Below are 115,343 nucleotides of genomic sequence, written 5' to 3'. Positions count from 1 at the left end.
ATTGGCTACGACCTTGGCTTGTTCCGCCGTACTTTCTACTTTGTACATATTCTGACGAAATTCATTACTTGAGTGGAGACCTTTGGTGTACCACGCGATATGTTTACGTGCAATGCGACAGCCTGAATACTCACCGTAAAATTCATATAGCTCATTCAGATGACCCAATAGAACTTCTTTTACTTCAGCAATCGATGGCGCTGCAAGTGGCTGTCCCGTTTTTAAATAATGAGCAATTTCTCTAAAAATCCATGGACGACCTTGTGCTGCTCGGCCAATCATCACGGCATCAGCACCAGTATGATCTAATACATACTTAGCTTTCTCTGGGCTATCAATATCTCCATTTGCAATGACTGGAATAGAGATATTTTGCTTCACTTTTTTAATTAGATCATAACGTGCAGTATTTAAATACATATCTTCCCGTGTACGACCATGCAATGCTAAAGCTGCAATACCCGCTTGTTCTGCGCGCTTCGACACACGCATAATATTTTCATGTCCGTTTAAAAATCCTAAGCGCGTTTTAAGTGTTACAGGGACATCTACTGCTTCGACCACCGCATCTAAAATTCTGGCTACCAAGTCTTCATCTTGTAAGAGTGCAGAACCTGCTAATTTATTGCACACCTTTTTTGCTGGACAGCCCATATTGATGTCAACGATTTGAGCACCATTTGACACTTGATATCGTGCAGCTTCAGCTAAATCCCGTGGGTCTGATCCTGCTATTTGTGCTGAAATTGGAGCAATTTCACCATCAAAGTTGGCTCGATAGAGACTTTTCTTGCTCATACGCAGCGTTTTGTCAGAAGTCATCATTTCACTAACTGCATGTCCTGCACCAAAATATTTACACAAGGTTCTAAATGGTCGATCCGTTACACCTGCCATGGGTGCTACAAAAACAGGAGTTGTTTTTTCGCGATCAAATAAATCACGGATCACAGGATGTTGAGACATGAATAATACCAATGATGATGAAACAGTTTCAGAATGCTTAACTTTTTAAATCTGCACTCATTGAGAGATTGAAATTGGATACAAGCATTAAATTATATAACGTTTGAAACTAAAAATATGTTTTATCTCATTTTGCTTGAATGTTAATGGATAAACTTAAGCTCAACACTTAGATTTTGATTTGAAGCATACTGCCATCATCTTGTATACATATAAGTTCTCACAAATCGTGAATGAAATAGTATACTTCGCTAGAATCTTTATCCCTGATACTTTGCATTTATGAAAAATAGCTTTCGCTCTAATGTAATTTTTAAAGCCTGTAGTGTTGCTACATTAAGTTTATTCATGAGTGCTTGTGGTGACTCATCATGGTGGAACACACAAGATAAAACGATTGATGCAGATCAAATCTCAAAACTCATTCCTGGCCGCGTTAATAATCGTGGTTCATGGGCCGAGGATATTTATAAAATAACAGAGCAACTCGGTATACCCCAAACGAAAGAAAATGTGTGTACCATTATTGCTGTAGTCGATCAAGAATCTAATTTTGTTGCAGATCCCCATGTACCCGGACTAGGTGCCAAAGCAGTTAAAGAAATTGAAGATCGTTTAGATGAAAAATTCAAAGATAAATTAGGAGATAGTATTGGAGGCACCGTTGCTGGGTATTTCCAAGAGGTCTTAAAAAATCAACCAACACCTGAAGACAATTATCTTAAACAAATGCGGAAAGTCTCTACCGAACGAGAATTAGATGAATTGTATCGTGAGATTTTTGCTCACATGGCAAAACACTACCATGTCAGTGCACTCACTGGTGCAGCTAAACTCGTTGGTCAAGATATTGGTGAAAAACTAAATCCCATTACCACTTTAGGCTCTATGCAAGTTCATATTAGCTATGCAAAAGATCATAAGCGCCAAGGTGGAAGTATCGCAGATCTAAGATCAGACCTTTATAGTCAATATGGCGGACTCTATTATGGTATTCACCGCCTGATGATGTATCCAGCAGATTATGATCAACCCATCTATCGCTTTGCAGACTACAATTCAGGCATGTATTCAAGTCGTAACGCCGCTTTCCAAAGCATGCTCAATGAATTAACAGCAGCGGAGTTAACGCTTGATGGCGACTTATTACTGTACAATAAAAATGGCAATCCAAAAGCTGAAAAGAGTCAATCTGAACAAGAACTTATCAATGTATTTGCCGCAAATAATGTATTTATTACACCTCGTCAAATTCGAGCTGATTTAAAGAAAGAAAAAGAGAAAAAGTTTGAAGATACGCAAACTTATAAAGCTGTGACTGAGCTTTACGAAAAGAAAATTGGAAAAGAAAAATTTTATGCCATTATGCCTGAAGTGGTTATTTCAGGTCCTAAGCTTAGTCGCGACTACAATACCAACTGGTTTGCTACGCGAGTTAACGGTCGATATCAAACATGTATGCAGAAAGCAAAAAGAATCAAAACCTAGCATTATTTGATTTTGATGGAACATTATGTGATAAAGATAGTTTTACTAGCTTTATCTTTTACGCCTTATCAAAACGACATATTGTTAAGCAAGGACTAAAAACCCTGCCTTGGATTCAAGCCTATTTTTTAAATATTTACCCCGCGCACGCAATGCGCCCTAAGCTATTCAAGGCAATGTTTGCTGGATTTTCTAAATCTGATGCTGATTCGATAGCACTTGAATACGCCTATTCATTACAACAACATCTAAACTCACCCATTTATGAACAACTGATAAAGCATCAACTCCGTGGTGACCGCATTACGATTGTCTCTGCATCCATTGATATTTATTTAAAACCCATTTCTCAGATTTTAAATGTAGATTTGATTTGTACTGAAACTGAAGTGCTCAATCAGTTTTATACGGGTCATTATTCTTCTCCTGATTGTAGTGGTGAAGAAAAAAGACAACGCATACTCAAGCAATATGATGTAAACCAATTTCAATCAATTTATGCTTATGGAAATTCTTATGAGGATCAAGCGATGTTGGATATGGCTGATTATCCTTATATGGTCGGATCATCTCATCAATTACCCGATCTTGATCCACAAAAAAAGCTCGCCTAAGCGAGCTTTTATTAAATAAGAAATTAATAGATCGCCATATGATTGCGATGGATCATTTCTAATGAACGTGCTTCACCTAGAACTTGGTGTACCTTATCTGAGGGTAAGCCTTTGACAATTTCAGCGCTACGTGAACTAAAATTGACACGACCAACTGCGACGCGATGCCGTTGCTGATCCACACACTCCACCACATCACCACGTTCGAAATGCCCCTCTACTGCTTTCACACCTACAGGCAATAAACTCCGATGATTTTCTTTGATCGCTTTCACAGCACCATCATCAATCACCAATCGCCCTGCAGTTTGCAAATGCGCAGCTAACCATTGTTGGTGAGCAGTGATTCGATCATTATCAGTGATAAACAACGTACCTAGCATCTCACCCGACATTAATCGAGTTAACACATGATTACTGTCTCCACTGGCAATCAGTGTAGGACATCCTGATTTCGCAGCTAAACGAGCAGCGCGTACTTTGGTCAGCATTCCACCTCGACCAAACTTACCACCACCACCTGCCATATCAAACAAACTTTCATCTAATGCGCGAACTGTATGAAACAACTTCGCATTAGGATTTGAGCGAGGGTCTGAATCAAACATCCCCTCTTGGTCTGTCAAAATAATCAATAAATCAGCATGAACTTGGCCTGCAACCATTGCAGCTAAAGTATCATTGTCTCCGAATCGAATCTCATCAGTGGATACAGTGTCATTTTCATTAATCACTGGAATCACTTTCCAATCGATTAAATGCTGTAAAGCATCACAAGAATTCAAATAACGTCGACGGTCGGCCAAGTCATCATGAGTCAATAAAACTTGGGCAGATTGAATATTGTGATTCAACAATACACTAGACCAAGTTTGTATCAGCCCCATTTGACCAATGGCAGCACAAGCTTGAAGACTGGGTAGATCCGTGGGTCGATTCTCAAGTTTCATTCGAACCATACCTTCAGCCACAGCACCGGAAGACACGAGAATAATCTCATGCCCTGCATTGTGTAGATCTGCAATTTGCCCCGCCCAATGCGAGATTGCATCTATATCTAAACCTTTTCCGTTTGCTGTGAGTAAAGATGATCCGATTTTAACAACGATTCTTTTGCAACCCTTGAGCTGACGTTGCCCATCTACCACTTCTATCATCTTGTCCTCTGTCTCTTATATAAAGAGATTAACGTACGTAGTACACTTCCATTTCGCCATCATCTTCATCATCGTCAAAACCGTCATCCTCTTGACTTGCAAGACGTTGTTTACGACGCATTTCACGATAAGCCTCTTTAGCGGCAATGGTTTGTTCACGTGTTTCAGCTTCAAGCTGATCACGGAATGCTTGCATTTCTGCTGCATACTCTGGATCTTCAACTTCACGTTCACGCTGTTGTTCAATTTGATCCATTAAATAATAAACGACTTCTTTGGTTCCCTCAGACATCAAGCCTGAGGTCTTAAATACTGGACCATCCCATTTCAACTCTTCAAGGATGTGATTACACCACTCATCTCTTGAGTCTTCAGGCAACTGATCTACTTTATTTAAAACCAACACCACTGGGAGTTTTGACAATGTTGGAGAGAACTTAAAAAGCTCATTTAAAATTGCCTTAGCATTATAAGCTGGATCTGATCCATCAATTGGCTGTACATCCACGATATGTAGAAGAATACGAGTACGCGCCAAATGTTTTAAGAAGCGAATACCAAGACCTGCACCTTCTGCAGCACCTTCGATCAAACCTGGAATATCAGCCATTACAAATGAACGGTGACGATCTGCATCTACAACACCAAGATTAGGTACCATAGTTGTAAATGGGTAATCTGCTACTTTTGGTTTTGCTGCAGAGACAGCACGAATAAATGTTGATTTGCCCGCATTTGGCATACCTAATAAGCCAACATCTGCCAAAACTTTCAGCTCTAGACGAATTTCGCGGAACTCACCTTTGTTACCATGTGTACATTTACGTGGAGAACGGTTCGTTGATGACTTAAAGTGAGTGTTACCTAAACCACCGTCACCACCTTGAGCGACAAGGACACGTTGACCATTTTCAATTAAATCACCAATGATGTCGCCAGACTCAGTATCTACAATTGTTGTTCCTACTGGAACATATAGTGTTACGGATTCACCACCGCGACCTGCACAGTTTGCGCCAGCACCATTTTTACCACGTTCAGCACGAAATCTACGGGTATAACGATAATCTACAAGCGTACTGGTGTTGTCATCAGCTTGAATATATACGCTGCCACCACGACCACCATCACCACCATCTGGACCACCAAATGGTACGAATTTTTCACGGCGAAAACTGGCTACGCCATTGCCACCGTCGCCAGCCTCTACGGTAATGACTGCTTCATCAACAAAGCGCATAATGCCAATCCTCTAAAAACTTTAAAACCGCCTATTCTGCCATATTTTAAAGTATTTCTCGACTATATTTATGCAGGTTGAGAATAAGTTAGCGACTTTTTTCATGAATTGAGTCTTTAATGTTTTGGTGTATCACTGCATTAAATTTGATTTATTCATTACTCATTGTTTTATCAAATGACATCATTGGTTTTATTTATTTCTGAAACCACAAAATAATGCCTATAGTGCATTAAATTGCACTCTAAGATTTTGACATGGATCGCTCTGCTACCCCTTTATCCTCACAATTCGTGCTTATTATGGCTTTGGCCTGTGGTGTCTGTGCAGGTTCAGCTTATTTCAATCAACCACTGATTTATTCAATCGAAAGAAGTTTAGAAATTTCGACCAGCCAAGCCGGATTTACCGTAGTTATCGCTCAAGTGGGTTATATGCTCGGACTCATGCTTTTGGTTCCCCTTGGAGATTTTTTTAATAAACGAAAACTCATTGTGAGTTTAATGATATTTGCGGCAATTTCGCAGATCCTTTTGTCTTTCAGCTCAGATATCAGCACTTTATATATCTTTACACTCTGTGCAACATTTGGAGCCATATCAGCACAAGTATTAATTCCTTTTGCTTCTTCCATTAGCCCACCTGAATTAAGCTCAGCAGTTGTAGGTAAACTCATGAGCGGACTGGTCATGGGGATTATTTTATCTAGGACATTTGCCGGCTTTGTTTCAACTTATTGGTCTTGGGAAGGCGTTTATTTTAGTAGTGGTATTTTAACATTATGTTTTGCATGTTTAATGTGGAAAAAGCTACCCAACACTCAACCGGCTTCTCATTTACAAGTCACTGATATTTACAAATCACTTTGGAGCATCGCGAAGAATAATCCGCATCTCATACGCCGTGCCTGCGCGGGTGCCCTAGGATTTGGCATTCTCTCAATGGTGTTTACATCGATGACTTTTGTTCTAGGGAGTGCCCCATATCAATTTACTGATTTTCAAATTGGACTATTTGGTCTGTTAGGTATTATCGGAATTTATTCCTCAAGTTGGTCTGGTAAAACAGTTGGCAAAGGGAAAGAAGAATTTGTCGCTCAATTATGTATCAGCTTGATGCTGTTCTCTTGTATTCCATTATATTTCGCACAACAGAACATCTTCATTTATGCGCTTGGCGTATTGATGAGCTATTTTGGTCTCACTGCATTTCATGTTTTAAATCAGAATCTAGTCTATCGTATTGATGGTCAAGCACGCTCACGAATTAATGCTGTGTATATGACCATTTACTTTTCAGGCGCTGCACTAGGTTCTTTAGGTGCTATCTATGCTTGGGAACATTATGCATGGATTGGTTGCGTTGCTTTGGGACTGTTTTTCTCAATTTTAATTTTATGTATTGATCGTTATGATTTTAAGATCATGAAAACCATATAAACATCTCGCTCAGTACACACTTTAAACTGAGCGATAACAAAATGATGAAGTATAACTATCGCGTAATAAGTGCCTTACTTTCCAAAATTTCGGGTAAATTTCGCTCAATCCAATGGATCAACTCATTTAATTTCATCGCTGCATTTGAACCCAATACAGTGAGTTGATACTCCACCTTTGGAGGAACTACTGGATAAACAGTGCGTAAAATAAAACCATCTTTTTCTAAGGTTTTTAGTGTCTGAGCCAACATTTTTTCGCTCACCCCCTCAATTCTTTGTTTTAGCTCACTAAAACGATGCACACCATCACTCAAGCAACTTAGGACGAGAACTGACCATTTACTGGTGAGATGCTCCAAAATTTCACGAGAAGGACATTCACTGGATAAAACTTGACCTAATAAATCACTATGCGCATATGTATTCATCATTTTTCTCTTAACAGTTAATAACTTACTTTTAGGTATGTACTTTCATTAAGTAAGTTAACAGATTAATATGCCTGCATCAAGTTTATTTTTTAGCCACAATGAGAGGAAATTAAAATGAAAATTGCGATTACAGGTGCAACTGGTGAATTAGGTCGTTTAGTTGTTCAAGAACTTAAAAAACTTCATAGCGAGCATGAAATTATTGCTTTGGTTCGCAACCCAGAAAAAGCTAAAATTTTGTTTGCTGAAGATACTCAAGTACGCAAATTTGATTATGATCAGCCAGATGATCTCGCAAATTCCCTTCAGGATGTTGATAAACTCCTGCTCATTTCTGCCAATGAAATTGGTCGTCGCACTCCACAACACAAGGCTGTTATCGATGCTGCGATTCAAGCTAGAGTTCCTCACTTAATCTATACCAGCTTACTGAATGCAGATCACTCTCCGCTTGGCTTAGCCAATGAACATCGAGAAACAGAAAAACTAATACGAGAAAGTTCTATTACCTACACCTTTTTAAGAAATAATTGGTATAGCGAAAACTATTTATCTGCGCTCACCCATCAAATCGAAACAGGCATGGTATACGGAGCTGCTCAAGATGGTTTAATTAGTTCAGCTTCTCGTTTGGATTATGCCACTGCTGCAGCTCAAATATTAAATGATGAGTCAGCTCAACATTTAAACAAAGTTTACGAGCTTGCTGGTAGCGAAAGCTTTAGCTTAAATGATTTTGCGACCTTACTTTCTGAATTTTCACAACAGCCTGTGAAATATCAAAACTTATCTCCAGAAGATTATCGTCAAGGATTAATTCAAGCTGGTTTACCACTAAGTCTCATTGACATCATTATAGATGCAGATCTTCACACCGCCCATGGTGCGCTGTACAGTGTAAGCAAAGATCTTGAACATTTAATTGGTCGAAAAACCACACCGATTCGTGAAAGCATTCAGCAAGCCCTGAATGCTTAGAGAATAGACTCCCCTTAAAGGGGAGTTTTTACTTTTTAATATTGCGAAGGGGTAAATCCAAGTTCATATCTAAATTCGCCTTTGTTTCTCGCTCCAAGTTATACATTGTTGCTCTAAAACTAGATACATCCTTCATCAAAATTGGATCATTTAAATGCAATACCGGTTTGAAAACATGATCAATATCCACATCAAGCTGCTCATGCAAATCTAAATAGACAGGACCATCAAAATCAATCGTAATCGGAACCTGATAAGTACGCTTTAAATGAAATGGAACTTCAAGCTGAATAGGCAAATCTAAATTTAACGGAAATTTAGGTAAAAATCGTGTTTTATACACCAAATCTGTTGTTGCACTAATTGGAATCGTTTGATCGATTTTTACTTTGGTTTGATAATCCACACTCACAGAAACAGGGACTTCGACTTTAAACTTAAGATTGGTTTTATATTTACCCTGCAAATCTAAATCAATATTTTCCTGTACTTTAATTTCTGTATTTAATGCGCCAATTGCTTGTACCTCAAGATAATTCCCAACATCAATTTTGGTCGGCAATGATTCTGACAACTGTACACTTGCATTCTTCGCACTGACTTGAACAGATGCTTGAATATTGAGATATAGCCAAAAACCTACCGCGACAATGCCTGCCACAACAATAAATACGAGCGAACTATATCCCACGATCTTTTTAGCACTCATGCTTCTCGAGCTCACTGGGCTTTCACCGATTCAGCAGATTGATCATCCTTCTGAGCTTTAATAGGTCGTGTTGCTTCCACTTTTTGATTTTTTTGTAATGTTAAGGTATTGAGTGGGATAACCAACTCACCTTTTTGTATTTTTATTGGCAAAGTATTTTGTACTTCGACTGAAGCCTCTAGTGCAGTTTTAATTGGTACATTCAAGTGACCTTGTACTGGTATATCCACATCTAAATCCGTTTTTAATGGGATGCGTAGATTCTCTTTTAAATCAGCTTGAACAGGTGCTTGAAATTTCAAGTGAACCATTTGATCTAAGGGAACATCCATTTCAACAGGTACATCAAGTTTAATTGGAATCATCCCTTTCAATGGCAATGTAATATCTTTGCCTAAAATGCGAACCTTAACTTTAGTATCCACTGCTAAATTTTGGTCCACAATCAAATTTTCACGTACTGGAATGACCGTTTTAATTGGTACTTGATTGTCGAAATGAACCATAGGATTCAGTGTTTGTTGTACAGGAATAGAAAGATTTTCACGCATTGGAATGGTCGTTTTCACGCGACCTGTCACATTTACATCCAAAGCATCATGGATTTGAACTTTCGCTTGCAATGGCTCCTGAAGATCAATATTCACGGCTTGATCTTTAAGTGGAATGTAAATTTTAAAATGTTGAAAAACCCATAAGGCAATTGCTATACCACTCGCGGCAGCCAAAGCAATCAGCACGAAGCCAATGACAAGATATTTGATGCGCAAAAATATAATCCTTTAACACTTATTTTTTTAATCACTTGCTCACAATCCATATTTTATGTGAACAAATACGCAATTTTTCAATATTAAACCACTTATTTTGAAGAAACCATATTGCTCTAAAGTCTTAATTACGTAAATTTAGGCAAATAAAAAAGAGCCTCGAAAGAGGCTCTTTTTATGCTTTACAAATTATGCATTTGTTTCAGCAGGTACTTTTGGATAGCTTACGCCGCCCATTTGTTCAGCGATACGCAGAACTTGGCAGCTATAACCTACTTCGTTGTCGTACCATACATATGCTGTTAAACGGTTACCAGACGTAATTGTTGCTTGCGCATCAAAAACACCTGCAGTGCGTGAACCAATAAAGTCAGACGATACAACTTCAGTAGAGTTTGTATAACCAATTTGACCTTGGAGATTAGAGTTGATAGAAATTTGACGAATATATTCGTTCACTTCATCACGATCAACTTCTTTATCTAAAGTCAGATTAAGGATTGCTAAAGACACGTTAGGTGTTGGTACACGTACAGAGTTACCAGTTAATTTGCCTTTAAGCGCTGGAAGTGCTTTAGCAACTGCTTTAGCAGCACCCGTTTCAGTGATCACCATGTTCAACGTTGCAGCACGGCCACGACGGTCAGCTTTATGGTAGTTGTCGATCAAGTTTTGGTCGTTCGTGAACGAGTGAACTGTTTCAACGTGACCATTAATCACTGTATATTTGTCATGAAGTACTTTCAACGTCGGTGTGATCGCGTTTGTAGTACAGCTTGCAGCAGAGATGATTGTATCTTCATCAAGAATATCAGCTTGGTTAACACCAAACACAACGTTCTTCATATCACCTTTACCAGGTGCAGTTAAGATTACACGTGCAGCGCCTGGGCATTGAAGGTGCTGAGCAAGACCTTCAGCATCACGCCATTTACCAGTGTTATCAATCACCAATGCATTTTCAATACCATATGCAGTGTAATCCACTTCTGATGGGTTAGATGCATAGATCACTTTGATGAATTGACCATTCGCAATAATTGCTTCGTTCTCTTCATCTACAGAAATCGTACCTGCAAATGGACCATGAATAGAGTCACGACGAAGTAAAGAAGCACGTTTCTCTAAATCACCATCAGATGATTTACGAACAACAATCGCTTTAAGGTTTAGACCACGACCAAGACCAGACTGACCAATCATAAGACGTGCAAGGATACGACCAATACGCCCAAAACCATAAAGCACAACATCTTTATGCTCAACAGATGCAGCATTTCCTTGTAGTGATTTAACAGCGTCAGCAACGAATGCATCTACATCGCCACCTTTTGCTTTAAATTCTACAGCAAGTTTGCCTAAATCGATTTCAGCTGTGCCGATATTTTGTACTTTAACCAATGCTTCAAGGATTGGGAAAGTATCTACAGCAGAAAGTTCAACGTCTAAAACACGTGTACGACGGTGAGCTTTAAGAATTTGGATAACCGAGCGGTTAATTAAAGAGCGACCGTATACTGTAGCTACGATGTTTTTTTCACGGTATAACTGACCAACAAGGGCAATCATACGTTCCGCGAGTTCTTCACGGTTTTTCCAGCGACCTTGGTGCTCTGCATGTAGGGCAACGATAGTGTCTTTGCTCACAGATACGTCCTCTAATTAATTGTAAATCTAAGCATAAATTTCAAAACCCCATAATTGTAAAGGAATTAGCTCAGAGTTGAAATGAAAACTCGGTTTATTTTTTACTAAAGCAATATTCTCTTTGTAAAAAATATATTTTAGCCATTGAATTACAATATAATTTTTTGGGTAAATGATTTCATTTAGATATCAAATACTGATCATTAAGCCTACAAATCCAATTTCGTCACTGAGTTGCAGCCTGTTCAACTAAATACTGGTGAAGCCGAAATATCCTGACTCAACATCATATTTAAATCTTCTAAATTAAAATCTTCTAAGTTTTCTGGGAGTTTGACCAATACTGGAAGCTTAGTTAAACCATTTTGCCCCGAAGGGAATGCATAATGTCGTTCAAACTCACTTGTAGCTGAAAAACTTTCAAATTCAATAAATACACTATATTTACGGTAGTTTTTAGGCACACTTAAAATATCTAGATAAGCCTGCTTCTTGATTTTCACCATGGCCAATGAAGTTTGTTGAAGTTCTTTTTCTAACTTTTCTCCAGCCACCATTCTTTTTAAAAATGAGCCTTGAACTTCAGCATAATCTCGTTTCAAACGCATCGTATGAGACAGCATTTCTCGGTAATCTTGAATATGTTGGCTTAAATCTTCTTGTAATGCATTTAACGGTTTCTTGGAGCGCTCATGCATGACTCCACGTTCATACATATTCAATGGTAAAAATATTTCATCTTTACGCTTTTCAAGTAGTTTTAAATAGGCTAACAACTTGTATTCAAACAACTGGACTGAGGAATTAAAAAATAATGAAGGCTGTTGTTTAAAATCTTTATAATTCGCCAGAATATCTGAAAATATGCGATGCACACTTTTAAACAGATGCTCATATTCTTCAATATGTGATAAATGCTGTTCTAAAGCCACCACAAGAGGTTGCAGCAATTCGACAGTCAATGCTTGCTCTATCTTACGTAAATGCTGTTTGGCTACAAAATCACTATTACTTCCAGCCATCCCTAAATTTTGTGTCAAAAGCGGTAATATCTTCTGTTCAGCAACATCTTCAAATTCTTGCACAATTTGAATGACATCTTTATGCACTTGATGCTGAATAGTAACCATCATCTGCACGTGTTCCATAAACTGTTTGATATACCCCTCTTCATTGTAACGGCGCATATCCAAAACCAACCCATTGAGATAAATTTGCTGGTTGTATTCCATTCGATCTTCAAATAAAAAACGACGGATCGAAAATGGATTTTGTTCAAACTGACTGGTTGGTGCGATGACGAATAGAAATTCAGAGGTTTTAACAATATCAAAGTGTCGAATGGACTGTTCTTTCAGCAACCATTGTGCAAAAAAAGGATGCTCCATGATCGATGAGCTTCTAGGTAGAAGCGGTTTAAACCAATACCCCAGTAATTGTTGCTTAATAAATACTTCTATCATAAAGCTCTTAATCTGAGCTGAAGTTAACTGGCGAGTTCCAACTGGTGTTTCAAGATTTAATTCACGAATTAACTTAGCAACATCTTGCAAAAAAACCCGACGCATTAGCATTTTTTCGCGTTGTAATTTTAAATTATCCTCAACAGCAATCTGGTCAATTTGATACAGCGCATTTTCTAAATAGTCTGCCACTTGTACGCAATCCGTCATCTCCTTCAACCATTGGATAGATTGACATAACTTTGCTGCAATGGAGCGCATTCTTTCACTAGAAAAGCTATGCTTTAAAATTCCCAGCGACGTCGTGACTTTATATTCGAATGTGTTATTCACACGATTCCAAAATATATCTTTAGGTTTGAGAATTTGACGATCAATTTCTTCGCGAACGTCACTATCAGAATGTTGAAATATACGCTCTAAGAGTCTTTGCCAGTTTAAATCCAGACTAGGCTCCATCTGTAATAATGCTGCTCTTGTTTGGTACTGAATCATGATTGTTAAATTAGAATTATTATTGATTTAACAAATTTATCACATTTTTACGTTTTAGTTAATTTTGTCACAAATATTTTTAAAGAATAAGTAATTATTCTTATCATTCAGTCAAAAACTCTTATGTACAACTCATCCTTATGTAATTACATGAAACTTAGTGCTCATCTTTTTGGGCTAGACGCGATTGTAGTTTCTTATGTTGATATTGAAGTAACTTTTCAGTTCTTCTTTGACGATAGAGATAAATTGCACCTTCCAAAATAAGGAGCAATACAGCAAACCAAATTGGAATATAAGTCAACCATTCTCCTGCTTCCACGCGTTCACCCATTGCCATTGATGCTCCTGCCAACAAAATCGGCTCTAAATAACTCAATAACCCAAAAATCACAAATGGAAGATATCTGCTCGCCAAGATGTAACTTCCAAGCCCTAAGGCACTTAACCAACCTAGACCTAGTACGGCTAAAATGAGATATTTAAACTCAATGATCAGGGGCAATGTGTTTGAATAAAAAAATGCTAGAAAAACAGCAACTGGAATCACCAGCAATAAATCCCACCAGAATCCACCTAAATGATCTGTTCCAAATTTTCTTCTTAAAAAAAAGTAGATCGGATAAGCCACAGCAACATACATGGTTTCCCATGCCACAGTACCGATGCGCCAGATTTCATGGCTAACACCAAGAATGGCAAAAAACACTGCTGCAATTTGCCACTTTGAGAGCTTTTCTTTGTAAAGAACGCAACCAAAGAGAACCATCACCAGAGGCAACAAAAAATATCCTAAAGAAACCTCAAGCCCCCGACCATTGATTGGCCCCCACAAAAATAACCAGAGTTGAGTTGTACACAAAAATGAACTGATCAAGAGCCAAATTAAAATAGATGGTTGTTTGCAAATTTTATTATAAATTTCTCGAACATATTTTAGATCACCCGACCACCACATAAACAGCGTTAAGAAAGGTAACGTGGCTAACATTCGCCAAGCAAAGGTTTGCTCGCTGTCTAGTGGTCTAAGAAAATACGTATAAAAATATAGCACCCCAAATGTCACTGATGCCATAACTGACAATGCTATACCTTTTAACATATCTGAACCTAAATTTTACCAAACGATATTATAGCTAGAATTCGTAGCAATAGATGTTGATGCGTAAAAAAACCACGCCTTAGCGTGGTTCTCATCATTTTCAACATTATTTTGTTGAACCAGGTGCTTGACCCGTTTGCTTTGTACGTATCACATCGCTTAAGTCATAACCAACGGATTTAGCATAATCAAGATACTCATTCACAACTGCTTGATCAGGATTATGCGTGCGAGAAAGTACCCACATGTACTTACGCTTAGGCTCACCCACGAGTACAGTTTGATAATCCTCATCCAGTTTCAGCACCCAATAGTCGCCACGACCAACTGGTAACCAGCGTATAGCACTCGGTAAGAAGCTAACTTTCAATTTTGTATTAAATGGCTGATTTTGTACAAATGCCTCACCCACTGACTGAGTAACTTTACCGTCAGCAGTAAAACAACGGTTATCAACATTGACATTACCATTTTCATTTAATGTATATGTCGCAGTCACATCACGATCACACTTGTTTTGGAAATAAAGTGGCTTACGTGCTACTTCATACCAAACACCTAAGTATTTATCGAGTTCAACTTTTTCAACAGTATTGAGTGGCTTGTCCTGAGCATAAACCATCGTTGCTGCCCCTAAACCAACCAATAAGGCACCACCCAATACAATCTTGCTAACATTGAAACCAGCAGATGGGAGACTCTTGATCATCTAAATAACCCCTATTTATTGAATTTTTTTGTGAGTATTCATTTACTCTTCAACAATAACGGTTATTTTTCGGCTTAATGTTACGTTATGTGATGATTTTACAGTGTTTTCTGTAAATTAAATCACTGAATTAACTGTGCTTTTAAACGCACGATCTCATCACGGAAACGCGCTGCTTGCTCAAACTGAAGCTCTTTCGAAGCTTTGAGCATTTCCTTCTCTAATTTAGCCAAATGTTTTGCCAATAGTTTTGGATCGGAAACAATATGGCGCTCATCCGCACTTAATGCACGTGCTTGTCCCGATACACTCTCATCAATTGACTCATCATCATACACTTCACCAGTATCAATTTCTTTGATGACTTGGCGGACTGCTGAACGCGGAGTGATGCCATGTTCTAAGTTAAAATTAATTTGTTTGGTACGGCGCCGCTCCGTTTCATCAATTGCTTTTTGCATTGAATCCGTAATCCGATCTGCATATAAAATAGCCTTTCCTTCAACATTTCGAGCAGCACGACCAATGGTTTGGATAAGTGAACGTTCTGAGCGTAAAAAGCCTTCTTTATCGGCATCTAATATTGCAACTAAAGATACCTCAGGCATGTCTAAACCTTCACGGAGTAAGTTAATTCCAATCAATGCATCGTAGACACCTGTTCGTAATTCATGAATGATCTTCACACGTTCAACAGTATCGATATCAGAGTGCAGATAAGCCACTTTGATCCCGTACTCTTTTAAATATGACGTCAAATCTTCAGCCATTCGTTTGGTTAACGTTGTGACCAAGACGCGTTCATTTTTATCTTTACGTTGATTAATCTCCGAAAGGACATCATCCACCTGAGTCAATACTGGTCGAATTTCAATGACGGGGTCAATCAATCCTGTTGGACGCACCACCTGCTCAGCAATTTGTTCTGATTTTTCTAATTCATAATTTGCAGGCGTCGCACTGACATAAATTGTAGTAGGAATAATACGTTCCCACTCTTCAAACTTCATTGGTCGATTATCCAATGCACTTGGCAAGCGGAAACCATAATTCACTAGATTTTCTTTACGTGAACGATCGCCTTTATACATCGCACCAATTTGAGGAACCGTAACATGCGATTCATCAATAATAAGTAATGCATCCTCAGGTAAGTAATCGAAAAGCGTTGGCGGAGCCTCTCCAGCTGGTCGACCTGATAAATGTCTCGAGTAATTCTCAATACCATTGGTATAACCAAGCTGTTGCATCATCTCAAGGTCATATCGAGTACGCTGTTCAATACGTTGAGCTTCAAGCAATTTATCTTCAGCTCTGAAATATGCCAAGCGCTCTTTGAGTTCTTCACGAATCGTTTCGATGGCACGCTGTAAGTTATCTTTAGGCGTCACATAGTGACTTTTTGGATAAATCGTGATTCGTGGAACTTTACGAATCATTTTTCCAGTCAAAGGATCAAACCAGCGGATCGAATCCACTTCATCATCAAATAGCTCAATCCGCACTGCATTTTGTTCTGACTCTGCGGGGAAAATATCAAGAATTTCTCCGCGAATTCGATAAGTACCTCGTAAAAATTCGAGTTCATTACGCGTATATTGCATTTCTACCAATCGACGAATCAACTCATCACGGCTGACTCGATCACCTGTCACAATATGTAGGAGCATATTCATATATGCATTAGGATCACCTAAACCATAAATGGCGGATACCGAAGCAACGATAATGGCATCCTTACGCTCAAGCAAAGCACGCGTTGCGGACAACCGCATCTGATCGATGTGATCATTAATAGCAGAATCCTTTTCAATAAAAGTATCAGATGACGGTACGTATGCTTCTGGCTGATAGTAATCGTAATAACTTACAAAATACTCAACAGCATTATGTGGAAAAAAAGCTTTAAATTCTCCATAGAGTTGAGCCGCAAGGGTTTTGTTGTGTGCCATTACAATGGTAGGACGTTGTAATTGCATAATCACATTCGCCATCGTATAGGTCTTACCAGAGCCTGTTACCCCTAATAGCAATTGATCCTTAAAACCTTGTTGTACCCCTTTAACAAGTTTCTCAATCGCTTGAGGTTGATCTCCTGCAGGCTCGTAATTAGTTACTAATTCAAATGGACGACTGTCACTCACTCGATAATTCTCGCTATACAGATGATGAAAATATGCAATAACACTGCTAATGCATGGCTTGCTTGCTCAAATCTTTATGATTTACTCATCTGATGATGAGGGTAAAAACCATAAATTCAATCAATTTTACTTGACCCTTACAGCAATCAATTGCACCATGAACTTAAATTGCATGTTGATGTAAAAAACTATGACTTACCAATATCACGATGAAACGATTATCAACAGTTTAAATGAAGATACAGTATTTGTATTTGGTAGTAATTTAGCAGGCACGCATGCAGGTGGTGCTGCAAAAATTGCACTTCAACATTTCGGTGCGATTAAAGGTGCTGGCCGCGGCTGGGCTGGACAGAGCTATGCAATACCGACCATGAATGAGCATTTGCAACAAATGCCTCTATCCCAGATTGAACACTACATCAATGATTTTAAGATCTATACAAAAAACCACCCCAAGATTAAGTATTTTATTACAGCCGTTGGTTGTGGTGTAGCAGGTTACAAAGTTGCTGAAATAGCCCCCATGTTCAAAGGTATATCAAAAAATGTGATTTTCCCGATTTCGTTTAAACCTTTCGTTGAACGAACCTTTCCTAAATTAAACCAACCTTTATTACATGCCATTTTTTCTTCTGAACTGCTGTTCGCGGATTCTTTAGAAACGGCATTTGAGCAACTTAATTTAAATGAATCTGAAAAGAAACTAGCCAATATTTTGATCGAAACGCCGATGTTCCCCGTGGACAGTAATGGACGTGAACGCATATTTGAAATCGAAGATATCCTCTATCATCTAAAAGATCAAACCTTCCAATATGAACCGAAGTCCGATCGTGCATTCATGATGGGTGGTGTGGTATTGGCTTTACTTGAACTCTACCAAATTAATGAACAAGATTTTGTTGATGTTTGGCAAGGGCTTAAGTCAATTTCTGCGCCAAAACCTGAGCATCGAGCAAAAAAATCAGTTTAATAAGATGTTGATTTTATAAGATTCATTCACTTATATTGTATTAATGAATGAATTTTAAACACCAAGGCTCGCATCTATGGATCATTTAGATCTGACCATCTTTGATTTATCTCCAATTGCGATGTGGCTACAAGACTTCAGCGGTGTTAAACAAATTTTTGAACAATGGACTGCTGAAGGTATTGAAGATATTGAAGCATATTTGATGGAGGATCACAGTCGTCTCCACCTTTGCTTGAGTACGATTCATACCTTACGTGTTAACCAAAGTACGCTTAAACTGTATGAAGCAAAAAACTTAGAAGAAATTTTAGAAAGTTTTCAGAAGTTCCTTCATCCTGAAGTCAGCACTTTCCAAATCCAATTTTTTGTATCACTTTGGAAGAATACTGAACATCATATTCCAGTGATCAATTATACGACCAATGGAAAGCGTTTAGATGTTCAATTACGCGGTATGAAATTAAAAGGTTATGAGGATAATTGGAAATGCCTACTCATGACCACCGAAGATATTTCCCAATATCAAAAAGCACGTCATTTTGCCGAATCTTTATTTACTTATAATCCAACAGCACTATGGATCATGGATTTTAGCCAAATTAAAAAAAGATTTGAACTGCTCCGTTTGCAAAACATTGAGAATTTAGACCAACACATTCATCAACATCCAGAATTTGTTGTGGAATGCTTTGAGCAAATAAATTTCATTGATGTCAATGAAGCGGCGCTCAAACTTTTTGCTGTGAAAGATAAATCTCAATTTTTACATCATTCTCATGATTTATTTAATATTAAACGTTTGGAAAATTTTAAAAGCCAGTTACTACAATTGTGGAATCATGAAGAATATCAACAGCGAGAAAGTAGTTTCTACAACGCGAATGGAGAACAAATCTTCGTTTTAGAACAGTTAAATATTTTTCCACATAATTTAGATGATTGGGCGGTGATACAAGTCGCCCTTACAGATATCACTGAACGAAAAAAATTAGAAAATCACTTACATTATTTGGGTCAACATGACATTTTAACTGATTTACATAACAGAACTTATTTTAATGAAGAAATTGAACGGATTGAGCAACTTGATCTCTATCCAGTGTCTTGTATTTACATTGACATGAACGGTTTAAAAATCATCAATGATCAGTTCGGACATGATGTCGGTGATCAGTATCTAAAAAACTTTGCCGAAATTCTTCAATTTGTCACTCACAAAAAAGATTTTTCAATTTCTAGAATAGGTGGCGATGAATTTGTATTATTGATGCCTCATGCCGATGTTGAGCAAGTTAAAATCCTTGTTCATGATCTTGAAACTCAAATACATCAACATAATCTAGATCACCCTCATCTTTCTATCAGCGTTTCACTCGGACATGCCACAAGACTTAAAGGCGAAACCTTAGAAGATATGTTACGCCGTGCAGATAAATGCATGTATATTAACAAGCATCATTTTTATCAAAATAAAAATCTAACGAATTGAGCATAGGATTTAGCTCAACGTTAGCTTAGCTCAAAAAAGTGTCTTAAATCACAAAAATAATAAAAAATTTGAATTTTATATCAAAATAATTTAGTGCTATATTATCCACAATTTATTGTTTTAAAAGAAAAGTTCAAGGATAGTTATGGAGATACTTGATTCATCAATTTTTGATTTATCTCCTATCCCAATGTGGTTGGAAGATTTTAGTGCCATTCAAACCATCTTTAACCAATGGCGTAGTGATGGGGTCACTGATTTAGCTTTACATCTTCAGCAAAATCCAGATCTTGTCACTTTATGCGCACATCAAATTAAGATTGTTAAAGTAAATCAAAAAACACTCGATCTTTTTGAAGCACAAAGCCTTAAACATCTCACCCAAAATTTAAGCACCATTTTCCAACATCAAATGTTTGATGCGCACATCGCAGAACTAGTTGCACTTTGGAAGGGTGAATTAGAGTTTACAAGTACAACCACTAATTTCACGCTGAGTGGTCAACCCTTAGACATAAAACTGCGAGCTGTCGTTTTACCTGGTTCAGAACAAAGTTTAGACCGTATTTTGCTTACTACAGAAGATATTAGTGGTTATATGCAAGCTCGGCGTTTAGAAGAGAAAAATCGTCGATTAGCTGAAGCAAGATTTAGTTATTCACCCACATCATTATGGGTTGAAGACTTTAGTCGCATTAAATTAAGACTCGATCATCTCAAATCAATTGGTATTGATGATTTCAGAACTTTTTTAGATGTGCATCAAGATTTCGTACAACAATGCATTGAAGACATTGTATTACTAGACGTCAACCAAGCAACATTGGATTTGTTCAAGGCATCGACGAAATCAGATTTATTTCAAAATCTAAAAAAAGTTTTCTCGAAAGAAATGCATCAAACTTTTAAGGAACAATTGATCGAACTATGGAATGGGAAAATTCATCATAGTCGTGAAGCGATCAACTATGCTTTGGATGGTTCAATTCGCTATGTTTTACTTCAATTCACTGTGTTTCCAGGTTATGAAGAAGATTGGGGGCTTGTACAACTTGCCCTAACGGACATTACAGCGCGAAAAAAAGCTGAGAGCTATTTAGAATATTTAGGTAAACACGACGTTTTAACAAAACTCAAAAACCGCTCGTTCTACACTGAAGAAATCCATCGATTGGAACGCGCAATTATTCGCCCAGTTTCTGCAATTTTTCTAGATATGAATGGCCTTAAACCGATTAATGATCAATTTGGTCATGATGCAGGTGATGAGATTTTACGCAGAATGGGTAATATCTTAAGTAGGACGATTCACAATACCGGTTATACAGCCTCTCGAATTGGAGGTGATGAATTTGTTATCCTGATGCAAGGTGCAAATGAAACTACCGTTCAGTCAACGATTTTGACCATTCAAGAATTATTGAATATCGATAATCAATATTATTCTAACCATATCATCAGTGCCTCAATGGGATTTGCTACAACCCTTGAGAATGAAACAATTGAGGATATGTTAAAGCGTGCAGATCAATCCATGTATGATCATAAGAGACAGTACTACAAATATTTATCCAATAAAAATCAATAGCTTATAATATTTATATCTTTAGATCATACATTTTATTTGCTCTTGAAACACTAGTCATTGCACTGGTGTTTTTTTTGAAAAAAATCAATCTTATTCTCTTCTTATATAAGCTTTACTATATTTTTCATTAAATTATGACAAAAAATTCATGATCTTGTCTAACAAAAGCAATTGATTTTAAATTAATAAAATGTGATTCTCGTCACACTTTAATCACGAACAACGATTAAAAACACTTTATTTTTATAAGAGACTATAACAATGGCTTTGTTCAATTATAAATCATTCGATTACTTACCTAACTTTAAATTAAGTTCAGTTCTCTCAATTCCAGCTCAACTCGTTGGTAATGGTCTAATCGCTGCCACCAATGCTGTGAATACTGTTCTTGATGTAGTTTCTCCTATTGGTTTAGCAGGTAATACTTTACTTGGCAAACCTTTCGAAGCAGTGCACGAACTTGGTGATAAAATTATTGATGCAGCTTCAGATGCAGTGAATTCAGTAGGTAAAGCACTTGGTGCAACCATCGAACTGAATGACACTCATCATAAAAATGAGTGGGAAGACAAAGAACTCAGCTTAGATAACATTTTAAGCCTTCCTGGGGATTTAATTGGAAACACCATTATCGGTGCAACCAATATTGCCAATGATATTCTTGATGCTGCTGCACCGATTGCTATTGCAGGAAATGCACTTATCCCTGGTTTTGATGTTGTTCATAAAGCAGGTGATACGATTATTGATGCTGTCTCTGATGTGGCTCATGACATTGGCTCAGCGATTGGCGGGACAATTGAACCTAAAGATACGCATTATGATAATGAATGGTCTCAAGAGCTTCCATCAGCTACTGACAACCTAAAGTCAATTGTGAATACAGTTGCAAATCAAGTTGAAAATGCACTTGAACCTATTTTCGATTATGTTCCTGATTTCAAATTTAGCTCAGTACTTTCTATTCCAGCTCAGTTACTAGGTAATGGTTTAGTCACGACAGCAAATTTAGTCAATACAGTTTTAGATGTGGCTTCGCCTATTGGCTTAGCAGGTAATGCTCTACTTGGTAAACCATTTGAAGTTGTTCATGAGTTAGGTGACCGCATTATCGATGCAGCATCGAATTTACTCAGTGGTGCTGGTGAAGCCCTCGGCTCAAATGTGGAAGCAAAAGATACACACCACAAAAATGAATGGAAAGATGGCGAACTTAACCTTGATTCAATTTTAAAAATTCCAAGTGAGCTGGTTGGTAATTTGATCATCGGCAAAGATGGCATCGTGAATGATTTATTAGATAGCGTTGCGCCATTGGTTAAAGTTGGTGATAAATTCATTCCTGGTTTTGAAGAAATTCATAAAGCCGGTGATGCGATTATCGATCAGATTTCAGACATTATCGTAAATATTGGTAAGGATATTGGTGCCACTTTTCTACCTTCAGACTCACATTTTGATCGAGAATGGGGTCAACCAAAACAACCAGATCAATCTAATCCATCAGATGACGGTCGTCCTAAATTCTACAAAATTGACAATCAATTTAGTTACCGCGTAAGTGAATCTGCATTTAAACAAGTTCAAGAACTATATAACAAGTTTATGTCAACTGGTTCTTTACAAGGTAAAAACTTCTGGCGCCCTATTTATACCGTGATCAAAGAAGATTTAGCATCAAACGATGCAGTGGATCAAGGTACTAAAAACTGGTTAAAAGTTGCTGAAGCTGTTGCAATAGCTGATCCTCAGAACTTCCTTTATCAATATGTTCGTTTAGGAACAGGTAAATCACTTGCAGATAAAGGCATCTATATTACGGATGAACAATTCTGGCAAGCATCAAATGTATTGATCAAAACTTTAGCTGACAATTTCTTGAATGGCGTGAAAAATGCTGATGGCGAGACTGTTGTTCCAGCAGGATATTTACCAAGCTCTGATGGTAAGTTTGGATTGGTACTTATGGATGCAACTCAAGCTCTTGAAAACTTGGGTGGCGAGCTAGGTGATTGGACAGGTATCACACCATTAAGTATTCTTGATCACTATTTAGGTGTGGATACTTCACAATTGAACGGTGGTGATAGCCGTCCGTTTACTTGGTATTTAGAGCTATTAGGTGATGTGGTTAAAGCGAACTTAAAAGCTGGTGCGAGTATCTTTGATGTTGTGAATCAAATCGTGACTGAGGGCTTAAACTTCGTTGGACAATTCATCAAAGGTGAAGTACTTGACGATGGCTTCTCTTCACGTGATCAACTTGTGAATACATTGACTCAACTTGCTTATGCATATGCAGGTGATTTGGCTGGCTCTGTAGCAGTAGCGACAAACTTATTTAACCCTAATACCAACATTATCAGCACTTACTCTGTTTTCGGACGTACCTTAAACGGTAAAGATGGTAATGACATCATTAAAGGCGGTGTCGGCAACGATACGCTTGTAGGTGGTAAAGGTGATGACTTGCTCTTTGGTGGTTGGGGCAATGACATTCTAAAAGGTGGTGAAGGCATCAATGTCCTCGTAGGTGGTCGTGGTGACGATACCTATTATGTACAATCAAAATATGACTTCGTACTTGAACACAACTATGAAGGTACAGACACTGTCATTAGTTCTGCAGATCAGTATCAATTAACCGAAAATGTTGAAAACCTTACGCTGATCAATCCAATCAAAGAACTTTTGATTGCTGGATCAGAAATTCAACAAAGTGGTACGGGTAACCAATCTGACAACATTATCACAGGTAGCAAATTCGTAAATAACGAATTAAAAGGCCTCGCTGGAGATGACACCTTAATCGCAAATAGTGGTCTGATTAACATCTTAAATGGTGGTATTGGTAACGACAAATTGTATGGCGATCTTGGTAACGAGACATACTATTTTGATCAAGGCTTTGGAGTAGATACAATCTATGAAAAAGGTGGTCAAGATACCATTCAATTTGGTGCTGGTATCTCAATTGATGATTTACTCGTTCAAGACTCTGGGAATGATCGTATCATCAAACTTAAAGATTCTGCTGATCAAATTACTATTAAAGATTGGGCAAAAGGTGAAGCACATCAAGTTGAATCAATCTTATTTAAAGACGGTTCTACATTCAACTTACTAACTTTAGATCAAAACTTAAGTTACGTGTAATTCTTCCCCGCAAAAAAATAGGTGCTTTAAGTACCTATTTTTTTATCTTTTACCCATTGAGCGACGTGTACCACGTGGCGGCATCCATGTGCGATCAGCATAGCGCTGAGGCTTTGGACGTAGATCTTCAATTTCTTCATCAGCTTGCTTTGCGTCATTGACTTGCTTGATAGGAAATGGAAGATTCACTACAGGCTTCTTTTTGGGAGAATTTTCCGAACTCATTTGAGACTACTCATTTCAATCTAACGCTATTGTACGGAAATTTGTTTTTTTATGCGACCCACGTTGTTTAATGTGGATATGTATCATTGCATTAAAATTCGATGAATTTCGTGATTTTTTGCTAATTTGCCTAGATATTGGACGACTAAAACATTCAATTTAAGCTAAGATAGTGTGCTTTTTATTTTTTAATCCCTATAAGAAGGAATACTGCCGTGGACGTACGTCTCTCTGATCGTGTCAATGCCATCAAACCGTCCCCAACGCTTGCTGTGACCAATAAAGCTGCAGAACTTAAAGCTGCTGGTAAAAACGTTATTGGTTTAGGTGCAGGTGAACCGGATTTCGATACACCACAACACATCAAAGATGCAGCAATTGCAGCGATTAACAACGGTTTCACTAAATACACCGCAGTTGACGGTACGCCAGGTCTTAAAAAAGCAATTATCGCTAAATTAAAACGTGATAATAACCTTGATTATGCTGCTAACCAGATTCTCGTTTCTTGTGGCGGTAAGCAATCATTCTTTAACCTTGCGCTTGCATTGTTAAATAAAGGTGATGAAGTAATCATCCCTGCTCCATTCTGGGTAAGCTATCCAGATATGGTGATCATCGCAGAAGGTGTGCCAGTTATTGTTAAATGTGGTGAAGAACAACGTTTCAAAATCACACCAGCTCAATTAGAAGCTGCAATTACTGATAAAACTCGCCTAGTTGTTTTAAACAGCCCTTCTAACCCAACAGGTATGATTTATACCAAAGAAGAATTAGAAGCATTAGCTGAAGTTCTTCGTAAATATCCTGAAGTATATGTTGCTTCTGATGATATGTACGAACCAATTCGTTGGGACGACGAGTTTTATAACATTGCTACAGTTGCACCAGATCTTTACGATCGCGTAATCGTTCTCAACGGTGTATCTAAAGCATATGCAATGACAGGTTGGCGTATCGGCTATGCAGCAGGTCCTGCTAAATTAATCGGCGCAATGAAGAAAATTCAATCACAATCTACTTCTAACCCAACTTCAATTTCGCAAGTTGCGGCAGAAGCTGCATTGAATGGTCCTCAAGATGTACTTAAACCAATGATTGAAGCTTTCAAACGCCGTCATGATTTAGTTGTTAATGGCTTGAATGATATCAAAGGCATTACATGCTTACCTGCTGACGGTGCATTCTATGCTTATGCAAACATTCGTCCATTGATCCGTGCAAAAGGTTTAAAATCTTGCACAGAATTCTCTGCATGGTTATTGGAAGAAACTGGTGTTGCGGTTGTTCCTGGTGATGCATTCGGTTTAGGCGGTTATATGCGTATTTCATATGCAACAGCAGATGAAGTATTGGTTGATGCGCTTGCACGTATCAAAAAAGCAGCTGACTCAATCGAAGGCGTAGATGCAGCAATTGCTTCTATCGCAGCTGAAAAATAATCTGAAAAATTAATCAGATCAAAAACCCGCGATTTTCGCGGGTTTTTTTTATTAAATCTAAACCCCTTCATACACCTACATAACCCAATACGCAACATAAAACCTTTTGGTTAATACGCTCGCTCACTGAAGCGAAAAAAGTGTGCTTTTAGGATTGGATAAAAGTCAGAGATTTTTTAAAAAGCAACTCAAACATGATCCAACAGTTGTCTAAGTAGCCCGCTGATAAATTAAGCCTTATACACTATTCATAGTATCGATAGCCCAATCTGAAAGATCATATTTATCACTGAAAAATCCCATTTATAGATATGCTTTGCACCATCATATAGAAGTTGGAACTAATCTAAGTAACCATAATATGGGATTTAATTAATGAAAAATAAGTTCTAGAAACACCAATTCACCCTAATAAAGAAGATAAAATGACACAGGCTAACTTGGACTATATTTAAGAAAAATCAATTCATTCAACAATTTCAGATTTAACTTGTGAAAATTTGCCTAAACTGCAAGCTGTTTATTAAACAAATGCTTTGAAGGACGATAACAACTTAGGCATTCAACATAATATTTAAGTGGTGACTTTAATAAAATCTCGCTCACCGCATTCGACTCATTTAACCAAGCAAGCGATTTATTCGTGCCAAGAATGGCATTCCCTTTTATGGAGTAGATATAGACTTTATTTAAGTTAGCTTTTAAGTCATTTGCTGCCAAATATTGTTCAAGCGTGAATGATTGATCGTGATCAATAGACCATTTTTCAGAAAACCACAACTGCAATAACTCTCCCAAAACCAGATGATGTTTTTTAAAAGGAAATACATCAACTATCGCGCCCTCGACTTCAGTGAAATAAGAACTAGGCGAATTTAAGATAGACAGGTAATTTTGTTTATAGAATTCAAGATTAGAAAAGATCTGAGAAATGGTAAGCGTATTCATTCGCTTTCTCCTATTTTAGCCATTTAGTGCTGGCAAGTTGGTATAAATCCACACTGCTTAAAACTCTGTTTCAAGCGCTCTGTTGTTAAATAAATCTAACAAGCTCATTCTAAATTGGCAAGTAAATTAAAAAAAAACATTTTATTTGAGCAAATAAACAACATGCGGCTCAAAAGTGACAATTGTATGGCAATTTACACTTGACCCAATCTTAAATCCCCTTATAATCGCATTCAGATTCTCCAATAGCTCAGTCGGTAGAGCGACGGACTGTTAATCCGCAGGTCCCTGGTTCGAGCCCAGGTTGGAGAGCCAAATACTAAAAAGCCCAAGCATTTAAGACTTGGGCTTTTTTTATGCCAAAAAAATCCCCCACTTGGGAGGATTTTCTCAACCATATTTTAAGCTGCTTTTGCTGGAACTCCACTGTGAAAACGGAAGGTTTCATCAGGTGTTAAGATGAGTTGCTTTTCAACTTCACGAATGTGCTCTATACGACTTTGAATATCCTCCTCAGGATCTTTCAATTTCGCAGTTTTAGCCACATCCAGAGCTAGAGCCAAATAATCCTCGTAATGGCGTGATTCAGATTTTAGTAAGTAGCGATAATAGCGCCCTAATTCCTCATCGACTCTAGGCGCTAATGCATAAAAACGTTCACATGAGCGTGCTTCCACAAACGCACCAATAATTAAAACATCAATCAACGCTTCTGGTTCATACGTCCGAATTTCTTTGCGTAAGCCACCCGCATAACGCCCAGCACTTAAACCGACCCATTGCTGCCCGCGCTTATTCATAAACTCTAAAACCTGCTCATAATGCAGCATTTCCTCACGCACTAATTGAGCGAGCTTAACTTGTAAATCTACAAAAAAGCTGTATCTAAACATGAGATTCATGGCTGTACTGGCTGCTTTCTTTTCACAGTTCGCATGATCTTGCATCAAAATATCAAGATTATTTACAGCCTCATCTAACCAAGCTTGTGGAGTTTCGCAACCAAGGAAGCCTATGACAGGCTTCATTAATTCATCATAATCAATATTTGACATAGTACTCATCAATCTTATCGTGCAGCTTTGATTGCTGCTTTCATATCTTGAACTGCTTGCGTAAGTCCTTTAAAAACAGCATCGGCAATCAGAGAATGTCCAATATTCAATTCGTGTATTTGAGGAATTGCTGCAATAGGAGCAACATTGTCAAGATTAAGTCCATGCCCAGCATTTACAACCAAACCTTTAGCAGCAGCGTATTCTGTTCCACGGATAATACGTTGTAACTCTACCTGCTGTGCTTCTTCTGTTTCAGCATCTGCATAAGCACCTGTATGAATCTCAATAGTTGGCGCACCACAGGCAATTGCAGCATCAATTTGTTCAATATCAGCATCGATAAATAACGATACATCACATCCAATCGCTGCTAATTCCTGTGTAGCAGACTTAACAGCCTCAAAATTACCAACAACATCTAAACCACCTTCAGTCGTGACTTCTTGACGCTTTTCAGGCACAAAACATACATGATGCGGCTTTATTTCTTTAGCAAATGCCACCATCTCATCTGTCACTGCCATTTCAAGGTTCATGCGTGTTTTAAGCACAGGGCGCATGCGACGGACATCATCATCATGAATATGGCGACGATCCTCACGTAAATGTAATGTAATGCCTTCAGCCCCAGCCTCTTCACAAATTAGTGCTGCCTGTACTGGATCCGGGTAGCGTGTGCCTCGAGCCTGTCTTAGAGTTGCAACATGATCAATGTTCACACCAAGCAATGCAGCCATAACATTTTCCTAATTTGATTTTGATTGAGCGTTTTGAATCCACAATTGACGACTTTTTAGTGGGCGATCACCCAATAATGAAGTAATCATTTGACGATATAATTTATTCAACAATTGTAACTGTTCAGCGTTGAAATCTGTACCATTTTCATAATTTATCATGCTGCGAATTTGCTCACCTGTCAGCGTAGCGGCACTTGAATACTGAACTGGTATAAAACCTTCGTTTAATTGAAATTGATATTTTTGTGAAGCTAAAATTTCATTTTGGTGTGCATCTATTGAGTAATCAATCGCATAACCAAGTTCTTCTAGAAGTACGTATTCAAATTGACGAAGAATTTGCTTTAAAAGTTCGTTAGGATTTGAATGTTGGGCTAATTTTTGCAGACTTTCTAATGTCTTGTGGTACTTTGCAAAAGTATCTGGCATTGCCTCTTCTAATGGGCATAATCTCAATAAGATTTCATTTAAATAAAATCCTGAAAAGAATGCATCACCATGAAAAAAAATGGGATGATTAACAATTTCTAATTTTGTGAAATTTTTTAATTCAGACTTTCCAGTCGCTTGAAGTGCGATAGGCTGATACTGCGGTGGTGGAGATTGTCTCAGTATGCCGTCAACTCGTCCATACTCTTCAGTGAATAAATGAACAATATGGCTTCGCTCTCGATACTTTCGATGATGGATTAAGTATCCATGCAAAAGTTCATTTCGCATCGATTAATCTTTTTATTTATCTTTGTTTTGTTCTTTTTCATCATCGTCATCACCGTCTGGGATAACTGCTCCAACAACTGCTGCAGTGCCTTTGACGACCCCCTTGGTGGTTTTATATGCAACTTTTACAGGAACTGTGACAACTTTATGAATGCAACCTTGTAAAATCAAAGCGCATACAATCATCGCAACCATCTTCATCATCACAAGCTCCTATAACCGTTCAAGCCTTAGATATCACTATATCCTAAGCTTTTTAATGCACGTTCATCATCAGACCAACCGCCTTTAACTTTAACCCAAAGCGTTAGCATGATCTTTTCTTCGAACATTTTTTCCATATCGGCACGTGCATCCATACCAATTTTTTTCAACTTCGATCCTTTTTCACCGATGACAATGGCTTTTTGCCCAGGGCGATCAACAAAAATCGTAGCATCAATATAGGTACAAGCTGGCTTCATACGACCAGTTTTTTCATTTAAAGTCGCTTCTTCTGTTTTAAACGATTCAATTTGAACAGTTAAATCATATGGAAGCTCTTCACCCAATTGACGCATGATTTTTTCACGTATAATTTCAGAAGCCAAGAAGCGTTCAGAACGATCTGTGAGTTGATCAAGTGCATACAATGGTGGCTGGAATGGTAAGTACTTTTCGATCGTATCACGAAGATGATCAAGGTTAGCGCCACGCAATGCCGATACAGGAACGATCTCAGCAAAGTTCATTAATTTTGTACGTTCTTGAATCAGCGGTAATGCCTGATTTTTATTCTCAAATGTATCCAATTTATTAATGACCAAGATGACAGGCATTTCGGCATTTTTGAGCTTCTCAAGGACTAATTCATCATTTTGAGTCCATTTGTCAGCGTCTACAACAAACAGTACAAGATTTACATCACGCAAGGCTGAATGAGCTGCACGATTCATCATTTTATTGATGGCACGTACTTCTTTCTTATGCATTCCAGGGGTGTCAACAAATACTGCCTGAGATTTCTCACGCGTATCAATACCCACAATCTTGTGTCGAGTTGTTTGAGGCTTACGAGACGTAATCGAAAGCTTCTGACCCAAAATATGGTTCATTAATGTAGATTTACCTACATTAGGACGACCTACAATTGCCACAAAGCCACTTTTGTAGTCTGAGGGAATTGTAGTGCCTTGCGAACTAAAAAATTGATTGATTAAATCATTGCCGCTGTCTTGCGACTCGTGATCAGCATCGATGTGATCGGAATGAGTAGTCATGAAGACTTTTGCTCCAAAAATTTTAAAATTTCCGCCGCTACTGCTTGCTCAGCAAAACGACGACTTGAACCCTCACCCATACATTTTGGCAAGCCTTCAACCATACATTCCACTTTAAAATGTTGGTTTGGTGCATCACCCTGAATATCAACAACCTCATACACTGGGAGAGGTTTTTTACGAGCTTGAAGATACTCTTGTAAACGGGACTTAGGATCTTTCAATTGATCTGTTGGCTCAATATGATCTAAATAAGGTTCATACCATTTCAACACAATTGATTCTAACAACTTTAAATCTTGGCTATCAGTATAGATTGCACCAATAATCGCTTCGACTGTGTCAGCGAGTATCGATTCTCTATGATGACCACCAGATTTTAACTCACCAGTACTGAGTATTAAACTCTGACTAAGTTTCAAATCTGTTGCAATTTTGCCTAACGCTTCTTGTCGAACCAAAGTAGCTCTCATACGCGTAAGACGACCTTCGTTTTCATGTGGATAAGCATGATAAAGGTAATTGGCAATAATCATGCCTAACAATGAATCGCCTAGAAACTCTAGGCGTTCATAATTATGTTTATGGCTAACCGATCGGTGTGTCAATGCAAGTTGAAGTAATTCAATTTTTTTAAACTGATAACCGATGCGACTCAGTAAGCGAGAATCACTTACTTTGAACTGACCTTTGATCAAAACTTTTCTCGAATGTGAGGACTAAATCAATATTAAATAAGAATGGCTTTCTTACTTCATATTTCTTTGTCACTTGTAAACCTTGTTTAGATTTGACAGTCGCAATATCTTTGAACTCAATGTCACGGATATTGTTCATGCTAAATTTCTGCCCCATTGTTGAAGCAAACTGTTGTGGTGTTGTCGCCTTTGAGCTGATTGCAACTTGTTCTTCAATCAATTGATTGATTAGTCGGTCATCCCAATAAGGCTGCCACAATGCTACGAGCACTTTAAGTCCAAATGCCGCAACAATTACCCCTAATAAAATCGCTGTATACGATGCACCACGTTGAGTGTTACGCATTTTTTATTATCCATATATTTGAAGATTACTGAATTTGACCATTACGACTGAATGATGGCAATTTCAAACCAGCTTCTTTATGCATCCATACATAAATTGCTTGTCCTGTTAAATTTGCCTCAGGTACGAATCCCCAGATTCGACTATCAGCACTCTGATCACGGTTGTCACCCATAGCAAAGTAATATCCTTTCGGAACGGTTACTTCCCAACTTTGACCATTTGTTCTCACAAAGCGATCATTCGCAGTGGCAACATAAGGAAGATCTTCTTTCGTTTGTGCATAATTGAAATGCGCAATAATCGGGTTTTGACCTTCTAAATTACGAACCAAATATTTATGATCACCTAAGGTTTCATAATGATAAATTGAATTTGGCGTGTCTGAAACATCTTTTTCACGATTAAATTCAGCCACTTCCGTTACAACTTTTTCACCATTGATAGTTAATTGATTATTCTCAAAAACGATATGATCACCAGGTAAACCAATAATACGCTTAATATAGCTAATTGATGGGTTTGGTGGATATCTAAATACCGCCACATCACCACGTTCAGGCTCATTGACATTCAACACTTTGGTGTTACTAATCGGTAAACGAACACCATATTGATATTTGTTTACCAAGATATAATCACCCGTTTCCAATGCCGGAACCATGGATTCAGATGGGATATTATAAGGTTCAAAGAAGAATGATCGCAGCACTAACACAACTGCAAGTACAGGCCAAAAATCATATGCCCATGTGATAATGAAATTTTCATTCCCTTTTCCTTTGGTTGCTCTTTGTTTGAGTACCAATTTATCCAGCAACCATAATCCAAAAAAGATCAGGGTTGCAGGTACGAGAATGAGATTAAAATCAAAATCCATGGGATATTCCTTGTTGTTATCGCTCTACTTTTAACACTGCTAAGAAAGCTTCTTGTGGGATTTCTACACTACCCACCTGCTTCATACGTTTCTTACCTTCTTTCTGTTTCGCAAGAAGTTTCTTCTTACGTGAAACGTCACCACCATAACATTTCGCCAATACGTTCTTACGCATTGCTTTTACTGTTGAACGCGCGATAATTTGAGCACCAATTGCAGCTTGAATCGCCACATCAAACATTTGACGTGGAATCAAATCTTTCATCTTTTCAACAAGTGCAATACCACGATGACGCGCATCTTGACGATGACAAATCATTGCCAATGCATCGACTTTTTCACCATTGATCAAGACATCTACTTTTACAAGAGAAGAAGACTCAAAACGGACGAAGTTATAATCTAACGATGCAAAACCACGTGAACATGATTTTAATTTATCGAAGAAATCCATCACGACTTCAGCCATTGGTATTTCAAATGTAATGGCTACTTGGTTTGCCATAAACTTCATGTCTCTTTGAACACCACGGCGTTCAACGCATAACGTCATTACATTACCAAGATATTCTTGTGGCACAAGGATATTACATTCTGCGATCGGCTCACGAAGGTCTTCTACCGTCGAACCATCTGGCATTTTTGATGGACTGTCGATATAAACTGTCTCGCCACTCTTCATGACAGCTTCGTAAATCACAGTCGGTGCTGACGAAATAAGGTCTAGATCATACTCACGCTCTAAGCGCTCTTGTACAATCTCCATGTGCAGCATACCCAAGAAACCGCAACGGAAACCAAATCCTAATGCATCAGAACTTTCAGGTTCAAAGAATAATGCTGAATCGTTAATTTGCAGTTTTTGTAGTGCTTCACGGAAAGGTTCAAATTCACTTGCATCAATCGGGAATAAACCTGCATATACCTGTGGTTTAACCTTTTTGAATCCAGGTAGAGTTTCTACTTCTGGCGTAGTTGCAAGTGTGATCGTATCACCGACTGGCGCACCAAAAATATCTTTGATACCAGCAATCACAAAGCCTACTTCACCTGCTTCTAAAATATCAGTTTCTGTATGTTTAGGATTAAAAATACCGACAGAGGTAATGATGTGCGTTTGACCCGTTGATTTCATCAACATTTTATCGCCTTTACGCACACGACCTTGCTTAATACGAACTAAGGATACAACACCTAAATAATTGTCAAACCATGAGTCAATAATTAAAGCTTGAAGCGGTGCTTCACGGTCACCCGTCGGAGCAGGAATGGTATTCACAAGTGTTTCTAAAACACCTTCGATTCCCAATCCAGTTTTAGCTGAACACGTAGGTGCTTCAGTTGCTTCAATTCCGATAATGTCTTCAATTTCTTGAATGACACGCTCAGGTTCTGCTTGAGGCAAATCAATTTTATTGAGTACAGGTAGAACCTCAAGCCCTTGTTCAATTGCTGTATAGCAGTTTGCAACTGATTGAGCTTCAACACCTTGAGCGGCATCTACAACTAAAAGCGCACCTTCACAAGCAGCAAGCGAACGTGATACTTCATATGAGAAATCCACGTGCCCTGGTGTATCAATAAAGTTCAGTTGATATTCTTCACCATTTGGATGCGTATAATAAAGCGTCACAGAAGTCGCTTTAATGGTAATCCCGCGCTCACGCTCAAGCTCCATTGAGTCTAGAACTTGCGCTTGCATTTCGCGATCTTGCAAACCACCACAGGTCTGAATAAAACGGTCAGCTAATGTCGACTTCCCGTGATCGATGTGAGCAATGATCGAAAAGTTACGTATATTTTTGATATTTACGGATTTTTTAGCTTGCGCCATGGGTTACCTTGAACAATAAATTGCGCTATGCATGAAATAAAAACTACATAGCAAAAGCTGTTTAACAAATTGCGGACGATTATAGCAGATGGATTTTTCAAAGTATTCATAATAATGAACACCATGTGGTGAAATATTTAATTCGTCCGACTCAAGCAATTCTTTAGACAGCGGATAAAGAATAATCTTGAGTGAAATCCAAAGGATTTAATACCCCAGAAATAGGCTGATAAGCTTGAGTAAATGTTGGAGATAATCGTTTGGGTCTGCCTGTCGCAATCTCTACACAGGCCCATTTGGTATTTCCCACAAATAATAATGATTGGTCTGAAGGTCTAAAAAAAGCGTACTGACGGAATGAATACATCGCATTCAAATCATTAAGCCAAGTTCTTAAAATAATTTCATCATTTTCAAAACACGCCTTTCTGTAATTCATGTGATGCTCAACTGCAACCATGGCATGTTTGAGTTCTAGATATTGCTCAACCCCTAAACCCAGTTGTTCAATATGTGCTGTTGCAACATCTTGCATCCATTTTACATACACCACATTATTCACATGACCTAAAATATCAATGTCTTGTGCTGTTGCTTTTATTTTAAGGTCAAAGATTGTACTCACTGTATTCCCTTGTATTGCGTATTCATCATCAACATTCGAAAAGAGTTTAATATAATTTTAGGGTTAAATAAAAAAGACCTTGCTATCGCAAGGCCTTTTATTCAATTCATGTTTACTTGATTCTCAATCCGATCATGGCATTTCGCCCTTCACGGATGATACCCACTCGTGCAACTGTATTCGTTTTAAGATTAGCCACCGCTTCCACAAAATCTTGTGTTGTACTTACATTCTTACCATTAATCGAGGTGATCACATCACCAGCCATAATACGAGATTGTGCCGCCAAACCTCCGCGTACAACCTCTTGAATGTAGACACCACCTTTAACACCAAGACGTGTTTTTTCAACAGGTGCAAGTTCGCGAATCGCAACACCTAGTGTAGGTCCGCGTTTTTTGGCTTCACTTACATTTTGCGCTTGTGCTGGTGTTTCATCTGGTGCTGATGCAAGTGTTGCTGTAATCGTACGTACACGTTCATCACGCAATATTTCTAACTGAATTTTTTGATTTGGCTGTGTTCTATTTAAGTAATTTAATAGCTCACTCGTTCTTGAAATTGCAGTTCCGTTGTACTTCAAAATAATATCATTTTGCTTTAAGCCAGCGCGCTCTGCTGGGGAATTTGGCGCAATTTCTGTGATTAAAGCACCTTCAGGTTTTGGTAGTTTATAAGCTTCTGCGAGGTTACGATCAATCTCTTGTAAATGAATACCAAGATATGAGCGAGTAACTTTACCATTTTTCTTTAATTGATCCGCCACATCCATGGCTACATCGATTGGAATGGAGAACGACAATCCCATATATCCGCCAGTACCACTGAAAATACGAGAGTTCACACCAATCACTTGACCTTGTTGATTAAACAATGGTCCCCCAGAGTTACCAGGGTTTAATGCGACATCGGTTTGAATAAACGGAACTGATGTTTCACCCAACATATTTCTTGATTTGGCACTGACAATCCCTGCAGATGCCGAGTACTCAAAACCAAACGGTGAGCCAATGGCGAGAACAGGTTCCCCAACTCTTAATTGGTCGATATTCCCCGTTGAAAGTGCTGGGTAGTTCGTACCTTCAACTTTCAGTAATGCCACATCAGTACGTTCATCACTACCAATAACTTTGGCATCAATCTCGCGACGATCATTTAACATGATGGTGATTTGTGAAGCATTTTCTACAACATGATGGTTGGTAATCAGGTAACCATCACGGCTAATAAAAAATGCACTTCCAAAACCCGTTTTCTCTTGAGGAGCTTGGCGCTGCGGAATAATAATTTGATTGCCGAAGAATCGTTTCAGTAGTTCAGGTACTTGTTGTTGAAGAATTTCTTCTTGTGTCATTTTCTTAACAACATTCACGCTGACGACACCCGGACTTACTCGCTCTACAAGATTTGAAAAGTCAACAGTAGCCGCCGCTTGAGTTTGCACTGCCGCAGTAAAGACTGCAGCAAAAAGTCCTGATGCTATAACGCGATTTTTCATGTTAAGTGAACTCTCATTTATGATTCTTGGATAAAATAATTTTTAGCACAATCAAAATTCTCTGTGCGTAAATAAATGTTTCTATATTAATAGAAAACAATACTTTACTTAAAATATGATTAAAAACTAATAGTTCAAGTGCATAAAAAAAAAAATTGATCAATCAAACTCTTGAATTTTGCTTTGAAAAAGAGCCATATTAACGCACTTTTTAAAATTCAGTTTGCGAATGGAAATGCCGAAAAATACAAGTGCGCATCAATTTGATGTGATTATTGTGGGCAGTGGTGGTGCGGGTTTAAGTCTAGCACTCTCATTACCTGATCATTTTAATATCGCAGTGTTAGCAAAATCTCATTTGAAAGATGCCAGCACGTATTATGCACAAGGCGGCGTTGCAGCTGTTCTTGATGAGGCTGATTCTATTCAACAACATATTGATGACACGCTCATTGCAGGTGCTTATCTATGTGAAAAACAAGCTGTTCAACACACGGTTGAAGGGGGAAAACCCTCTGTTGATTTTTTACTGAAACAAGGTGTTAAATTCACACTGGATGATGAAGATAACTTGCATCTCACACGTGAAGGTGGGCATTCTCAGCGCCGCATTATTCATTCTGCCGATGCTACTGGTAAAGCAATTTCAACCACTTTAGTTGAACGTGCACAAGAAAAAAACAATATTCACATCTTTGAAAATTACATTGCGATTGACCTTATTACAGCGCATAAGTTAGGGCATTTGAATCAGGAAAATCGTGCTTTGGGCTTATATGCTTTAGATGAGCAAACCGAGCAAGTGCATACTTTCTTAGCACCTTTTACTGCACTGGCATGTGGCGGTGCCATGAAAGCATATTTATATACCTCTAACCCTGATATCGCTACAGGCGATGGTATTGCAATGGCATATCGTGCTGGATGCCGCGTAGCCAATATGGAATTTAATCAATTCCACCCAACCTGCTTATATCATCCTCAAGCACGTTCCTTCTTAATTACTGAAGCAATGCGTGGTGAAGGCGCTTATCTTCGTTTACCTGATGGAGAACGCTTCATGCTCCGTTTCGATGATCGTGCTGAGTTAGCACCACGCGATATTGTAGCTCGAGCTATCGACTACGAAATTAAACGATTAGGTATACGACATGTCTGGCTAGATATTACCCACAAAACCCCTGAGTTCATTAAAGAGCACTTCCCCACGTTGTATGCTCGCCTACTCGAGCTGGGTATTGATATCACCAAAGATATGATCCCAGTTGTGCCAGCAGCGCACTACACCTGTGGTGGTGTCGTAGTCGATGAACATAGTCAAACGGACATTCAAGGTCTATATGCGATTGGTGAGACGTCTTATACGGGTTTACATGGCGCTAACCGTATGGCAAGTAACTCACTTTTAGAATGTTTTGTATATGGCATGAGTGCAGCGAAGCATATTCAAGATCAGCATCAAAATATTATAGATCACTATGAAGTCCCTGAATGGGATGCTTCTCAAGTCATGAATCCTGATGAAGACGTTGTCATTTTACAAAACTGGGATGAGTTACGTCAGACCATGTGGAACTATGTAGGTATTGTACGAACGACCAAACGTTTAGAACGTGCATTACATCGCGTTGAAATGCTGAAACATGAAATCACCGAATATTATCAAGATTATCATGTCAGTAAAAATCTAATTGAGCTTCGTAACCTTGTACTCGTTTCTGAGATGATTATTCGTTGTGCGATGCAAAGAAAAGAATCACGCGGATTACATTACACTCTGGACTATCCTGAGCCTTCGCAAGAATTACGAAAAACCGTACTCACCCCACCAAATTTTGAAGTGGAAACACCTTTAGTTGAGGTTTAAGTTCAAAATAAAAAAAGCGAGTTCATACTCGCTTTTTTATGCCCTTTTGGGAGGAATTGAGTAAGTCCCAGTAACGTGAGCTATCGGCTCATCATCCCCAACAGAGTACAAGTAAACCTCTCCGACAACTAGAGCTTTGCCAACTTTCATTAATTTACAAACACCCTTGATGTCACAACCACCTTTCGGTTTTTTAAGAAAGTTTATATTCATATTGGTCGTCACTGTAAGACCTACAATACCAATTTCTCCCAGTATTGCGATATACAATCCATAATCGGCAGCTGTCATCATAGTCGGACCTGAAACTGTCCCTCCAGGTCTTAAATCATTTTCATCAACATGATAAATGACTGTAGCACCACGTGGCTCTACTGACACTATTTCACATTTTTGGAGACTTTGTGGAAATTCGGTTTGTAGGAATTTGAATATTTCTTCTTTATTACTGATCATATTGAGTCTAATCGTTTTTCCATAAACAATGACTCAATATAAATCATATTTGCTTTTTTAATTAGCACTTATGCTCAGCTTTCCATGAACTAATTCGTTCAATTGCATCATTAAATACTTGCTCAGGACTTTGTGTTGCATCAATACGCTTAACACGATTGGGTTCTAACTGATGTAATTCAGCAAATCCTGCGCGTACTTTTTCAAAAAAAGCTGCTTTTTCTTGTTCAAACCGATCCAATGCTCCACGCGCACGCGCTCGTTGCATTCCGAGTTCAGTCGGAGCATCCAACCAAAATGTCAGGTCAGGCATTTTTAGAACAAAGTTTTGGTTTAATAGCGCTAATTTTTCACGGCTTAACCCACGACCTGCACACTGATACGCGAAACTGCTATCACAAAAACGGTCGCATAACACGATCGAACTATTTTCAAGTGCAGGCATTATGACTTGTTGCAAATGTTGCGCTCGAGCTGCGTACATCAATAATAGTTCAGTATCATTATTCATTCTTTCTTCATGATTCACTGTCAGAAGTACGGAACGAATTTGCTCAGCGAGCGGAGTACCACCTGGTTCACGAGTTAGAACAACTTGCTTTGATTGCTCAAGGAAGTAGTCACGAATTTTATGGATCAATGTCGTTTTACCAACGCCTTCTGTGCCTTCAAAGCTAATAAACACGTCTATTTTACCCCTTATTTTTTAGATCGAATCACAGCAAGATATTCTTGAACAGCGCGATTATGGTCATCTAGATTGGTACTGAATTTGTGACCTCCATTTCCAGTCGCCACAAAATAAATATAGTCAGAATGATCTGGATGCATTGCCGCTTCGATCGCTTTATCACTTGGTAATGCGATCGGTGTTGGTGGCAATCCGTAAATCGTATACGTGTTATATGGTGTTGGCGTTCTTAAATCTTTACGGGTAATGTTGCCCGTATATTGATCGCCCATACCATAAATTACGGTTGGATCAGTTTGTAAACGCATACCTATTTTTAATCGGCGAACGAATACGCCCGAGACTTTATCTAACTCATGATCAACATTGGTTTCTTTCTCAATAATTGATGCCATGATGAGCGCTTCATATTTATTTTTATAAGGCAAATCAGAAGCTCGATTTTCCCAGGCTTTATCTAGTGCCTTCATCTGATGTTGATACAAATCAGTTAAAATTTTACGATCTGTTTCACCCTTCGCAAAAAAATAAGTATTAGGCGCAAATAAACCTTCTGGATGTGAAAATGGAATATTCAATTCCTTTAATATTTCTGCATCACTCAAATGAACCAGCTCTTTCGTCACCAATTCATCATTTTTGAGTGCATTTTTTAACTGCTTAAATGTTGTACCCTCAATGACCAAAATTCGATTCAATTGTGCATTTTCAGAATTCGAAATCATGTCTAGAACTTGACGAACACTCATTCCCTCTTTGACCTCATAGACTCCAGCTTTCATGCTGTCATGAATCATGAAACGTTGATAAATCTTTAAAATGATGGGAAATGAAACTTGTTTATTTTGAGCTAAACGATCAATAAACTGTGAGTAAGTATCACCATGATTAATCGCAAGCATTTGCTTTTTACCCTCTACAGGATAATCCTTCCATAGACTCGCAGATAGAATCATGGTTGCAAGCAACATTAGACCTGCAATAATGAATAAAAGCGCTTTAGGTTTAAAGGATGTCTTGCTGTTCTTTTTCTTTGTTGATTTCTGAGGAGAGGACATAAGCTTTAAATCTGATTAAGTTGAAGGTGGTGAAAAAGATCAATACACGCTTGTGTATCTAATCGACGATCATCAAGGCAAGAGGCAATTTTCATTGGGTGGAGCGCATTACAATAAAATACACTTTGAATGTGAAGAAGTTCATTCAAATCAATTACTCTTTTTTGGAACGTTATACCATAATGATTCATACGCTCCAAAATTTCAGCACGCATCACCCCATGAACGCCATTATAACGAAGTTCAGGACAAATCCACGTATCATTCAATCGTATAAAGCAGTTACTGCTGATTCCTTCAACAATATAGCCTTGAACATCTGTAACTAAGGCTTCTTGAAAACCCTTCTCATCGGCTTCCTGCTTTAGTAACACTTGTTCTAACCGATTAAGTGATTTAATTCCCACCAATTGTGGCATGGTTAAACCCATCGCTCGCTCAAGTAAACCACTCACAATGACTTCATAGTGATGATCAGTCACGTTTTGCGGATAATAATACAACCAAAGATCTGCTGAATGATGAGGTAAACTGTATCCTCGTTGCCCCTCGCCTCGACTCAGTACAATTTTAATGGTCCCGTTTAATTGATCATACTTTTGCTGTAAATACTGGATAGACTCAGCAATATAGTCAAGATTAGCTTGAAGTGACAATCGCTCAATGGCGGTATTCAATCTTTTTAAATGACGTTCAAATAATTCAATTTTATTATTTCGAATTCTCGCAGTGGTAAAACAGCCATCTCCATAATGGAAGCCTCGATCAAAAATAGATATTGCATCCATTGGCTTGGCATTTTTTAAACAGATCATTTCAAGCAACCTCATTCCTTTCTCATAGTGTAAAAAGTCACTCACAAAATGAATAGCTGTTTTGATCATAACTTTTTCATTTCTTCTTATTTTTTTATTTTAAAAAATTTCCCTATGCTCAAATCATCAAAAAACGACAAACACATAGGAATAATGATGCGTTCTTTTAAAATTGGGGTCATTGCAGCTTTACTTTCAGTCACTTCTGTTTCTACACTCGCAAAAGATTTTTTAAATGTTTCATATGATCCAACTCGCGAACTTTATGACAACTTTAATAAAGAGTTTGGAGCATATTGGAAAAAGCAGACTGGTCAAGATTTGAATTTTAAACAATCTCATGGTGGATCTGGTAAACAAGCGCGTGCGGTCATTGATGGCCTAGATGCAGACGTCGTGACTCTCGCACTCGCAGCAGATATTGATGCGATTGCTGAAAAAACCAATTTATTACCAAAAGACTGGCAGAAAAAATTCCCACAGAACTCTACACCCTATACCTCAACCATCGTGTTTTTAGTCAAAAAAGGCAATCCCAAAGGGATCAAAGACTGGGGAGACTTGATTAAAAATGATGTTGGAATTATTACGCCAAACCCTAAGACATCAGGTGGTGCGCGTTGGAATTACTTAGCAGCATGGGCTTGGGCAAAACACCAACCCGGCGGTAACGATGCTAAAGCACAAGAATTTGTACGAAAAATTTATAAAAATACTAAAGTGCTAGACTCTGGTGCACGTGGTGCAACAACAACTTTTGCAGAGCGTGGCATTGGAGATGTACTCCTGGCTTGGGAGAATGAAGCGCATTTAGCACTTCGTGAACAACCTGGAAAATTTGAAATCATTACACCAACACTTTCCATTCTTGCTGAGCCCCCTGTAGCAATTGTTGAGAAAAAAGCGCAAAAAGATGGCAACCTCAATGTAGCAAAAGCCTACTTGAATTATCTGTATTCTCCAGCTGGTCAAACCATTGCTGCCAAAAACTTTTATCGACCACGAAATGCAACGGTACTTTCAAAATATCAATCCGTGTTTAAACCTTTAAAATTAGTCACGATTGATAAAGAGTTTGGAGGTTGGACAAAAGTCCAAAAACAACATTTTGATAATGGCGGGATATTCGATCAAATTGTCAAAGCAAACAGTAATAAATAAATTAAGATTTAAGCTTTAACTTATGGCTTGCCGATCATATTCATGATCGGCATTTTTTTAACAACACACCTAAATCTTTTTTTTTCATATAAAATTCATTTTTAATTATTTTTTATGCATAAAGATTGGATTTATTCTAGCGCCATGTAACAGAATATTTTCTTTTGAGGTTGCCATGCGCTTTTCAGCTAAATTAAAACTTGGGGTTATCGCAGCTTTTGTTTCAGCTGCTTCGCTTAGCGCTTCCGCTAAAGATTTATTAAACGTCTCTTACGATCCTACTCGTGAACTCTACGTAGAAGTAAATAAAGAATTTGGTGCATATTGGAAATCTCGGACTGGACAAAATGTCAATTTTCGTCAGTCACATGGCGGCTCAGGTAAACAAGCGCGTGCAGTCATTGATGGTTTAAATGCAGATGTTGTGACTCTAGCACTTGCAGCTGACATTGATGCGATTGCTGAAAAAACCAATTTATTACCAAAGGATTGGCAGAAGAAATTCCCACATAACTCGACACCCTACACTTCCACAATTGTTTTCCTCGTCAAAAAAGGAAATCCAAAAAATATTAAAGACTGGGGTGATTTAGTAAAACCGGGTGTGGAAATTATTACACCAAACCCTAAGACGTCAGGTGGTGCACGTTGGAATTATTTAGCGGCTTGGGCGTGGGCTAAACACCAACCAGGTGGAAATGACGCCAAAGCACAACAATTTGTTCAACAAATTTATAAACAAACCAAGGTCTTAGATTCGGGCGCTCGTGGCTCAACTACAACTTTTGCTGAACGTGGTATTGGCGATGTTTTGCTTGCTTGGGAAAATGAAGCTCATTTAGCACTGCGTGAACAACCAGGTAAATTTGAAATTGTGACGCCAACACTTTCTATACTTGCTGAACCACCTGTAGCGATCGTTGAAAAAAATGCAGAAAAATCAGGCAATAAATATTTGGCGCAAGGTTATTTGAATTTCCTTTACTCACCTAAAGGACAACATATTGCCGCGAAAAATTTCTATCGTCCGCGTAATCAAGCTGTATTAAAACAATATTCATCAACATTTAAGCCACTGAAATTGGTCACAATTGATCAAGAGTTTGGTGGCTGGGCGAAAGTACAAAAAGCTCATTTTGAGAATAATGGTATTTTTGACCAAATTACCAAAGCCAATAACACAAAAAAATAATCAGTGGAGCGTGACATGATACATACACTCATTGTACCCGGCGTCGGCGGAAGTGATGAAAATCATTGGCAATCATGGTTGCAACGTCAAGTCATGCCATGCTCACGTGTTCAACAAGATGATTGGAACTTTCCCTTACTTTCAGATTGGATCAATCGTTTTGTAGAAAAAATTTCGCAGATAGATGCACCCGTACAGATTGTTGCACATAGTTTTGGCTGTTTAACGTCAGTCGCTGCTCTGCATCAGCACCCAGAAATAGCACAGAAAGTTAAACAACTGGTTTTAGTTGCACCAGCCAATCCAAGTCGTTTTGGTGAGAATGGTTTTGCTCGTTTGAGTTTGACTGATTATAGTTTTTACTTTCATCAAATTAAGATTAGCGTTCCCACAAAAATGATCATCAGTGAAAATGATCCGTGGTTAGGTTTTGATGATGCAAAAAAACTAGCAAAATCATGGGGTGTAAAGCCGATTAACTTAGGTCAAGTCGGTCATATTAATCTCGATTCAGGATTTGGACCATTTCCAGAGATCTTCGATTTTTTGATTCATGAAAAGTTGTCGAACTATATCAATAGTATTGATAATGGCAAGTTGTATTACAAATTTGCAATTTAAAGTTCGCCACTTATTCTTGATAAATTTTCCAATTCAATTGCTTACTGATTTCGGTAAGCTTTTTCTCTCATTTGAGGAGTAGTCATGTCGCAGCGATCCCGAGTGCTGCCAGGATTTGGTCTATCTCTAGGCTTTACCCTAGCGTATTTATCTTTAATCGTGCTCATACCATTGTCGGCTGTTTTCATTAAATCTTTAGGTATTGGCTGGGAAGGTTTGTGGGAGATTTTAAGTTCTGAGCGTATCTTAAAATCATTACAACTAAGTTTCAGTGCTGCACTCATTGCTGCCTTCATTAATGTTGTATTTGGCTTATTACTCGCTTGGTGTCTCGTGCGCTATAGCTTCCCTGGTAAACGAATTGTTGATGCATTGGTTGATTTACCCTTTGCGTTACCAACAGCTGTTGCTGGTATTGCATTAACGTCTTTATATGCACCTACAGGCTGGATTGGTCAATATCTTGAACCCTTAGGAATTAAAGTCGCTTATAGCCCTATTGGGATTACATTAGCGCTGATATTTATTGGCTTACCTTTTGTGGTTCGTACAGTACAACCTGTACTGAGTGACTTAGAGACTGAACTTGAAGAAGCAGCTTCAGCATTGGGTGCAAATCGACTACAAATTGTAACCAAAGTGATTTTACCAATTCTTTTCCCTGCTTTAATCACAGGATTTGCTCTCGCTTTTGCCCGTGGCGTGGGTGAATATGGTTCAGTTATCTTTATTGCAGGTAACCAACCCTTCGAAACTGAAATTGCGCCATTAATGATTATTTCTCGATTGGAAGAATATGACTATGCAGGTGCAACGACGATCGCCGTTGTCATGCTCCTTATTTCATTCGCTATCTTGTTCTTGATTAACTTGTTACAAGCATGGGCGAGTCGTCGTACAGGGAGAACTGCACAATGAGTTTGAATACAAATAGCAATGCTTTAGCGGAAAAATTGCAATCTCGTGATGCGACGCGAGAACCGACTTGGGTTCGTTATACACTCATTGTCATTGCCATGATTTTCTTCCTCAGTTGCTTAATTCTGCCTTTGATTTTAGTTTTTGTTGAAGCATTCAAACAGGGTATCGGCGTTTATGCGCAAGCTTTAGTTCATCCAGATACATTGTCGGCTGTAAAGCTCACCTTACTAACAGCTGCAATTGCTGTACCGCTCAACGTAGTATTTGGTGTGGCGGCGGCTTGGTCTGTTGCGAAATTTAATTTCCGTGGTAAATCCTTATTAACCACGATTATTGATATGCCTTTCTCTGTGTCACCTGTAATCGCAGGTTTGATGTTGGTATTGATGTTTGGTACTCAAGGTTGGTTCGGTGGATGGTTGATGGACAACGACATAAAGATTCTATATGCCGTTCCAGCAATTGTTCTCGCAACCATCTTTATTACAGTTCCTTTTGTGGCGCGTGAGCTCATCCCACTGATGGAAGCTCAAGGCACAGAAGAAGAGGAAGCGGCAATCGTTTTAGGTGCTTCAGGCTGGCAAACTTTTTGGAAAATCACGATTCCAAATATCAAATGGGGCTTGATATACGGGGTTATTCTTTGTAACGCACGTGCAATGGGTGAATTCGGGGCGGTCTCTGTAGTGTCGGGCCATATTCGTGGGGAAACCAACACATTGCCACTGCATGTAGAGATTCTCTACAACGAATATACCTTTAGTGCAGCATTTGCTGTTTCATCCCTCTTGGCTTTATTGGCGATTCTGACATTGATTCTTAAAACATGGGTCGAAATTCGCCAAGAGAAATTAAGCAAACGTAATGAAGATTCTACAGTTTAAAGGAAGTATCCGATGAGTATTCAAGTTAAAAATATTGAAAAACACTTTGGTGCTTTCCATGCACTAAACAATATCTCCCTAGATTTTCCTGATGGTCAACTCGTTGCATTGTTAGGACCTTCAGGCTGCGGTAAAACGACTTTACTTCGCATTATTGCTGGTCTTGAATCTGCCGACAGCGGTCAAGTGATCCTTGAAGGTCAAGACTCAACGAATGTTCATGTTCGTGAACGTCAAGTCGGTTTCGTATTCCAACATTATGCTTTATTCCGTCATATGACAGTATTTGACAATATTGCTTTTGGTTTACGTGTTCGTCCACGTTCAACACGCCCTTCAGAATCTGAAATCAAAAAACGAGTTACACGACTACTTGATTTAGTTCAATTAGGATTCTTAGCAGATCGTTATCCAGCACAATTGTCAGGTGGACAGCGTCAACGTATTGCGCTTGCACGTGCGCTTGCAGTTGAACCTCGTGTACTACTTCTGGATGAGCCATTTGGCGCACTTGATGCAAAAGTTCGTAAAGAGTTACGTCGCTGGCTGAGAACTTTACACGATGAACTTCACATCACCTCGATTTTTGTAACCCACGATCAAGAAGAAGCGCTTGAAGTTGCAGATCAAATCATTGTTATGAATAAAGGCAATGTCGAACAAATTGGCTCACCTCGTGAAGTTTATGAAAAACCAGCGACGCCTTTTGTATTTGACTTCTTAGGTCAAGCCAATAAGTTCGAAGGCCATAATCAAGCGGGAATCGTACAGATCGGAAATGATCGTATTCAACTGCCTTTAGCTAAAGATGCACCTGAAGGCAAAGTGATTGCCTTCATTCGACCAGATGAGTTCCAAATCCATGCTCAACCTACAGACAATGCAATTCAAGCAACGTTCTTACGTGAAGTTTGGATTGCAGGAAAAGTGGTTGCCGAACTGCAAGGTCAAGATGGCAATCTCATCGAAATTTTACTTACTCCAGATGAAGCTAAACTTCATCAATTCCGTCCAAATCAATCGGTTTGGTTAACGACAAATACATTGCACTTATTTGCACAAGAAAACGCATAAAAATGTGTAGATGGGGCTTTTATAAAGCCCCATCATTTTAAAGGTAATAAAGACTATGAACTTTCAACAATTAAGAATTATTCGAGAAACCGTCAGACAAAATTTTAATTTAACGGAAGCTTCCGCTGCCCTTTACACGTCTCAATCTGGCGTAAGTAAGCATATTAAAGATTTAGAAGATGAATTAGGTGTTCAATTATTTATACGTAAAGGTAAACGTTTATTAGGGTTAACTGAGCCTGGTCAAGCTTTGCTCGGTATTGTAGAGCGCATGCTGGTCGATGCAGACAATATTAAAAGATTAGCCGACGATTTCAACCGTGTGGATGAAGGCACATTAACCATCGCAACAACACATACTCAAGCGCGATATGTATTACCACCGATCGTTAATTCATTTAAAAAATTGTTTCCGAAAGTTCATTTGATTTTGCAACAAGCAAGCCCAACTGAAATCACTGAAATGTTACTTTTAGGCGATGCTGATATTGGTATTGCGACTGAGAATCTGACTACTGAAGAAAACTTAGCGAGTGTTCCTTTTTATAACTGGAAACACAGTATTATTACGCCTCAAGGTCATCCACTTACTCAAATAGCAGCGAGAGAGATTAGCTTAGAACATTTGGCAGAGTATCCGATTATTACCTATCACGGTGGTTTTACGGGACGTTCAAAGATCGATAAAGCCTTTGAAGACTCAGGACTTGATGTTGATTTAGTGATGTCTGCGCTTGATGCTGATGTAATCAAAACTTATGTGGAATTAGGTATGGGTGTCGGGATTGTCAACGATGTTGCCTACGATACAGAACGAGATCATCGCTTAAAACAAATTGATACTGATTTATTCGGGGTGAATACCACTTGGATTGCTGTACGTAAAGGTCATTTGTTACGTGGATACGGTTACGAGTTTATTTCGCTATGTGCACCTAGTGCTGATATCAAAGCATTAAAACGTGTGGCTTACCCAGAAGATTAATAAGCTACAAATAACAAAGGCGCCATAAGCGCCTTTATTATTTGCATTTACTTGCATAAAAAAACGAGCCGAAGCTCGTTTTTTAATTTGATCTTACCAGTGGAAGCTCACACCCACTTTACCGACTGGAAGCCACTCATATTTGTCTTTAGATTCAATTTTCGCTTCTAAAGCTTCAGCTGCATCAGCACCAGTACCAGTACCACCGACTTCAGCTAAACCTACTGAAGTAATATTTGCAGAAGGGTTACCAGTGTAATAAGCACCTACTTCACCAAATACACCGAAGTTTTTATTGATTTTAGGAGCAAAACCAAAACCTACGTATGGAGCAAAGTCATTTTTGTATGACATTTTACCATCGATGAAACCTTGACCAGATGGAGCGTTGTAATTTTTGCCATCAATCTTAACAACATCATTCGTATTGTTTAAGCGCTTAGTAACATCGTATTCATTATCGATATATGCTACACCAGCAGCCATATATAGACCTTGAGCCCATGGATTTTGACTCGCGCCCCAAGGACGAATCTCAGCATTTAAGTATGCCAAACTATTATCCATATCTAAATCGTACTTAGTACCGTCAATAGATAAATCATCAGACCAAGAGATATCACCACCGTTGTAACCTAAAGCAAGACCAACGTATGGGTTAGCAGTCCAAAGTAATGCACCACCGTAACCAGTTGTACCAACTTCAGCACGAACACCAGTAGGGATTAATTGATTAGCTTCAAATACATTACCTGTACGTACAACTTGAGTGTCCGCCATAGCGAAGCCTGAAACAGATAATGCTGTTGTAACAGCGAGTAATTTTAACACTTTCATTTTTTTCTCCTCAAAGAAATGAGTTGTTCTTTAATCATTAATGTGTTCGACTCGGAAGCATATTAATTGAGATTTCAAAGCTGGTTAATATTCAAATTGATGCTTTTTTGTTATTTTTTGATACAATTTTGATTTAGTTGTTGTTTTATAAATAATTTGCACTTAAGTCTTTTATTAACTTTTATTAACATACTTATAAAGAATAGTCATTATTGTCGGACATTTTTTCAGGATTAATTGTAATTTTTATAATCAATTTAGTGTAAAATCTTGGAAATTTTTTTTGGAAGAGAAGATTATGTCTCAGCTTTCGTCAATCATCGAACAAGCGTTTGAAGATCGTGCAAACTTCACAGCTACAGATTGCCCTGCTGAAATTCGCCAAGCAGTCGAGGAAGCAATTGCTGGCTTAGATAATGGTTCATTACGTGTTGCTGAAAAGATTGATGGTGAATGGGTTGTTCATCAATGGTTAAAAAAAGCTGTTCTATTGTCATTCAAACTCAATGATAATAAACCAATCGAATCATGCGATCTCCAATTCTATGACAAAGTAGACACTAAATTTACGGGTTGGACTGAAGAGCAATTTAAAGCAGCTGGTGTACGTGTTGTACCGCCTGCAGTTGCACGCAAAGGTTCTTACCAAGCTAAGAATGTTGTGCTTATGCCATCTTATGTCAATATTGGCGCTTATGTTGATGAAGGTACGATGGTTGATACATGGGCGACTGTAGGTTCATGTGCGCAAATTGGTAAAAATGTTCACCTTTCTGGTGGTGTTGGGATTGGCGGTGTACTTGAGCCTCTTCAAGCGAACCCTACGATCATTGAAGACAATTGTTTTATCGGTGCACGTTCTGAAATCGTTGAAGGTGTAATCGTTGAAGAAGGCTCAGTGATTTCAATGGGTGTTTACATTGGTCAATCAACTAAGATTTATGACCGTGAAACAGGTGAAATTCACTACGGTCGTGTTCCAGCAGGTTCAGTGGTAGTTTCTGGTAGCCTTCCTTCTAAATGCGGTAAATACAGCTTGTATGCTGCAATTATCGTGAAAAAAGTCGATGCTCAGACTCGTGCTAAAACAAGTTTGAACGACTTATTACGCGCTGACTAATTTTTTATACTTTATAATATTTGGAGTTACACTCCACATCTCTACGGTTAGTAATAATCGTAGAGATTTTTCTTTTATATAATCTCTATTTTAGTTTGGTTTTGTCGATATGAGTAATTTGCGATCTTCCGCTATTCCTGTTTCTGATCCGTCTGCGGGGTTACGTATTACGGAGATCTTCTATTCATTACAAGGTGAAGCCAACACTTCAGGCTTACCTACAGTGTTTATACGCTTAACAGGTTGTCCACTGCGTTGTACTTATTGTGATACCACCTATTCTTTTGAAGGCGGTGAACGTCAGTCTTTAGAGGATATTATCCAGACCACGCTCGATTTTAAGACACCTTATATTTGTGTTACTGGTGGTGAACCATTAGCTCAACCCAATGCATTACCGCTCATGGAGCGTCTAGCAGATTTAGGCTGTGAAGTTTCCCTTGAAACGAGTGGAGCGCTAGATGTTTCAAAAGTGGATCGTAGAGTTTCTAAAGTCCTAGATTTAAAAACACCAACTTCAGGTGAAGACTCACGTAATTTAATGAGTAATTTAGACCATTTAACTCAACATGATCAGATTAAATTTGTCATATGCAATCGTGAAGATTATGAATGGTCTAAACAACAAGTGAATCAATATGAGTTGCACAAGCGTGTAAGTACAGTTTGGTTCTCACCTGCTTTTGCTGTTGAAAAAGGCGCTGCGAAGTTACCGCAACTTGCGCGTGATTTAGCACAATGGATCTTAGAGGATCACTTACCAGTTCGTTTCCAGCTTCAATTACATAAGTTGCTCTGGAATGACGAAACAGGTCGTTAAAACCTAAAAAAATAGCTCAAATTAAAACAGTACAGCACTTTTCTGTACTGTTGTTTGAGACAAAATGATCTTTTAGTGTGCTGACACTTTAATGGTCGTGCCATTCAAATTAATCCCTTTCATTGAAATATCCCCAATCTTATTATTTATGGTTGATGCATCCCCAACGCCTACCCCCCATAACATGGCATTAAAACCATTTTGATCTCCAAGACGATTTATTTTGAGTTCCAGTCCATCTGTACGTATCGAACCTGCAACATCAAAATCAAGATTATTGATGCCAAAACGCCCTGGTTGAGTATTTTTTAAATTAATAAATTCTATTCCAAATGCGCCACCACCATCATGATCGTGGACTTTAAAGCCTTCTAAACGTAAGCCATCTTTAAATATTCCATTCAGTTTTAAAAGACTGCCTTGAGGTGCTGAACCGAGCTGAATATTGGTAGAGAGATTGGATACATAAAATTTCATATTATCCATAATTTTAACGGGATCACTATAGCCTCTTCCGGTTGGACTAACTTGACCCGATTTACCCACCCAAATATCACCAGTATTAATAATAATATCTTCAGGAACAAATACACCTAAATTCAGAAAAGGCCCTGTAGTACTACTACCTCCTTGAGCATCGATTTTTAAGGTAATACTAATATCTGCCGAACCAGAAGAAAGTGATAATGGATTCTTACTACGTCCATTCGCTGTACCGAAAATTAAGGCACCTGCTTTAGTGTTTCCTTCGTTGTAATCTGGCCCGAATCCACTGTTATCGTGCCAAATTAAATCAGCTTGAATGGGTCCACCTGGTAAAAGGCTAATCGTAATACCATCTTGTGCTGCATATGTGGACAATTCTTGATCTGAAAGCTCCTCAAATGCAAGAGAATTTGTACTGATCAACACAGCAGTGGTTAAAATTAAGGTATTAATTTGATTCATTTTCATTCCGTAAAAATTTTTTTGTAAGTTTTAATCAAGTATTTGTTAAATTATATTTAATATTTAAACAAAAACAACAACTGTTTAAACTTTATTCGACTCAAAAGAGAGTTTTATCTCATCTTCTAAAACGAACATTTCACGTTCTTTATAATGATCTCAGTTAGTTTTGTGACTTCTGCAGATCTATATATTCAAAAAATTTATACCCCATTATTCTTTATATAATCAGTTATAATTCATTTTTTATTTACTTTAATTTTTTGGAGTTCTCCTATGCGCCCTCGTGCCATTGTATTGTTATCAGGTGGTTTAGACTCAACGACTTGCTTGGCTTGGGCGCAAGCACGCTATGAATGTATCGCTTTAAGTTTTATGTATGGTCAACGCTCAACAACTGAATTGGATGCTGCACGTAAACTGACACAACAAGCAGGCGTTGAACATCGCGTGATTAATATAGATTTGGGTAATTTAGGTGGTTCTGCATTAACCGATCATTCCATTGACATTCCTGATCAAGAACAAGAAGGCATCCCTGTCACTTATGTTCCAGCACGTAATACGATTTTCCTGTCTTATGCACTTGCAGCAGCAGAAGTATTTGACGCAGAAGCCATCGTAATTGGAATTAATGCGGTGGATTATTCAGGTTATCCAGATTGTCGACCAGAATTTATTGATGCATTTGCCAATATGGCAAGATTAGCGACAAAAGTAGGTGTAGAAGGAAAACCTCTTAAATTTGAAACACCTTTACTACAATTATCCAAAGCAAATATTATTCGCTTAGGCATCGAACATGGCGTAGACTACAGTCAAACGGTGTCATGCTATCAAGCAGATGACCAAGGACGAGCTTGTGGAAAATGCGACAGCTGTCGTTTGCGTAAACAAGGTTTTGCAGATGCTGGTGTTGAAGACCCAACTCGTTATATACCGTAATAACAGGGTGCCATTTATGAAAAATTTAAAATCAAACATTATTCTTTCGGCAATTGTTTCTGCTGCAGCACTCTTTGGTTCTGCTGCTCAAGCAAATGAGCCGAATAATAAAATGCAGCAAGCCTACAAAAGTACTAACGTAAAATCTGCACTGATTAATGTTTGTAAGGAAGAAACTGCTAAAGGGAATAAGCTTTCTGCTGCTGAAGTCAGCAAATATTGTACTTGTGCAATTGAAGCAGACGGCAAGCTAACTAATGCTCAAAAATGGGAAATCCAAAGTGCGATTAACCAAAAGAAAAGCCCTTCTACTTTAGCTATTGTTAAGAAACAGAATACTGATCTTCAAGCATGCTTCGGCCCACAGTTAACGTCTAAGCTACAGTCGTTAACAGAGGAAGCAATGAAAGCAGCACAAGCTAAAAAATAATTGCAGCTTGTATAAGGTATAAGATAGCCACCTCGTGTGGCTATTTTTTTGAATTCCCCTATAAATGTAGTGACAACTTTTGAGGAAATTATAATGTCTATGGAAACGATTAGTTTACCCAATCAAACATTCCCAACGACTACAGGTTCTGTGAATTTAACTGAGTTGAATACAGATTGGCTCATCATTTATTTTTATCCAAAAGATTCAACACCTGGGTGTACAACGCAAGCTGTTGGTTTTTCATGTTTGAAAGATCAGTTTGATGCGCTTCATACCACTATTTTCGGTGTTTCTAGAGACTCAGTAAAAGCCCATCAAAACTTCACCGAAAAGCAAGCTTTAACAATCGATTTGATTAGCGATAAAGAAGAAGTGCTTTGCCAACACTTTGATGTGATTAAAGAGAAAAATATGTATGGAAAAAAAGTAATGGGGATTGAGCGCTCAACTTTTATTTTTCATCAAGGCAAACTCGTTAAAGAATATCGTAAAGTCAAAGCTGCAGGGCATGCTGAACAAGTGCTTGAAGATTTAAAAGCTTTGCAAAACTAATAAAAAAAACCCACGATTGACGTGGGTTTCATCTACTTATAATTCTTTTTAACTACAATTAGAAATCAAAAGTTACACCAAGCTTATAAGTGCGTCCTGCACCCAATGTCGTAAAACCACTGTTAAATACACCCGCCCAGTATTTTTCATCCGTAACATTATCAACATTGGCGCGGAATGTGGTATTTACACCGCCAAGATTGGTCTTATATTTTGCACCTACATCAAGCAGCGTGTAACTAGGAATCTCTAAAGTATTGGTATTGTTAAGATATTGTTTATCAACATAATTAGCACGTGCATTTACGCTCAGCCCTTCAACAGGAAGTTTATAGTCAATTCCTAGGCCTGCTGTGAATTCAGGTTGTCCTTCAACGGTATTTCCTACCAGTTGTGCATTGGTGTTTTTGCTATATTCCACATCAATATAAGCTAAGTTCCCCCAAATAATCACATCATCTGTAACATTACCTGAGAAACCATACTCAACTCCCCTTGATGTTGTTTCAGCTCCGTCTGTTGTAATTTGTGTATAACCATTCGGATTATCTTTTAACTGTTCAGTCATGGTACTTGGCTTATCAATCTGATAAGCCGCTAAAGTATGCAACCAAGAACCATGTTGATATTTAGCACCTAGTTCATATTGTGCAGTCTGAAATGGTGCAAAAGTTTTACCAAAATTAACATCACCTTCGGTAGTGACGGTACTGCCTTGAGATAAGCCTTCGACATAACTTGCATAAAGTGATAGATCTTCACCCCAAGGTTTGACAACGATGCCTAAACTTGGCGATAATTTGTTTTCACTATAATTATTCTTCGGATTTGTTGGATTATTAATATCAATCTCTTGATAACGTGCACCTAGAATAAATTGCAGTTTATCATTTAGCATTGAGATCTGATCTGTTAATGAATAACTGATGTAATCATTATCAGCAGTTTGAGAAATTGTTGGCGCAGATGGCATCGATTCAGTATTGCTCGGGTTATACAAGTTCGTAAAGAAGGTAGTTTGACCTGCTTTATTGTGCATATCCGTATCTCGATGTAAATAATCCGCTCTAAGACCGACAGTATGGTGAATATCTCCTGTATAAAATGCGCCTTCCAAACCTAAGTTTGCAGTAGTATTTCGTTGGTTCATTTTCACATGATAGTACTGAGAATTTGCATTGCCAGTTTCATCTGTAACAACCAAACGCGTCCCAAATAAATGTCCTTGGTACTTCTGTTCAGCAGTGCCAATCCCTGCAATAACTTTTAGATTTTCAAGTAATTTATATTCACTTGATAAGCCCACGTAATTCGCAGATTGTTTACCCCAAAGATTGGGTAAATAGTTACTACGTCCATCAGGTGCATCCAATACTTTACCTAAGGTGGCAAATGAGACCATAGCGGGCGAGCCACCTTGACGATCATCTTTAGTAGAATAAGCATCTAAGTTAATTTTTGCTTTATCGGTTGTCCAATCTAGACCCAAGACCGCTGAAATTGTTTCATCTTCTAGGCCATCCACCACATGCTCACCTTGACCATAATTGGCACTTAGACGTGCGCCAAATTCTTGATCTTGGCCAAAGCGGCGTGCAACATCGAAACCAGACTTATAAAAGCCTTCCTCTTCAAAATTCGCGGTGACACGAGTTAATTCTTTTTCTGCACGCTTAGTGTTGGCGATAATCACACCACCGACACTACCGCCCGGTGCCATACCAGCAATTAATGCATTCGGCCCTTTTAGTACCGTAACTGAACTCAAAATATCAGTAGATACTCGACCTGAAGGCGCCATACCATAAGCCCCATTTAAATTCAGATCATCCCAATTGACATTGAAACCACGGATATTAAAGTTTTCATTGAGATGCCCACTATTGGTCGTAGTACGAACACTTGGATCAATTTTGAGTACATCCATCACCGTATGTGCATGTGAATCTTGAATGGCTTGATCGCTGTAGTTACGGATGGTAAACGGCGTGTCTAACACATCCTTTTCACCTAAAATATTGAGTGTAGCTTTTTTTTTCAGTTTACCTGTGACATCGGTTTCTTGTGAGTCTGCTTTTACTACAATGGTTGCCAATTGTGTTGGTTCTTGCGCAACTGCAAAACATGGTATAGAAACTAAAGACAAAAATAATAGATTTCTTTTCACGTGGATGCCCTCTTATATACGGTTTCGGGCACATCATACACAATTTAAATGATAATGATTTTTATTTATAATTAATTTATCATTAATATTTACTTTTGTTTTTAACTAATTCACAGTTATATTCGATCATATTACAACCTTAGAAAAGTATCTCGTCCAACTTATTCAGAGCGACTTAGTTTGAAAATTTAAGTAAGCATAAATATCAAGTTATCGATCGAAGCACAGTGAATCTAGACATGAATAATCTAAGACAATATTTATTAAAATTTTAAATATGATCAAAAATTATGAGGTAGTTCTTAGAGTTACAGATGCTGTGATCAAACATTTGGAAAATAAAAGTTGTCTTTTAAAAGCTTTTTTGCACAACTCCATGTTTTAATTTCTAGTTAACTAATTAAGTGATAGGCGATGTACCACATGATTAAAGCAATCAAAATATCCAAGACTTGCCATGCGCGGGGATTGTGAAAGTAAGCTGATAAATATTGCGCACCAAAACCCAAACTAAAGAAAAATAACCATGATGCCGTGATCGCACCAATAGCAAACGATAACAAGTGATCTTCAAATTGCGTCGATATCGCACCTACAAGCACGATAGTATCTAGATATACATGGGGATTCAGCCATGTGAATGCCAAGCAAATGAGAATAATTTTAAACCATGAAACATTAGTGTGATGATCAAGACACATCGATTTTTTGGTCGAAAATGCTTGATAAAAATGATGGGCACCATATACCACTAGAAATGCAGCACCACCCCATTGTGCATACGTCATTATTTGTGGATGGCCTGAGATAAACTTCCCAAATCCAAATACGCCAGCCAAAATTAGAAGTGAGTCTGAAAAGGCACAAATGAGGCAAATGGATAAAACATATTCTTTTTTTAAGCCCTGTTTAAGCACAAAAGCATTCTGAGCACCTATCGCCATAATCAAACTTAAACTCGTTACAAAGCCATTAAACAGTACGGATAAAGACATAAAACACCTAATATTTATCATCAGGCGGATTATGAACAATTCAATCTTAAATTGAGTATTATTAAATTAATATTAAGTTCATTAATTTTTATTAAATCATGATCTTCAATTATAAAGACTGTGTCGCGTTTATTACTGTGGCGGAAACTGGAAGTTTTGATCTGGCTGCTAAAAAGCTTTGTCTCTCTGCCGCCGCAATTACTCTTCGTGTCCAACAATTGGAACGGCAGATTGGTCAAACATTAATCCTGAGAGAACGACCTTGTCGTGTGACACATTCAGGTGAAATATTGCTTGAACATTTATTACGGCAAAAGCGTCAAGAAGAAAATGTTCTGCAGCTTATTCAGGGAAAAAATCAAAATTCTGAGTTTTATAAAATTATCATTGGAACGAATGCAGATTCATTAGAAACTTGGCTTTTGCCTGCGATTGCTGAACAATTAATAGAGCATAAAATCACAATACAACTTCGAATAGATGATCAGGATCATACGCATCAATTAATGGAATCTGGCTATGTAAATGCGTGTATAAGCGCTGAGTCCCAACCTATGACAGGTTGCCACTCAGAATTTTTGTTCACGATGCGTTATCAAATGGTGTGTACGCCAGAATTCAAATTAGCATGGTTTAAAAACGGACTAAATCGCGATTCCTTTCGCCGTGCGCCTGCGGTCATCTTTAATGATAAAGATCATTTACATGAAACGGTTCTACTGAATCAATTTGGATTACCGCAATCTAGTTATCCATATCATTATGTCCCCTCCTCAAAGTCATTTGTCGATGCAATCCATCTTGGCTTAGGCTATGGCATGGTGCCTGAACTGCAAATTCAAGATTTACTCGATCAAGGACAATTGATTTGTTTGTTGCCTGAGGCAACACAAGACGTTGATCTATATTGGCATCATTGGAAACAACAGTCGCCACAACTCAAACATATTACTGACATACTCATGACATTAAAAAAGCAGTGATTGAATCACTGCTTTCTTTTCATCGATTTAGTTGGCTTTCCACTGCCCTTCAAGCTTGATATTCACTTTTTCGCCAATTCCACCAATCGCTTTGCGCATACCGAAATCACTACGGTTGATGACTGTTGAAGATTGTACATTCAACTCATTTGGATTCAATGCATTTGGAGTTAAAGTTGTATCAAATGAAACTGGGCGTGTCACACCACGCATGGTGAGTTGACCATCAAATTTGTATTTATTATTTCCTAAAGCACGAATTTGATTACTTTGAAAGGTCACAGTTTTATATTTGCTTGCATGGAAGAAACTGTCACCAAAGACCATATCCTTTAAAGAGTTTTTGCTCAGTTTAAGGCTATTCACATCCATCACAAATTTAGCTGAACCTTGATTAGGCTGTGCCGGATCGAAATTCATCTGTGATTGATACTTTTGAAATTGCCCATTTACAATCGACATTCCTGCAGATCGGATATCAAAGCTGATCTTACTGCTAGGTGATAGTGTCCATGTTTGCGCTTGAGCAAAAACAGAAGCAGACAATAGCACTATGGCCAAACTCATTTGTGTAATAGTACGCACGATTTCCCTCGGTTTTCTTGTGTTAAACACAATCATTCAATTGATGCACTCAAACTTGTACTGTCTTGACGTTGGTATTTAGTTTTCAGTTGTTGGTAAATTTCTGAGTTTTGAAACGCTTGTAAAAATTGAATGGTTCCGTGGGGAAGTTCTTTTTCCATAATTTCCCCCCGATAGTATGCTTCGCGAAGTGGTGTTGCAGAAATTGCACCTTTTAAACTATCGAGTTCCAACATCTCCCATTCTGGGAAAAATTTGAGGTAATAGGATGAGTCATCTTTAAAGTGACCGATTAAGCCGACTTGATTACTTGGCTGTGCTACACCCGCCACTAAAGATTTGACCAATTTTTGCCATTTTTCATCATTATAAACATCAATAACGTGTACAAATTTGATTCTTGCCTGTTGATCAGGAGTAAAGTTAGACAAAATCATCTGTTCACGTTCAATGGCTAAAAATGGATTTTTTATATTCCGCTCTATTTGAGCAGAACCAAGCGCTAAAATAACGTTCTGGCTATGCGTCAGCGCAATTTTAATGGTTTCCATATGTGCCAAATGAAAAGGCTGAAAACGTCCGATATAAACCAAATAATCAAATTTATAATTCATCGCCAAGTCACGTTTATGAACTGATCAGTTATGTCACTCTTCGCCAGAATACGACATAATAGATTTCATAAAATCTATATTAATTGAAAGCAAGGATAGTACGATGTCATTAAGTTGTATTCAACAACCTCATGAGCATTTAAATGCAAAATTAGAAGATGGTGTGCTGACCTTGGCGATTAATCGTCCTAAAGCCAAAAATGCATTATACGGCGAATTATACCTCTGGATCGCCAAAGCCCTTGATGAAGCAGACAAAGATCAAGCTGTTCGTGTGGTCATTTTACGTGGCGAAGATGCGGATTTCAGTGCTGGTAATGATATGCAAGACTTCATGAAATCTGCGGCGATGAAAGATCAAATTCGTCCAGAAGATGGTCCTCCTTTCGTACTGTTAAAATCTGCTGCTAAATTTTCCAAACCCTTGATTGCTGCGGTACGTGGTGTAGCAATTGGTATTGGCGTAACGATCTTATTGCATTGTGACTTAGTTTATGCAGATAACACTGCTTTGTTCCAAATTCCATTTGTAAGCTTAGGTCTTTCACCTGAAGGCGCATCTAGTAAATTACTAGCACGTCAAGCAGGTCATGTGAAAGCAGCAGAACTTTTATTAACTGCTGATAAATTCGACAGTGAAAAAGCATTGGCTGCAAACTTGATCAACAGTATTGAATCTGACGTTTATGCAACTGCTACTCAAAAAGCCACTCAACTGGCTTCACTACCACTTGCTTCTCTCGTGCAATCTAAAGCCTTAATGAAACATGATGTTGATGAGATCGTGTCCTGGATTGATCATGAAGCAGTAATCTTTATGGGGCGCGTCGGCTCTCCAGAAATGATGGAAGCTGTACAAGCTTTTATGCAAAAACGTAAACCTGATTTCACACAATTTAATTAAGCTAAAAGATCCGAGTCTCACGACTCGGTGAATACTCTCTATCTAAGGAATGGATCATGACGACTGAAAAAAAACGCTACTACGAACCTGCACCACAAGACATTGATGTTGAAAATTTCAAAAAGGTCGTGACCAGTCGTCGATCTGTTCGGAAGTTTACAGAAAAACCTATACCGTCTGATATCCTCGATCAATGTTTAGATTTAGCACTCTTGGCCCCTAATTCATCTAACTTACAACCTTGGACTTTTTATGTTGTCCAAAATCCTGAAAAGAAACAAAAGATTGTAAAAGCATGTCTAAATCAATGGGCTGCGCGCACAGCGGCTGAATTGATTGTCTGTGTCGCACGTACAGATCGAATTAATGAAATGGCAAAACTGAATATTCAAGAATTTCCATTTCCTGAGATTCCTCCACTCGTCAAAAAATATTACACCTATATTCCACTGAATTATAAAACGGGTTACTTAAATACAATTGGTAACTTTAAGAAAGTAACTTTCAAAGTAGCACGTACTTTTGACAAACAAATGCCTGTTACCGCTTTTACACCTGCGGATGCCAAACTTTGGGCAGCGAAGACAACTGCTTTAGCCTGTGAAAATCTTGTACTTGCGCTCAGAGCTTATGGATTCGACAGTTGTATGATGGAAGGTTTTGACGAACCTTTAGTATGTAAAACATTGGGGCTCAATACTAAAGAGTTTCCAATTATGGTCATTGGTGCGGGAGAGCGTGCTGAAGATGGTGTGTTCTTCCCACAATACCGTTTCGATCGAGACTTATTTATTCAAAAGATTTGATTGATCAAATTGAATTTTGTTTTAAAAGACGGTCGATGAATTTTCATTGAGACTTAAATAAATGAATGAAGCTCAAAAAATAATGAGGATTTCAGAATTAGCTCTCAAATGCTTTTCAGAAAATTTTGAGAGCTATGGAAAAATAATGCATTTTCCCAAGAACTATTGTGAAGAAGCTTCATCGATTCTTCTGCTATTTTTGAGAAATGATGGAATTGATCACTTCGAATTAATTAAAGGTACCGACCTTCTAAATAACCATCATTTTTGGTTACAATCTCATGATTATATTATCGATTTAACTGCCCACCAATTTGAAGGCATTGAATTTCCCTATATTTTTTTAAAGCGAACCGATTATCCATTAACAAATAAATTTGTTGTACAAAAAAATGTATCGATTGATGATAACTGACAATACTTAAAAACCTTAACGAATAGAATTAAGAAAATATTTTATGAAAAATATTATGCCTAAGATCTATAAAGTTCTGAATCATGAATACTTTTTATGTATTCATTATCGATCAATCCATCATAGGTCTAACAGCTGAATAAACTCATAAGCTGGTTCTTCATAAGGATGACTGGCTTTTAATGCACATGCCACTTCTATGGCTTTATCTTCAGGCACAATAGTTTCTACACGCCACTCTTCAACTTGTTCAAGCTCTCCGACTTGACCTATAAATGGTTGAGCCCCATTGACAGGTTTAAATTGACCTAAGCCCTTGACCTGCCAAGCACATTGCTCATAATCACCAATTCCGCCTGCACCTGCTTCAAATACTGCCTGCTTCGTCAACTCTAGATGTGATTCTGGTACAAAATAGATCAGTTTAAGCATGAATAACCTCTTCCACTCTTTTCCCCTCTGTTGTCATTTGCATAAGTGCTTGAGTAATCATTTTCAATGCAATATTGTTTGAATGACGATGATAATTCGCATATAGACCAAGCTGTGGTAAATGCTCATCTGTTTTCACAATTTTAATATTATGATTTAAAAACTTTAGGAGGTATTCGGGAGCAAAACTAAAGCCCATTCCCAAATTAATCAGATTGATATGCTGTAATACATTAGTCACCCACAGCATTTGATCATCCATCTTTTCGAAGGGAACTAGAACATTTAATTTGTCATAGAATATTGGTGAAGCATTTTGTTCACACATAATCACTGATGAATTTTTTAATTCTTGTAGTTTCAATGTCCGTTCTGAAGGATGAAGATTGTCTGCAGCCACCAAATAAATTTGTTCTGTCAGAATATGGATATCTTCATAATCTGAATGATCCATTTTGTATCGAGTAAAACATATATCAAGTTCAGCATTTCTAAGTTTTTGTATTTGCTCAGTACAGGTCAAACTGTGTAAATGAATTTTAAGATTAGGAATATTCTTTCTTAACTGCGCCAGAATGCTAGGCATCAATTTCAGTTCAGCCACATTCAAAAATCCAATATGAATCTGATTATTCTTTTGCTGAGCAACCTGTCTAGCAGCAGCTACAGCTTGCTTGGCATTGTCCAGCGTCAAAGCTGCATATTTTAAAAATGCTTCCCCTTCATCAGTCAGTTTGACTTTACGAGTGGTCCGATCAAATAAAGTAACACCGACTTCGTGTTCAAGATCTTTAATTTGCTGACTGAGTGATGGTTGTGCGGTATAGAGCTTTTCGGCAGCTTTAGTAAAGCTTTGCTCTTGAGCAACAGTCATAAAATACCGTAAATGTCGTAATTCCATATCTCAATCAGCCCATCGTGCATAAGTGCACGTTCATTACTTTGAATTTTATATAGATCGATAGTTTATATGAATACGACTATAGATCACTGCACTTTTTTTCTAGACTGACTCAATTCAAAAACTCTCCCCATGTATTCAATTCATATAGGAAAAAGCATGTCTCAACATTTTGACACTGATGTTCTTGTCATTGGTACTGGTCCTGCTGGTTCAACTCTGGGGCTTGCCCTTGCCAATTATGGCGTCAAAGTTCAATTGTTTACCCAGTTTAATTGGTTAGCCAACAGTCCTCGTGCACATATTACTAATCAACGTGCCATGGAAGTCCTCCGTGATTTAGGTATCGAAGAACAGGTGAAGGAAATCGCAACACCTTGGGAACACATGGGTGAAAGCCTGATCACAACCAGTTTAGTCGGCGAAGAAATTGCCCGTATCAGTGCTTGGGGCACAGGTGATGAGCGTCATGGCGATTATATCAAAGGAAGTCCATGCCCTTTAGTGGATCTTATCCAACCTAAAATGGAAGCGCTGCTCGTTAAAAATGCGGCAGAGCGTGGCGCTATTTTTAACTTCAATACTGAATATTTATCTCACGTACAAGATGAACACGGCGTGACTGCAACATTCCTCAATCATATTACCAATACCGAATTTAGTTTACGTGCAAAATACTTGGTGGGAATGGACGGTGCACGTTCAAAAGTTGTTGAACAATTGGGATTACCACTTGAAGGCGTTATGGCACGGGCAGGTACAGTGTATGTGACCTTTAAGGCGGACTTATCTAAATACGTACAGCATCGCCCTGCGATTTTGCAATGGATTGTCAATCCTGAAGCAAGTTTTGGTGATTTAGGTATGGGGCTATTGCGTGCCATCACCCCATGGAATGAGTGGATAATGGGTTGGGGCTTCGATATTTCCAAAGGCGAGCCTCAAGTGACTGCAGAGCAAGTTCGTGCACATTTAGATGCTTTCGTGGGTGAGCATGTTGAAGATGTTGAAATTCAAAAATTGTCTTATTGGTATGTGAACCAAACATGGGCAACTGAATATTCGAAAGGTCGTGTATTCTGTGGTGGTGATGCGGTGCATCGTCACCCACCATCAAGTGGTTTAGGCTCAAACACCTGCATGCAAGATGCCTTTAATCTCGGTTGGAAACTTGCATATGCAGTTAAAGGTTGGTCTCAACCTACGCTTCTCGATTCTTATACCGTTGAACGTGCGCCTGTAGGTAAGCAAATTGTTGCACGTGCCAACCAATCACGATTTGATTATAAACACCTCAAAGAAGTTTTTGGTTTTGATCAAGGTGTAACAACCCAAAAGCAAATGCTGGAGCGTATTTTTGCTGAAAATGAACAAGGCGCTGAAATACGTACAAAACTCTACAATGCATTAGCAATTAAAAGTTTTGAATTTAATGCTCAAGGTGTTGAACTGAATCAGCGTTATAGCTCAAATGCTGTCATCTCTGAATCAGAACCTGAAGTCTTTAAACAAGATGATCAACTTTACCTACAAGCCACTACACGGCCTGGAGCAAAAGTACCGCATACTTGGCTCATCAATGCTAAAGGTCAAAAAGTTTCAACTTTAGATATTACGGGCAAAGGTCGTTTTACCTTACTCACAGGCCTCTCAGGCAAAGGCTGGAAACAAGCTGCTGAACAGCTTAATCTTGGGTATTTAGATGTTATTCAAATCGGTTCAAGAGATTACCGTGATGTCTATGGTACATGGAATGCGAAGTCTGAAATTCATGAATCTGGTGCTGTTTTAGTACGTCCAGATGGCTATGTCGCTTGGCGTTATCAAGACAGTACCAATGAATCTTTTGATTTTGAAAATACTCTGAGAGCAGTTCTAAAACAGATTCAACTTACTGTTTAAATAATAAAAGCCACCCTAAGGTGGCTTTTTTTACGCTGTTAAGAAATAACCTGCAATTAAAAATAGGATTTGAAGACTGGCCACAAAAGCGAATAGCTTCCAGCCTTTTTGCCTCAACTCGTGTTTGTTCAGTATCATCATTGTTTTGGTCATATCGTCACCTCATACCTGAGTTAAAAACGAACCGCATTAAATTCTTACTTATTATGGTTAGCTATATGTCCAAAAAACACACTTGTCCTAACCTCTATATAAAAGCAAAAACCAAACCAAGTCCAGTGGGAGAAAGATTTTGAAACCAAATCTATAAAAACAAAAAACCACCAAAATGGTGGCTGAATAAGCTCATGTTAGCGAATCTAAATTTATTTTTCCATAAGGTAAATTTAAGATACTATTTAACAATGTTTTTTATTAATAAATTTATTCATTATTTTTCTTTTAAGCTCCACGTGGAAAATAAAAAAACTGACATTGTTCCAGCTAAATTGACTGCCAATTCAGCATGACGCGATGCAGGCTTAAAATTCTTTTTGCCCTGACCATGTGCATCCCCTACTTTGTTTCTCAATGATCCTAAGCCTTCAATCACTGAACTACATCCTCCAAGAATCTGTTTAAAAGTTTGTTCTGTGTGTTGAGAAGGTGCTAAATTTAATTCTTTACTGACTAATCTATATAGTTGATTAATATCAGGCGCATTTCCGTAGTCAATTTGATGTTCATCAAGAATATATTTACAAGTCGACTCTAAAAGTGTCCTTGCTAATGTAATAGCACCATCAGGATCAGTTACTCTCCGCTCTAATGCTTTCTGCCATATTTGATGAATATAATCAGAACTTAATTCGTTAATTCTCAACTCCACTACTTGATCTAAGGGAGAAGTATTTCTTCTTTCTAAAACATTCAATAACTCTTTAAATTCTGAATAAATATAATTCTCACGCTCCACATAAGATTTAAAATCCCATTTAATTCTCGCTTCAAACTCATCTAAGGTATTTGTATCTTTAACAATAAATGGAATATACCCATAAAGGTTTTTTTTATCAGCAATTCTTTTCTAAGCTCTTTAAATGCCTCTGAGGCACCTTTTTCATAACTATCTGTAGCCCTAGCTATTAGCAATTCACGCAAGTGTAATATTTTTTCAATTAAACCAGACATTTGAGAACTCTTTATTTGTTTTCAACTCAATTTTACATCTTCAAAACAATAATTTACTTATGAAAAAGCCACCTTACTGGTGGCTTTTTCAATCTATTGATTTAATCAACCAATAAATTTACGAGCATTACGGAACATACGTAACCAAGCACCATCTTGATCCCAATCTTCAGGTTTCCAAGAATGCTGAATCGCACGGAAGTTACGCTCTGGATGAGGCATCATAATCGTTGCACGACCATCAGTTGAAGTCACACCTGTAATTGCTTCAGGTGAGCCGTTCGGGTTCAATGGGTAATGTTGAGTTGGATTACCTTGGCTATCAACATAACGTAAAGTCACTTGATTACCCGCATTCAATGTAGCAATAGAGCTGTCCGCTGCAACAACGCGACCTTCACCATGCGCCACAGCAATTGGTAAAATCGAACCTTCCATACCTTCTAACAGTACAGATTTAGATTTTTCAACACGAACGTTTACTGCTCGCGCTTCAAACATTTCTGATACGTTACGATGGAAACGTGGCCAGTTTTCAGCACCTGGAATGAGTGGAGCCAATTGTGACAACATTTGGCAACCGTTACAGATACCGAGTGAGAATGTTTCTTGACGGTTAAAGAATTTCTCAAATTGATCACGAAGTTTAGGATTGAACAATACTGACTTCGCCCAACCACCACCAGCGCCTAAAACGTCACCGTAAGAGAAACCACCACATGCAACTAAACCTTCAAATTCATCAAGGCTTACACGACCAGCGAGTAGGTCACTCATATGGACATCAATCGTATTGAAACCGACTTTGTCGAATGCAGCTGCCATCTCGACATGACCGTTTACACCCTGCTCACGCAAGATTGCCATATTCGGACGACGTGTATTGATATACGGTGCTTCAATTTCTTCATTCAAATCGAATGTCGCTTTTGCAATAAGACCTTTATGATCTTTATTCGCAATTAAACTATATTCTTGATCTGCAGTATCCACGTTGTCACGTAAACGTTGAATCTGATGTGACACTTCAGTCCACGCTTGTTGCAGTTTAACACGATCAAGCGTTAAACCATTGATCGTTAGCGTATCAGTAGTATTCACTGTACCAACGACACTGATCGCATCTTTTAAGCTAGATGCTGCAACTTCAGCCTGTAGTGCATCCCAATCTGTTTTAGCAATTTGTAATACCGCACCAATTTCTTCAGCAAATAAGCTTGCTACAGACTGATCTTCTAAAGCCACACCTAAGCGTGAAGCGAACATCATCTCTGCAACAGTTGCGATTAAACCACCATCACCGATGTCATGGTAAGCTTTAATTAGACCACGGTTATTCCAATCTTGTACCAATGCAAAGAATGCTTTGAAGTCATCGAAGCTATCTACATCTGGTGTAACCGAACCAATTGCTTTATACACTTGCGCCAAGATCGAACCACCTAGACGGAATTGACCTTTAGACAAATCAATACGCACAAGTACTGAATCTAAGTTTTTCAATTCTGGTGTTAATGTCTTACGCACATCAGTCACTGGTGCAAATGCTGTGATCACACCTGACATTGGAGAAGTTACAGACTTATCTTCACCTTCATCATTCCAAGTCGTACGCATCGATAAAGAATCTTTACCTACAGGAATTGCGATACCAAGCGCAGGACACATTTCCATACCGATGGCTTTAACACCTTCAAATAATGCTTGATCTTCGCCTACTTGACCTGCTGCAGCCATCCAGTTCGCAGACAATTTAATGTCGCTGATTTTCTCGATTTTTGCAGACATGATGTTCGTGATTGACTCAGCCACTGCTAAACGCGCAGATGCCGCAGGATTTAACAATGCTACAGGTGGACGTTCACCCATTGCCATTGCTTCACCTGTGTAACCCACAAGGCTTGTCGTTGTTACTGCAGCATCCGCCACAGGCACTTGCCATGGACCAACCATTTGGTCACGTGCAACCATACCTGTAATTGAACGGTCCCCAATGGTAATTAAGAATGACTTAGAAGCAACTGTTGGGTTCTTAATCACACGGTAAATCGCATCTTTAAGATCAGTCACTTTAGCCGCATCAAAGTCATCACCGTGACGTTCGATACAGTCATACGCACGGCTCATACGTGGCGTACCACCTAAGATCACTTGCATTGGTACATCAACTGGGTTGTTACCAAACAATGGATCTTCAACCGTTAAATGACGCGCTTCAGTCGCTTCACCTAATACGGCAAACGGACAGCGTTCACGCGCACAGATTGATTCAAATAATTCTAATGAAGATGGACGGATCGCCAATACATAACGCTCTTGTGCTTCATTTGACCAAATTTCCATTGGCGCCATACCTGGCTCCAATGATGGTACTTTACGAAGATCAAGTTTTGCACCTAATTCGTGGTCATTTACCAGTTCAGGCATCGCATTTGAAATACCACCCGCACCTACGTCATGTACAGACACGATTGGGTTGTGATCTTCCATGCGCCAGCAGGTATCAATGACTTCTTGGCAACGACGTTCCATTTCTGGGTTTTCACGTTGTACAGAAGCAAAATCTAAGCTCTCGCCCATTGTACCGCTATCTACAGAAGATGCCGCACCACCGCCAAGACCGATCAACATCGCAGGACCACCAAGCACGATGAGTAAATCGCCCGGTTGGATCGCATCTTTTTCAACGTGGTCAGGACGGATGTTACCGTAACCACCAGCAATCATAATTGGCTTATGGAAACCTTTTACATCACCATTTACATTTTGCTCGAATGTACGGAAGTAACCATTTAACGCAGGACGACCAAATTCGTTGTTAAACGCAGCACCACCCAATGGACCTTCAATCATAATTTGAAGCGGAGATGCCATACGAGATGGTTTACCGTAGTTTTCTTCCCATGGCTGTTCAAAGCCTGGAATATTCAAGTTAGATGTAGTGAAACCTGTTAAGCCTGCTTTTGGCTTACCACCACGACCTGTTGCACCTTCATCACGGATTTCACCGCCCGAACCTGTTGCCGCACCTGCAAATGGTGCAATCGCTGTAGGATGGTTGTGGGTTTCCACTTTCATTAAGATGTGGGCAGCTTGGCTCTTATATTTATAAACATAATGACCGTTTTCATCTTTTTTCGGATAAAAACGTTGCGTATCAAAACCAACAATCACTGATGCGTTGTCTTTATATGCTGACAATACATCTGTAGGTGATTCTTTATAGGTATTTTTAATCATTTGGAACAATGACAATGGTTGGACTTCACCATCAATTGTCCATTCTGAACCAAAGATTTTATGACGACAATGCTCAGAGTTCGCTTGTGCAAACATCATGAGTTCAATGTCATGCGGATTGCGACCCAACTTGATAAATGCATCAGTTAAGTAATCAATTTCTTCATCCGATAAAGCAAAACCAAATTCAGAGTTTGCTTTTACGAGCGCTTCTTTACCTTGACCTAGAATATCAATCGAGTTCAGTGGTTTTGGCTCAGTTTCAGTGAATAAAGCAGCAGCATCGTCAATTTGATTGAAAACACTTTCTGTCATTCGGTCATGCAGAATTTGCTTAATTTCATTTGAAACGTCTTTTACACCCTTCAAAGTAAACAAAACACCGCGTTCAAGACGATGAACCGGTGTGTTGCAGTTCGCGAAAATATCGGTCGCTTTTGAAGACCACGGCGAAATTGTGCCTACGCGTGGAGTGACTAAGATTTGAATCTCATCTGTGGCTGCTTGGCGTAATTCAAATGACGCACCATCATTTAGAAGCTGTAAAGCGGATTGCTGTTGTTGCTCGTTGAGCGCTTGGTCGAATAAATAAACCCATTGACTTTCTATTGATTGAACCGAACTAATTGACTGTAAACGAGTTAATAGTTGCGTTTGCTTAAAAGAAGAGTGTGCTGGTGCACCGGCCACGATAAACATGCTGATTTTGGCTCCACGGGATGGTCTTTTGAACCATGCCACAATGTGACTTGAAGAGAGCGCATATTCTACTGCGTATTGCAAAATTCAGCTAGATAGCAAAACTGCTTTAGAACATATTTTCGATCGAGTTTACGGATAAATCTTTTTTATTCAGCAAAAAAAATTGAATTGCACCCTTCGATGCAATTCAAATGAGATGTGTCTAAATAATTCTTAAGTCATCTCAACTATTGAGTATTGGTGACTTTTAACAGATGTTGAATCGCCTCTAGAGCCATAATCATAGATTTTGGATCGACTAAATCCTTGATATCACAGGCTTGGTGATAACATGGTGCAAAATCTAAAATTATCTCCCCCTCGTTTGCACCTGGACGTTCTTGTTCATTAAATAAAATGATCGATGTGACTGGCACTTTTCCTAAGAATGGTGCTGTGTCACTTGCTGTTAAAGTGGTAATGTCTTCTTTGATGGTTAAGTTCTTTGCTTTAAAGAATGATTTTAAATGCTCTTCAAGCGCAGTATCCCCTTGATGACTAGGTAAAGACTTTAAACCATCAATCATTGGTTTATAGTCAGATTCAGATAATCCAGCAGACTTAAACTGGGCTTCTAAATCTTTTAATGAAGATTTATCTACATCAGCAATCAAAATATTCGGATTTTTTGTACCGACCATATCAACATTGATATAAGCCTTTATTCCCTTCAGCTGTTCAGGTGTCATTTTAGCAACAAAATCTTGCGAACCTCCGATACCATCTTCTTCAGAATCCCAAAATGCAAGGTAAATTGTATTTTGAGGATGATTTTCAGATTTTGAATAATGTTGTAATAGCTCTAATAGAACGGCTACACCTGTACCATTATCATTGATCCCAGGCCCTGTGGTCACAGAATCATAATGTGCACCGATTATCGTAGCTAAATCAGGATTTTTACCTTTGATTTCGATAATAAGATTCTGACCTACAATCTTATTGCGATTTTCAAACGGCAACATCTGAGCGTGCAAACCAGCTTTTTTTGCCTCTTTAATAATATAGGTTGCAGTTGCCTTACCACCATCCGTTCCAACTGCGCGATTACCGCCATGAGCTGCTGCAATATCTTCTAAGGTACTAAGATGACTCATGAGACGTTGTTCGATCAAATTCGAAGTATTGATTTGCGTGGTTACTTGTTGATTTTGATTTGGTGTATGTGAGCAAGCACTCAACATAAAAATACTGGTCATTAATGCTGTTAAACAAAGTATTTTTTTCATTGTCATGTGGATATCAGTTTATTAAGGATTCCATTTTAGAGAATAACCTTATTACATCCACAGATTTTTGTAATAAAAAAAGAGCCCGAAGACTCTTTTTATTTATGTTTCTAAATTTTTAATTAACCAAATCGACCCGTAATATATGCCTCAGTCAATTGATGATCAGGTTGAGTAAAGACTTTTTCTGTCGAATTCACTTCAATCAAATCACCTAAATGGAAATAGGCAGTACGGTCTGATACACGTGCAGCTTGTTGCATTGAGTGCGTAACAATTGCAATAGTATATTGTGTTGAAAGCTCAGCGATTAACTCTTCAACTTTAGCCGTCGCAATCGGGTCAAGTGCTGAACAAGGTTCGTCCATTAAAATCACTTCTGGCGAAACTGCAATAGTACGAGCAATACATAGACGTTGCTGTTGACCGCCTGATAAACCAGTTCCAGGCTGATTCAAACGATCCTTAACTTCATCCCACAAGCCCGCTTTACGTAAACTATTTTCAACGATCTCTTCTAAATCATATTTGTCACGTGCTAAACCATGGAGTTTAGGTCCGTATGCAACGTTTTCAAAAATTGATTTTGGGAATGGGTTTGGCTTTTGGAACACCATACCCACTTGCGCACGCAGTAATACTACGTCGAGATTAGGATCATAGATATCTTGATTATCCAACATGACTTTACCCGTTACCCGACAACTATCTATCGTGTCGTTCATACGATTTAAAGTACGTAGGAATGTTGACTTACCACATCCAGATGGACCAATAAAAGCAATCACTTCATTTTGGTAAATATTAAGATCAATGCCTTTAATCGCTTCAGATTCACCGTAATAAACGTGAACATCAGTTGTGCTCAATTTTACAACATCCGATTTTGCTTCTTTTTTATTTTCGCTTTGCGTGTCAAATTGTGAAACAAACGAAGTTGACGTTTTTTGATTTGCATCTTGAGATGTAAATTGTGTTTGATCTGAATTCACTGATTGATCCTTATTTAAGGAATTTTGAGTTACTTGCGAAGTTACTGTATTCATATTTTGCTCCGACTACCAACGGACTTCAAATTTCTTACGTAACCAGATCGCTAAACTATTTAAGCTAATCATCATCGCAAGGAGAACAATAATGGCTGCAGCAGTACGACCTTCGAAGAAGTTACGAAGTTCATTACCCTGCCACAAGAAAATCTGTACAGGCAGCGCTGTAGATTGATCGAATGGGCTTGCTGGAACACTGGCTACAAAAGCACTCATACCAATCAGCAATAACGGCGCTGTCTCACCCAATGCTTGAGCCACACCAATAATTGCACCTGTTAAAATACCTGGTAATGCCAAAGGCAGGACGTGATGAAAAACAGTTTGCAGTCTTGATGCACCCAATCCTAATGCAGCTTGGCGAATCGAAGGTGGAACGGCTTTTAAAGAAGCTCGTGTCGTAATAATCACCGTTGGCAATGTCATTAAACTTAACACAAGACCACCCACCAAAGGGGCAGATAATGGTAAATGCATCCAACCAATAAAAATTGCAGCACCAAGCAAACCGAATACAATCGATGGAACAGCAGCCAAATTATTGATGTTGACTTCTACAATATCTGTAATCCAGTTCTTTGGTGCGAACTCTTCAAGATAGATCGCAGATGCAACGCCGATTGGAATCGAAATAAAGATTACAATCAACATCATGAACAATGAGCCCATGAATGCACCAGCTAAACCAGATGTCGCTGGTGAACTACGAGAGTCAGGACTCGTGAAAATATTCGTGTTAAATGAATTTTCGATGACACCTTTAGCCTTGAGTTCATCAGCAATTTGACGAATCTCGGGACTAAGTTGTTGCTGTTCATCTGGCAAAGAACGATCAATATTACCTGCAAGCCACACATCAACATTTGCATCAGCAAGGACTTTTACGTCCACTGTTTTACCAACCAAGCTTGGATCATTCATCACCATATCACGGATACGATATGCTTCAGAGCTCGTATAGATATAGCTTAAATCATCACGTTGGGCTTCCAGTTGAGGATCTTGTTTGATCATGGCATTGATGATCAATGCATCCCAATCCACCATGCCAACTTCAGTCTGCCACTCAATAAAGCGTTCTTCATACTGAGCTGGATTCTCATCTTCAGCCAGTACAGGCTTTGGACCAACTTCAACAATCTTTGGATCGAAATAGATTGGCAAATTCATGCTACTTTGCCAAAAAGCAGGCAAGCCTTTCGCTAAAATACTACCGAATAGCAATACTACGAAGAATAAGCCAGCAATCACTGCTGAAAAACCGAAGAAACGGAACGTCTTTTCTTTACGATGACGTTTAGCTAAAGAATTCTGAATAGTCTTCTTACGCTTTTCTCTAAGCTGCTCAGCTGTTGCTGAATCAACTGTCTCGAGAGTATTAGGATTAGAAGTACTCATTAGTCGTATTGCTCACGGTATTTACGCACGATGTAAAGTGCAACAATGTTCAAACCTAAAGTAATCACAAACAATGTAAGTCCTAGTGCGAAAGCGACTAATGCTTGCGGACTTGCAAAGTCAGTATCACCTGTTAATTGATTAACAATCGTAATCGTTACGGTCGAAACAGCTTCTAATGGATTTGCGTGTAAAAGAGGACTGTTACCAGCTGCTAGAACTACGATCATAGTTTCGCCAATTGCACGGGAAGCAGCCAATAAAAATGCACCAATAATGCCAGGCAACGCTGCTGGAATGACCACTTTACGAATCGTTTCAGATTTGGTCGCCCCTAATCCTAAAGATCCATCACGTAATGCTCGAGGCACTTGAGTAATAATGTCATCAGATAAAGAAGACACAAAAGGAATGATCATGATTCCCATGACAAAACCTGCAGTGAGCGCACTCGTTGCGTTGATATCAATACCAACCATTGCCCCTACAGTTTTAATAAATGGGCCAATAATCATAAGGGCAAATACACCATAAACGATCGTTGGAATACCCGCTAAAACTTCAATGGTCGGTTTTGCCCAAGAACGGAAGCGAGGAGAAGCATATTCAGCCAAATAAATCGCGATCATTAAACCTACTGGTACAGCAACCAATAGTGCGATCCCACTGACCATAAGCGTACCCCACAACAATGGAAGTAAACCATAGCTTCCTTCTGCACTTCCCGAAGTACTGAAACCCGGGTTCCACTCTGTTCCAAAGAAGAAATCAAAAGGATTAACAAAGCTGAAGAAGCGCATCGCTTCTCCAAACATCGACATTACAATCCCTAGTGTTGTAAGAATCGCGACACCAGAACATAAAGCTAAGCCAACATTGATGACTTTCTCGACTTGATTACGCGCTCTAAAATCTTGGCTAATTCTTTTTTTAGCCCATACCAAACCTGCCAATGCAGCGCAAATAACAACTGCTAATTTTGCAAAAGAACCAATAGTTGAAAATTTACTCAGTTGCTCTGCAGCAGCAACTTCATATGCCGTTGCCGTGTCACTGACACCAAATCCGGACGCAATCGCTTGAACACGATCAACAACTACGTTTAGGCTTGCTGGATCTAGACTCGCTTTAATATCCTGTGGCAAATGATTAAGCACCACCTGCTCCAAGATCGTTGGCTCAACCAAATTCCAAACAATCAAAATTAAAAATGCAGGGATACCACACCACAACGCAACTAATGCCCCATAGTAACCAGGACGTGAATGCAAAGCGGCAGAGTTATTTCCCTGACCTGCTAAGTTACGGCTTTTGCGTAATCCGATTTGATAGGCAATGGCGATGATCGCCAATAACACACCTATAAGTAGCAGATTCATGTATTCTCCACTGTCTTTTCAATTTTCATGGTTTGAAAAAACTTTTCAATGAAAAAACCAATGGCAGGATAATTCCTGCCATTAGTTTGTCGTTTGATTACTTAACAGCTTTACCTGCTTTAAAGTTTGCCAAAATTGATGCGCGTTCTTTGTCAGAGAGTGAAATTAAGCCCGCTTTTTCTAACTTAGAACCTTTACCTGAAACACGCTTATTTAAGAAATATTCAGTAAACTGTGGTAAACCTTTGATTGATTTCAAATGCTCACCTTTTACGTAGAAGAATAAAGGGCGTGATACAGGGTAAGAACCATTTAAAATCGTGTTTTCAGACGGTGCCACATTGTTCACAGTTGCAACGCGTAAACGGTCACGGTTTTGATCATAGAAACCTAAACCAAACACACCAACAGCACTTGGAGAAGTTTTTAAGCGTGCAAGTGTTTCTGTATAGTCACCCGCAATTTCGACAACACGACCATCTTTACGGAATGTTGTACAAGCTTTCTTTTTCGCATCTTTATCTAAAGCTTTAATAGCAGCATACGATTCACAACCAGCGTCCACCATTTTCTCCTGGAAGACTTCACGTGTACCATGATTCGAAGCAGGGATTACAAGCGTGATCGGCTCATTTGGTAATGATTTATCAATTTGATTCCAACGTGTATATGGGTTTTTTACCATTTTACCGTTTGAAGGTAATTCAGCTGCCAAAGCTGCAAATACATGTTGCGGACGTAATTTATAAGCTGCTTTGTTAGCATTTGAAGCAAATACGATACCGTCGTAACCGATTTTAATTTCTAATACTTGGTTAACGCCATTTTTCTTACATTCGGCTAATTCGCTTGATTTGATTGCACGAGATGAGTTAGCAATATCGATTGTGTTGTCACCAACACCATTACAAAATTGTTTTAGACCACCAGACGAACCGCCTGAACCAACTACTGGTGTTTTGAATTGAGGGAAATTATTACCGAATTCTTCAGCCACAATACTTGCATATGGCAATACTGTAGAAGAACCCGCAATTTGAATTGTGTCACGTGCTGCATTTGCGGTTGTTGCTACAGCTGCCCCAGAAAGTGCTAATGCAATTGCAATATTTGTAAAGCGCATCATGTTATCTCTCAATTTATGCAAATTTGGAGTACGCTACTTTTTATTGAAGTATTGTACTTATTTCGATACATGCATTTTGATTTGATAATATGACAATAAGGTTACAGCTTTATTACGATTTTATTATTTTTATTACACCAACCTGCTTATTTATTTTTTAATTATATTTCAACAACTTATAATAATTACGATTAAATACTGATATTTTTATTACATACTTATTCTTTAATAATTATCCCCCTTAATTCTGCATAAAGATTTTTTAATCATGATCTAAAAATATGTCTAAGTTATGAATTTTTGATATCAAAAAAGCGCTCAATTGAGCGCTTTTTTCACAAACAATCTATTAATCGATTGGTGGCGTATATGTACCATCAGCAATTGAAGCTTTGATACGATCAGACTCAGCAAGTACAAGCGCAAGCAAGTTCTTCACATTGTCTAAAGTTGCCACTGGACTTAAAGTTGTCATTTTCAATGATTGAACCTGACCGACTTTAGTCACTCCAATATTCGCTTCACCACGTGCAAACAATTCATCCGCAACGTTTTGATTCAGTGTATCGAGTAATTCTGTTGGATAACCTTCAGGAATTACACGGAACAAGACTGATGCAAATTGTGGCTCAACCAATAACTCTAAACCGTCCGTTGCTTTAATATAATCTGCAACATCACGCGTTAAAGTCACACCGTGGTCAATCATAGAACCGTAAAGCTCTTCACCGAGTGCTTCAATCGTCATCCACAATTTCAACGCATCAAAACGACGTGTTGTTTGTAGCGATTTAGACACTAAGTTTGGTACACCATGCTCTTCATCATATGCAGAGTTTAAATACTCAGCTTCATAATGCATGAAACGATAGTTCGCTTCATCTTTTAACAAGAATGCGCCACATGAAATGGTTTGGAAATAATGCTTATGGAAATCAAGAGTGATTGAGTCAGAAAGCTCGATACCATCTAACAAATCACGGTGATTATTAGATAGGATTAAAGCACCACCCCATGCTGCATCGATATGCATCCACGCGCCGTACTTGTTGGTGATTTCACGGACTTTCTTCAATGGATCAATTGCACCCGCATCGGTAGTACCTGCAGTTGCAACCACACATGCCACAATTTTGCCTTCATTTTGAAGGTGTGCCATGGTTTTCTCTAGTGCATCCATGTCCATACGCGCATTTTCGTCAACAGGCACAGTCACTACAGATTGGAAGCCCATTCCCATCATCGCCATGTTCTTTTGCACAGAGAAGTGAGCATTTTCAGAACAAATGACTTTAACGTTACGCATCGCTTCCGCAGGTACGCCATCACGCTGAACAGACCACGGATTGCCGTTTTCGTCTTTCCAGTTTTTCGCGATACATGCATCACGTGCAAGCAATACACCCATCAAGTTTGACTGCGTACCGCCAGAGGTGAACACACCTGCTTGACCTGCACCATAACCAACTTTTTGACGAAGCCAATCTATCAATTGAACTTCCATCAATGAACCTGCAGGGCTTTGATCCCATGAGTCCATCGATTGGTTGGTTGCATTAATCAGCACTTCCGCAATTTGGCTTGTCACCATGGTTGGGCAGTGCAAATGTGCTAAAGAATGCGGATGATGGACTTTTAAGCTCTTGTTGAGGAATAGTTCAACCATACGCTCTAATGACTTTTCCACACCCAATCCCTCTTTAGAAGGATTAAATGCAATTGCACTGCGAAGCTCTTTGATGCTACCGCCTGTGTACATTTTGTCATTTTGTAACCAAGCTGCTACTGCTTGAGTTGCCTGATCCATTGCTGACGTATAGTCAGCAATAGATGCAGCATCATTACAGAGCAAAGCTTTACGGTGTTCTGCAAAATCTACCATGAATTAAGCGCCTCGTACCGCAACTAATGCTTCAGAAATTGCTTTCTTAAAGCGCACAATTACTTCTTCACATTCAGCTTGGTTAATAATGAGTGGGCAAAGTAAACGAATCACTGTACCGTTACGCCCACCCTTTTCTAACAACAATTTGTTGTTGAAACACGCTGCTTGGATTGCAGCAGCCAATTGACCATCTGCAGGAAGTGAACCCATATGGTCAGCAGGTTTACGCTCATCAACAATTTCGACACCGATCATTAAACCGCGACCACGTACATTACCGATACATGGGAATTCTGCGGCTAATTTCTTCAATTCAGCTTGAAGGAAATCACCGCGCTCTTGTGCGTTTTGTGCAAGATTTTGTTCTTTGATCGTTTTGATCGTAGCAAGACCAGTACCCATAGCCAATTGGTTACCACGGAAAGTACCCGTGTGACCTGCAGGCTGCCAAGCATCAAACTTACGCTTAATACCAAGTACAGCAAGTGGTAAGCTTCCACCTACTGCTTTCGACATCACTACAACATCAGGTTCGATACCCGCGTGTTCAAAGGCAAACATTTTTCCAGAACGTGCGAAACCAGCTTGAACTTCATCAAGAATTAAAACGATGTTGTGCTTTTCAGTCACTTCACGAATTTTTTTCAACCATTTCACAGGTGCTGTAACCACACCACCCTCACCTTGAATGGCTTCAAGAATAACTGCAGCAGGCTTAGTCACACCGCTTTCAACATCTTCGATGAAGTTTTCAAAGAAATAAGTAAGCGCGTCAACACCAGCTTCACCGCCTAAACCTAGTGGGCAACGGTATTCATGTGGATACGGCATGAATTGAACGCCTGGCATTAAACCATTAACAGCGTTTTTAGCAGACAAATTACCTGTCATTGCTAATGAGCCGTGAGTCATACCATGGTAGCCACCAGAGAAGCTGATCACAGTGCCACGGCCAGTATATGTTTTTGCAAGTTTAATTGCTGCTTCTGTACCATCTGCACCAGATGGACCACAGAACTGTAGGCAGTACTCTTCTTTACCACCCGGTAATTCAGCAAGTAAAGCTTCAGTAAAAGCATCTTTTAAAGGTGTCGTTAAATCCAAAGTATGTAATGGAAGACCACTCGCTAAAGTGTCTTGAATACTTTGAATGACCGCAGGATGATTATGGCCCAAAGCCAATGTTCCTGCCCCAGCTAAACAATCGAGGTACTCTGTACCTTCAACATCAGTAACCCAGCAACCTTGTGCTTTTGCTATCGCTAACGGCAATTTACGTGGATAGCTACGAACATTAGATTCCATCTGACTTTGGCGAGTCAAATAGTATTCGTTAGTAGAATTAGGTGCAGGATTTACAGAAGAAACGCTCATATCGAATTACCATCTCTGATATGGGTTAATAGAAATAAGTCGGGTGACTTGCGGTCCTTTGACTCGGTGCTTTATAGAGTTCTAGTTAGCCTATTGTGTAGAGTTATAACTAGAGGGCGCGATGATAACGAATTTTGAAATAAAATAAATAGATTTCTATCGTTTTCACCAGCAGATTTTAAAATATTAATGTGACAAATTGATAACTTGTATAGATTTCAAACTGTACCACTTCTATTTTAGATAAGTTTGAACTTGAGCTAAAGTAAAACAGTCCAAATTATGCAAAAAATGTTCAATTTTTTTGCTGATTTGAACTGACTTTTTCAGTATTCCTAAATTCGAGCTTGGGCTAAAGCAGAGTTTTGTAACATTATGAATCTTATATATTCATGTAGTTGTAGGTGTGTGATTAAAACCACTTTTTTCACTCATTTTTTAAGAATAGTTTCAAGAGCTCTCGATTAAAATACATCAGCAATCCCATCATCACAACGACAATCCCCCACAAGGCTTCATTATGAATAATTTCATTATTTAAGGATGCCCCCAAAACTAGGGCGATGACTGGCGTCATGACATTACTCAAAGACACTGTCGACGCTGCTAAACGGCGGATTAACCAAAAATAGCACAGCATCGCAACAATTGATGACATGATCATTGTGAATAAAAAACCCACCATCGCTTGCGTACTTGGTAGCACTGTTGGGATTTGTTGCCAAATGAATGGAATGATTAAGAGTGATCCTAGAGCTGAAACGATTAATGAACCAGTCGCCTGACTCATGGGGCTTAAAGGTGCATTAATTTGTTTGACCCAAAAAATAGAACTGATATACGACACCATACTGATCAGCATCAAAACCACACCCCAAGGATTGACTCGCTCATCTGCAGATTCTGCAAAAACAAATGTGAGACCTAATACGGCAATGACCATTCCACTCCATTGTAAAATAGACAGCTTATGTGTTTTTAGAATGAGATGTCCAATGAGACCTGCAATCAATGGCGAAAATCCGAAGATCAGTGCCATTAAGCCTGACGTTAAATAATTCGCTGCCAAATAGATAAATAACTGCGCACCTATTAAATTTAGGCTACCAGCCACATAACTTTTCAGCGATACATGATCAAACGGAAGTGAATCACGCATCATTTTGAGCAACGCCAAAGCAATTATAGATGCACCAAAGTATCGAATGATGAGCACCCACATTGGATGAATTTCTGCAACACTCCATACAATGGCAAGTGGTGTTGCAGCCCATATCAATACCAATAAGGCATATATACTCGCAACAACCATTATATTCGCGGAACTAGAATTCATAATTTGCTCAAAATTGAATCAATATTTTCTTAGGCACATAAAAAACAGACCTAAGTTACCCTAGGTCTGTTGCACAATCATGCCGAGTTTACTTCACAAGTTTACGAAGGTCTTGGCTAAGATCTAAATATTTATCTGCTTCAAATGCAGCTTGTTTGCTAATTAATTTTTTAAGATGACGCATTTCTTTGGCCGCATTTACAGTAATGCCACCCACGATGATGCCATCAGTCACACCGAACAATACAAATGATGATTCAGCGCGAAGCTCAGGATTGATTTCACCACGAACGAGCCATTCAGCCGCTGCCATATCACCTACGAATTGGTAGTTAATGTCCAACTGATCTGTCCAGAACCATGCTGGATTAGGAGTAGGATGTTCTACACCCATCACATGGCGTGCAAAGATACCTGCTTGAAGATTGGCATTTTCCCAAGTCTCAACACGACGGTGGTTACCACAGTCACGAAGTTGAGTTGCCACATCACCTGCCGCATAAATATCAGCATTCGAGGTTTGGCAATTTTCGTTTACTTTGATCGCGAGATTAACGTCAAGACCAGCGTCAACTGCCAACTGCGCATTTGGCACAATACCGATACCATAAACCACAGCATCCGCACGAAGTTCTTGGCCATCAGCCAAAGTCACCACGATTTCTTCGCCATCAAGCTTGCACTCTGCAATTGAGGTTGAAAGACGGACATCCACACCTGCCAATTTTTGCTGTTCAAGCAAGAATTCACTCAAAATGCGTGGCGATGAACGACCCATCACCATTGGACCCATTTCAATGACAGTGACTTCACATTCTTTGAAACGCGCAGATGATGCAAGCTCAAGACCGATTACACCACCACCAATCAGGATGATACGTTGACCTTTTTGTAACACTGGTACAAGGGCTTGTGAATCTTCAAGATTACGCAGCGTGTAAACATGTTTGCCAAGTGCATCGAAGTTTGGAAGACGACGTGCTGCACCGCCAGTTGCAAGCAGCAATTTGTCATAAGCAACAACATCACCATTTTGAAGTTCGACAGTTTTGGCTTCAGCGTTGATTTTAACGACACCATTACCACGAATTGCTGTCACACCAAGATCTGCTAATTTCTCTTCAGATAAAATTTCAATCTTGGTTTCTTCAGGTTTTAAAATGACATCTTTTGATAAGGGTGGACGCTCGTAAGGAAGATGCGTTTCATCACCAATTAATGTGATTTTACCTTCATATTTGTTTGCACGAAGCTCAAGGATCGCACTTGCGCCTGCTTGCCCCGCACCAACGATGACGATGTTGTTTACATTGCTCATGGGATTAACCTTTTAATTCCGCAGATACGATACCGAAGCCCGCAATCCACTCACTAATGTCTTCATAGCAGTGAGTTGTCATTTCATACTCACCAACTTCACTCAGTGCAGCAAATGCTGCCATCCAGCAACGCACTTCTTGACCACCACGACCACCTTCGACACGAATTTCAGCCTCAGTCATCGCTTCCATTGCAGCAAAATCTGCTTGTTTGAATTTCTCAAGCAATGCGATATCCCACTCAGGACTCAGCGGTATTGCAACTGATGTATCTCCAGCAGCGAGTTTCTGACCAACTGCAATAATTTTCGCTTGACGCGCATTACGTGCTTCTTCAGTTGGATTACGACCAGCAATTAAAAACTCTTCAACTTCTGGTGGCACTGAACCCATTTGAGGTGTTGGTGGATCATGAGACAAACCGCCTGTACCCAATACAAGTACACGCTCATTTTCAAGATTAAGTGACTTAATATATTGTCCAACCGCACGACCTAAAGCAATGGTACGCTTTGTGGTTGGCATTGGTGCTGCAGCGCCATTAATAAATATTGGAATCGTTTTATAACGATCAAGTTTACCATCACAAAGGAAGTGTAATGGTTGAGTCACACCATGGTCAGCCTGCATACGATATGAGTATGCAATATCAACACCCTCATCTAGAACTTGACGCACAAGCGCCAAAGCCTTGTCTTCAGGAACATCGATTTTATTGTCAATTTTACCGTAATCCCAGTCACCAGCAGCCGTAGCACGGATACCGACACAGAAACTTGGCATAAAGTCGTAGAAAAAACCGTTAAAATGGTCTGGACCAAAAGTAATGATCAGTGTTGGATCGTACGCTTTTACTTCAGCAGATAATTGTTCAAAAGCAGCACGTACTTTTTGCTCTTTTGACTGATCTTGAGGTGAAGCAAACTCCATTAAAGGACTGTGCGAAGCACAAATAAGTTTAACGGCCATGAGAGACTCCTTAAAAGGAAGGCAGCCTTAGAACAGGCTGCCGATAAGTCCATTTTTTAGACTAGATTTTATTCGTCAAAGAAACCAGCACGTGGTTGACGTAGACCACGAATACCCAAACCACATTCTGCATTGATCAGAACACCTGTTAAAGGTCGGTTATTTTGACGAGATGCCAAGAGCACATATGAACCTGTCATTTCTTCAGGCTCAGGTAAGAAGTTCAACGGCATACCACGCGCGATTTTCTCAGGATCACGCGCATCTAAAAGACCTAGATTTTCTTGGCCTAATGATGCAGCACCTTTAATGTTTACATTCATACCTGACGGCGCAACAGCATTCACACGAACTTTCGGTGCAAGCTCATACGCCAATTCCTTCATGATGCCTACGCCAGCATGCTTAGATGCCGTGTAAACTGGACCACCGCCCGCAGAATATAATGCTGAGTTAGATAGTGTGAAGATTATCGAACCTTCAGATTTTACTAACTCATCAAGTGCAGCCTTAGCACCTAGAATTAATGCTTTCGTATTAATTCCCATGATTTCGTCAAACGCTTTATCAAGTTGCTCACCTGAAGTATTGACGATATCCGCGTAGTGATCCCAGACTCCTGCATTACCAATAAAGCAATCAAGCTTACCAAAACGCTCAACAGTTGCTTTTACAGCACGGACATTGTCTTCATAGTTGGCAACATCACCAGCGATTGCAACAATTTGATCACCAAAGCGTTCTTTTAAAGCATCGACTTTAGATTGTGAACGTTGTAACACACCAACGTGCGCACCTTCTTCAAGGAAGCGTTCAACTAAAGCCCAACCTAAACCAGAACCACCACCTGTGATCAGTGCAACTTCGCCTTTAAGCCAACCCATGATTACTCTCCTGCCATCTCAACGTATAACGCACCATCTTCAACAATCACTGGGAATGTTTGAATTGGATCTGTCGCTGGTAAACATAATGCTTGACCAGTTTTTAAACAGAAGCGAGCTGAATGCAATGGGCATTCGACAGTGCCATCGTCTTCAAGATAACCTTCTGACATTGAAGCATTACCATGAGAACAACGGTCATTCATTGCGAAGAACTCACCACCATTGTTAAACACTGCAAGCGCATCGATACCGTTAACGCCGCAATCTACTTTCAACGCTTCGCCTTCGTCTAATTTGTCAACTTGGCAAACAAAAATCTTATTCATTAGAAGAACACACTCAGGTTGTGAGAGTTATAGGTAACTTGATCAAGCGTGATCTTACGGTTGAAAATTTGGAAGCCTAAGCCGCCTTCAACTTTACGGATCTTGTCATGACGTTTACCACAGTAAATCGTGACATCTTTCTCTTTTTGTGTACGGTACAAAAGATATGTAACGTATACATCGTATTCGCCTTCAACTTCAGTAGCTTCTACGATCACGTTGCTCACCATATGAGTTGTACGTGATGGAGGCTCTTCAGCCCAAGCCATACCTGTTTCAAGACGAGCAACACGACGCTCTAAAAGATCTTTCGTATCATTGAACACCCAAGTTGTAGGTGGTTCAATTGAACGACGACGGTCACGTGTTTGAGCATTTGGTGTTGTACGTAGCGTGTAAGAAATATCTTCAGCTAACGTATCTAACCAGTCGCGGAATTTCCAATCGTCAAGCAATTTCGCTTCACGATAGAGGAATTGGCTAACTTGATGGTGAAGTTCTAAACTCACTTGACTCATTTCATAAGCTCCTTCTCATATTCGTCAGCTGCTTTCTCAACATCTTCCCATTTTTCATGGATGAGCAAATCTGCCCAACGACGGTACATGCCGCGTGCCGCAGTTTCAGAGAAAATGTAGTTGGTGATACCAGGGATACCATCTTCACGAATTTTCTCGTTGCCAAGCCCCATTTCCATAATGAGTTTGTTTTGACGCGCTTTGTAACCACGTAAGACTTTTTGAATTTCGATCCAGTTTTCAGAGTCATCTTGCTCTAGGAAACCAGCTGGACCAAATGCACGTGTTGCAGAACGTTCAAACGCTTCTTTCACTTCTTGTGATGCTTCAGCATCCGCAATACAGAACGCCCATACTTCAGTTTTGTTTGGACCACGTGGATGCCATACGCGAAGTGTTGCTGTACCGTTTAACCAAGACAATGTTGGGAACATGGTGTTATGACCCGCAAGACGTAACGCACGGATTTCACCAAGACGCTCTTTAACTTCTTCGTAAGTTTCGCGGAAATAGTTTGCCACTTCACCATCAACCCATACGTTTGCATCTGGTTTCTCTGTAAAAAAGAAGCCTGAACCGTGACCACGCGAACCATATTGGATTGCGTCTTTCGCAGTTTCCCATACAGGACGTGCAGTTTGCGCAGCACCTAGTTTCTTCGAAGATTCGTCATCAGGTTTAGCACCTAATACTTGAATCGCAGATGCGTGAGAGAACAATGCATGATATTGGTCAGATGCAAACTGTTCAGCCGCAAATTTCCAGTTACATTCGATTTCCCACTTATGAACACCACCGATGATCTCAGTACCACCTGGACGACGATCTAATACGCCATCTAAGTACCAAGCGATATCACCCATGTATTCTTCAAGGTCTGGAGTTGTTTCATCCCAGCAACCGAAGATTAAGCCTTTATAAGACTTCACACGGTTTACTTCGATCAAGCTCCACTTCTCTTTACATGCACCTTGAGGGAATGCACGATCTTCAAGAGGAATATCTTTAAGAGAGCCGTCTACGCCATAAGACCAACCATGGTATGGACACGTAAACGCACGAGTGTTACCGCAGTCAGCAAAGCTCACGCGCATTGAACGGTGACGACATTGGTTTAACAATGCTTTGATTGAACCGTCTTTTTGACGTACCACGATGATCGGATCTTCACCCATATAGGTATTGAAGAAATCACCAGCCTTTGGAATTTGGCTTTCATGGCAAAGGAATAACCATGTACGACCGAACACACGTTCAAGTTCTAGTTCATAGATATCTGGATCTGTATAAATAGATGGCGTGATACGTCCATTTTGTGCATCGACTAAAGCATCGATTTCGCGCACATCAATTTTCCCACTCATGAAAAGCTCTCCTGTGACTAAATTAGACACAAACTAATAGACTCAACTTTGCAGAGATAATGAGTTTTGAACGAGTTTTGGGGAAATATTTTTTTTGTTTGAATCAAGATGTTTTATCGATAAATTAATCAATCGCTCAATACGTGAATTTTACGATATTTTAATAATAACGTTGATATTTCAATATGCTCAGCCCCACTTCACCGAATATCCATTTGTGAACTATACTCGCACTTGATCATATTTAGACATTATATGAATCAATCTTTGGATGATTTTTTATGGAACTACGACACCTACGATATTTCATTGCTGTGGCAGAAGAACTCAACTTCACCAAAGCAGCCTTGCGCCTTTATACTGCTCAGCCATCATTGAGCCAGCAGATTAAAGATCTTGAAGATGAAATTGGCGTCCCTTTGCTTTATCGTACAAAACGTAAGGTAGAACTCACTGAGGAGGGGCAAGTCTTCCTTGAACAAGCTCGCCTCACGATAGCCCAAGCAGACAAAGCAGTCGCAATGACTCGTCAGATTGCCAAATCTAAACAGCAATTGTTACGTATCGGCTTTGTTCCTGTCGTTGAAATGAAAATTTTTCCTTACGTTCTCCCTAATCTTCGTGTTCAAAACCGGGATTTAAAGATTGAATTGTTAAGCTTAAACAATTCGGATCAGTCAAAAATGTTAAAAAAAGGCGAAATTGATATCGCTTTTACTCGTCAAAATCTATTTAGTGATGAAATCGAAAGTCAATTTGTTTTACGAGAACCTTTGATTTTCTTACTCCCCAAAGATCATCCACTCGCTAAATACGATCGCATTCCAGTAAAAGAGCTCGATGGAATCGATTTCATTATTCCTTCTGAACAGCAATCTCAAACACTAAATAAGATCATTCTAGATTTTGCAAAATACCATCAAATCAATTTAAATATTGTTCAAACTGCAGACAATATCCTCTTTAACATTAATTCTATTGGCATGAACCTGGGCTGTACTTTTCTACCTGGATATATCGCACCACTGACGATGAACAACACCGTGATTCGCCCGCTAGACGTGGAATTACCATCAATCGATTTATTTGCAAGCTATAGAAAAAGTACTAACTCAGAAGGCGTCAAAAAATTTATGGACTTACTGAGCTCTGTTTTTTACCTTGATATTAATCGTAATTAATTAATTTTTTTTCAAATTAATGATCACCGTTAAACATAGCGGTGATTTTTATTTTTTATTTCAACCATCAGTCTTAGACTTTAGTCTAATAAAGTTTTACGCATATCATCATAAATTCTATGAATTCAGGCTTTATATTAGACTAATTTTTAAACAATCCATTAACTAACTAGACTTGCTCTACCACTTAAGTCTAATGAATTAAAACAGATCAATGCTCAATATTGATTATCAATATGCAGATTTAAACGTATTAAACACATGTTCTGTATTTTCAGTTTTAAAAAAGAGGATGATTAAATCATCCTCTTTTTTATTTTTTTAGGATCTTAAATTATTTAACACCATGAACTGCTAGATAATTTTTGATCACCGTATTAAATTCTTCTGCTTTTTCAACTTGCGACCAGTGACCGCACTGACTGAAAATATGTGCATCAGCATTAGGAACGATATTTAAAATGTCCCAAGTACGAGACACAGGAATCACCACATCTTGAGTACCATGAATCAATAATACAGGAACTGTAATATCTTTCATTTTTTCAAAGTCTAATGGGAACTCGAAACGATCACGGTCACGCGCACCCACAACATCCATTAAACGATCAGATGCGTAGTCATTCGCCGCAGAATCAAAACGTACTTTTACCAGCTCATCTGTAATTAAGTCTTTATTTACAACGAACATTGAAAGTGTCTTACGAATACCTTCTTCTGTTAAAACTGGGTTTGCATGCGCTTTTAGGGCTGCAGTTTGTTTTGCACCACCTGTACCCATTGAAACAATACCGAGTACACGCTCTGGATAATCAAGTGCCAATTGGAATGCTAACCAACCACCTAGAGAATTACCTACTAACCATGTTTTTTCAATACCAAGTGCATCAAGAGTACGAATTGCATGATCAACCCATGCACGGATACCGTATTGAGTTCCTGGTGCAACGACAGTTTGACCATAACCAATGGTATCAATTGCGATACAACGCGCTTGCTCACCAATTGCAGGTAAATTCAACCACCAGTTAGCAGCTGCTGATACACCAGTACCAGAACCATGAAGGAATAAAATAGGCGTGCCTTCACCAATTTCATGATAATGGGTTAACTCACCTTCAGCAGTTTCGATCCATTTATCTTCTAAACCAAAGAATGAATCCGTTTTATATTCTGGAATTTGAACAGTGCTCATCATAGTCCTCTAACTGTCTATAACTGATCATATATTTGTGAAACAATCATCAGTTGATGTTTACAAATGATAGTTTTACAGGCTTATATTAACTGCTCTGTACCTTTCAACTGATACAAATTTACGATTGCATCCTTCTTTTTACCAATTAAATAAATTACTGTTTTTCCTTATTTTTTTAAAATCAATATTCACCCTCTGAATATGACTTGATAAGATCTCGATATGATCCTTGCTCATCATATCGAGATCAATTTCATTTTTTAGAATTTATAACTATAACTTAACGCCACACGATGCTCTTCTAAATCACTCAAGGTGCCTGGAACATTGATGTTGTTATAATTAGTATCAATAAACATATAGTTGAAACCAAGACCTTTATACTTACCTTCTGGCACAACATAGTTCACGATGATGTTATTTTCATTCTCGCGACCTCGACCTGGTGTTGCCGTATCAATATTCCAACCTTGGAAATGACGTACAGTTGCAGATAATCCTGGTACACCCATTTCTTTAAAATTATAGGTATAACCTACGCTCCAAGATTTCTCATCCTTACGGATAAAACTCGCGACCGACCAGTTATCTAAATAAGGTTGTGGCACCCAACCACCCAATGTTGGGAATAGTGTCGCTTTATCTCCATGCTCGCCGAACATCTCTTGATAACCCAATTGAACAGTATGCATACCATGGTTTACTTTCGCCCCCATAGAAATTGCTTGGCTATCAATTTCACCAAAAAGTTTATCGCCAGTTTCACTGTTATCAAAGTAACGAATATGTGCATCTAAATTCGTTTTTTCATCAAGTTTAGTTTTATAGCTTGCAGCAACATAATGTTGCTTGAAGATGTCAGTTAAATTAGCGAACCAATAACTACCACCAATCTTTGATGTAAACTGGTGATCAACACCAACAATATACATTCCATCATCAGTTGTGAGACCTTGAGCTTCTGCCTTCGCAAAATCATTGTTTGGGAATAAGGTCAAATCTTGATACTGATTATCGTAACGCGCATTAATACCATCAATATATGCCAAGGTTAATTTAGTATCCTGAATATCTTTCGACTCTAACCATGCACCACTATAAGTAGTTAATAATTGGCGTGATGGATCGAAGAAAATAACTGGTGACATCGGCAATAAATCACCTACTTTAAGTTCAGTTTCAGAAACTTTAACTTTCAAAGTCGCACCAAATTTAGCATTATCACGTTCTGTACGACCTTGACTGTTATCATATGGCATATGAATGTCATTTACAGAATCACGCGATTTCAATCCAATTGCATATTGAGCCAAGAGATCTGCACCAACTTGAATGCCTGCAACAATATCGTGATAACCCGATTTAGCATCTAAAGTAATTGCTTGCGTCCAGTTACCATAATCTAGATTTGGTGCTGTATCGTAATTACGTTCTAAATAGAAATTTTTAAATTTAAGCTGAACATTTGAATCAGCCACAAAATTCGCGTGAGCAGAAGTTGTCCCTAGAGTTGTTGCAGCAATCATTGCTAGCCATAATTTTTGATGACGCATGGCTTCATCCTATACTCAAATCAGCGTTGATGAGCATATTGCTAAATTGTACACTCTGAAGAAATCAGACTAGAGTCTAAAAAAAATTTAGACTTTTCCGATGAAAAACAATACTTTAAAAAATCTCATTGTTATAAACAATTAATAATAGCTCAGTAACTAAGCAAATTAACTTTTACTATGGATAATTTATTATATTTTAATATCTTACAAATTAACCCAGAAGCATTTTGCCATTTTATTTAATCGTTTTTAAGTTTAACAATTACGACACGTTCTACGCCAAATCACTCAATATAAGCACCCAAACATCTCACGCAATTGTTTTTTTATATGTATCTTTTCTAAATTCATAAAAAAAAAGCACTCCTAAGAGTGCTCCTTCGAATCACTTTTAAATTATGCGTTAAGTTCTTTTGCTTTAGCCATAGTCAAAGCTAGATCTTCAATCATGTCTTCCTGACCACCAACAGTACCACGGCGACCAAGCTCCATTAAGATTTCACGCGCAGATACGCCATATTTCGCTTCAGCACGTTTAGCGAACAATAGGAATGAAGAGTAAACACCCGCATAACCTAAAGTAGCTGCATCACGGTCTGCACGAATTGGGTTGTGCATCATTGGAATCACTAGATCTTCAGCAACATCTTGTACTTTGAACAAGTCAACGCCAGTGTCCATACCCATACGGTTAGCAACAGCAATAAACAATTCAAGTGGCGTGTTACCTGCACCAGCACCAAGACCTGCAGACGCCAAGTCTACACGTACTGCACCTGCTTCAACCGCAGCAACAGTATTTGATACACCCATACCTAAGTTGTGGTGACCGTGGAAACCTAACTCAATGCTTGGGTCCAAGTGTTGACGTAAGTGACCAACGCGATCGATTACATCTTGAGGAAGCATATAACCTGCTGAGTCTGTAACATAAATACAGTTTGCACCGTAAGACACCATCTTCTTCGCTTCTTCTAAAAGGCGCTCAGGAGTTGCCATGTGAGCCAACATTAAGAAGCCCACTGTGTCCATTTCTAATTTACGCGCAGCGGTGATGTGCTGTTCAGAACAGTCAGCTTCAGTACAGTGAGTTGCAACACGAATCGTTGATACACCGATTTCATGCGCCATTTTTAAATGGTCAACTGTACCGATACCAGGAAGAAGAAGTGCAGAAACTTTTGCATTCTTCATACGCGGTACAACAGCAGACAAGTATTCTTCGTCAGTCGCAGCAGCAAAACCGTAGTTTACTGATGAACCACCAAGGCCGTCACCGTGAGTGACTTCAATTAATGGTACGCCTGCATCATCAAGTGCTGTTGAAATTGCAATCATTTGCTCAACAGTCGTTTGATGGCGCTGCGGATGCATACCATCACGTAAAGTCATATCATGAACAATAATCTTAGACATGCGGTTGCTCCTTAAGCTTCTTCTTTGTTGAATACGTGTTCAGCAAACATTTCTGCTGTACGAGCAGCTGCAGCTGTCATAATGTCGAGGTTACCTGCATATTTCGGCAAGAAATCACCCAAACCTTCTACTTCCAAGAAGATAGAAACACGGTTACCATCAAAAATTGGACCATTTACAAGTTTGTAACCTGGTACATATTTTTGCACTTCTTTAATCATCGCGTGAACTGATTCAGTGATCGCAGCTTGATCTGGCTCACCTTCAACAAGACAGTGTACTGTGTCACGCATCATAAGTGGTGGCTCAGCAGGGTTAATTATGATGATCGCTTTACCTTTTTTCGCACCACCAACTTTCTCAATAGCACCCGCAGTTGTACGTGTGAATTCGTCGATGTTTTTACGTGTACCAGGACCTACAGATTTTGTAGACACAGTCGCGATGATCTCACCATATTCAACAGGTTGAACACGTGAAACTGCTGCAACCATAGGAATTGTTGCCTGACCACCACACGTTACCATATTCACGTTAGGCACTTCACCTTCTGCAAGTAAAGCTTCTAAGTTCACAGGTGGAACACAGAAAGGACCAATTGCAGCAGGTGTTAAGTCAATCATGAGCACGCCAAGCTCATTTAACTTGCGGCTGTTCTCCGCATGTACATATGCAGACGTTGCATCAAAAGCAATTTTGATATCATCATCAATGACATGAGGAAGAAGACCATCAACCCCTTCTGCAGTGGTTTTTAAACCCATTTTCGCAGCACGAGCAAGACCTTCAGAAGTAGGATCGATACCCACCATCCAAACTGGCTCTAACCATTCGCTACGTTGAAGTTTGTAAAGCAAATCAGTACCTATATTACCTGGTCCGATCATTGCACATTTAATCTTTTTCATTAACGTACTCTCTCAAAATTCCGACTTATTCAGCAGCGAAAGCAGCAGTCACTGAACCAAAGCCTTCAATCTCAACTTTGAATTCATCACCTGGGTTTGCTACAACCATAGGGCCTAATGCACCTGTTAAAATAATGTCACCAGCTAACAATGGACGACCACGACGTACCATTTCATCAGCAAGCCAGACAGCTGCATTTAAAGGGTTTGCTAAGCAAGCCTTACCAACACCTTGAGACACGACTTCTTCACCACGTGTCATGATCATTTTACAATTCACTAGATCAAGGTTATCGAGTTTTACAGGACGTGAACCCAATACAAATGCAGCTGAAGATGCATTATCTGCGACAGTGTCAATCAAACTGATCTTCCAGTTTTCGATTCGACTATCCACCACCTCTACAGCAGGAAGTGCATAATCAGTCGCGCTGATAATGTCAGCATAAGTGTGTTTTTCTTTCGTTAAATCTTGATTGATCACCAAAGCGATTTCCGCTTCTACTTTAGGTTGGATCAATAGACCTGCAGGAATCGCCTCTCCATCACCATAAGCCATGTCTGCAAACAGCATACCGAAGTCAGGTTGATCTACACCGAGTTGTGCTTGAACCACTTTTGATGTCAAACCGATTTTACGCCCAACTAAACGACGACCTTCTGATAAGGCACGCGCTGTATTCACTTCTTGTACAGCGTAAGCGATATCTACATCAGCAGCTTCACCACCCAACGTTGGGCGAATTGGTGCGATTGCACTTTGTGATAATTCAGCAGTTCGTAACGCTTGTGCTACTGATTCAACTACAGCAGAATTAGACATCAAGACTTCCTTCAACTTCATTCGATGATCTATTTGACCTTAGGAAAATTGCTTGAAAACAACCTTCTGAGGGACAAATTCTTTTAGAGAGATACCTGCATCTCTGATGAGAGCTAGAATGGAAAAATCTTGACCTATATGCCAATACTTATTTTCTTTATGACAATAGTTTCAGACTATAAATAATTTATCAAATAAAGGCTCTATCTTATTGTTTTACATGTTTTTAAAATTTTATTATTTAAATATACAGAATGTTTAATCTATTTCTAATACTACTTATTAGACCATTGATAATAAAATTATCTATGGATTACAAATTATTAATCACTAATCCAAAGACAAGTTATATTCTTTTATTGTTCAACTACAATTCAATTAAAATACATTTTAAAAGCCTTGTTAAGGCGACTTAAGTCGTAAAATCGGTGTTGAATATTACAATTGCTACTATCTAATCACCAAATAATCACATTTTCTCTCCATCAAAAAAGATTAGAATATTCTGTAGAATATTCATCAGGTGAAGATACAGAGATAACAATGAAATTATTAAAACTGCCACTATTGATCTTAGCTACTGGCATTAGCTTTTCGGTACTTGCTGACACAGAACCTAAAACTAATATTATTAATCTTCAAGCAGATGCTTCTAAACAAGTCTCTAATGATGAAATGCACGCCATTTTATTTATTGAAAAAAGTAATAAGCAGCCTGCACAACTTTCAACACAAATGACCCAATTGATGAATCAGGCCATCAGCATCAGTAAAAAATACCCCCAAGTAAAGGTCGAAACGGGTTCTCAGACCACTTATCCTGTCTATGACAACAACAATTCAACAAAACTGAAGGAATGGCGTGGCCGTGCTGAAGTAAATATTGAGAGCAAAGATTTTAAAGCAGCGAGCCAGTTAATTAGCGAGTTACAACAAGATTTTCAAACACAATCGATTAATTTCACTGTTTCCACTGAAAAACGAAAGCAGGTTGAAAATGAGTTATTGACTGAAGCCACGCAAAATTTCCAACAGCGCGCTCAGGTTCTCACTAAAGCCTGGAATCGTTCTAGTTATAACTTGGTTAACTTGAATATGAACACCAATAATTATTCACCAAGACCATTAGCCATGGCACGTGCCGCAATGGTTGTAGAGAGTGCACCCGTTCCAGACTCACAAAATATGGCTGCTGGAGAATCAACAATCACAGTCAATGCAAATGGATCAATTCAATTAAAATAGTTTGCTATTAAAATTCAAAAAGCCACTCAATGAGTGGCTTTTTTTGTTTCTTACTTTTTAAATGGGAAAGCATATTTCACAATACGTCCCAAAACCTGACCATATTGTTTAAATAAACTCGCATTATTGTAATTCAAGCCGTATTTTTCACACACAGCTTTCACTTTAGGCCCCATTTGACGGTAACGTCGAGCAGGAATATCTGGATAAAGATGATGCTCAATCTGATGACTCAGATGCCCCGTCAGAATATGAAATCCTTCTGAACCTGTGAGGTTAGAAGACCCACGAATTTGACGCATATACCAATGGCCACGGCTTTCATTTTCTAAAACTGACTTGGGGAAAACTTCCACATCTTTGGTGAAATGACCGCAGAAAATAATACTGAATGTCCAAATATTACGAATACCATTAGCGACTAAATTACCTGTTAAAACGGGTAATGCTGCAGGACCAGCGATGAGTGGGAAGAAAACATAATCTTTAAATAACTGTTTCCCCATTTTCTTTTTCATTGGGTTCAAACGTTGTTGAAATTCTTCTTTGGTCATGCGCCCTTTTAAGCGCTTACCAATTTCTAAGTTCTGAATCGCTACACCCCACTGGAATAACAAACAGAATGGAATACTGTAAAGTGGTTGTAATAAATATCCTTTTTTCCAGCGTTGCTCTGGGAACAAACGAAGAATTCCATAACCAATATCATCATCCATACCTTTAATATTGGTATAGGTATGGTGTTTGTAGTTGTGGGTTTGGCGCCAATCATCAGATGTGCCTACGATATCCCATTCGTAAGTTGTCCCTTTAAATTTAGGGTCGTTCATCCAATCATATTGACCATGCATCACATTATGGCCCAACTCCATGTTTTCCATGATTTTGGCAAAACCAAGTAAGCCTGTGCCTAAAAGCCATGCTGGAGGAAACCAGCCAGCAAATAAGCATGCACGTCCAAGGATTGAACTGTAGCGAATCGCTGCATACACTCGCTTAATATACTTTTCGTCTTTTTCACCTAAATCATCAAGAACTTCCTGCTTAATTGCATCAAGTTCACGTGCGAGTTCATCAAGTTGTGCATCAGTGAGTTCACGATTTTTTGGGTTTTTGAAATATTGTGCTTGAACTGGCATATTCATGATTATTCTCGCTTATAGGTCGATAGTGAGATCAGACTGAGCTGAATTGATACAGATTTTGAGCAAATTTCCAGGCTCAGTGTTTTCTGCACCATTGACGAGGTTTTTAGTTGCACCTTGCGCTTTATGGCATGCACATTTATTACATACCCCCATGCGGCAACCGTGCTGTGGGCGAATATTTTGCTGCTCTAAACTTGCAAGTATTGATTGTCCCTTTGGAATCGTGACGACCTTATTTGATCTCGTAAGTGTGACCTGAACAAAACCAGTCTCATCACTAATGAATGGTTCAACACTGAATGCTTCACCTTTAAATTTATGAACACGAGTATCAGTTAGTTGTTCAGCAACTTGCACAAACCCTGCTGGACCGCATGCATAAACCGTATATTGATCTAAGGATTCGATAGCCGTTAAATGAGAATCTTCTAAGCGAGAATCAGCCACTTCATCTTGAGTGGTAAAAAATTCAACATTAAAATTTGAGTGTTGATTCGCCAAAGCAATCAACTCTTTTTGAAATGCTAAATCTTCTGTTTTTTTTGCCCAGTACATCAATTTAACTGGCTGAACTAATTTTTTTTCTTGCTGTAATAATGCCTTGATCAAGCTGTACATTGGAGTAATGCCACTCCCTGCAGCCAGCATTAACAGAGGTGTATTTACACTTTCAAGTGTCATATCTCCATAGGGTGCACCAAATTCAACGATATCCCCTACCTGAGCTATATCGTTAATCCAAGAACTGACTACACCCTGATCGACTTTCTTAGCAGTCAACAATACATGTTGAGTGTCGATTTTGGTCAAACTATAGGTACGTTCAAAACAACGACCATGTGTCGTGACAATAACTGGATGATGTTGTCCTGCTTCACCAAACTGAAATTTCCGATTAACCGCAATTTTTAAGCTGACCGTATCATTTGCAACTTGTGTACGTTCAACAATTTTGCCTAATGATTGATTCACCGACCAAATTGGATCGATCTTTTGCAACCAAAAATTGGCAGCATTCGGATCAAATACAGCATTTACTGCAGATCTAATCAAATTTTTAGGTTGCTTAACTGCTTGCATTATGGGCTCATCACAGTGGGTTTAGAATTATTATACACATGTATATATATTTGTATAGACACTTGTATATCATCTAGTGATTTCCATATCCTGACACAGAGCGATATAATGCAACTCTAACTGTAAACTTCTGATATTTATGAGCAGCTCTACGATTACTCTTTCTCCTCTACATGCCAGTGAATCCGTATCCATTTTGGAGCATCCAACTGCACGTACAGTCGGAAGAAAAGCCACAATCACGAAAGAAGAATTATTCCAAGCTGCTCTCAACCTTATCGGACCTCAAAAAAGCATCGCATCTTTAAGCTTGCGCGAAGTTGCCCGTGAAGCAGGAATTGCGCCAAACAGTTTTTATAGACATTTTAAAGATATCGACGAACTTGCCATTGAATTGATTGATCGCTCAGGTATTGTTTTACGTCAAATCTTGCATCAAGCTCGCTTAAAAGCAGTTCGCAATTCAAGTATTGTGCGTAGTTCAGTTGAAGTATTTATTGAACAGTTAGATGCTGACGAAGGTAATCTGAGCCTGTTGTTACGTGAAGGTTATACTGGTTCTGCCTCTTATAAAGAGGCGGTTGAAAAACAGCTCAATTACTTTCAGCAAGAACTCATGGATGATCTTGTTCGTCTTGAGCAAAATAACCCTCATAAAATCAAGCATCCAGAATTGGCTGCAAAAGCGATTACTCAATTGGTATTCACTATGGGTGCTAAATTAATCAACATGCCACACGATGAAAGAAAAGTTGTAGCTGAACAAACGATGACGATGATCCGAATGATTTTAGAAGGCGCACGTCATCTGAAAGAATAAATACTGAGTGTAAAAAAAGCCCTTCAGTTGAAGGGCTTTTTTATTACTTTTCCCAAATAACTTCTTTATTTTGAGCAACCCAAGTTGGAATAAGGGTTTCGTACTTCGCCTCAATTTTATTACGCTTAATCTTCATAGTCGGCGTCAACATATCGTTATCCATCGTCCACAAATCCATAATGACCACGAAGAATGCTATTTTTTCATGTGGCTCAAGCTTTTCATTAATTTCATTCTTCAACTCAATTAATTTTGCTTCGATATCATCACGTTTATTATCTTGTTGCAATTTATTGCGAATTTCTTCTGCCAACATCACAAAGGCGATCGGCTGTTTATGGCTTGCACCACCAACACAGACAGATTCAATCATTTGGTTATTACCAATCTTTTGTTCAATTGGTACAGGCATCACATACTTACCTTTCTGAGTTTTAAAGATGTCCTTTACACGTCCAGTAATTTTTAGACGGCCAGTCGCATCAATTTCACCCATGTCACCTGTTCTTAAATAACCATCCTCAGTCAAATCTTCAGCTGTTTTTTCTGGGTTTTTGTAATAACCCAACATTGTTCCTGGGCTTCTGACTAAAATCTCACCATTCTCATCAATCTTGCAGTCTACTCGTGCTTGAACATGTCCGACATATCCACTCATATATTCACCCATACGTGTGATATGCGAGTATCCACAGTTTTCTGTCATTCCATAAACTTCAAGCAACTCTAAGCCCAAATTACGATACCATTTAATAATATCTACGGGTAAAGGTGCAGAACCCGTTAAAGCATAACGAACATGATTCAAACCCAATTTTGCCAAGAGTTTTTGCTTAATCTTATTGCCCAAGAATGGGATTTTAAACAACACGTTTTGTACATTAAGTGGAATTTTTTCATTAATCCCCAAATAAAATTTAGTCCATAAACGTGGCACAGAAAAGAAGATCGTTGGTTTTGCACGATTAAGATCTTCAATAAATGTATCTAATGAATTGGCAAAATAAACGGTAAAACCACAAATCATCACGGATGATTGAATAAATACACGCTCTGCAACATGAGCTAGCGGCAAGTAAGATAAAGCACGATCTTTTTCTGAAACACCAAACGTAGATTTCAACTCACTCGCAGGTGAGAGCAAGGTCTTATAACTTTGCATAACGCCCTTAGGTAGACCTGTACTGCCCGAGGTATAAATAATGGTCGCAAGCTCATCCTCGTTTGGAAAATAAGGCTCACTGGTTGGTGCTGTTTTCGCAGTGATTTCATCCCATGTCGGCGCATTATAGTCAGGCGCCAATGGCAATTTAATACAATGCATATCTTGCGGGATGATTTGGTTTACATCGTTCCAACTGTCTCCAATACCATCCAACTTACCGATAAACAGAGCCTTAGTTTCACTATGATCTAGAACATATTTGGTGCCTTCACCATTGAGAGTCGTATATAAGGGAACCGACACGTGCCCTGCCATCCAAATGGCAAGATCTGCCATAATCCAATGCGCACTATTTTTACCAAAAATTGCAATCTGAGAACGACCAGGCAAATTCAAAGATTGTAAATAAGCAGCCATTTTTTTGACTTGACTGGCCACTTCTCCCCAGGTGTATTTAATCACCTGACCATTTGGTAAAGGCTGAACCAAGAAATCTTGGTTTGGCGATTTCTTTTCCCAATACATTAAGTAGTGAATATGAGTCGGTAAAAACTCAAATTGGTTGTTGTGCTGATTTACTTCCATGTGAAATGACTCCCAATAACGCATCATTGTTGTTATGTAATGACTCATAACCGAAAGCTGATTTAATTGTTTTAAACTCGTCCTGAGTTCCTGATTGCCGAGTAAAAACTACAGCTTTACGCTTTAAATTTTCGAATTATTTTCTATTTTCTATCATGAATTATGATCAAAATCCAACCATTATTTTACTCAATTTTATTGCGCTATATTTTTGATAAAATTGTAATTTAAGACCAATGTGTTGATGATTATCGCCAATGTACTTCGACAATGATTGACCTATAACTAAATCAAACTCATGGATAGAGATTGATCGTTATGGCTCAGATTGCCACTATTTTACGTGCAAAAACTCAACTCTTGGCTGTCAAAGCCCTCACTCTTGCAATCCCAGTATCACATCCTCTCGTATTTGCGGGTGAAGATTCATCAATGCAATTGTGTGGCAATATTGCTCAGCTCGGCATGAAAAAAGTGATGATTGTGACTGATGCAGTATTGGTCAAATTAGGTGTCATACAACCCATTCAAGATCAATTACAGCACAATGGGATTGAAGTTGTCATTTTCTCTGATGTAAAACCTGATCCAACTTGTGAAATTGTCGAAAAATCTCTAGCACTGTTTAAAAATACCGGATGCGATAGCGTATTGGGTATAGGGGGTGGTTCGACGATTGATACAGCAAAAGTATTAGCGCTCGCAGCCGCAAACAATAAATCGCCTAAACAAGTTTTTGGAATTTTAAAAAGCCGTAAACCTGCATATCCATTGTTCGTGATTCCGACCACCGCAGGTACAGGTTCTGAAGTTACCATTGCCGCAGTTATTTCAGACAGTGAAACTCATATTAAAGGCTTAGTTATTGATCCCAAAGTCGTTCCATTAGCAACTGCTTTAGATCCCGTCATCATGAAAGGCATGCCACCTGCTATCACTGCTGACACTGGCATAGATGCCCTTACTCATGCAATTGAATCGTGGGTAAGCGGATTCGCCAACAAACAATCAAATTATTACGCCAGTGCAGCCATGAAATTGATCATGGAGAATTTAAAAAAAGCATTTGAAGATGGTCAGAATATTGCAGCACGTGAAGCAATGGCGCTCGGTTCTCATTATGCTGGTTTGGCAATGAATAGTGCTGGAATTGGCTATGTACATGCTTTGGCGCATCAATTAGGGACTCAATATCAAATCCCACACGGACGCGCTAATGCCATTATCTTGCCTCATGTTCTAGAATTTAATCGTAAAGCATCAGAAAAACGCTTAGCACTAGCAGCGAAGAAAATTGGTTTAAGCTCGTCACACACTTCGGATGAACAAGCCGCAAATATATTCATTCAAAGCGTAAAGCAATTACTCAAAGATTTGAAAATCAATACTGAGATTCCGAATTTAAAAAAGCAAGATTTCCCAGAGATGATTAAATCTGCTTTTACTGAAGCCCATGGAATTTATGCCGTACCAAAATACATGAATTATTCAGATGCTGAGCAAATTTTAAATCGACTTTAATGCCAATAAGGCACGAATAAAAGCTCAGTATACAATCGTGTCTACTGAGCTTTTTTAATTTGCGACAAGGAATGCCGCCATGTTAAAAAATTTAGATCAACTGAATCCGTTTATTCATATCACGATCGAGCAAAGAATTCTGACCATCAAAATTGATCGCCCCGAGCAAAAAAATGCCTTGAACGGAGAAATGTACACTGACATTGCAACAATATTGGATGCGGCAGATCAATCTCAACAAGTGAATGTTGTGATTTTACAGGGTAACGAACAGGATTTTACCGCAGGAAATGATCTGAAAGATTTTATGTCTGCCGCTCAAAAATATGTTGGTTTAGCCGCTGATGCTACACCACCATTTGTCTTCCTAAAAGCGATCGCAAGATTTTCTAAACCTATTATTGCTGCGGTACGTGGCTGCACTATAGGCGTTGGCGTCACTATGCTATTTCACTGTGACATGGTATACGCTCACCCCGATACAGAATTTCAAATTCCATTTGTAAGTTTGGGATTATCTGTAGAAGGTGGCACCAGCCTTCTTTTCACTGAGTTGGCTGGTTATCATATGGCTGCCGAATTATTGCTCACAGGTCGAAAATTTTCAGCGGAAGAGGCGCTAAAATGTCGAATCATCAATCAGATTTGCGAGCAACCTGAACAATTAGCTTTACAGCAGGCTCAACAGATGAGTCAACTGCCAATGACCACGCTAAAAATTATTAAAAAACAAATTCGACCCGAGCAAGATCAAATTCAGAATTGTATTGTTCAGGAAGCTGAGGTTGTTGCAGAACGTTTAACATCGCCTGAAATGATTGAAGCCGTGATGGCTTTCTTACAAAAAAGAAAACCTGACTTCAATCAATTTCTGCAGTCCTAAAAAAGCACCCTAGGGTGCTTTTTTTTTATTTTATGGCTTTACCACCACCAAGACTCGAATCGCTTCAGGCGTTACAGCTAAACCTTCTAAAAGGCTTAAACCTTCTTTTTGAAGCTTCTGTAAACGCGCAATTTCATCTTCGCGAATACTTGGGTTAAATTGTTTCAAATAACTTAAACGATCAATTTCATATTGCCATTTATTGCTATAGATTTCTTTCGCTTGCTGTTTTAATTCAGGTAAAGCACCTTTTGCAATGTCTAAAGCTTGTGCATAACGTTGTTCAACGACATCACGACGTGCTTTCACCACTTGGCGACAACTATTACCGTCAAGATGATGTAAGTAAGGTTTCAAAATATCTGGTGCAATTTTAGCTGATAAATCTTGACCTTTTTCACTTAATAACACACGAATCAATTGTGTTGGTAAACTCGCTGGCAGGTTCAATGCTTTCGGTGCAATCACATCCACTTTGAACCACACCTCAACTAAAACTGAACCTTGTGGTAAAGCTGCAGACTTCAATAACGCCACATTGGTACTACCAAACGATTGCGTATTGATCATTTCCATGACACTTTCAGTAAAAGGATGCTCAAGCGTTATGTATTGCGCATCTTCACGGATCTGAGCCTGATCACGATAGAACGTCACGGTCATGCCTTCCTCATCCAAAGTCAGACCTTGGACTTGCATTTGATCCGTAGGCTTAATAATCACCGTGCCATTACTTTGCTCATCAAAATCAATATTGGTTGACGCCATGAAGCGTTTCATAAACATTGGCAAAGTCGTATTGTCATCATACTCTTCAAGCGCTTGCACAATTTCTTGCGCAACCATTGGGCGACAAGAATTGTATTCCAATAAACGATCACGTCCTGCTTGTAGCTCTTGCTCTAAAGCTTCACGTTGTACACTTACGGCTTCAAGCAGATCTTCAAACGCTTGACCTTTATCAGCCAACAAGCAATCTTTAAGATCAATAATAAAGTTTTCTTGTAAGGTTTGTGCGGTCGGAGAAATATTGCTGAAAATATTTAATGCTTCATTGTACCAACGGAACATACGCTCTTGTGCAGTGCCCACCAAATATGGCACATGAATCTGAATACGGTTTTCTTGACCAATACGATCCAGTCGACCGATACGCTGTTCAAGCACATCAGGGTTTGCTGGCAAATCAAATAGGATTAAATCTGAAGCAAACTGGAAGTTACGACCTTCTGAACCAATTTCTGAACACAATAAAATCTGAGCACCATAGGAATCTTCTGCAAAATAAGCAGCTGCTTGGTCACGCTCTAATAGACTCATGCCTTCATGGAACATTGCTGTACGAATCCCTGCATGGATACGTAATGCATTTTCTAAAGCTTCAACTACAGGCCCACTACGCGCAATGAGTAAGACTTTTTTATGCTTTAACTGAGTACGGAGCATTTCCATAATCCAAGTTACACGCGGATCAGTTTCCATCCAAGCACCGTCCAATTGCGCTTCTTCTGGCCACATTTGTTCACGAAGTTTACCATCCATCGACCATCCTTCTGGCGCAGGTAATGGTGCAGGCTGACAATCACGACCAGGGAAGCCTTGAATCGCTTCACGTGTATTACGGAATAGTACACGTCCCGTACCGTGACGATCTAACAATTCATGAATTGCACGGAAACGCTGTTCTGGCTCATCTTCAATCTTGTGACCGAGTAACTGCTCAATTGCTTGGAAATGATCAGCTTCAAGGGGTTGATCCGACATCAGCACTTCTGCAATTTGAGCTGTTTGCTGATATTTTTCCTCTTCATCTAAGAAACGATCAAGCGAACTAAAACGTTGCGGATCGAGTAAACGTAAACGGGCAAAATGAGACTCGACCCCTAACTGTTCAGGCGTTGCAGTCAGTAAAAGTACGCCTGCAGTTTTTTCAGCAAATTCTTCAACAAGGTCATAGCGGTCATTACCACCTTCTTCTTCTGACCACATCAAATGATGTGCTTCATCCACCACAAGCAAATCAAAACCTGCTTCGAGCGCTTGCTCACGTAAATCTTCATGGTCGATCATGAGATCAACAGACGCAATGATGCACTGTTCAGTTAAGAACGGATTCAATTCTGGATCATGTTCTTTGATCGAAGCAGTACGCGTTAAATCAAATAGGGAGAAATTCAAATTGAAACGGCGACGCATTTCAATCATCCACTGATATTGCAGTGAATCAGGAACTAAAACGAGGATGCGTTCAGAACGTCCTGTTTTCAGTTGCTGGTGTATAATTAAACCTGCTTCAATGGTTTTACCTAGACCAACTTCATCCGCCAACAAGACTCGTGGAGCAAAGCGCTTACCTACTTCATGCGCGATATAAAATTGGTGAGGAATCAATCCAACACGAGCACCCACCATGCCACGTAATGGACTATTTTGCATATTAGCTTGCATTTGTAATGCTTCAATACGCAGGTCATACCATTCTTTATAATCAATTTGGCTTGCCAATAAACGATCAAGTGGTTTAGACAATTGAATCGTCGCGCCAACACGAGTTTCATTTAATGATTTACGTTCATCAGTACCATCTTGTAACTGATGAATGACGTTGTAACGAATAACGCCACCACGCTCTTCTAATGATTCGACTTTCCAGACGATGCCCTCTTGGTCTTGAAGCTCATCATTCACATTGAACACAATTCGAGATAAAGGTGCGTTACTACGTGCATAGACACGGGTTTCGTCACTTTTAGGAAAGAGGATACTAATTGATCGTTCATTTACATCAATCAAAACCCCTAAACCTAACTCTGTCTCTGTGTCTGATAACCAACGTTGACCAATAGCAAACTGCTGCAATTTTTCCACCTTATCTCAAGTTAGGACTGAAAACTTATGCTCAAACAGGAGATGATTTGAGCAAAATTTAACGTCTATAAGCAATATATTTTGACATAAAGCCCACCAAAAAGTGAGCAATATTTAGCAACGATCTATTTAATTGATCATAACCAAGATTTCATCATGATCAGATCATAAAATATTCGTATGCTGATTTAAAAAATGTGTAATTAAAACGGGACTGGGCAATGAAAGCTCAGTCGTTCACCGGTAACAGGATGATTAAAGCTTAACTGCTCTGCATGCAAACAGAGTCGATCTTTCAAAGCTTGTTGCGCTGGTGTTGCATACAAAGTATCCCCTACAATGGGATGTCCTAAATGCTGCATATGAACGCGAAGTTGATGTGCTCGACCTGTGATTGGCGTTAATTTTACGCGTGTCACCCACTGATCTTGAATTTGAAATTTTTCAACTGCTTCCCAATGCGTTAACGCTGCTTTATTGTGATGCGCATCTACGATATGCAATGGCGGACGCGATGGGTCGTAAATCACAGGAATGTCTACAGTTCCTTGACCTTCTACACATCCCGCGACTAGTGCTTGATAAGTTTTATCCGTTTCACGTTCTTGAAATTGGCGCGAGATCGATTTTTGACCTGCTTTGCTGAGTCCAAATACCAATAAGCCTGATGTATCGCGATCTAAACGATGAATAAGAAGTGTACGCGGTTCTTCTTGAAGAAGACGATTGATAACGCAATCTTGAAGGTCAGGCGTTTTGCCCGGAACAGAAAGTAATCCAGCTGGTTTGTGAATCACCATAAAATCTTGATCACGATGAATGAGATGTTCCTGAAGAAAATGACTCAAATTTCTATTCCTAGCAGATCGTGAAAACAAGGCGGCAATAATAGAAAGCTTAGCGATAAATTACAATCTTGAAATAGACAAACTGTGATGATTTTTCCGATATCTGATAGAAATTAAATCAATCTAACGATTCAAATGAATTAAGTTTTGTTTTTGACTTCTAGCAATCTTTTCTCAGGATAGGAAGCAATTGGGAAAGTGTGCAATTTTGCCCAAATGATTCAAAATCTATATGTGCGCCATTGGCTCTCCACAAGCCAATCAAACTCACCATTGCGACTGAATCTAAGCCATAGTTCCGTAAATCTTGAAATGGATCAATTTCTAAAATATCGAATTCGAGGTATTCAGCAATAGACAGTAATATGCCCTTTTCAGAAAGAATAAATGAGGTCGGCGCACTCAATTCCAGCATTCGAATCATGGCAGAGGTATTCATATGATGAATACCTTGTTCTACACAGTTCTCAATCCACTGTAAATGTTGGCTCTTCGTTTCTACATGAACAGCATCGTTCACCACACAGACTTGAGGAGTAATCGAAATGATATGCTGTAAAAGATGCTTTATAGGTGAATTGATCATGCCAGACACAATGAGTTGTTTCTTTTCTGCGAGTAATTCACCCAACTGCGCTACTTTAGAAAATGATTGCTGCTCTTCAATTTCAATCACTACAATATCTAAAGCCTGAGCTTTTTTAATTAAGCGATTTAAATGAATCAATAATTCTTGATGTTGGTCATTGCTATATTCAGCTAAACGTTGAAATCCAAAAACCATCAAGACGCATTGTTCAGCTTGAATGGACCACTTTGCCAAACTCGCGCTGAGTTCAATTTTTTTGGGTGGTGTATAAAAATATGACATTGCCACTTTAATCTGCTAAAGCCAAGAAAACTTCTATGGCATGCAGCGCAATTTCAGCATCTTCAAAAGATTTAGCACCTGAAACACCCACGGCTCCCACCAATTGCCCTTGATAAATGATGGGTTCTGCACCTTCTAGCATTCCCGACAATGAGTGAACAGTCAGAAAACCCAATTGCCCATCTTTGATCAGCTCTTCAAAAATTTGAGATGGGTGGCGGCTCAAAGCTGAACATTTTGCTTTTTCAGCTGACAAATTCGCAGTCATCGGAGAGGCACCATCCATACGTTTCATTGCAAGTAAACTTCCAGTTTCATCTACAACAGAAATACTGACATTCAACTTTTTATCAATCGCATATTGTTGCGCACGCGTCAGTAAAAACTCCGCGTCTTCTAAAGTTAAATAATGTTTTAATTTCATTTCTATTTTAAGTCCGTGAATTTTATACGTGCAAAAAAGCCTACAGTATTTACACTGTAGGCTTATGTTAATAGATTTTCAAAAAAATTCTATTTTAAACGCGCAAATACATTCTTAGCTGCTTGAATAGTGAACGCAATATCTTCATCGGAATGCGCACTTGAGATAAATCCAGCTTCAAAAGCAGAAGGCGCTAAATTTACACCTTCATCCAACATGCCATGGAAGAATTTACGGAACATGTCAACATCGCATTTCAACATTGAATCAAAGCTTGTGATGTCTTCTTGATCAGTGAAATATAATCCAAACATCCCTCCAACCTGTTGAGTCTTAAATGGTATACCCGCTTCATCAGCGGCAGTCTGTAAACCAGTCAATAACTTTTCGAGCTGTGCGGTTAGATTTTCATAGAAACCTGGTTGACGAAGATGTTTAAACATCTCAATCCCAGCTCTCATTGCCAGCGGGTTACCTGACAAAGTTCCTGCTTGGTAAACTTTACCTAGAGGCGCAATACATTCCATCACCTCCCGCTTACCGCCAAATGCACCTACAGGCAGACCTGCACCAATAATTTTACCTAGCGTAGTTAAATCAGGTGTAACGCCGTAGTGTGCTTGAGCTCCACCTAATCCCACACGGAATCCAGTCATCACTTCATCAATAATGAAGACTGAACCATGCTCATCACACACATCTCGAATGGCTTGCAAGAATCCATCAATTGGTTTAACCAAGTTCATGTTACCTGCAACAGGTTCAACAATAACACCCGCAATTTCGGAACCAAACTTAGCAAAGCATTCTTTTAAAGTCGCAATATCATTGTATGGAAGCGTCAAAGTATGTTTTGCAAAATCAGCAGGAACACCCGCTGATGTCGCCTCGCCTTCACCACTTGTGAGTAGACCAGAACCTGCTTTCACTAAAAGTGAGTCTGAGTGACCATGGTAACAGCCCTCAAACTTAACAATCTTGTCACGACCTGTATACCCACGTGCAAGACGAATCGCAGTCATTGTTGCTTCTGTCCCTGAGTTGGTCATACGTACCAATTCAATCGACGGCATAATTTCACAGATAATATCTGCCAATGTCGTTTCATGCACTGTAGGTGCACCAAAACTTAGACCATCAACAGCGGCGTCTTGAACAGCTTTAATAATCGCAGGGTGTGCATGTCCTAAAATCATTGGTCCCCATGAACCCACATAATCTACATAGCGTTTGCCATCTACATCATACAGGTAGGCACCTTGAGCTTTTTCAATAAATACCGGCGTACCGCCTACACCATTAAAAGCACGTACTGGCGAATTCACACCACCAGGAATATGTTTGCTGGCTTGTTTAAATAGTTGTTCTTGCTTAGGAGATAAACTCATGAAAATCACTCAACTCAAAAAAGTAAAAAATTTAAGCTTGTTTAGCAAATAGCTCTGACCAATCATAAACACGTTGACCTACGGTTGACATCGAACGACCCAATACATCGCTAATGACAGCACAAAGATCTGCTCCAGCAGCAATCACTTCAGCGCCATTTTCAACCGTCAAACCACCAATCGCGCAAATAGGTACATTTAATTTTGCTTTTGCAGCTTTTAATGTTTCTAAACCAATATTACCTGCTTCAGGTTTGCTTTCTGTCGCATAAATTGCGCCAAATGCTACATAATTTGCGCCGTCTGCGATCGCTTGCTCAGCTAGTTCAATAGAATTATTACAACTACGTCCAATTAAGACGTTTTTTGGCAATCTTTCCACAGCCTCTTGGATTGAACCATCATCTTGACCAAGATGCACACCCACGCCATATTTGACTGCGGCCTCTAAATCATCATTGATGACAAAAGGAACCTTATATTGATTACACATATTCTTCATGTATTCAATTTCATAAGCTTGATCTTCTTTCGCAACGTTTTTACGACGATACTGAAGTACTGCAACTTCATAAGTTGCCATCGCTCCTTCAAGCTTTGCTAATAGAAGTTCAATAGGATCATCATTGGTGATTAAATACAAACCGCGCATAAAGAATAACTCTAGGCAAATACTAAAAATTTAAAACATTATAGGACAAAGCCTTGGAAGAACACATTGATAAAATGTAGAAATTAACAAGCTCTATTGTTGACTAAGCGTGTTAAAGATATTGATTGAAATGAATTTGTGAAATTTAATCCAAGAAAATTTGACTAATCATTCGAAGCTAATTGCTGGATAGACCTTTTTGGCAAAATATGACAAAAATTGATCAAAATCGAAATTTCATCTATTTTATTTTTTTTCAAGCTCAAATTCATCCACAAGTTCTGTAGCCAACTCTTGGGATAAATATTGAGGTATAATTGAATATATTTAAAATATATAAAAGAAAAAATAGATGTTTATGAGAATTTTAATTTTATTATTAGCTAATAATTTCGCTCATGCAGAAATGATTTTTAAACATGACAAAGAAGGGTTTGTTGATCGCTCTTGGTATGAAGCTGAAAATCAAATTATTGAAAGAAAGCTTTCAGCACAAGCTCCTAGTGAAAAATTTTATGAGCTAAGACAGAGATTTAAAGTCATTGACTCAAATACGCTTGAATATATTCCATATAGTTCTTCGAAAGACACGCTTATGTACATAAAGGAAGTTTGCGAAAAAAGAGAGATGTTACCTGCGAAGGAGCCCATACCTGACATTAGTTATAGACGAATCAGTATGAAAACACCTTTTGGCATGTCATGTACAGCAAATGATTAAGTGATATCTTTTAAGATTAAGAGGAAAACAAAATATTATTAAAAATCATAAATTTAAATACAATAAATTATAGTAAGGACTTAGTAAATGTAATTATTGAAAAGTAAATAGCGATTCATCAAATTAAACCACTTTCAGCAATAGTTTTCTTACACGAATAAAGATAGTCAAATTGAATTCATTAGGTTTTAAGAAAATTCAGTAAATATTTATTTTGATTTTGAAGAAATTTCCGTTGAACTCGATGGCAAAAACATTACATCCGACTATCCAGTAAATAAACTTGAGAGCTGATGAATATTTGAATTATGCAAACCTCTTACATGTGTAAAATATGGTTAAAGAACATGGTGTTACGCTTCAAATGCTAATATAAACTTTAAGAAAAAGATGTATTAGAGCTACGATTTTACTATGTTCTAATAAAGTTCTTATTAGAACAGCAATACACCAAACAGTCGAATAATTCAGGATCTCAACTTAATATTATTTATATCCTTACCAACATTTATAGAAGAGAAAAATGGATCAATTAAAAAAAATAAATGATGATTTGCATCAAGCCGCTATATTATTAGACAGTATTCCTAGTAAGATTCAATCAGATCCATCGCTAGAAAACAGAGAAAATATCTTACTGATAGGAAAAGCACTAAGTCATATTTTTGAACTCCAAAATAATATTTATAAAATTCGACCTGATTTAAAAAAATTGGATAATCAGAAATAATTGTGATTTATAGGATTTTTCTTAAGAAACATAACAGCTTATTTGATAGCACCAATGTAATACTCTATTTTTAGCAGTTTTTCTAAATTTAACATTATGCAAATAGTCAGAATAATATCGTTAATTCATCTAACTGAATACGTTAATTTTTTTATTAAATACCACAATTTATAATTTGGATTCATTCATTGAATTTTAGCCTTCCCTACATATTATTCAATCATTGTTACAAAATTTCCTGTAGCTTTCTTAAAACATTTCATGACAAAAAAGCCCAGAATATTCTGAGCTTTTAAAAAAAATATATAAATTTAGCTATCAATTTTATCAAATTTACGGTCTCTAAGGCTCAAATTACCTCGTAAAATATCTGACAACATTCTCCAGTCTGAAATAAAGCTATACAACGGTTGTTTAAAGCTTGCTGGCTTATTTTTTTCAAAAACAAAATGCCCCACCCACGCGCATGCGTAGCCTGAAACTAATCCGTAGACTAAATATTTAGCTTTACGCTGACGAATCGCTTGAGTAAAAAAATAAATACCGATTGAGCTACCTGCTGCATGTAAACGACGACTCATAATGCTACGGTGTTCAGTCAAATAAAAACGATAAAATTCTGAGTAATTTTTGATGGGTAATTGAAATTTGGTTTCTTCTTGCGATGAAGATGGCTCTACATAAGCATTCATTGTTTTGTTCCTGTCCTTTTTTTGACCACCATAATTCAAAAAATCGCACTTGAAAAGCTTATCTTACAAATATTGTGATTAATCATTCATTCAATTAAATGTAAGTGAATTGTCAAGATTGTGGTTCTAACCGAATCAGTTACAATCCCCTTTAAATTAAAAGGCAATCAAATGTCTTACTTCTATGAAAATGATTGATCAATTAGGAAAATCACATGCTTGAAATTGAATTAAAGTTTCAGATCCCAGAAGCTCGACGAAATGCGATTTTAAAAGCAATCGATCCGAAAAAGTCTGAACTCATTCAAATGCAAGCAAAGTACTATGACACTCCTGATCGCCTACTCTCTCAGCATGGGATAGCCATTCGACAACGTCTTGAAAATACCAATTGGGTTCAGACCTTAAAAGCGACGAAAAGTAAAAGTCATTTACACCGTTTCGAACATAATCATGATTTAGGTAATCTTGAGGCTGCACCGAATTTAGATCTATCTATTTATTCAGATAATTCCGAAGCTTATAAGGTCTTAAATGACGCATTAAAAGGTGATTTTGACCAATTAGTCTTGCAGTTTGAAACAGACATTCAACGTACAGTTCGAGTGATTAGCTTTGAAGATGCTGAGATTGAAGTGAGTCTAGATATTGGCGTTGTACGATCAGGTGATCGAGAACATGAGATTCATGAAGTAGAGTTTGAACTCAAACAAGGAAAAGTTGAAACATTACTAGCGTTTAGTTTTGAGTGGGTCAAAAAATATCAACTTTGGCTAGACGTTCGAAGTAAGGCTGAGTTTGGTAATTTATTGGTTTCAAATTTAGTTGTAAGCCCAGCGCGAACTGAAAAAGAATGGATCGTTGCAAAAAAAGAAAGCGCAGAAAAAACGATTCGGATGATGATCGGTCATCATATGCAACATTTACTGCCGAATATTGCTGCGATTTCTGCGGAAGTGGCTGAACAGGAACACATCGAACAAGCACATATTGCTTTGAACTATTTGTTTTTAAGTCTATCTATTTTTAAAGACTGGACATCAAAGGGCACAGATAAATGGGCACATCAGTTATCTGCATTTAAAAGTCATTTTGAAAACCTAAAACATTATGAGCATATGCAACATACCTTAGGCGCTATTCTGCAAAACCCTAAAACTGCTGAAATGCTCAGCAAAGATGTGCTCTACGCCCGAGAAAAATTAAATAACTTAGTCAAATCTACCCAAAACGTTCAACACTATCTTGAACTTTTGAGTTTTAGTTTAGGCAATTCCAAGAAGGTGCAAACCCAAGACCTCAAAACCTATGCTCAAAATACGCTTCAACATCAGTATAAAGTTTTACAGGAATGTCTGAATGAAGCTGATCCTTCTAACTTTGAAAGTCTTGACCAATTGGCAATACATTTAAGTGAATTAAAATTCAGTTTCCCAGTCTTAACACAAATTTTTGATGTGAAGAATTTACAAAAATACGGCAAGGCGCTTAATGATGCACATTATGCAGCTGAACAATATCAAGTATTGTCTTCCTCATCATCCTACTTACAGCAAACAGAATTAGAAGCCAGTGACTGGTTCGCGTTAGGTTGGTTGACGGCAAAGCAAGAAATTTACGCTGAAAAACTTTTGGAAGCGACTGAACAATTCCTAGTCAGTCGAAAATTTATCAAGTCATAAAATTCAAGTCAGAACTTTTCGTCAATGAGAAGTTCTGACTTAAAAATAATCCCAAGTTTGCATCGCCATGTGTACAACACTTTCCAATTGTTCAAAAGTTGCTCCATCACGTGCTTGCAAGCTTAGCCCTTGTAAAATCGTCATATAATAATCTGTCATTGCCTGAATATTAGTTTGTGCACTAATTTCACCTGAGGCTTGGGCAGCTAATAATTTTTCAATTAAATTCGATTTAGATAGCTGTCTTTTTTCCGAAATTGATTGTTGTATTTGTTGATTTTGAATCGAACAGTTCATTGTCGACACGACCAACATACATCCTTTTGGTTTGTCTTCTTGCACCAGTCGTTTTAGATTTTCAATCAAATAGAGTTCCATTGCTAATTTTATGGAATGTGCCTGTTTAAAAATCATTTCCATCGAGCATGATTCGTGCCTGAGATAATAGTCAATGCAACGATTAAAGAGCTCAGATTTATCACCATACGTACTGTAAAGACTAGGTGCAGTGATTCCCATGGCGAATGTTAAATCACTCATTGACGTGGCTTCATAACCGTATTTCCAAAATAGTGTCATGGCTTTTTCAAGTGCTTGTTCTTCATTAAAACACTTAGGACGTCCACGCCCCTTAGATATTGATTTGGCACTATCCATTTGATTTATTGGCTTTGAACTTTCATGCATATTCAACCCAATTAATTTTATAATGATCATTAATAAATTAATTGACCCAGATCTTAAATTCAAATATTTTATTTTTATAACAATCATTATGAAATTATTTTCAAGGAGCGTTGGTCAATGAAATCTGAATCTCATCTGACTGAAACCGCTGTTCATTCTCCATCTCCTACAAAAAATCAAGGAAATTGGTTTGCTGTTATTACACTTTCCATCACCGCTTTTATATTAGTGACCAGTGAGTTTCTCCCTATTGGTGTGCTCAATGCAATCGCACTAGATCTCAACATTTCAGTCGGTACTGCTGGCCTGTTCATTACCCTTCCAGGCGTGATGGGTGCTTTCGCAGCACCGCTTATCTCAGTCTGGGTGAAGCAACTTGATCGACGCTATTTATTAATCGCACTCACAGCGGTCATGGTCATTGCAAATTTCATTACGAGCTATTCAGAAAGTTTCACTTGGATTCTATTGAGTCGCTTTTTCTTGGGTATCGCGATAGGCGGATTCTGGGCAACTGCAATCGCCTTAAGTGGTCGTGTTGCACCTCCTCACCTACCCATCGCCAAAGCAACAGCTATCGTCATGGCTGGCGTGACTCTGGCAACTGTGCTGGGTGTTCCGGTTGGAACATGGCTAAGTGAAATTTACGGTTGGCGTAATGCTTTTATGATCACCTCAGTGATTGGTGCCATTATTCTGTTATTTGAAATTAAATTCCTACCGAAATTACCGCCGACTTCAGCTATTCAATATAGTGATTTACCCGCATTGTTTCGAGATCCAAAAGCTCGTAAAGGGTTAATCATTGTTTTATTTATCGGATTAGCGCATTTTTCAACGTACAGTTACTTGGCGCCATTCTATAAAAATGAAGCAGGATTTGATGGTTCAACCATCAGTTCATTACTTCTTATTTATGGAGCAGCAGGCTTCTTAGGCAATGCATTCTCTGGTTATAGCAGCAATATCAATGTCCGCTATACGCTTTTTGCTGTTGCATTGTGTTTAGCGATCGTATTCCTTACATTCCCTGTTTATGCCAAATTCTTACCTAGTGCATATATTCTTACAGCATTATGGGGTTTTGCTTTTGGTGCCTTTCCTACGACAGCCAATATTTGGATGTTTTTACATGCGCCACATGCGGTTGAAAAAGGGATGCCTCTTTTTGTCAGTATGTTCCAAATCATGATTGCAGCAGGCGCATTATTTGGTGGTTTTATGGTAGATCACTTCAATACCAGCACCTTAATTTACAGTGTATTGATTTTTATCTCTTTAGCTGTAATTGCTGTATTCACACATAGTCGAGGATTAAATAATCCTAAAGCTCAGCAATGTACATCAATTAATTGAGTTGAGTTGAGTTGAGTTGAGTTGAGTTGAGTTGAGTTGAGTTGAGTTGAGTTGAGTTGAGTTGAGTTGAGTTGAGTTGAGTTGAGCGTAATTTTTTACGCTCAATCTTTCAATAATTCTATGAGATTTAAACTCACTTCGTTGGGTGAAATTAATTTAAGGAATTAACGCACTCAATTCTCAACCATCATTCAACTCGATCAATGCACCAATCTGGTGACATTTGCACAAAAATAACGAATCTTTTTCATGAAAAATCCATTAATTATCTTGTCACACTATTAACCTCACCTAAATTATATATTTATCATTATTTATTAGTTGGCATACACAATGCATTCATTATGATGAGTCTATCGTTTAACGCTAGTTATTCGATTTACTTGAAAATAAAATCAAACATGAATGGTAAATACAATGAATAATTCAAATCCAACAACTTTAAAAGAACTTACATTAAATGAAATTGAAGCAGTATCTGGTGCAGGTTTAGTGACTAATTTGCTTGGTACTGTCGGGTCTCTTGTAGGATTAAAAGATCCTTTAGTGAAAATTGGCACTGGCGTAAATGAAACACTTAATGGATCAATTGATTCATTAGGATTAGGTGTATTAAAAGGCGTTGTAGACACGCTGGTTTAATTAAAAAAAATTCCTATGAT

107 protein-coding genes and 1 tRNA gene (1 of these 108 running past the window's edge) are annotated in these 115,343 nt (G+C 38.7%); 38 read left to right on the top strand and 70 right to left on the bottom strand.

What is annotated here, in order from left to right:
* Positions 1 to 966, bottom strand: the 5' portion of a protein-coding gene (dusB, locus tag FTV17_RS01855; protein WP_179997922.1) for a tRNA dihydrouridine synthase DusB. The gene continues 81 nt to the left of window position 1, outside the view; 966 of the gene's 1,047 nt are visible here — the first part of the coding sequence; its start codon is at positions 964 to 966; the stop codon falls past the left edge of the window.
* 282 nt (positions 967 to 1,248) lie between these two features.
* On the opposite strand from dusB, the gene FTV17_RS01850 reads away from it, so the two are divergent.
* Positions 1,249 to 2,454 carry a DUF1615 domain-containing protein gene (locus FTV17_RS01850; RefSeq protein WP_179997921.1) on the top strand — a complete coding sequence of 402 codons (1,206 nt, stop codon included), beginning with the start codon at positions 1,249 to 1,251 and terminating at the stop codon, positions 2,452 to 2,454.
* The gene (locus FTV17_RS01845; protein ID WP_179997920.1) at positions 2,421 to 3,068 is read left to right on the top strand and encodes an HAD-IB family hydrolase; all 648 of its coding nucleotides are present in this window, start codon (positions 2,421 to 2,423) and stop codon (positions 3,066 to 3,068) included. Before FTV17_RS01850 ends, FTV17_RS01845 begins: the two co-directional genes overlap by 34 nt.
* A 23-nt stretch (positions 3,069 to 3,091) precedes the next feature.
* On the opposite strand, the gene proB is transcribed toward FTV17_RS01845, so the two are convergent.
* Positions 3,092 to 4,225, bottom strand: a complete 1,134-nt coding sequence (gene proB, locus FTV17_RS01840; protein WP_035265485.1) for a glutamate 5-kinase — start codon at positions 4,223 to 4,225, stop codon at positions 3,092 to 3,094.
* 28 nt (positions 4,226 to 4,253) lie between these two features.
* Positions 4,254 to 5,465 carry an Obg family GTPase CgtA gene (gene cgtA / locus FTV17_RS01835; RefSeq protein WP_179997919.1) on the bottom strand — a complete coding sequence of 404 codons (1,212 nt, stop codon included), beginning with the start codon at positions 5,463 to 5,465 and terminating at the stop codon, positions 4,254 to 4,256.
* Between the two features lie 257 nt (positions 5,466 to 5,722).
* Between cgtA and FTV17_RS01830 the strand changes: the two genes are divergently transcribed.
* Positions 5,723 to 6,904: an MFS transporter gene (locus FTV17_RS01830; protein ID WP_179997918.1), complete on the top strand. Its 1,182-nt coding sequence runs from the start codon at positions 5,723 to 5,725 to the stop codon at positions 6,902 to 6,904.
* A gap of 55 nt (positions 6,905 to 6,959) precedes the next feature.
* On the opposite strand, the gene FTV17_RS01825 is transcribed toward FTV17_RS01830, so the two are convergent.
* Entirely contained in the window at positions 6,960 to 7,334 is a 375-nt protein-coding gene (locus FTV17_RS01825) for a helix-turn-helix domain-containing protein (protein ID WP_179997917.1), read from the bottom strand.
* 117 nt (positions 7,335 to 7,451) lie between these two features.
* On the opposite strand from FTV17_RS01825, the gene FTV17_RS01820 reads away from it, so the two are divergent.
* On the top strand, positions 7,452 to 8,315 hold the full coding sequence (locus FTV17_RS01820) for an SDR family oxidoreductase (protein WP_179997916.1): 864 nt from the start codon (positions 7,452 to 7,454) through the stop codon (positions 8,313 to 8,315).
* Between the two features lie 28 nt (positions 8,316 to 8,343).
* On the opposite strand, the gene FTV17_RS01815 is transcribed toward FTV17_RS01820, so the two are convergent.
* The 7 genes from FTV17_RS01815 to uvrB form a co-directional block, all read right to left on the bottom strand.
* Positions 8,344 to 9,024, bottom strand: coding sequence for a hypothetical protein (locus FTV17_RS01815; RefSeq protein ID WP_179997915.1), 681 nt, complete (start codon positions 9,022 to 9,024; stop codon positions 8,344 to 8,346).
* 11 nt (positions 9,025 to 9,035) lie between these two features.
* Positions 9,036 to 9,794 (bottom strand): MFS transporter, encoded by a 759-nt coding sequence (locus FTV17_RS01810; RefSeq protein WP_179997914.1) that lies wholly within the window; start codon positions 9,792 to 9,794, stop codon positions 9,036 to 9,038.
* Positions 9,795 to 9,983: 189 nt separating this feature from the next.
* Positions 9,984 to 11,441, bottom strand: a complete 1,458-nt coding sequence (locus tag FTV17_RS01805; RefSeq protein ID WP_179997913.1) for a glyceraldehyde-3-phosphate dehydrogenase — start codon at positions 11,439 to 11,441, stop codon at positions 9,984 to 9,986.
* A 245-nt stretch (positions 11,442 to 11,686) separates the two neighbouring features.
* The gene (locus tag FTV17_RS01800) at positions 11,687 to 13,399 is read right to left on the bottom strand and encodes a hypothetical protein (RefSeq protein ID WP_179997912.1); all 1,713 of its coding nucleotides are present in this window, start codon (positions 13,397 to 13,399) and stop codon (positions 11,687 to 11,689) included.
* Positions 13,400 to 13,556: 157 nt separating this feature from the next.
* Entirely contained in the window at positions 13,557 to 14,501 is a 945-nt protein-coding gene (gene rarD / locus FTV17_RS01795) for an EamA family transporter RarD (RefSeq protein ID WP_179997911.1), read from the bottom strand.
* Between the two features lie 106 nt (positions 14,502 to 14,607).
* Positions 14,608 to 15,210, bottom strand: coding sequence for a lipocalin family protein (locus FTV17_RS01790; RefSeq protein WP_179997910.1), 603 nt, complete (start codon positions 15,208 to 15,210; stop codon positions 14,608 to 14,610).
* Positions 15,211 to 15,332: 122 nt separating this feature from the next.
* A complete protein-coding gene (uvrB, locus tag FTV17_RS01785; protein WP_179997909.1) occupies positions 15,333 to 17,354 on the bottom strand; it encodes an excinuclease ABC subunit UvrB in 2,022 nt (673 codons plus the stop codon).
* Between the two features lie 190 nt (positions 17,355 to 17,544).
* Here uvrB and FTV17_RS01780 point away from each other — a divergent pair, with 190 nt between their 5' ends.
* The 4 genes from FTV17_RS01780 (at position 17,545) to FTV17_RS01765 (ending at position 24,566) form a co-directional block, all read left to right on the top strand.
* Positions 17,545 to 18,330, top strand: coding sequence for a hypothetical protein (locus FTV17_RS01780; RefSeq protein ID WP_092767050.1), 786 nt, complete (start codon positions 17,545 to 17,547; stop codon positions 18,328 to 18,330).
* 76 nt (positions 18,331 to 18,406) lie between these two features.
* Positions 18,407 to 19,822, top strand: coding sequence for a sensor domain-containing diguanylate cyclase (locus tag FTV17_RS01775; RefSeq protein ID WP_179997908.1), 1,416 nt, complete (start codon positions 18,407 to 18,409; stop codon positions 19,820 to 19,822).
* 145 nt (positions 19,823 to 19,967) lie between these two features.
* Positions 19,968 to 21,410: a sensor domain-containing diguanylate cyclase gene (locus FTV17_RS01770; RefSeq protein ID WP_179997907.1), complete on the top strand. Its 1,443-nt coding sequence runs from the start codon at positions 19,968 to 19,970 to the stop codon at positions 21,408 to 21,410.
* Positions 21,411 to 21,671: 261 nt separating this feature from the next.
* Positions 21,672 to 24,566 (top strand): calcium-binding protein, encoded by a 2,895-nt coding sequence (locus FTV17_RS01765; RefSeq protein WP_179997906.1) that lies wholly within the window; start codon positions 21,672 to 21,674, stop codon positions 24,564 to 24,566.
* Positions 24,567 to 24,608: 42 nt separating this feature from the next.
* Here FTV17_RS01765 and FTV17_RS01760 read toward each other — a convergent pair whose 3' ends face one another.
* The gene (locus tag FTV17_RS01760) at positions 24,609 to 24,791 is read right to left on the bottom strand and encodes a hypothetical protein (RefSeq protein ID WP_179997905.1); all 183 of its coding nucleotides are present in this window, start codon (positions 24,789 to 24,791) and stop codon (positions 24,609 to 24,611) included.
* A gap of 215 nt (positions 24,792 to 25,006) precedes the next feature.
* On the opposite strand from FTV17_RS01760, the gene FTV17_RS01755 reads away from it, so the two are divergent.
* Entirely contained in the window at positions 25,007 to 26,233 is a 1,227-nt protein-coding gene (locus FTV17_RS01755; protein ID WP_035265512.1) for a pyridoxal phosphate-dependent aminotransferase, read from the top strand.
* Positions 26,234 to 26,737: 504 nt separating this feature from the next.
* Here the strand turns inward: FTV17_RS01755 and FTV17_RS01750 are convergent.
* A complete protein-coding gene (locus tag FTV17_RS01750; protein WP_179997904.1) occupies positions 26,738 to 27,181 on the bottom strand; it encodes a hypothetical protein in 444 nt (147 codons plus the stop codon).
* Positions 27,182 to 27,420: 239 nt separating this feature from the next.
* Between FTV17_RS01750 and FTV17_RS01745 the strand changes: the two genes are divergently transcribed.
* Positions 27,421 to 27,496 (top strand) — tRNA-Asn (locus tag FTV17_RS01745).
* 86 nt (positions 27,497 to 27,582) lie between these two features.
* On the opposite strand, the gene FTV17_RS01740 is transcribed toward FTV17_RS01745, so the two are convergent.
* The 11 genes from FTV17_RS01740 to FTV17_RS01690 form a co-directional block, all read right to left on the bottom strand.
* Positions 27,583 to 28,236: a tRNA-(ms[2]io[6]A)-hydroxylase gene (locus tag FTV17_RS01740; RefSeq protein ID WP_035267174.1), complete on the bottom strand. Its 654-nt coding sequence runs from the start codon at positions 28,234 to 28,236 to the stop codon at positions 27,583 to 27,585.
* Positions 28,237 to 28,250: 14 nt separating this feature from the next.
* Entirely contained in the window at positions 28,251 to 28,976 is a 726-nt protein-coding gene (gene pdxJ, locus FTV17_RS01735; protein WP_035267175.1) for a pyridoxine 5'-phosphate synthase, read from the bottom strand.
* A gap of 9 nt (positions 28,977 to 28,985) precedes the next feature.
* Complete coding sequence (locus FTV17_RS01730; RefSeq protein ID WP_179997903.1) at positions 28,986 to 29,699, bottom strand: DNA repair protein RecO; 714 nt, start codon at positions 29,697 to 29,699, stop codon at positions 28,986 to 28,988.
* A gap of 12 nt (positions 29,700 to 29,711) precedes the next feature.
* Positions 29,712 to 29,903 (bottom strand): NF038104 family lipoprotein, encoded by a 192-nt coding sequence (locus FTV17_RS01725; RefSeq protein WP_179997902.1) that lies wholly within the window; start codon positions 29,901 to 29,903, stop codon positions 29,712 to 29,714.
* 26 nt (positions 29,904 to 29,929) lie between these two features.
* Positions 29,930 to 30,958 carry a GTPase Era gene (gene era / locus FTV17_RS01720; RefSeq protein WP_035267178.1) on the bottom strand — a complete coding sequence of 343 codons (1,029 nt, stop codon included), beginning with the start codon at positions 30,956 to 30,958 and terminating at the stop codon, positions 29,930 to 29,932.
* On the bottom strand, positions 30,955 to 31,656 hold the full coding sequence (gene rnc / locus FTV17_RS01715) for a ribonuclease III (protein WP_035267179.1): 702 nt from the start codon (positions 31,654 to 31,656) through the stop codon (positions 30,955 to 30,957). Before rnc ends, era begins: the two co-directional genes overlap by 4 nt.
* Positions 31,628 to 32,002 (bottom strand): DUF4845 domain-containing protein, encoded by a 375-nt coding sequence (locus FTV17_RS01710; protein ID WP_035267180.1) that lies wholly within the window; start codon positions 32,000 to 32,002, stop codon positions 31,628 to 31,630. The genes rnc and FTV17_RS01710 overlap by 29 nt, the downstream gene beginning before the upstream one ends.
* Before the next feature lie 25 nt (positions 32,003 to 32,027).
* The gene (lepB, locus tag FTV17_RS01705; protein WP_179997901.1) at positions 32,028 to 32,882 is read right to left on the bottom strand and encodes a signal peptidase I; all 855 of its coding nucleotides are present in this window, start codon (positions 32,880 to 32,882) and stop codon (positions 32,028 to 32,030) included.
* Positions 32,883 to 32,898: 16 nt separating this feature from the next.
* Positions 32,899 to 34,716, bottom strand: coding sequence for a translation elongation factor 4 (gene lepA, locus FTV17_RS01700; protein WP_179997900.1), 1,818 nt, complete (start codon positions 34,714 to 34,716; stop codon positions 32,899 to 32,901).
* Between the two features lie 163 nt (positions 34,717 to 34,879).
* Positions 34,880 to 35,341, bottom strand: a complete 462-nt coding sequence (locus FTV17_RS01695) for an acyl-CoA thioesterase (RefSeq protein WP_179997899.1) — start codon at positions 35,339 to 35,341, stop codon at positions 34,880 to 34,882.
* A gap of 112 nt (positions 35,342 to 35,453) precedes the next feature.
* The gene (locus FTV17_RS01690) at positions 35,454 to 36,839 is read right to left on the bottom strand and encodes a Do family serine endopeptidase (RefSeq protein WP_179997898.1); all 1,386 of its coding nucleotides are present in this window, start codon (positions 36,837 to 36,839) and stop codon (positions 35,454 to 35,456) included.
* A gap of 235 nt (positions 36,840 to 37,074) precedes the next feature.
* On the opposite strand from FTV17_RS01690, the gene nadB reads away from it, so the two are divergent.
* On the top strand, positions 37,075 to 38,706 hold the full coding sequence (nadB, locus tag FTV17_RS01685; protein WP_373687171.1) for an L-aspartate oxidase: 1,632 nt from the start codon (positions 37,075 to 37,077) through the stop codon (positions 38,704 to 38,706).
* Between the two features lie 36 nt (positions 38,707 to 38,742).
* Here the strand turns inward: nadB and FTV17_RS01680 are convergent, their stop codons facing one another.
* From FTV17_RS01680 to pabC, 4 genes are all read right to left on the bottom strand, one after another.
* The gene (locus tag FTV17_RS01680; RefSeq protein ID WP_179997897.1) at positions 38,743 to 39,162 is read right to left on the bottom strand and encodes a PaaI family thioesterase; all 420 of its coding nucleotides are present in this window, start codon (positions 39,160 to 39,162) and stop codon (positions 38,743 to 38,745) included.
* Between the two features lie 61 nt (positions 39,163 to 39,223).
* Positions 39,224 to 39,847 carry a dTMP kinase gene (gene tmk / locus FTV17_RS01675; protein ID WP_179997896.1) on the bottom strand — a complete coding sequence of 208 codons (624 nt, stop codon included), beginning with the start codon at positions 39,845 to 39,847 and terminating at the stop codon, positions 39,224 to 39,226.
* A 14-nt stretch (positions 39,848 to 39,861) separates the two neighbouring features.
* On the bottom strand, positions 39,862 to 40,911 hold the full coding sequence (gene mltG, locus FTV17_RS01670; RefSeq protein WP_179997895.1) for an endolytic transglycosylase MltG: 1,050 nt from the start codon (positions 40,909 to 40,911) through the stop codon (positions 39,862 to 39,864).
* Between the two features lie 5 nt (positions 40,912 to 40,916).
* Positions 40,917 to 41,726 (bottom strand): aminodeoxychorismate lyase, encoded by an 810-nt coding sequence (pabC, locus tag FTV17_RS01665; protein WP_179997956.1) that lies wholly within the window; start codon positions 41,724 to 41,726, stop codon positions 40,917 to 40,919.
* A gap of 153 nt (positions 41,727 to 41,879) precedes the next feature.
* Here pabC and FTV17_RS01660 point away from each other — a divergent pair, with 153 nt between their 5' ends.
* From FTV17_RS01660 to FTV17_RS01630, 7 genes are all read left to right on the top strand, one after another.
* Positions 41,880 to 42,887 carry a sulfate ABC transporter substrate-binding protein gene (locus FTV17_RS01660; RefSeq protein ID WP_306669577.1) on the top strand — a complete coding sequence of 336 codons (1,008 nt, stop codon included), beginning with the start codon at positions 41,880 to 41,882 and terminating at the stop codon, positions 42,885 to 42,887.
* 175 nt (positions 42,888 to 43,062) lie between these two features.
* A complete protein-coding gene (locus FTV17_RS01655; RefSeq protein ID WP_179997893.1) occupies positions 43,063 to 44,079 on the top strand; it encodes a sulfate ABC transporter substrate-binding protein in 1,017 nt (338 codons plus the stop codon).
* A gap of 15 nt (positions 44,080 to 44,094) precedes the next feature.
* Entirely contained in the window at positions 44,095 to 44,700 is a 606-nt protein-coding gene (locus FTV17_RS01650) for an alpha/beta hydrolase (protein WP_179997892.1), read from the top strand.
* An 84-nt stretch (positions 44,701 to 44,784) separates the two neighbouring features.
* On the top strand, positions 44,785 to 45,618 hold the full coding sequence (gene cysT, locus FTV17_RS01645; RefSeq protein ID WP_035267202.1) for a sulfate ABC transporter permease subunit CysT: 834 nt from the start codon (positions 44,785 to 44,787) through the stop codon (positions 45,616 to 45,618).
* Positions 45,615 to 46,505, top strand: a complete 891-nt coding sequence (gene cysW / locus FTV17_RS01640; protein ID WP_179997891.1) for a sulfate ABC transporter permease subunit CysW — start codon at positions 45,615 to 45,617, stop codon at positions 46,503 to 46,505. The genes cysT and cysW overlap by 4 nt, the downstream gene beginning before the upstream one ends.
* Positions 46,506 to 46,517: 12 nt before the next feature.
* Positions 46,518 to 47,579 carry a sulfate/molybdate ABC transporter ATP-binding protein gene (locus FTV17_RS01635; protein ID WP_035267206.1) on the top strand — a complete coding sequence of 354 codons (1,062 nt, stop codon included), beginning with the start codon at positions 46,518 to 46,520 and terminating at the stop codon, positions 47,577 to 47,579.
* Positions 47,580 to 47,634: 55 nt separating this feature from the next.
* Positions 47,635 to 48,564: a CysB family HTH-type transcriptional regulator gene (locus FTV17_RS01630; protein ID WP_092767071.1), complete on the top strand. Its 930-nt coding sequence runs from the start codon at positions 47,635 to 47,637 to the stop codon at positions 48,562 to 48,564.
* 93 nt (positions 48,565 to 48,657) lie between these two features.
* Here the strand turns inward: FTV17_RS01630 and carO are convergent, their stop codons facing one another.
* Positions 48,658 to 49,401: an ornithine uptake porin CarO gene (gene carO, locus FTV17_RS01625; RefSeq protein WP_179997890.1), complete on the bottom strand. Its 744-nt coding sequence runs from the start codon at positions 49,399 to 49,401 to the stop codon at positions 48,658 to 48,660.
* A gap of 298 nt (positions 49,402 to 49,699) precedes the next feature.
* Between carO and dapD the strand changes: the two genes are divergently transcribed.
* Together dapD and queE are read left to right on the top strand one after the other, a co-directional pair.
* Complete coding sequence (gene dapD / locus FTV17_RS01620; RefSeq protein WP_179997889.1) at positions 49,700 to 50,521, top strand: 2,3,4,5-tetrahydropyridine-2,6-dicarboxylate N-succinyltransferase; 822 nt, start codon at positions 49,700 to 49,702, stop codon at positions 50,519 to 50,521.
* Between the two features lie 109 nt (positions 50,522 to 50,630).
* The gene (gene queE / locus FTV17_RS01615; protein WP_092767073.1) at positions 50,631 to 51,341 is read left to right on the top strand and encodes a 7-carboxy-7-deazaguanine synthase QueE; all 711 of its coding nucleotides are present in this window, start codon (positions 50,631 to 50,633) and stop codon (positions 51,339 to 51,341) included.
* Positions 51,342 to 51,413: 72 nt separating this feature from the next.
* Here the strand turns inward: queE and FTV17_RS01610 are convergent, their stop codons facing one another.
* Positions 51,414 to 52,289: a hypothetical protein gene (locus FTV17_RS01610; protein WP_179997888.1), complete on the bottom strand. Its 876-nt coding sequence runs from the start codon at positions 52,287 to 52,289 to the stop codon at positions 51,414 to 51,416.
* Between the two features lie 276 nt (positions 52,290 to 52,565).
* Here FTV17_RS01610 and queC point away from each other — a divergent pair, with 276 nt between their 5' ends.
* The 3 genes from queC (at position 52,566) to FTV17_RS01595 (ending at position 54,219) form a co-directional block, all read left to right on the top strand.
* Positions 52,566 to 53,234: a 7-cyano-7-deazaguanine synthase QueC gene (gene queC, locus FTV17_RS01605; RefSeq protein WP_179997887.1), complete on the top strand. Its 669-nt coding sequence runs from the start codon at positions 52,566 to 52,568 to the stop codon at positions 53,232 to 53,234.
* 16 nt (positions 53,235 to 53,250) lie between these two features.
* Positions 53,251 to 53,664, top strand: a complete 414-nt coding sequence (locus tag FTV17_RS01600) for a hypothetical protein (protein WP_179997886.1) — start codon at positions 53,251 to 53,253, stop codon at positions 53,662 to 53,664.
* 99 nt (positions 53,665 to 53,763) lie between these two features.
* Complete coding sequence (locus FTV17_RS01595; RefSeq protein ID WP_171260701.1) at positions 53,764 to 54,219, top strand: peroxiredoxin; 456 nt, start codon at positions 53,764 to 53,766, stop codon at positions 54,217 to 54,219.
* A 58-nt stretch (positions 54,220 to 54,277) separates the two neighbouring features.
* Here the strand turns inward: FTV17_RS01595 and FTV17_RS01590 are convergent, their stop codons facing one another.
* Together FTV17_RS01590 and FTV17_RS01585 are read right to left on the bottom strand one after the other, a co-directional pair.
* Positions 54,278 to 56,386, bottom strand: a complete 2,109-nt coding sequence (locus FTV17_RS01590; protein WP_179997885.1) for a TonB-dependent siderophore receptor — start codon at positions 56,384 to 56,386, stop codon at positions 54,278 to 54,280.
* Positions 56,387 to 56,778: 392 nt separating this feature from the next.
* Positions 56,779 to 57,381 carry a LysE/ArgO family amino acid transporter gene (locus FTV17_RS01585; protein ID WP_179997884.1) on the bottom strand — a complete coding sequence of 201 codons (603 nt, stop codon included), beginning with the start codon at positions 57,379 to 57,381 and terminating at the stop codon, positions 56,779 to 56,781.
* Between the two features lie 101 nt (positions 57,382 to 57,482).
* On the opposite strand from FTV17_RS01585, the gene FTV17_RS01580 reads away from it, so the two are divergent.
* Positions 57,483 to 58,364, top strand: a complete 882-nt coding sequence (locus FTV17_RS01580; protein ID WP_179997955.1) for a LysR family transcriptional regulator ArgP — start codon at positions 57,483 to 57,485, stop codon at positions 58,362 to 58,364.
* Between the two features lie 27 nt (positions 58,365 to 58,391).
* On the opposite strand, the gene FTV17_RS01575 is transcribed toward FTV17_RS01580, so the two are convergent.
* Together FTV17_RS01575 and FTV17_RS01570 are read right to left on the bottom strand one after the other, a co-directional pair.
* On the bottom strand, positions 58,392 to 58,949 hold the full coding sequence (locus tag FTV17_RS01575; protein WP_373687170.1) for a YceI family protein: 558 nt from the start codon (positions 58,947 to 58,949) through the stop codon (positions 58,392 to 58,394).
* Positions 58,950 to 58,981: 32 nt separating this feature from the next.
* Entirely contained in the window at positions 58,982 to 59,563 is a 582-nt protein-coding gene (locus tag FTV17_RS01570; RefSeq protein WP_179997883.1) for a nicotinate-nicotinamide nucleotide adenylyltransferase, read from the bottom strand.
* Between the two features lie 103 nt (positions 59,564 to 59,666).
* On the opposite strand from FTV17_RS01570, the gene FTV17_RS01565 reads away from it, so the two are divergent.
* The 3 genes from FTV17_RS01565 (at position 59,667) to FTV17_RS01555 (ending at position 61,688) form a co-directional block, all read left to right on the top strand.
* Positions 59,667 to 60,467, top strand: coding sequence for an enoyl-CoA hydratase-related protein (locus FTV17_RS01565; RefSeq protein WP_179997882.1), 801 nt, complete (start codon positions 59,667 to 59,669; stop codon positions 60,465 to 60,467).
* Between the two features lie 56 nt (positions 60,468 to 60,523).
* Positions 60,524 to 61,273 carry a nitroreductase family protein gene (locus FTV17_RS01560; protein ID WP_179997881.1) on the top strand — a complete coding sequence of 250 codons (750 nt, stop codon included), beginning with the start codon at positions 60,524 to 60,526 and terminating at the stop codon, positions 61,271 to 61,273.
* Positions 61,274 to 61,334: 61 nt separating this feature from the next.
* Positions 61,335 to 61,688 (top strand): hypothetical protein, encoded by a 354-nt coding sequence (locus FTV17_RS01555; RefSeq protein WP_179997880.1) that lies wholly within the window; start codon positions 61,335 to 61,337, stop codon positions 61,686 to 61,688.
* Positions 61,689 to 61,808: 120 nt separating this feature from the next.
* Here FTV17_RS01555 and FTV17_RS01550 read toward each other — a convergent pair whose 3' ends face one another.
* Positions 61,809 to 62,120 (bottom strand): NGG1p interacting factor NIF3, encoded by a 312-nt coding sequence (locus FTV17_RS01550; RefSeq protein WP_179997879.1) that lies wholly within the window; start codon positions 62,118 to 62,120, stop codon positions 61,809 to 61,811.
* A complete protein-coding gene (locus FTV17_RS01545) occupies positions 62,113 to 63,021 on the bottom strand; it encodes a LysR family transcriptional regulator (protein WP_179997878.1) in 909 nt (302 codons plus the stop codon). Before FTV17_RS01545 ends, FTV17_RS01550 begins: the two co-directional genes overlap by 8 nt.
* A 159-nt stretch (positions 63,022 to 63,180) precedes the next feature.
* On the opposite strand from FTV17_RS01545, the gene FTV17_RS01540 reads away from it, so the two are divergent.
* Positions 63,181 to 64,923, top strand: a complete 1,743-nt coding sequence (locus tag FTV17_RS01540; protein ID WP_179997877.1) for an FAD-dependent monooxygenase — start codon at positions 63,181 to 63,183, stop codon at positions 64,921 to 64,923.
* A 30-nt stretch (positions 64,924 to 64,953) separates the two neighbouring features.
* Here FTV17_RS01540 and FTV17_RS15475 read toward each other — a convergent pair whose 3' ends face one another.
* The 18 genes from FTV17_RS15475 to hcaE form a co-directional block, all read right to left on the bottom strand.
* On the bottom strand, positions 64,954 to 65,061 hold the full coding sequence (locus tag FTV17_RS15475; RefSeq protein WP_373687177.1) for a KGW motif small protein: 108 nt from the start codon (positions 65,059 to 65,061) through the stop codon (positions 64,954 to 64,956).
* 292 nt (positions 65,062 to 65,353) lie between these two features.
* Positions 65,354 to 65,878, bottom strand: coding sequence for an abortive infection family protein (locus FTV17_RS15470; protein WP_373687169.1), 525 nt, complete (start codon positions 65,876 to 65,878; stop codon positions 65,354 to 65,356).
* A gap of 41 nt (positions 65,879 to 65,919) precedes the next feature.
* Complete coding sequence (locus FTV17_RS15465; RefSeq protein ID WP_257219858.1) at positions 65,920 to 66,093, bottom strand: hypothetical protein; 174 nt, start codon at positions 66,091 to 66,093, stop codon at positions 65,920 to 65,922.
* Between the two features lie 105 nt (positions 66,094 to 66,198).
* Positions 66,199 to 70,032 carry a phosphoribosylformylglycinamidine synthase gene (gene purL, locus FTV17_RS01530; RefSeq protein ID WP_179997876.1) on the bottom strand — a complete coding sequence of 1,278 codons (3,834 nt, stop codon included), beginning with the start codon at positions 70,030 to 70,032 and terminating at the stop codon, positions 66,199 to 66,201.
* A 230-nt stretch (positions 70,033 to 70,262) separates the two neighbouring features.
* Positions 70,263 to 71,309, bottom strand: a complete 1,047-nt coding sequence (locus tag FTV17_RS01525; protein WP_179997875.1) for a M20/M25/M40 family metallo-hydrolase — start codon at positions 71,307 to 71,309, stop codon at positions 70,263 to 70,265.
* Positions 71,310 to 71,425: 116 nt separating this feature from the next.
* A complete protein-coding gene (pstB, locus tag FTV17_RS01520; RefSeq protein ID WP_218945249.1) occupies positions 71,426 to 72,349 on the bottom strand; it encodes a phosphate ABC transporter ATP-binding protein PstB in 924 nt (307 codons plus the stop codon).
* 12 nt (positions 72,350 to 72,361) lie between these two features.
* Positions 72,362 to 73,750, bottom strand: a complete 1,389-nt coding sequence (gene pstA, locus FTV17_RS01515; protein ID WP_179997874.1) for a phosphate ABC transporter permease PstA — start codon at positions 73,748 to 73,750, stop codon at positions 72,362 to 72,364.
* Entirely contained in the window at positions 73,750 to 75,129 is a 1,380-nt protein-coding gene (gene pstC / locus FTV17_RS01510) for a phosphate ABC transporter permease subunit PstC (RefSeq protein WP_035267115.1), read from the bottom strand. The genes pstA and pstC overlap by 1 nt, the downstream gene beginning before the upstream one ends.
* Before the next feature lie 97 nt (positions 75,130 to 75,226).
* Positions 75,227 to 76,252: a substrate-binding domain-containing protein gene (locus FTV17_RS01505; RefSeq protein ID WP_179997953.1), complete on the bottom strand. Its 1,026-nt coding sequence runs from the start codon at positions 76,250 to 76,252 to the stop codon at positions 75,227 to 75,229.
* Between the two features lie 352 nt (positions 76,253 to 76,604).
* The gene (locus tag FTV17_RS01500; RefSeq protein ID WP_092767092.1) at positions 76,605 to 78,137 is read right to left on the bottom strand and encodes an aspartate aminotransferase family protein; all 1,533 of its coding nucleotides are present in this window, start codon (positions 78,135 to 78,137) and stop codon (positions 76,605 to 76,607) included.
* 3 nt (positions 78,138 to 78,140) lie between these two features.
* Positions 78,141 to 79,514 carry a diaminobutyrate--2-oxoglutarate transaminase gene (locus FTV17_RS01495; RefSeq protein ID WP_179997873.1) on the bottom strand — a complete coding sequence of 458 codons (1,374 nt, stop codon included), beginning with the start codon at positions 79,512 to 79,514 and terminating at the stop codon, positions 78,141 to 78,143.
* 427 nt (positions 79,515 to 79,941) lie between these two features.
* Entirely contained in the window at positions 79,942 to 80,850 is a 909-nt protein-coding gene (locus FTV17_RS01490) for a DMT family transporter (RefSeq protein WP_179997872.1), read from the bottom strand.
* 88 nt (positions 80,851 to 80,938) lie between these two features.
* On the bottom strand, positions 80,939 to 82,168 hold the full coding sequence (gene hcaD / locus FTV17_RS01485) for a 3-phenylpropionate/cinnamic acid dioxygenase ferredoxin--NAD(+) reductase subunit (protein WP_179997871.1): 1,230 nt from the start codon (positions 82,166 to 82,168) through the stop codon (positions 80,939 to 80,941).
* 4 nt (positions 82,169 to 82,172) lie between these two features.
* Complete coding sequence (locus FTV17_RS01480; protein WP_179997870.1) at positions 82,173 to 83,138, bottom strand: 3-carboxyethylcatechol 2,3-dioxygenase; 966 nt, start codon at positions 83,136 to 83,138, stop codon at positions 82,173 to 82,175.
* Between the two features lie 68 nt (positions 83,139 to 83,206).
* Entirely contained in the window at positions 83,207 to 84,022 is an 816-nt protein-coding gene (hcaB, locus tag FTV17_RS01475; RefSeq protein WP_179997869.1) for a 3-phenylpropionate-dihydrodiol/cinnamic acid-dihydrodiol dehydrogenase, read from the bottom strand.
* Positions 84,023 to 84,024: 2 nt separating this feature from the next.
* Positions 84,025 to 84,351, bottom strand: a complete 327-nt coding sequence (hcaC, locus tag FTV17_RS01470) for a 3-phenylpropionate/cinnamic acid dioxygenase ferredoxin subunit (RefSeq protein WP_092767096.1) — start codon at positions 84,349 to 84,351, stop codon at positions 84,025 to 84,027.
* Positions 84,351 to 84,869: a 3-phenylpropionate/cinnamic acid dioxygenase subunit beta gene (gene hcaF, locus FTV17_RS01465; protein WP_179997868.1), complete on the bottom strand. Its 519-nt coding sequence runs from the start codon at positions 84,867 to 84,869 to the stop codon at positions 84,351 to 84,353. The genes hcaC and hcaF overlap by 1 nt, the downstream gene beginning before the upstream one ends.
* Positions 84,866 to 86,233, bottom strand: coding sequence for a 3-phenylpropionate/cinnamic acid dioxygenase subunit alpha (gene hcaE / locus FTV17_RS01460; protein WP_035267128.1), 1,368 nt, complete (start codon positions 86,231 to 86,233; stop codon positions 84,866 to 84,868). The genes hcaF and hcaE overlap by 4 nt, the downstream gene beginning before the upstream one ends.
* 281 nt (positions 86,234 to 86,514) lie before the next feature.
* Here hcaE and hcaR point away from each other — a divergent pair, with 281 nt between their 5' ends.
* Positions 86,515 to 87,414: a DNA-binding transcriptional regulator HcaR gene (gene hcaR, locus FTV17_RS01455; RefSeq protein WP_035267131.1), complete on the top strand. Its 900-nt coding sequence runs from the start codon at positions 86,515 to 86,517 to the stop codon at positions 87,412 to 87,414.
* A 334-nt stretch (positions 87,415 to 87,748) separates the two neighbouring features.
* Here the strand turns inward: hcaR and FTV17_RS01450 are convergent, their stop codons facing one another.
* The 5 genes from FTV17_RS01450 to FTV17_RS01430 all read right to left on the bottom strand — a co-directional run bounded on the left by FTV17_RS01450 (position 87,749) and on the right by FTV17_RS01430 (position 93,315).
* Positions 87,749 to 88,609, bottom strand: a complete 861-nt coding sequence (locus tag FTV17_RS01450; protein WP_035267132.1) for an alpha/beta fold hydrolase — start codon at positions 88,607 to 88,609, stop codon at positions 87,749 to 87,751.
* 263 nt (positions 88,610 to 88,872) lie between these two features.
* Positions 88,873 to 90,165, bottom strand: a complete 1,293-nt coding sequence (locus tag FTV17_RS01445) for an OprD family outer membrane porin (RefSeq protein WP_179997867.1) — start codon at positions 90,163 to 90,165, stop codon at positions 88,873 to 88,875.
* Positions 90,166 to 90,564: 399 nt separating this feature from the next.
* Complete coding sequence (gene dmpG, locus FTV17_RS01440; protein ID WP_035267135.1) at positions 90,565 to 91,584, bottom strand: 4-hydroxy-2-oxovalerate aldolase; 1,020 nt, start codon at positions 91,582 to 91,584, stop codon at positions 90,565 to 90,567.
* An 11-nt stretch (positions 91,585 to 91,595) separates the two neighbouring features.
* Positions 91,596 to 92,492 carry an acetaldehyde dehydrogenase (acetylating) gene (locus FTV17_RS01435; RefSeq protein WP_179997866.1) on the bottom strand — a complete coding sequence of 299 codons (897 nt, stop codon included), beginning with the start codon at positions 92,490 to 92,492 and terminating at the stop codon, positions 91,596 to 91,598.
* A 25-nt stretch (positions 92,493 to 92,517) separates the two neighbouring features.
* Positions 92,518 to 93,315: a fumarylacetoacetate hydrolase family protein gene (locus FTV17_RS01430; protein WP_035267140.1), complete on the bottom strand. Its 798-nt coding sequence runs from the start codon at positions 93,313 to 93,315 to the stop codon at positions 92,518 to 92,520.
* 543 nt (positions 93,316 to 93,858) lie between these two features.
* Here FTV17_RS01430 and FTV17_RS01425 point away from each other — a divergent pair.
* The gene (locus tag FTV17_RS01425) at positions 93,859 to 94,560 is read left to right on the top strand and encodes an SIMPL domain-containing protein (protein ID WP_179997865.1); all 702 of its coding nucleotides are present in this window, start codon (positions 93,859 to 93,861) and stop codon (positions 94,558 to 94,560) included.
* Between the two features lie 50 nt (positions 94,561 to 94,610).
* Here the strand turns inward: FTV17_RS01425 and FTV17_RS01420 are convergent, their stop codons facing one another.
* Both FTV17_RS01420 and FTV17_RS01415 read right to left on the bottom strand, forming a co-directional pair.
* Positions 94,611 to 95,705: an acyl-CoA desaturase gene (locus tag FTV17_RS01420; RefSeq protein WP_179997864.1), complete on the bottom strand. Its 1,095-nt coding sequence runs from the start codon at positions 95,703 to 95,705 to the stop codon at positions 94,611 to 94,613.
* A 12-nt stretch (positions 95,706 to 95,717) separates the two neighbouring features.
* Positions 95,718 to 96,788 carry a flavin reductase family protein gene (locus FTV17_RS01415; RefSeq protein WP_179997863.1) on the bottom strand — a complete coding sequence of 357 codons (1,071 nt, stop codon included), beginning with the start codon at positions 96,786 to 96,788 and terminating at the stop codon, positions 95,718 to 95,720.
* Positions 96,789 to 96,927: 139 nt separating this feature from the next.
* On the opposite strand from FTV17_RS01415, the gene fabR reads away from it, so the two are divergent.
* Positions 96,928 to 97,608, top strand: coding sequence for an HTH-type transcriptional repressor FabR (gene fabR / locus FTV17_RS01410; RefSeq protein WP_179997862.1), 681 nt, complete (start codon positions 96,928 to 96,930; stop codon positions 97,606 to 97,608).
* A 43-nt stretch (positions 97,609 to 97,651) separates the two neighbouring features.
* Here fabR and FTV17_RS01405 read toward each other — a convergent pair whose 3' ends face one another.
* The gene (locus FTV17_RS01405; RefSeq protein ID WP_179997861.1) at positions 97,652 to 99,358 is read right to left on the bottom strand and encodes an AMP-binding protein; all 1,707 of its coding nucleotides are present in this window, start codon (positions 99,356 to 99,358) and stop codon (positions 97,652 to 97,654) included.
* A 318-nt stretch (positions 99,359 to 99,676) separates the two neighbouring features.
* Between FTV17_RS01405 and FTV17_RS01400 the strand changes: the two genes are divergently transcribed.
* Together FTV17_RS01400 and FTV17_RS01395 are read left to right on the top strand one after the other, a co-directional pair.
* A complete protein-coding gene (locus FTV17_RS01400) occupies positions 99,677 to 100,879 on the top strand; it encodes an iron-containing alcohol dehydrogenase (protein WP_179997860.1) in 1,203 nt (400 codons plus the stop codon).
* Positions 100,880 to 100,958: 79 nt separating this feature from the next.
* Complete coding sequence (locus FTV17_RS01395) at positions 100,959 to 101,762, top strand: enoyl-CoA hydratase-related protein (protein ID WP_179997859.1); 804 nt, start codon at positions 100,959 to 100,961, stop codon at positions 101,760 to 101,762.
* A 30-nt stretch (positions 101,763 to 101,792) separates the two neighbouring features.
* On the opposite strand, the gene rapA is transcribed toward FTV17_RS01395, so the two are convergent.
* From rapA to thiE, 6 genes are all read right to left on the bottom strand, one after another.
* A complete protein-coding gene (gene rapA, locus FTV17_RS01390) occupies positions 101,793 to 104,630 on the bottom strand; it encodes an RNA polymerase-associated protein RapA (RefSeq protein ID WP_179997858.1) in 2,838 nt (945 codons plus the stop codon).
* A 203-nt stretch (positions 104,631 to 104,833) separates the two neighbouring features.
* Positions 104,834 to 105,478, bottom strand: coding sequence for an RluA family pseudouridine synthase (locus FTV17_RS01385; RefSeq protein ID WP_179997857.1), 645 nt, complete (start codon positions 105,476 to 105,478; stop codon positions 104,834 to 104,836).
* A gap of 160 nt (positions 105,479 to 105,638) precedes the next feature.
* Positions 105,639 to 106,349 carry a phosphopantetheine-binding protein gene (locus FTV17_RS01380; RefSeq protein WP_257219863.1) on the bottom strand — a complete coding sequence of 237 codons (711 nt, stop codon included), beginning with the start codon at positions 106,347 to 106,349 and terminating at the stop codon, positions 105,639 to 105,641.
* Positions 106,350 to 106,356: 7 nt separating this feature from the next.
* Complete coding sequence (locus FTV17_RS01375; protein ID WP_035267160.1) at positions 106,357 to 106,773, bottom strand: heme-binding protein; 417 nt, start codon at positions 106,771 to 106,773, stop codon at positions 106,357 to 106,359.
* An 89-nt stretch (positions 106,774 to 106,862) separates the two neighbouring features.
* The gene (gene hemL, locus FTV17_RS01370; protein WP_179997855.1) at positions 106,863 to 108,161 is read right to left on the bottom strand and encodes a glutamate-1-semialdehyde 2,1-aminomutase; all 1,299 of its coding nucleotides are present in this window, start codon (positions 108,159 to 108,161) and stop codon (positions 106,863 to 106,865) included.
* Between the two features lie 31 nt (positions 108,162 to 108,192).
* Positions 108,193 to 108,813: a thiamine phosphate synthase gene (gene thiE, locus FTV17_RS01365; RefSeq protein ID WP_179997854.1), complete on the bottom strand. Its 621-nt coding sequence runs from the start codon at positions 108,811 to 108,813 to the stop codon at positions 108,193 to 108,195.
* 352 nt (positions 108,814 to 109,165) lie between these two features.
* On the opposite strand from thiE, the gene FTV17_RS01360 reads away from it, so the two are divergent.
* Together FTV17_RS01360 and FTV17_RS01355 are read left to right on the top strand one after the other, a co-directional pair.
* Positions 109,166 to 109,534, top strand: a complete 369-nt coding sequence (locus tag FTV17_RS01360; RefSeq protein WP_179997853.1) for a hypothetical protein — start codon at positions 109,166 to 109,168, stop codon at positions 109,532 to 109,534.
* Between the two features lie 523 nt (positions 109,535 to 110,057).
* On the top strand, positions 110,058 to 110,264 hold the full coding sequence (locus FTV17_RS01355; RefSeq protein ID WP_092767113.1) for a hypothetical protein: 207 nt from the start codon (positions 110,058 to 110,060) through the stop codon (positions 110,262 to 110,264).
* A gap of 311 nt (positions 110,265 to 110,575) precedes the next feature.
* Here FTV17_RS01355 and FTV17_RS01350 read toward each other — a convergent pair whose 3' ends face one another.
* Entirely contained in the window at positions 110,576 to 110,956 is a 381-nt protein-coding gene (locus FTV17_RS01350) for a DUF962 domain-containing protein (RefSeq protein ID WP_179997852.1), read from the bottom strand.
* Positions 110,957 to 111,171: 215 nt separating this feature from the next.
* Between FTV17_RS01350 and FTV17_RS01345 the strand changes: the two genes are divergently transcribed.
* Positions 111,172 to 112,638: a CYTH domain-containing protein gene (locus FTV17_RS01345; protein ID WP_179997851.1), complete on the top strand. Its 1,467-nt coding sequence runs from the start codon at positions 111,172 to 111,174 to the stop codon at positions 112,636 to 112,638.
* A gap of 39 nt (positions 112,639 to 112,677) precedes the next feature.
* Here FTV17_RS01345 and FTV17_RS01340 read toward each other — a convergent pair whose 3' ends face one another.
* Entirely contained in the window at positions 112,678 to 113,325 is a 648-nt protein-coding gene (locus FTV17_RS01340) for a TetR/AcrR family transcriptional regulator (RefSeq protein WP_179997850.1), read from the bottom strand.
* 117 nt (positions 113,326 to 113,442) lie between these two features.
* Between FTV17_RS01340 and FTV17_RS01335 the strand changes: the two genes are divergently transcribed.
* Both FTV17_RS01335 and FTV17_RS01330 read left to right on the top strand, forming a co-directional pair.
* A complete protein-coding gene (locus tag FTV17_RS01335) occupies positions 113,443 to 114,681 on the top strand; it encodes an MFS transporter (RefSeq protein WP_179997849.1) in 1,239 nt (412 codons plus the stop codon).
* A 417-nt stretch (positions 114,682 to 115,098) separates the two neighbouring features.
* Positions 115,099 to 115,323 (top strand): hypothetical protein, encoded by a 225-nt coding sequence (locus FTV17_RS01330; protein WP_179997848.1) that lies wholly within the window; start codon positions 115,099 to 115,101, stop codon positions 115,321 to 115,323.
* Positions 115,324 to 115,343 lie beyond the last annotated feature (20 nt).

The sequence above is a fragment of the Acinetobacter sp. YH12239 genome (genome assembly GCF_013417635.1).
GTDB lineage: Bacteria > Pseudomonadota > Gammaproteobacteria > Pseudomonadales > Moraxellaceae > Acinetobacter.
Note: the sequence above shows the minus strand (reverse complement) of the source record. Positions and strands in the feature narration are given on the sequence as shown.

Coding starts and splice junctions, on each gene's coding strand:
- FTV17_RS01540 (WP_179997877.1), top strand. CDS start 63,181: ATGTCTCAACATTTTGACACTGATGTTCTTGTCATTGGTACTGGTCCT.
- FTV17_RS01850 (WP_179997921.1), top strand. CDS start 1,249: ATGAAAAATAGCTTTCGCTCTAATGTAATTTTTAAAGCCTGTAGTGTT.
- FTV17_RS01760 (WP_179997905.1), bottom strand. CDS start 24,791: ATGAGTTCGGAAAATTCTCCCAAAAAGAAGCCTGTAGTGAATCTTCCA.
- FTV17_RS01765 (WP_179997906.1), top strand. CDS start 21,672: ATGGCTTTGTTCAATTATAAATCATTCGATTACTTACCTAACTTTAAA.
- FTV17_RS01425 (WP_179997865.1), top strand. CDS start 93,859: ATGAAATTATTAAAACTGCCACTATTGATCTTAGCTACTGGCATTAGC.
- rarD (WP_179997911.1), bottom strand. CDS start 14,501: ATGTTAAAAGGTATAGCATTGTCAGTTATGGCATCAGTGACATTTGGG.
- cgtA (WP_179997919.1), bottom strand. CDS start 5,465: ATGCGCTTTGTTGATGAAGCAGTCATTACCGTAGAGGCTGGCGACGGT.
- lepB (WP_179997901.1), bottom strand. CDS start 32,882: ATGGATTTTGATTTTAATCTCATTCTCGTACCTGCAACCCTGATCTTT.
- hcaE (WP_035267128.1), bottom strand. CDS start 86,233: ATGAGTGGGAAAATTGATGTGCGCGAAATCGATGCTTTAGTCGATGCA.
- pabC (WP_179997956.1), bottom strand. CDS start 41,726: ATGATCTGTTTAAAAAATGCCAAGCCAATGGATGCAATATCTATTTTT.
- era (WP_035267178.1), bottom strand. CDS start 30,958: ATGACTACTCATTCCGATCACATCGATGCTGATCACGAGTCGCAAGAC.
- nadB (WP_373687171.1), top strand. CDS start 37,075: ATGCCGAAAAATACAAGTGCGCATCAATTTGATGTGATTATTGTGGGC.
- FTV17_RS01750 (WP_179997904.1), bottom strand. CDS start 27,181: ATGAATACGCTTACCATTTCTCAGATCTTTTCTAATCTTGAATTCTAT.
- queE (WP_092767073.1), top strand. CDS start 50,631: ATGAGTAATTTGCGATCTTCCGCTATTCCTGTTTCTGATCCGTCTGCG.
- FTV17_RS01820 (WP_179997916.1), top strand. CDS start 7,452: ATGAAAATTGCGATTACAGGTGCAACTGGTGAATTAGGTCGTTTAGTT.
- mltG (WP_179997895.1), bottom strand. CDS start 40,911: ATGTCCTCTCCTCAGAAATCAACAAAGAAAAAGAACAGCAAGACATCC.
- carO (WP_179997890.1), bottom strand. CDS start 49,401: ATGAAAGTGTTAAAATTACTCGCTGTTACAACAGCATTATCTGTTTCA.
- FTV17_RS01490 (WP_179997872.1), bottom strand. CDS start 80,850: ATGAATTCTAGTTCCGCGAATATAATGGTTGTTGCGAGTATATATGCC.
- FTV17_RS01445 (WP_179997867.1), bottom strand. CDS start 90,165: ATGCGTCATCAAAAATTATGGCTAGCAATGATTGCTGCAACAACTCTA.
- FTV17_RS01660 (WP_306669577.1), top strand. CDS start 41,880: ATGATGCGTTCTTTTAAAATTGGGGTCATTGCAGCTTTACTTTCAGTC.
- FTV17_RS01635 (WP_035267206.1), top strand. CDS start 46,518: ATGAGTATTCAAGTTAAAAATATTGAAAAACACTTTGGTGCTTTCCAT.
- FTV17_RS01610 (WP_179997888.1), bottom strand. CDS start 52,289: ATGAATCAAATTAATACCTTAATTTTAACCACTGCTGTGTTGATCAGT.
- FTV17_RS01770 (WP_179997907.1), top strand. CDS start 19,968: ATGGAGATACTTGATTCATCAATTTTTGATTTATCTCCTATCCCAATG.
- FTV17_RS01435 (WP_179997866.1), bottom strand. CDS start 92,492: ATGAAAAAGATTAAATGTGCAATGATCGGACCAGGTAATATAGGTACT.
- lepA (WP_179997900.1), bottom strand. CDS start 34,716: ATGGCGCAAGCTAAAAAATCCGTAAATATCAAAAATATACGTAACTTT.
- FTV17_RS01545 (WP_179997878.1), bottom strand. CDS start 63,021: ATGGAATTACGACATTTACGGTATTTTATGACTGTTGCTCAAGAGCAA.
- queC (WP_179997887.1), top strand. CDS start 52,566: ATGCGCCCTCGTGCCATTGTATTGTTATCAGGTGGTTTAGACTCAACG.
- FTV17_RS01550 (WP_179997879.1), bottom strand. CDS start 62,120: ATGCTTAAACTGATCTATTTTGTACCAGAATCACATCTAGAGTTGACG.
- FTV17_RS01450 (WP_035267132.1), bottom strand. CDS start 88,609: ATGAGCACTGTTCAAATTCCAGAATATAAAACGGATTCATTCTTTGGT.
- dapD (WP_179997889.1), top strand. CDS start 49,700: ATGTCTCAGCTTTCGTCAATCATCGAACAAGCGTTTGAAGATCGTGCA.
- purL (WP_179997876.1), bottom strand. CDS start 70,032: ATGTTTATCGTGGCCGGTGCACCAGCACACTCTTCTTTTAAGCAAACG.
- FTV17_RS01430 (WP_035267140.1), bottom strand. CDS start 93,315: ATGTCTAATTCTGCTGTAGTTGAATCAGTAGCACAAGCGTTACGAACT.
- FTV17_RS01725 (WP_179997902.1), bottom strand. CDS start 29,903: ATGATGAAGATGGTTGCGATGATTGTATGCGCTTTGATTTTACAAGGT.
- pstB (WP_218945249.1), bottom strand. CDS start 72,349: ATGAATACAGTAACTTCGCAAGTAACTCAAAATTCCTTAAATAAGGAT.
- FTV17_RS01565 (WP_179997882.1), top strand. CDS start 59,667: ATGTCATTAAGTTGTATTCAACAACCTCATGAGCATTTAAATGCAAAA.
- FTV17_RS01500 (WP_092767092.1), bottom strand. CDS start 78,137: ATGGTAGATTTTGCAGAACACCGTAAAGCTTTGCTCTGTAATGATGCT.
- FTV17_RS01480 (WP_179997870.1), bottom strand. CDS start 83,138: ATGGCCGTTAAACTTATTTGTGCTTCGCACAGTCCTTTAATGGAGTTT.
- FTV17_RS01740 (WP_035267174.1), bottom strand. CDS start 28,236: ATGTCAAATATTGATTATGATGAATTAATGAAGCCTGTCATAGGCTTC.
- dmpG (WP_035267135.1), bottom strand. CDS start 91,584: ATGTCTAAGATTATTGTTCATGATATGACTTTACGTGATGGTATGCAT.
- FTV17_RS01345 (WP_179997851.1), top strand. CDS start 111,172: ATGCTTGAAATTGAATTAAAGTTTCAGATCCCAGAAGCTCGACGAAAT.
- FTV17_RS01400 (WP_179997860.1), top strand. CDS start 99,677: ATGGCTCAGATTGCCACTATTTTACGTGCAAAAACTCAACTCTTGGCT.
- FTV17_RS01650 (WP_179997892.1), top strand. CDS start 44,095: ATGATACATACACTCATTGTACCCGGCGTCGGCGGAAGTGATGAAAAT.
- FTV17_RS01690 (WP_179997898.1), bottom strand. CDS start 36,839: ATGAAAAATCGCGTTATAGCATCAGGACTTTTTGCTGCAGTCTTTACT.
- FTV17_RS15465 (WP_257219858.1), bottom strand. CDS start 66,093: ATGTCTGGTTTAATTGAAAAAATATTACACTTGCGTGAATTGCTAATA.
- hemL (WP_179997855.1), bottom strand. CDS start 108,161: ATGAGTTTATCTCCTAAGCAAGAACAACTATTTAAACAAGCCAGCAAA.
- FTV17_RS01585 (WP_179997884.1), bottom strand. CDS start 57,381: ATGTCTTTATCCGTACTGTTTAATGGCTTTGTAACGAGTTTAAGTTTG.
- FTV17_RS01375 (WP_035267160.1), bottom strand. CDS start 106,773: ATGAAATTAAAACATTATTTAACTTTAGAAGACGCGGAGTTTTTACTG.
- FTV17_RS01330 (WP_179997848.1), top strand. CDS start 115,099: ATGAATAATTCAAATCCAACAACTTTAAAAGAACTTACATTAAATGAA.
- hcaB (WP_179997869.1), bottom strand. CDS start 84,022: ATGGGTTGGCTTAAAGGCGAAGTTGCACTGATCACAGGTGGTGGTTCT.
- FTV17_RS01380 (WP_257219863.1), bottom strand. CDS start 106,349: ATGTCATATTTTTATACACCACCCAAAAAAATTGAACTCAGCGCGAGT.
- thiE (WP_179997854.1), bottom strand. CDS start 108,813: ATGCGCGGTTTGTATTTAATCACCAATGATGATCCTATTGAACTTCTA.
- FTV17_RS01595 (WP_171260701.1), top strand. CDS start 53,764: ATGGAAACGATTAGTTTACCCAATCAAACATTCCCAACGACTACAGGT.
- FTV17_RS01420 (WP_179997864.1), bottom strand. CDS start 95,705: ATGAATATGCCAGTTCAAGCACAATATTTCAAAAACCCAAAAAATCGT.
- FTV17_RS01355 (WP_092767113.1), top strand. CDS start 110,058: ATGGATCAATTAAAAAAAATAAATGATGATTTGCATCAAGCCGCTATA.
- FTV17_RS01555 (WP_179997880.1), top strand. CDS start 61,335: ATGAATGAAGCTCAAAAAATAATGAGGATTTCAGAATTAGCTCTCAAA.
- FTV17_RS01335 (WP_179997849.1), top strand. CDS start 113,443: ATGAAATCTGAATCTCATCTGACTGAAACCGCTGTTCATTCTCCATCT.
- hcaC (WP_092767096.1), bottom strand. CDS start 84,351: ATGAATAAGATTTTTGTTTGCCAAGTTGACAAATTAGACGAAGGCGAA.
- FTV17_RS01710 (WP_035267180.1), bottom strand. CDS start 32,002: ATGCGTAACACTCAACGTGGTGCATCGTATACAGCGATTTTATTAGGG.
- FTV17_RS01340 (WP_179997850.1), bottom strand. CDS start 113,325: ATGCATGAAAGTTCAAAGCCAATAAATCAAATGGATAGTGCCAAATCA.
- FTV17_RS01415 (WP_179997863.1), bottom strand. CDS start 96,788: ATGCAAGCAGTTAAGCAACCTAAAAATTTGATTAGATCTGCAGTAAAT.
- FTV17_RS01815 (WP_179997915.1), bottom strand. CDS start 9,024: ATGAGTGCTAAAAAGATCGTGGGATATAGTTCGCTCGTATTTATTGTT.
- FTV17_RS01600 (WP_179997886.1), top strand. CDS start 53,251: ATGAAAAATTTAAAATCAAACATTATTCTTTCGGCAATTGTTTCTGCT.
- FTV17_RS01505 (WP_179997953.1), bottom strand. CDS start 76,252: ATGCGCTTTACAAATATTGCAATTGCATTAGCACTTTCTGGGGCAGCT.
- FTV17_RS01730 (WP_179997903.1), bottom strand. CDS start 29,699: ATGCGAAATGAACTTTTGCATGGATACTTAATCCATCATCGAAAGTAT.
- fabR (WP_179997862.1), top strand. CDS start 96,928: ATGAGCAGCTCTACGATTACTCTTTCTCCTCTACATGCCAGTGAATCC.
- FTV17_RS01775 (WP_179997908.1), top strand. CDS start 18,407: ATGGATCATTTAGATCTGACCATCTTTGATTTATCTCCAATTGCGATG.
- FTV17_RS01680 (WP_179997897.1), bottom strand. CDS start 39,162: ATGATCAGTAATAAAGAAGAAATATTCAAATTCCTACAAACCGAATTT.
- FTV17_RS01495 (WP_179997873.1), bottom strand. CDS start 79,514: ATGAGCGTTTCTTCTGTAAATCCTGCACCTAATTCTACTAACGAATAC.
- FTV17_RS01800 (WP_179997912.1), bottom strand. CDS start 13,399: ATGATTCAGTACCAAACAAGAGCAGCATTATTACAGATGGAGCCTAGT.
- cysW (WP_179997891.1), top strand. CDS start 45,615: ATGAGTTTGAATACAAATAGCAATGCTTTAGCGGAAAAATTGCAATCT.
- FTV17_RS01780 (WP_092767050.1), top strand. CDS start 17,545: ATGACTTACCAATATCACGATGAAACGATTATCAACAGTTTAAATGAA.
- FTV17_RS15475 (WP_373687177.1), bottom strand. CDS start 65,061: ATGATACTGAACAAACACGAGTTGAGGCAAAAAGGCTGGAAGCTATTC.
- proB (WP_035265485.1), bottom strand. CDS start 4,225: ATGATAGAAGTGGTAGATGGGCAACGTCAGCTCAAGGGTTGCAAAAGA.
- FTV17_RS01825 (WP_179997917.1), bottom strand. CDS start 7,334: ATGAATACATATGCGCATAGTGATTTATTAGGTCAAGTTTTATCCAGT.
- FTV17_RS01350 (WP_179997852.1), bottom strand. CDS start 110,956: ATGAATGCTTATGTAGAGCCATCTTCATCGCAAGAAGAAACCAAATTT.
- hcaR (WP_035267131.1), top strand. CDS start 86,515: ATGGAACTACGACACCTACGATATTTCATTGCTGTGGCAGAAGAACTC.
- FTV17_RS01525 (WP_179997875.1), bottom strand. CDS start 71,309: ATGACAATGAAAAAAATACTTTGTTTAACAGCATTAATGACCAGTATT.
- FTV17_RS01570 (WP_179997883.1), bottom strand. CDS start 59,563: ATGAATTATAAATTTGATTATTTGGTTTATATCGGACGTTTTCAGCCT.
- pstA (WP_179997874.1), bottom strand. CDS start 73,750: ATGAGTACTTCTAATCCTAATACTCTCGAGACAGTTGATTCAGCAACA.
- pstC (WP_035267115.1), bottom strand. CDS start 75,129: ATGAATCTGCTACTTATAGGTGTGTTATTGGCGATCATCGCCATTGCC.
- FTV17_RS01830 (WP_179997918.1), top strand. CDS start 5,723: ATGGATCGCTCTGCTACCCCTTTATCCTCACAATTCGTGCTTATTATG.
- pdxJ (WP_035267175.1), bottom strand. CDS start 28,976: ATGGCTGCATTGCTTGGTGTGAACATTGATCATGTTGCAACTCTAAGA.
- FTV17_RS01405 (WP_179997861.1), bottom strand. CDS start 99,358: ATGGAAGTAAATCAGCACAACAACCAATTTGAGTTTTTACCGACTCAT.
- FTV17_RS01845 (WP_179997920.1), top strand. CDS start 2,421: ATGTATGCAGAAAGCAAAAAGAATCAAAACCTAGCATTATTTGATTTT.
- FTV17_RS01790 (WP_179997910.1), bottom strand. CDS start 15,210: ATGATCAAGAGTCTCCCATCTGCTGGTTTCAATGTTAGCAAGATTGTA.
- hcaF (WP_179997868.1), bottom strand. CDS start 84,869: ATGAGTCAAGTGAGTTTAGAACTTCACCATCAAGTTAGCCAATTCCTC.
- FTV17_RS01655 (WP_179997893.1), top strand. CDS start 43,063: ATGCGCTTTTCAGCTAAATTAAAACTTGGGGTTATCGCAGCTTTTGTT.
- FTV17_RS01395 (WP_179997859.1), top strand. CDS start 100,959: ATGTTAAAAAATTTAGATCAACTGAATCCGTTTATTCATATCACGATC.
- FTV17_RS01630 (WP_092767071.1), top strand. CDS start 47,635: ATGAACTTTCAACAATTAAGAATTATTCGAGAAACCGTCAGACAAAAT.
- hcaD (WP_179997871.1), bottom strand. CDS start 82,168: ATGAGCAATGTAAACAACATCGTCATCGTTGGTGCGGGGCAAGCAGGC.
- FTV17_RS01560 (WP_179997881.1), top strand. CDS start 60,524: ATGACGACTGAAAAAAAACGCTACTACGAACCTGCACCACAAGACATT.
- cysT (WP_035267202.1), top strand. CDS start 44,785: ATGTCGCAGCGATCCCGAGTGCTGCCAGGATTTGGTCTATCTCTAGGC.
- FTV17_RS01360 (WP_179997853.1), top strand. CDS start 109,166: ATGTTTATGAGAATTTTAATTTTATTATTAGCTAATAATTTCGCTCAT.